Origin of the sequence: Streptomyces sp. NBC_01214 (assembly GCF_026340975.1) — a bacterium.
GTDB lineage: Bacteria > Actinomycetota > Actinomycetes > Streptomycetales > Streptomycetaceae > Streptomyces.
This window is the reverse complement of record NZ_JAPEOS010000002.1, coordinates 1,542,672-1,658,014: the sequence shown is the minus strand read 5'-3', so window position 1 is coordinate 1,658,014 and position 115,343 is coordinate 1,542,672. Positions and strand designations below refer to the sequence as shown.

Annotated in this window: 93 protein-coding genes, 1 pseudogene and 1 riboswitch (2 of these 95 cut by a window edge); of the genes and pseudogenes, 32 read left to right on the top strand and 62 right to left on the bottom strand. The window is 72.3% G+C overall.

Annotated elements, in window-relative coordinates:
• Positions 1-25: the beginning of a HAMP domain-containing sensor histidine kinase gene (locus OG594_RS32415; RefSeq protein ID WP_266605832.1), read on the bottom strand. It extends 1,223 nt beyond the left edge of the window; only the first 25 of its 1,248 coding nucleotides appear in the window; it begins with the start codon at positions 23-25; its stop codon lies off the left edge, out of view.
• 5 nt (positions 26-30) lie between these two features.
• Positions 31-684 carry a response regulator transcription factor gene (locus OG594_RS32410; RefSeq protein ID WP_030008767.1) on the bottom strand — a complete coding sequence of 218 codons (654 nt, stop codon included), beginning with the start codon at positions 682-684 and terminating at the stop codon, positions 31-33.
• Between the two features lie 245 nt (positions 685-929).
• On the opposite strand from OG594_RS32410, the gene OG594_RS32405 reads away from it, so the two are divergent.
• Positions 930-1,109 (top strand): hypothetical protein, encoded by a 180-nt coding sequence (locus OG594_RS32405; RefSeq protein ID WP_030008766.1) that lies wholly within the window; start codon positions 930-932, stop codon positions 1,107-1,109.
• Between the two features lie 153 nt (positions 1,110-1,262).
• On the opposite strand, the gene OG594_RS32400 is transcribed toward OG594_RS32405, so the two are convergent.
• On the bottom strand, positions 1,263-2,063 hold the full coding sequence (locus OG594_RS32400) for an inositol monophosphatase family protein (protein ID WP_266606664.1): 801 nt from the start codon (positions 2,061-2,063) through the stop codon (positions 1,263-1,265).
• Between the two features lie 14 nt (positions 2,064-2,077).
• Positions 2,078-3,232 carry a ferrochelatase gene (locus OG594_RS32395; RefSeq protein ID WP_266605829.1) on the bottom strand — a complete coding sequence of 385 codons (1,155 nt, stop codon included), beginning with the start codon at positions 3,230-3,232 and terminating at the stop codon, positions 2,078-2,080.
• Between the two features lie 175 nt (positions 3,233-3,407).
• Between OG594_RS32395 and OG594_RS32390 the strand changes: the two genes are divergently transcribed.
• Positions 3,408-4,664, top strand: a complete 1,257-nt coding sequence (locus OG594_RS32390) for an MFS transporter (RefSeq protein WP_266605827.1) — start codon at positions 3,408-3,410, stop codon at positions 4,662-4,664.
• On the top strand, positions 4,612-5,943 hold the full coding sequence (locus OG594_RS32385) for a D-arabinono-1,4-lactone oxidase (RefSeq protein ID WP_266605825.1): 1,332 nt from the start codon (positions 4,612-4,614) through the stop codon (positions 5,941-5,943). Before OG594_RS32390 ends, OG594_RS32385 begins: the two co-directional genes overlap by 53 nt.
• A gap of 12 nt (positions 5,944-5,955) precedes the next feature.
• On the opposite strand, the gene OG594_RS32380 is transcribed toward OG594_RS32385, so the two are convergent.
• Positions 5,956-6,759 (bottom strand): hypothetical protein, encoded by an 804-nt coding sequence (locus OG594_RS32380; protein WP_266605823.1) that lies wholly within the window; start codon positions 6,757-6,759, stop codon positions 5,956-5,958.
• Positions 6,760-7,286: 527 nt separating this feature from the next.
• On the opposite strand from OG594_RS32380, the gene sepH reads away from it, so the two are divergent.
• Complete coding sequence (gene sepH, locus OG594_RS32375; RefSeq protein ID WP_266605821.1) at positions 7,287-8,315, top strand: septation protein SepH; 1,029 nt, start codon at positions 7,287-7,289, stop codon at positions 8,313-8,315.
• Between the two features lie 61 nt (positions 8,316-8,376).
• On the opposite strand, the gene OG594_RS32370 is transcribed toward sepH, so the two are convergent.
• Positions 8,377-9,222: a sulfurtransferase gene (locus OG594_RS32370; RefSeq protein ID WP_266605819.1), complete on the bottom strand. Its 846-nt coding sequence runs from the start codon at positions 9,220-9,222 to the stop codon at positions 8,377-8,379.
• 176 nt (positions 9,223-9,398) lie between these two features.
• Between OG594_RS32370 and OG594_RS32365 the strand changes: the two genes are divergently transcribed.
• The gene (locus OG594_RS32365) at positions 9,399-10,184 is read left to right on the top strand and encodes a VOC family protein (RefSeq protein WP_266605813.1); all 786 of its coding nucleotides are present in this window, start codon (positions 9,399-9,401) and stop codon (positions 10,182-10,184) included.
• Positions 10,185-10,186: 2 nt separating this feature from the next.
• Here the strand turns inward: OG594_RS32365 and OG594_RS32360 are convergent, their stop codons facing one another.
• Complete coding sequence (locus OG594_RS32360) at positions 10,187-11,446, bottom strand: MFS transporter (protein WP_266605811.1); 1,260 nt, start codon at positions 11,444-11,446, stop codon at positions 10,187-10,189.
• Between the two features lie 160 nt (positions 11,447-11,606).
• Between OG594_RS32360 and OG594_RS32355 the strand changes: the two genes are divergently transcribed.
• Genes OG594_RS32355 through OG594_RS32330 form a run of 6 tightly spaced genes read left to right on the top strand, consistent with a single transcriptional unit; the run spans position 11,607 to position 17,398 of the window.
• The gene (locus tag OG594_RS32355; protein WP_266605809.1) at positions 11,607-12,635 is read left to right on the top strand and encodes an ABC transporter substrate-binding protein; all 1,029 of its coding nucleotides are present in this window, start codon (positions 11,607-11,609) and stop codon (positions 12,633-12,635) included.
• A complete protein-coding gene (locus tag OG594_RS32350; RefSeq protein WP_266605807.1) occupies positions 12,625-13,746 on the top strand; it encodes an iron ABC transporter permease in 1,122 nt (373 codons plus the stop codon). The genes OG594_RS32355 and OG594_RS32350 overlap by 11 nt, the downstream gene beginning before the upstream one ends.
• Positions 13,743-14,573, top strand: coding sequence for an ABC transporter ATP-binding protein (locus OG594_RS32345; protein WP_266605805.1), 831 nt, complete (start codon positions 13,743-13,745; stop codon positions 14,571-14,573). Before OG594_RS32350 ends, OG594_RS32345 begins: the two co-directional genes overlap by 4 nt.
• On the top strand, positions 14,570-15,403 hold the full coding sequence (locus tag OG594_RS32340; protein ID WP_266605803.1) for a DUF364 domain-containing protein: 834 nt from the start codon (positions 14,570-14,572) through the stop codon (positions 15,401-15,403). Before OG594_RS32345 ends, OG594_RS32340 begins: the two co-directional genes overlap by 4 nt.
• Positions 15,400-16,443 carry a GHMP kinase gene (locus tag OG594_RS32335; protein WP_266605787.1) on the top strand — a complete coding sequence of 348 codons (1,044 nt, stop codon included), beginning with the start codon at positions 15,400-15,402 and terminating at the stop codon, positions 16,441-16,443. The genes OG594_RS32340 and OG594_RS32335 overlap by 4 nt, the downstream gene beginning before the upstream one ends.
• Positions 16,364-17,398, top strand: a complete 1,035-nt coding sequence (locus tag OG594_RS32330) for a pyridoxal-phosphate dependent enzyme (protein WP_266605785.1) — start codon at positions 16,364-16,366, stop codon at positions 17,396-17,398. The genes OG594_RS32335 and OG594_RS32330 overlap by 80 nt, the downstream gene beginning before the upstream one ends.
• Positions 17,399-17,546: 148 nt before the next feature.
• Here OG594_RS32330 and OG594_RS32325 read toward each other — a convergent pair whose 3' ends face one another.
• From OG594_RS32325 to OG594_RS32265, 13 genes and pseudogenes are all read right to left on the bottom strand, one after another.
• Positions 17,547-18,650 carry a M20 family metallopeptidase gene (locus OG594_RS32325; RefSeq protein WP_266605783.1) on the bottom strand — a complete coding sequence of 368 codons (1,104 nt, stop codon included), beginning with the start codon at positions 18,648-18,650 and terminating at the stop codon, positions 17,547-17,549.
• A gap of 68 nt (positions 18,651-18,718) precedes the next feature.
• Entirely contained in the window at positions 18,719-19,159 is a 441-nt protein-coding gene (locus tag OG594_RS32320) for a hypothetical protein (RefSeq protein ID WP_266605781.1), read from the bottom strand.
• 2 nt (positions 19,160-19,161) lie between these two features.
• Positions 19,162-23,826 carry a putative T7SS-secreted protein gene (locus tag OG594_RS32315; protein ID WP_266605779.1) on the bottom strand — a complete coding sequence of 1,555 codons (4,665 nt, stop codon included), beginning with the start codon at positions 23,824-23,826 and terminating at the stop codon, positions 19,162-19,164.
• A complete protein-coding gene (locus tag OG594_RS32310) occupies positions 23,826-24,383 on the bottom strand; it encodes a hypothetical protein (RefSeq protein WP_266605777.1) in 558 nt (185 codons plus the stop codon). The genes OG594_RS32315 and OG594_RS32310 overlap by 1 nt, the downstream gene beginning before the upstream one ends.
• Positions 24,383-24,787: a hypothetical protein gene (locus tag OG594_RS32305; RefSeq protein WP_266605775.1), complete on the bottom strand. Its 405-nt coding sequence runs from the start codon at positions 24,785-24,787 to the stop codon at positions 24,383-24,385. The genes OG594_RS32310 and OG594_RS32305 overlap by 1 nt, the downstream gene beginning before the upstream one ends.
• A 147-nt stretch (positions 24,788-24,934) precedes the next feature.
• Positions 24,935-25,087, bottom strand: a pseudogene (locus OG594_RS32300) (thymidine kinase); the annotation flags it as partial.
• 191 nt (positions 25,088-25,278) lie between these two features.
• Positions 25,279-26,367 (bottom strand): hypothetical protein, encoded by a 1,089-nt coding sequence (locus OG594_RS32295; protein WP_266605773.1) that lies wholly within the window; start codon positions 26,365-26,367, stop codon positions 25,279-25,281.
• A gap of 30 nt (positions 26,368-26,397) precedes the next feature.
• Positions 26,398-27,561, bottom strand: coding sequence for a hypothetical protein (locus OG594_RS32290; protein WP_266605771.1), 1,164 nt, complete (start codon positions 27,559-27,561; stop codon positions 26,398-26,400).
• A gap of 19 nt (positions 27,562-27,580) precedes the next feature.
• Positions 27,581-27,931 carry an RHS repeat domain-containing protein gene (locus OG594_RS32285; protein ID WP_266606663.1) on the bottom strand — a complete coding sequence of 117 codons (351 nt, stop codon included), beginning with the start codon at positions 27,929-27,931 and terminating at the stop codon, positions 27,581-27,583.
• Positions 27,932-28,315: 384 nt separating this feature from the next.
• Complete coding sequence (locus tag OG594_RS32280; protein ID WP_266605769.1) at positions 28,316-28,966, bottom strand: thymidine kinase; 651 nt, start codon at positions 28,964-28,966, stop codon at positions 28,316-28,318.
• 75 nt (positions 28,967-29,041) lie between these two features.
• Positions 29,042-30,244: an alkaline phosphatase family protein gene (locus OG594_RS32275; RefSeq protein WP_266605767.1), complete on the bottom strand. Its 1,203-nt coding sequence runs from the start codon at positions 30,242-30,244 to the stop codon at positions 29,042-29,044.
• The gene (locus OG594_RS32270) at positions 30,244-30,843 is read right to left on the bottom strand and encodes a DUF5998 family protein (RefSeq protein ID WP_069924106.1); all 600 of its coding nucleotides are present in this window, start codon (positions 30,841-30,843) and stop codon (positions 30,244-30,246) included. Before OG594_RS32270 ends, OG594_RS32275 begins: the two co-directional genes overlap by 1 nt.
• Before the next feature lie 50 nt (positions 30,844-30,893).
• Positions 30,894-33,683 (bottom strand): bifunctional GNAT family N-acetyltransferase/acetate--CoA ligase family protein, encoded by a 2,790-nt coding sequence (locus tag OG594_RS32265; RefSeq protein WP_266605764.1) that lies wholly within the window; start codon positions 33,681-33,683, stop codon positions 30,894-30,896.
• A 183-nt stretch (positions 33,684-33,866) separates the two neighbouring features.
• Between OG594_RS32265 and OG594_RS32260 the strand changes: the two genes are divergently transcribed.
• Positions 33,867-34,148, top strand: a complete 282-nt coding sequence (locus OG594_RS32260; protein WP_266605762.1) for an HPr family phosphocarrier protein — start codon at positions 33,867-33,869, stop codon at positions 34,146-34,148.
• A gap of 901 nt (positions 34,149-35,049) precedes the next feature.
• Here OG594_RS32260 and OG594_RS32255 read toward each other — a convergent pair.
• The 4 genes from OG594_RS32255 to OG594_RS32240 all read right to left on the bottom strand — a co-directional run bounded on the left by OG594_RS32255 (position 35,050) and on the right by OG594_RS32240 (position 39,856).
• Positions 35,050-35,727, bottom strand: coding sequence for a GntR family transcriptional regulator (locus tag OG594_RS32255; protein WP_266605760.1), 678 nt, complete (start codon positions 35,725-35,727; stop codon positions 35,050-35,052).
• A 186-nt stretch (positions 35,728-35,913) separates the two neighbouring features.
• Complete coding sequence (locus OG594_RS32250) at positions 35,914-36,717, bottom strand: M23 family metallopeptidase (RefSeq protein ID WP_266605758.1); 804 nt, start codon at positions 36,715-36,717, stop codon at positions 35,914-35,916.
• 12 nt (positions 36,718-36,729) lie between these two features.
• Positions 36,730-36,889: riboswitch (cyclic di-AMP (ydaO/yuaA leader) on the bottom strand.
• A 217-nt stretch (positions 36,890-37,106) separates the two neighbouring features.
• Positions 37,107-38,474, bottom strand: a complete 1,368-nt coding sequence (locus tag OG594_RS32245; RefSeq protein ID WP_266606662.1) for a pitrilysin family protein — start codon at positions 38,472-38,474, stop codon at positions 37,107-37,109.
• A gap of 20 nt (positions 38,475-38,494) precedes the next feature.
• On the bottom strand, positions 38,495-39,856 hold the full coding sequence (locus tag OG594_RS32240) for a pitrilysin family protein (RefSeq protein ID WP_266605756.1): 1,362 nt from the start codon (positions 39,854-39,856) through the stop codon (positions 38,495-38,497).
• 265 nt (positions 39,857-40,121) lie between these two features.
• Between OG594_RS32240 and OG594_RS32235 the strand changes: the two genes are divergently transcribed.
• Complete coding sequence (locus OG594_RS32235) at positions 40,122-42,578, top strand: DNA topoisomerase (ATP-hydrolyzing) subunit A (protein ID WP_266605754.1); 2,457 nt, start codon at positions 40,122-40,124, stop codon at positions 42,576-42,578.
• Between the two features lie 99 nt (positions 42,579-42,677).
• Positions 42,678-44,747 (top strand): restriction endonuclease, encoded by a 2,070-nt coding sequence (locus OG594_RS32230; protein ID WP_266605752.1) that lies wholly within the window; start codon positions 42,678-42,680, stop codon positions 44,745-44,747.
• A 72-nt stretch (positions 44,748-44,819) separates the two neighbouring features.
• Here OG594_RS32230 and OG594_RS32225 read toward each other — a convergent pair whose 3' ends face one another.
• Together OG594_RS32225 and OG594_RS32220 are read right to left on the bottom strand one after the other, a co-directional pair.
• Positions 44,820-45,932 (bottom strand): GTP-binding protein, encoded by a 1,113-nt coding sequence (locus OG594_RS32225; RefSeq protein ID WP_266605750.1) that lies wholly within the window; start codon positions 45,930-45,932, stop codon positions 44,820-44,822.
• 23 nt (positions 45,933-45,955) lie between these two features.
• On the bottom strand, positions 45,956-47,122 hold the full coding sequence (locus OG594_RS32220; RefSeq protein ID WP_266605748.1) for a citrate synthase: 1,167 nt from the start codon (positions 47,120-47,122) through the stop codon (positions 45,956-45,958).
• A gap of 65 nt (positions 47,123-47,187) precedes the next feature.
• Here OG594_RS32220 and OG594_RS32215 point away from each other — a divergent pair, with 65 nt between their 5' ends.
• A complete protein-coding gene (locus OG594_RS32215; RefSeq protein ID WP_266605746.1) occupies positions 47,188-48,423 on the top strand; it encodes a citrate synthase in 1,236 nt (411 codons plus the stop codon).
• A gap of 85 nt (positions 48,424-48,508) precedes the next feature.
• On the opposite strand, the gene OG594_RS32210 is transcribed toward OG594_RS32215, so the two are convergent.
• The gene (locus OG594_RS32210) at positions 48,509-51,883 is read right to left on the bottom strand and encodes an AfsR/SARP family transcriptional regulator (RefSeq protein ID WP_266605744.1); all 3,375 of its coding nucleotides are present in this window, start codon (positions 51,881-51,883) and stop codon (positions 48,509-48,511) included.
• A 193-nt stretch (positions 51,884-52,076) separates the two neighbouring features.
• On the opposite strand from OG594_RS32210, the gene OG594_RS32205 reads away from it, so the two are divergent.
• The 5 genes from OG594_RS32205 to OG594_RS32185 all read left to right on the top strand — a co-directional run bounded on the left by OG594_RS32205 (position 52,077) and on the right by OG594_RS32185 (position 56,108).
• Positions 52,077-52,706 (top strand): hemerythrin domain-containing protein, encoded by a 630-nt coding sequence (locus OG594_RS32205; protein WP_266605741.1) that lies wholly within the window; start codon positions 52,077-52,079, stop codon positions 52,704-52,706.
• 53 nt (positions 52,707-52,759) lie between these two features.
• Positions 52,760-53,182, top strand: a complete 423-nt coding sequence (locus OG594_RS32200) for a DUF4267 domain-containing protein (RefSeq protein ID WP_266605739.1) — start codon at positions 52,760-52,762, stop codon at positions 53,180-53,182.
• A 44-nt stretch (positions 53,183-53,226) separates the two neighbouring features.
• Positions 53,227-53,721 (top strand): cupin domain-containing protein, encoded by a 495-nt coding sequence (locus tag OG594_RS32195; protein ID WP_266605737.1) that lies wholly within the window; start codon positions 53,227-53,229, stop codon positions 53,719-53,721.
• 87 nt (positions 53,722-53,808) lie between these two features.
• Positions 53,809-55,410 carry a sensor histidine kinase gene (locus tag OG594_RS32190; protein ID WP_266605735.1) on the top strand — a complete coding sequence of 534 codons (1,602 nt, stop codon included), beginning with the start codon at positions 53,809-53,811 and terminating at the stop codon, positions 55,408-55,410.
• On the top strand, positions 55,407-56,108 hold the full coding sequence (locus OG594_RS32185) for a response regulator (protein ID WP_266605733.1): 702 nt from the start codon (positions 55,407-55,409) through the stop codon (positions 56,106-56,108). Before OG594_RS32190 ends, OG594_RS32185 begins: the two co-directional genes overlap by 4 nt.
• Before the next feature lie 74 nt (positions 56,109-56,182).
• On the opposite strand, the gene OG594_RS32180 is transcribed toward OG594_RS32185, so the two are convergent.
• The 3 genes from OG594_RS32180 to OG594_RS32170 form a co-directional block, all read right to left on the bottom strand.
• Entirely contained in the window at positions 56,183-57,775 is a 1,593-nt protein-coding gene (locus OG594_RS32180) for a cation acetate symporter (protein ID WP_266605731.1), read from the bottom strand.
• Positions 57,772-58,260 carry a DUF485 domain-containing protein gene (locus tag OG594_RS32175; protein ID WP_266605729.1) on the bottom strand — a complete coding sequence of 163 codons (489 nt, stop codon included), beginning with the start codon at positions 58,258-58,260 and terminating at the stop codon, positions 57,772-57,774. The genes OG594_RS32180 and OG594_RS32175 overlap by 4 nt, the downstream gene beginning before the upstream one ends.
• 174 nt (positions 58,261-58,434) lie before the next feature.
• A complete protein-coding gene (locus OG594_RS32170) occupies positions 58,435-60,555 on the bottom strand; it encodes a type IIA DNA topoisomerase subunit B (protein ID WP_266605723.1) in 2,121 nt (706 codons plus the stop codon).
• A gap of 448 nt (positions 60,556-61,003) precedes the next feature.
• On the opposite strand from OG594_RS32170, the gene OG594_RS32165 reads away from it, so the two are divergent.
• Positions 61,004-61,237, top strand: a complete 234-nt coding sequence (locus tag OG594_RS32165; RefSeq protein ID WP_030028922.1) for a hypothetical protein — start codon at positions 61,004-61,006, stop codon at positions 61,235-61,237.
• Positions 61,238-61,346: 109 nt separating this feature from the next.
• On the opposite strand, the gene OG594_RS32160 is transcribed toward OG594_RS32165, so the two are convergent.
• The 7 genes from OG594_RS32160 to OG594_RS32130 form a co-directional block, all read right to left on the bottom strand.
• Positions 61,347-62,273 carry a serine protease gene (locus OG594_RS32160; RefSeq protein WP_266605720.1) on the bottom strand — a complete coding sequence of 309 codons (927 nt, stop codon included), beginning with the start codon at positions 62,271-62,273 and terminating at the stop codon, positions 61,347-61,349.
• A 137-nt stretch (positions 62,274-62,410) separates the two neighbouring features.
• A complete protein-coding gene (locus tag OG594_RS32155) occupies positions 62,411-63,994 on the bottom strand; it encodes an RNA polymerase sigma factor (RefSeq protein WP_266605718.1) in 1,584 nt (527 codons plus the stop codon).
• A gap of 373 nt (positions 63,995-64,367) precedes the next feature.
• Positions 64,368-65,255 carry a FadR/GntR family transcriptional regulator gene (locus OG594_RS32150; protein ID WP_266605716.1) on the bottom strand — a complete coding sequence of 296 codons (888 nt, stop codon included), beginning with the start codon at positions 65,253-65,255 and terminating at the stop codon, positions 64,368-64,370.
• A gap of 191 nt (positions 65,256-65,446) precedes the next feature.
• On the bottom strand, positions 65,447-67,240 hold the full coding sequence (locus OG594_RS32145) for an ABC transporter ATP-binding protein (protein WP_266605714.1): 1,794 nt from the start codon (positions 67,238-67,240) through the stop codon (positions 65,447-65,449).
• Positions 67,241-67,476: 236 nt separating this feature from the next.
• Positions 67,477-68,223 (bottom strand): NUDIX domain-containing protein, encoded by a 747-nt coding sequence (locus tag OG594_RS32140; protein ID WP_266605712.1) that lies wholly within the window; start codon positions 68,221-68,223, stop codon positions 67,477-67,479.
• A gap of 120 nt (positions 68,224-68,343) precedes the next feature.
• Positions 68,344-70,332: a glycogen debranching N-terminal domain-containing protein gene (locus OG594_RS32135; RefSeq protein ID WP_266605710.1), complete on the bottom strand. Its 1,989-nt coding sequence runs from the start codon at positions 70,330-70,332 to the stop codon at positions 68,344-68,346.
• A gap of 28 nt (positions 70,333-70,360) precedes the next feature.
• On the bottom strand, positions 70,361-71,806 hold the full coding sequence (locus tag OG594_RS32130) for a DUF4192 domain-containing protein (protein WP_266605708.1): 1,446 nt from the start codon (positions 71,804-71,806) through the stop codon (positions 70,361-70,363).
• Between the two features lie 120 nt (positions 71,807-71,926).
• On the opposite strand from OG594_RS32130, the gene OG594_RS32125 reads away from it, so the two are divergent.
• Both OG594_RS32125 and OG594_RS32120 read left to right on the top strand, forming a co-directional pair.
• A complete protein-coding gene (locus OG594_RS32125; RefSeq protein ID WP_266605706.1) occupies positions 71,927-74,086 on the top strand; it encodes a RecQ family ATP-dependent DNA helicase in 2,160 nt (719 codons plus the stop codon).
• Between the two features lie 214 nt (positions 74,087-74,300).
• Complete coding sequence (locus OG594_RS32120) at positions 74,301-74,930, top strand: hypothetical protein (protein WP_266605704.1); 630 nt, start codon at positions 74,301-74,303, stop codon at positions 74,928-74,930.
• A 237-nt stretch (positions 74,931-75,167) separates the two neighbouring features.
• On the opposite strand, the gene OG594_RS32115 is transcribed toward OG594_RS32120, so the two are convergent.
• From OG594_RS32115 to OG594_RS32105, 3 genes are all read right to left on the bottom strand, one after another.
• Positions 75,168-75,812: a hypothetical protein gene (locus tag OG594_RS32115; protein ID WP_079406339.1), complete on the bottom strand. Its 645-nt coding sequence runs from the start codon at positions 75,810-75,812 to the stop codon at positions 75,168-75,170.
• A 59-nt stretch (positions 75,813-75,871) separates the two neighbouring features.
• On the bottom strand, positions 75,872-76,582 hold the full coding sequence (locus OG594_RS32110) for a ribonuclease HII (protein WP_266605700.1): 711 nt from the start codon (positions 76,580-76,582) through the stop codon (positions 75,872-75,874).
• Positions 76,583-76,697: 115 nt separating this feature from the next.
• Positions 76,698-77,300, bottom strand: coding sequence for a TetR/AcrR family transcriptional regulator (locus OG594_RS32105; protein ID WP_266606661.1), 603 nt, complete (start codon positions 77,298-77,300; stop codon positions 76,698-76,700).
• Between the two features lie 142 nt (positions 77,301-77,442).
• Between OG594_RS32105 and OG594_RS32100 the strand changes: the two genes are divergently transcribed.
• The gene (locus OG594_RS32100; protein ID WP_266605698.1) at positions 77,443-78,996 is read left to right on the top strand and encodes an MFS transporter; all 1,554 of its coding nucleotides are present in this window, start codon (positions 77,443-77,445) and stop codon (positions 78,994-78,996) included.
• A 113-nt stretch (positions 78,997-79,109) separates the two neighbouring features.
• Here OG594_RS32100 and OG594_RS32095 read toward each other — a convergent pair whose 3' ends face one another.
• The 5 genes from OG594_RS32095 to OG594_RS32075 all read right to left on the bottom strand — a co-directional run bounded on the left by OG594_RS32095 (position 79,110) and on the right by OG594_RS32075 (position 84,192).
• The gene (locus OG594_RS32095; RefSeq protein ID WP_266605696.1) at positions 79,110-80,789 is read right to left on the bottom strand and encodes a DUF4173 domain-containing protein; all 1,680 of its coding nucleotides are present in this window, start codon (positions 80,787-80,789) and stop codon (positions 79,110-79,112) included.
• Positions 80,790-81,051: 262 nt separating this feature from the next.
• On the bottom strand, positions 81,052-81,969 hold the full coding sequence (locus OG594_RS32090) for an ADP-ribosylglycohydrolase family protein (protein ID WP_266605694.1): 918 nt from the start codon (positions 81,967-81,969) through the stop codon (positions 81,052-81,054).
• Between the two features lie 11 nt (positions 81,970-81,980).
• Entirely contained in the window at positions 81,981-82,640 is a 660-nt protein-coding gene (locus OG594_RS32085; RefSeq protein WP_266605692.1) for a histidine phosphatase family protein, read from the bottom strand.
• A 74-nt stretch (positions 82,641-82,714) separates the two neighbouring features.
• Positions 82,715-83,320 (bottom strand): YdbC family protein, encoded by a 606-nt coding sequence (locus tag OG594_RS32080; protein ID WP_266605690.1) that lies wholly within the window; start codon positions 83,318-83,320, stop codon positions 82,715-82,717.
• A 32-nt stretch (positions 83,321-83,352) separates the two neighbouring features.
• A complete protein-coding gene (locus OG594_RS32075) occupies positions 83,353-84,192 on the bottom strand; it encodes an arylamine N-acetyltransferase (RefSeq protein WP_266605688.1) in 840 nt (279 codons plus the stop codon).
• Positions 84,193-84,287: 95 nt separating this feature from the next.
• On the opposite strand from OG594_RS32075, the gene OG594_RS32070 reads away from it, so the two are divergent.
• Positions 84,288-85,247 (top strand): DUF1152 domain-containing protein, encoded by a 960-nt coding sequence (locus OG594_RS32070; RefSeq protein ID WP_266605686.1) that lies wholly within the window; start codon positions 84,288-84,290, stop codon positions 85,245-85,247.
• Between the two features lie 132 nt (positions 85,248-85,379).
• On the opposite strand, the gene OG594_RS32065 is transcribed toward OG594_RS32070, so the two are convergent.
• On the bottom strand, positions 85,380-86,060 hold the full coding sequence (locus OG594_RS32065; protein WP_266605684.1) for a nitroreductase family protein: 681 nt from the start codon (positions 86,058-86,060) through the stop codon (positions 85,380-85,382).
• A 68-nt stretch (positions 86,061-86,128) separates the two neighbouring features.
• Here OG594_RS32065 and OG594_RS32060 point away from each other — a divergent pair, with 68 nt between their 5' ends.
• Positions 86,129-86,524, top strand: coding sequence for a helix-turn-helix domain-containing protein (locus OG594_RS32060; protein ID WP_266605682.1), 396 nt, complete (start codon positions 86,129-86,131; stop codon positions 86,522-86,524).
• A gap of 132 nt (positions 86,525-86,656) precedes the next feature.
• On the opposite strand, the gene OG594_RS32055 is transcribed toward OG594_RS32060, so the two are convergent.
• Positions 86,657-89,545 carry a vitamin B12-dependent ribonucleotide reductase gene (locus tag OG594_RS32055; RefSeq protein WP_266605680.1) on the bottom strand — a complete coding sequence of 963 codons (2,889 nt, stop codon included), beginning with the start codon at positions 89,543-89,545 and terminating at the stop codon, positions 86,657-86,659.
• Positions 89,546-89,689: 144 nt separating this feature from the next.
• Entirely contained in the window at positions 89,690-90,202 is a 513-nt protein-coding gene (gene nrdR, locus OG594_RS32050) for a transcriptional regulator NrdR (RefSeq protein ID WP_030008840.1), read from the bottom strand.
• Positions 90,203-90,670: 468 nt separating this feature from the next.
• Between nrdR and lexA the strand changes: the two genes are divergently transcribed.
• Complete coding sequence (gene lexA, locus OG594_RS32045; protein ID WP_150259859.1) at positions 90,671-91,465, top strand: transcriptional repressor LexA; 795 nt, start codon at positions 90,671-90,673, stop codon at positions 91,463-91,465.
• Between the two features lie 149 nt (positions 91,466-91,614).
• Here lexA and OG594_RS32040 read toward each other — a convergent pair whose 3' ends face one another.
• The 5 genes from OG594_RS32040 to OG594_RS32020 form a co-directional block, all read right to left on the bottom strand.
• Entirely contained in the window at positions 91,615-93,585 is a 1,971-nt protein-coding gene (locus OG594_RS32040; protein WP_266605677.1) for an ATP-dependent DNA helicase, read from the bottom strand.
• A 52-nt stretch (positions 93,586-93,637) separates the two neighbouring features.
• Positions 93,638-95,530, bottom strand: coding sequence for an IucA/IucC family siderophore biosynthesis protein (locus OG594_RS32035; RefSeq protein ID WP_266605675.1), 1,893 nt, complete (start codon positions 95,528-95,530; stop codon positions 93,638-93,640).
• Positions 95,531-95,629: 99 nt separating this feature from the next.
• Positions 95,630-96,343, bottom strand: coding sequence for a GNAT family N-acetyltransferase (locus OG594_RS32030; RefSeq protein WP_266605673.1), 714 nt, complete (start codon positions 96,341-96,343; stop codon positions 95,630-95,632).
• Between the two features lie 32 nt (positions 96,344-96,375).
• The gene (locus OG594_RS32025; RefSeq protein ID WP_266605671.1) at positions 96,376-98,664 is read right to left on the bottom strand and encodes an IucA/IucC family siderophore biosynthesis protein; all 2,289 of its coding nucleotides are present in this window, start codon (positions 98,662-98,664) and stop codon (positions 96,376-96,378) included.
• Positions 98,665-98,685: 21 nt separating this feature from the next.
• A complete protein-coding gene (locus OG594_RS32020; RefSeq protein WP_266605669.1) occupies positions 98,686-100,179 on the bottom strand; it encodes a diaminobutyrate--2-oxoglutarate transaminase family protein in 1,494 nt (497 codons plus the stop codon).
• Positions 100,180-100,368: 189 nt separating this feature from the next.
• On the opposite strand from OG594_RS32020, the gene OG594_RS32015 reads away from it, so the two are divergent.
• Positions 100,369-101,538 (top strand): serine protease, encoded by a 1,170-nt coding sequence (locus tag OG594_RS32015; protein ID WP_266605667.1) that lies wholly within the window; start codon positions 100,369-100,371, stop codon positions 101,536-101,538.
• 121 nt (positions 101,539-101,659) lie between these two features.
• Here the strand turns inward: OG594_RS32015 and hflX are convergent, their stop codons facing one another.
• The 6 genes from hflX to miaA all read right to left on the bottom strand — a co-directional run bounded on the left by hflX (position 101,660) and on the right by miaA (position 109,812).
• On the bottom strand, positions 101,660-103,165 hold the full coding sequence (gene hflX / locus OG594_RS32010; RefSeq protein ID WP_266605665.1) for a GTPase HflX: 1,506 nt from the start codon (positions 103,163-103,165) through the stop codon (positions 101,660-101,662).
• A 140-nt stretch (positions 103,166-103,305) separates the two neighbouring features.
• Positions 103,306-104,808 carry a M1 family metallopeptidase gene (locus OG594_RS32005; RefSeq protein ID WP_266605663.1) on the bottom strand — a complete coding sequence of 501 codons (1,503 nt, stop codon included), beginning with the start codon at positions 104,806-104,808 and terminating at the stop codon, positions 103,306-103,308.
• 243 nt (positions 104,809-105,051) lie between these two features.
• Entirely contained in the window at positions 105,052-107,133 is a 2,082-nt protein-coding gene (locus tag OG594_RS32000) for a bifunctional (p)ppGpp synthetase/guanosine-3',5'-bis(diphosphate) 3'-pyrophosphohydrolase (protein WP_266605661.1), read from the bottom strand.
• 140 nt (positions 107,134-107,273) lie between these two features.
• The gene (dapF, locus tag OG594_RS31995; RefSeq protein WP_266605659.1) at positions 107,274-108,149 is read right to left on the bottom strand and encodes a diaminopimelate epimerase; all 876 of its coding nucleotides are present in this window, start codon (positions 108,147-108,149) and stop codon (positions 107,274-107,276) included.
• Positions 108,150-108,219: 70 nt separating this feature from the next.
• A complete protein-coding gene (locus OG594_RS31990; protein ID WP_266606660.1) occupies positions 108,220-108,741 on the bottom strand; it encodes a hypothetical protein in 522 nt (173 codons plus the stop codon).
• Between the two features lie 132 nt (positions 108,742-108,873).
• Entirely contained in the window at positions 108,874-109,812 is a 939-nt protein-coding gene (miaA, locus tag OG594_RS31985) for a tRNA (adenosine(37)-N6)-dimethylallyltransferase MiaA (RefSeq protein ID WP_266605657.1), read from the bottom strand.
• Between the two features lie 227 nt (positions 109,813-110,039).
• Between miaA and OG594_RS31980 the strand changes: the two genes are divergently transcribed.
• Both OG594_RS31980 and OG594_RS31975 read left to right on the top strand, forming a co-directional pair.
• Entirely contained in the window at positions 110,040-110,207 is a 168-nt protein-coding gene (locus tag OG594_RS31980; RefSeq protein ID WP_266605655.1) for a gliding motility protein, read from the top strand.
• Positions 110,208-110,230: 23 nt separating this feature from the next.
• The gene (locus OG594_RS31975; RefSeq protein ID WP_030014183.1) at positions 110,231-110,476 is read left to right on the top strand and encodes an antitoxin; all 246 of its coding nucleotides are present in this window, start codon (positions 110,231-110,233) and stop codon (positions 110,474-110,476) included.
• A gap of 166 nt (positions 110,477-110,642) precedes the next feature.
• Here OG594_RS31975 and OG594_RS31970 read toward each other — a convergent pair whose 3' ends face one another.
• From OG594_RS31970 to OG594_RS31960, 3 genes are read right to left on the bottom strand one after another with little or no spacing between them, the layout of a single operon-like run.
• A complete protein-coding gene (locus OG594_RS31970; protein WP_266605651.1) occupies positions 110,643-111,365 on the bottom strand; it encodes a hypothetical protein in 723 nt (240 codons plus the stop codon).
• A 38-nt stretch (positions 111,366-111,403) separates the two neighbouring features.
• Positions 111,404-112,927 carry a tRNA (N6-isopentenyl adenosine(37)-C2)-methylthiotransferase MiaB gene (miaB, locus tag OG594_RS31965; protein WP_266605649.1) on the bottom strand — a complete coding sequence of 508 codons (1,524 nt, stop codon included), beginning with the start codon at positions 112,925-112,927 and terminating at the stop codon, positions 111,404-111,406.
• Positions 112,924-113,625 carry a maleylpyruvate isomerase family mycothiol-dependent enzyme gene (locus OG594_RS31960; protein ID WP_266605647.1) on the bottom strand — a complete coding sequence of 234 codons (702 nt, stop codon included), beginning with the start codon at positions 113,623-113,625 and terminating at the stop codon, positions 112,924-112,926. The genes miaB and OG594_RS31960 overlap by 4 nt, the downstream gene beginning before the upstream one ends.
• A gap of 71 nt (positions 113,626-113,696) precedes the next feature.
• On the opposite strand from OG594_RS31960, the gene OG594_RS31955 reads away from it, so the two are divergent.
• On the top strand, positions 113,697-114,674 hold the full coding sequence (locus tag OG594_RS31955; protein WP_266605646.1) for a LysR family transcriptional regulator: 978 nt from the start codon (positions 113,697-113,699) through the stop codon (positions 114,672-114,674).
• A 32-nt stretch (positions 114,675-114,706) separates the two neighbouring features.
• On the top strand, positions 114,707-115,343 hold the 5' portion of the coding sequence (locus tag OG594_RS31950; RefSeq protein ID WP_266605644.1) for a TAXI family TRAP transporter solute-binding subunit. The gene runs 359 nt beyond the window's last position; the window shows 637 of its 996 coding nt (coding positions 1-637); it begins with the start codon at positions 114,707-114,709; its stop codon lies off the right edge, out of view.

Below are 115,343 nucleotides of genomic sequence, written 5' to 3'. Positions count from 1 at the left end.
CCGGTGGCGCCGGGGTGGTTGCCATGCGCATCAGATCCGGTATCCGGAGCCGGGCACGGTCACGATGACGGGCGGCTCGCCCAGCTTGCGGCGCAGGGTCATCACGGTCACCCGTACGACGTTGGTGAAGGGGTCGGTGTTCTCGTCCCAGGCCTTCTCCAGCAGCTGCTCGGCGGAGACGACGGTCCCCTCGCTGCGCATGAGCACCTCCAGCACCGCGAACTCCTTCGGCGCCAGCTGGACCTCCTTGCCCTCGCGGAATACCTCCCTCCGGTTCGGGTCCAGCTTGATCCCGGCCCGCTCCAGTACGGGCGGCAGAGCGACCGTGGTGCGCCGCCCGAGTGCCCGTACGCGGGCGGTCAGCTCGGTGAAGGCGAAGGGCTTGGGCAGGTAGTCGTCCGCACCGAGCTCCAGCCCCTCCACCCGGTCACTGACGTCGCCGGAGGCGGTCAGCATCAGCACGCGGGTGGGCATGCCGAGCTCGACGATCTTCCGGCACACGTCGTCACCGTGGACGAGCGGGAGGTCCCGGTCGAGCACGACCACGTCGTAGTCGTTCACGCCGACCCGCTCCAGGGCGGCGGCGCCGTCGTACACGACGTCCACGGCCATGGCCTCCCGGCGTAGTCCGGTGGCCACCGCATCGGCGAGCAGCTGCTCGTCCTCGACGACGAGTACGCGCACGTCGTTTCCTTCCTCCGAGCCCAGAAGGGCACACGTGTATTGCGTCGCCCATCCTGCCCGTTTCGGCCATAAACCGGCTGTAAGGCGGCTCGTGGAGGGGCTGACGGGGCGGAAGTGAGGATTCCCTGGCCTTGTGAGGTTTCTGGGCCCGGGGTGCAGGGGAGGACGAGATCACACCCCATCCACTCCCTGACGGCGGAAAGCCACGTTCCGCCGCCGACCCACGAAGAGGGGGCGAACCCATCATGGACGCATTCACCGCGGGTCTCCTGCAGCGCATCAGGACCACGCAGTCGGACCTCAGGCACGCCCGCGAGACGGGCGACGACTTCCTCGCGGAAGTGGAACTGGCGGAGCTCGAGGATCTCCAGCGCCTCGCCGCCGAACACGGTGTCCCGGTCTCGGCCGCCGTGCCCGCCTGCTGATCCCCCGATCGGCCGGCCCGCGTTCCCGCACGACCACCGCACGACCCTGCACGACCCTGCACGACGTGGACCCCGGACGCCCGAGCGGCGTCCGGGGTCCACGTGCTTTCCGTCGTACGTGCCCCGGTCGTACGTGCCCCGGTCGTACGTGCGTCAGTCGTGCCAGGCTCCGTACTCCTCCAGCAGCGGTTGCACCGAGGCGAACACGGCCGGGGTGGCGGCCAGGGTCAGCTCGCCCGAGGCCGGCTCGCCCGGACGGCCCCCGGTCACGGCCCCGGCCTCCCGGGCGATCAGGTCACCGGCGGCCAGGTCCCACGGGTTCAGTCCCCGCTCGTAGTACCCGTCCAGCCGCCCGGCGGCCACGTCGCACAGGTCCAGCGCCGCCGACCCGCCCCGCCGGACGTCCCGGACCAGCGGGATGATCCGCGCCGCGACCTCGGCCTGGTGGGCCCGCCTGGTCTGGACGTAAGCGAAGCCGGTCCCGAGCAGTGCCTGGTCCAGCGGCGCCGCCGACCGGCAGGCGAGGCGCGTCGTACCCAGCCACGCCCCGCCGCCGAGCACCGCGTGGTAGGTCTCCCCGCGCATCGGGGCCGCCACGACGCCCACCACGCTCTCGCCGCCGTACTCGGCCGCGATGGACACGCCCCAGCTCGGGAGCCCGTAGAGGTAGTTCACGGTGCCGTCCAGCGGGTCGACGATCCAGCGCACCCCGCTCGTCCCCGGGGCGTCCGCGCCCTCCTCGCCCAGCAGCCCGTCCTCGGGCCGCCGCTCGGCGAGGATCCCGGTGATCAGCTTCTCCGCCGCGATGTCCATCTCGGTCACCACGTCGATCGGGCTGCTCTTCGTCGCCGCCACCGCCAGATCGGCCGGGCGGCCGTCGCGCAGCAGGGCCCCGGCCCGCCGGGCGGCCTCCAGGCCCACTTCCAGCAGTTCGGCCTTCAGCTCGTCAGAGATCACGGTCCCACTCCCTACGCGTACGGACTGTCCACGCCCGCGGCCGCCGGCCGGGGGCCCCGCGCCGGGCAGCAGCCCACCGCGCACAGGTCATGACTCTGGCCCAGCGTGCCGACCCAGCACTCCGCGGCCGGCTCCCCGCGTTCCTTGGCGGCCCGCTCCAGCACCAGCTCCCGGACGGCCCCGGCGAAGCGCGGATCGGCGCCGACGGTCGCGGACCGCTGCACGGGCAGGCCCAGCTCGGCCGCCTTCGCGGTGGCCTCGGTGTCCAGGTCGTAGAGGACTTCCATGTGGTCGGAGACGAAGCCGATGGGCACCATGACGACGGCGGGCGCCCCCGCGGCGTGCAGGGCCTCCAGGTGGTCGCAGATGTCCGGCTCCAGCCACGGGACGTGCGGGGCGCCGCTGCGGGACTGGTAGACGAGCTCCCAGGAGTGCGCGACCCCGGTCCGGGCGGCGACCTCGTCCGCGATCACCCGTGCGACGTCGAGGTGCTGCTTGACGTACGCCCCGCCCTCGCCGTCCCCGGTGTGGTCCTCGACCGGACCGGAGGTGTCCGCGGCGGCGGTCGGGATCGAGTGGGTGGTGAAGGCGAGGTGGGCGCCGGAGCGCACCTCTTCGGGCAGGGCGGCGAGCGAGGCCACCACCCCGTCGATCATGGGCTCCACGAAGCCGGGGTGGTTGAAGTAGTGGCGCAGCTTGTCGACCCGCGGCAGCTCCACGCCCTCCTCGGCGAGCGCGGCCAGGGCGTCGGCGAGGTTCTCGCGGTACTGGCGGCAGCCCGAGTACGAGGCGTACGCGCTGGTCGCGAGCACCGCGATGCGGCGGCGCCCGTCGGCGGCCATCTCCCGCAGCACGTCGGTCAGGTACGGGGCCCAGTTGCGGTTGCCCCAGTAGACCGGCAGGTCCAGGCCGTGCCCGGCGAAGTCCCCCCGCAGTGCGTCCAGCAGCTCGCGGTTCTGCCCGTTGATCGGGCTGACCCCGCCGAATCCGAAGTAGTGCTGCCCGACCTCCTTGAGCCGCTCGCGCGGGATGCCCCGCCCGCGCGTGACGTTCTCCAGGAAGGGCACGACGTCGTCGGGTCCCTCGGGGCCGCCGAAGGACAGCAGCAGGAGGGCGTCGTAAGGGGCGGCTGAACCGCCGTCGGGGGCACGGAGCTGGTCTGACATGCCTCGAATCCTGCCACCCCGGCGTCGGCGCCCGGGCAACGGACCCGGCCCGTCCCACACCTCGGACGACAGGTAAGGTCACCCTAACTTCCTGTCGGTATTTTCCCCGTGCGGGCGCCTTGTCGGCAGACGTAACCTGTGTGAGCCAACCACGTCCCTTACGGAGGGCACCACCTTGCCCAGTCCCTACCGCGCGATATTCGCGACCCCCGGCACCAAGGGGTTCACAGCCGCCGGCCTTCTGGGACGGATGCCGCTGTCCATGGTGGGCATCGGTGTCCTCACGATGATCACCGAGCTGGGCGGCAGCTACGCCCTCGCGGGCGGCATCACCGCCACCATCGCCCTGTCCGCCGCGGCCGTGGGCCCCCAGGTGTCCCGGCTGGTCGACCAGCACGGGCAGCGGCGGGTGTTGCGCCCCGCCACCCTGATCGCGGCCGCCGCGGTGACCGGCCTGCTGGTCGCTGCGGCGAACGGCTGGCCGAGCTGGACGCTCTTCGCCTTCGCCGTCGTCGCCGGCTGCGTGCCCAGCGTCGGGTCGATGGTCCGGGCCCGCTGGACGGCGCTCTTCCGCGACACCCCCCAGCTGCACACGGCCTACTCGTTCGAGTCCATCGTCGACGAGCTCTGCTTCATCGTGGGCCCGCCGCTGGCCGCGACGCTCTCGGCCGGCTGGTTCCCCGAGGCCGGCCCGGTGGTCGCCCTCGTCTGCCTGCTGACGGGCGTGTGGTGGCTGACGGCGCTGACCGCCACCGAGCCGAAGCCGCATCCGCACGAGGAGCACACGGACCGGTCCTCGGCGCTGCGCTCCCCCGGTCTCCAGGTCCTGGTGGCGACCTTCGTCGCGACCGGCGCGATCTTCGGCTCCGTGGACGTGGCCACCCTGGCCTTCGCCGAGGAGCACGGCAACAAGCCCCTCGGCGGGGTGTTCCTGGCGGTCTGGGCGTTCGGATCCTGCCTGGCCGGCATCGTCTTCGGCCTGTTGCACTTCAAAGGCAAGGCCGAACCTCGCTGGGTACTGGGCATCAGTGCGATGGCCGTGAGTATGATCCCCCTCCTACTGGCCGGGAACCTTCCGTTTCTGGCCGTGGCGCTCTTCGTCTCGGGCCTCGCCATCGCTCCCACGATGATCACCACGATGGCCCTGATCGAGGCGCACGTGCCACACGCGAAGCTGACCGAGGGCATGACCTGGATCAGCACCGGCCTCGCGGTCGGAATCGCGCTCGGGTCCTCCGTGACCGGCTGGGTCGTCGACGCAGCGGGTGCGCAGACCGGGTACGTCGTCTCCGTATCGGCGGGGGTGTCCGCGGCGGCGGTTGCGTTCGCGGGATACCGCCGGCTGACGAGGCCGGCGCAAGGGGAGGGACCAGCAATCGATGGGGACGGCGACAGCAGGGCAGAGCAGCACGGAACGGACCGCGTGGCATAACTGGGCCGGCAACGTCACCGCCACTCCGGTCCGCACGGTGACCCCGGCTTCGGTCGGGGAACTGCAGGAAACGGTCCGTCGGGCCGCCGAGGACGGGCTTCGGGTGAAGGCGGTCGGCACCGGCCACTCCTTCACCGCGGCCGCCGCGACCGACGGGGTGCTCGTACGCCCGCAGGCCCTGGTCGGGATCCGGTCGATCGACCGGGCCGCGGGCACCGTCACGGTGGCGGCGGGCACGGCCTTGAAGGACCTGAACCGGGCCCTGGCCCGGGAGGGCCTGTCGCTCACCAACATGGGCGACATCATGGAGCAGACGGTCTCCGGCGCCACCAGCACCGGCACCCACGGCACCGGCCGCGACTCGGCCTCCATCGCCGCCCAGATCCGCGGCCTGGAACTGGTCACCGCCGACGGCCGGTTGCTGACCTGCTCCGAGAAGGAGAATCCCGAGGTCTTCGCGGCGGCCCGGATCGGCATCGGCGCGCTCGGCATCGTCACCGCGATCACCTTCGCCGTGGAGCCCCTCTTCTTCCTGACCGCCCGGGAGGAGCCGATGGGCTTCGAGCGGGTGACGGCGGAGTTCGAGGAGCACTTCGCGGAGAACGAGCACTTCGAGTTCTACTGGTTCCCGCACACCGGCAACTGCAACACCAAGCGGAACAACCGGAGCCAGGGCCCCGCCGCCCCACCCGGACGGGTGAGCGCCTGGGTCGAGGACGAGTTGCTCTCCAACGGCCTCTTCCAGGCCGTCAACTCGCTGGGCCGCGCGGTCCCGGCCACCATCCCCTCCATCGCCCGCGTGGCCAGCCGCGCCCTGTCGGCCCGCACGTACACGGACATCCCGTACAAGGTGTTCACCAGTCCGCGCCGGGTGCGCTTCGTGGAGATGGAGTACGCCCTGCCGCGCGAGCAGGTGGTCGGGGCGCTGCGGGAACTGCGGGCGATGGTCGACCGATCCGGGCTGCGGATCAGCTTCCCCGTGGAGGTGCGGACGGCTCCGGCGGACGACATCACGCTGTCGACGGCCTCCGGGCGCGACACGGCGTACATCGCGGTGCACATGTACAGGGGCACCCCGTACCAGGCCTACTTCACGGCGGCCGAGCGCATCTTCACCGCGCACGGCGGGCGTCCGCACTGGGGCAAGGTGCACACGCGGGACGCGGGGTACTTCGCGGAGGTCTACCCGCGGTTCGGCGAGTTCACCGCACTGCGCGACCGCCTCGACCCGGACCGGGTCTTCGGCAACGACTACCTGCGGCGCGTCCTCGGGGACTGAGCCGGTCCGGTGTCAGGGCGCGCCCTGCCGCACCGTCGGCACCGACGCGTCCGGGCTGGGCGCCGGGGCCGGCGGGGTGGGGGCCGGGGACGAGCTCGGGGCCTCCTTCGACGGGGAGGCACTGGGCGTCGGGTCCGCGGAGGCCCCGGGGCTCTCGGGGTTCCCGGAGCCGGAGGGGCTGGGTCCGGAGCTCGGGCTGCGGCCGCCGGGCGACGACGAGGGACTCGGGGAGGTCCTGTACCCGGGGCTCCGCCCGCCCTTCTCCTCGCCGCCCGGCTCGTCCCGGGGCGGGGCCGGACGGTCCTGGCCCACCGTGCGGGTGCCGCCGGAGAAGAGGGTTGCGCCGTCGCTGCTGACGGAGGTGCCGGCCAACGCCTCGTAGGTGCCGAGGCCGCCGAGGGCGATGGCGAAGGCCGCGCCGGAGGCGACCGCGGTGCGCTTCCAGCCCCGTACCCGGGTGCCGTGCACGGTGGCTTCGCCGAACTCCCCGGTGGCGGACCCCCGGCCGCCCGGGCCCGGGGCGTCGGCGCCCGTCGACTCCCGGCGGGGCGGCGGCACCTGACGGGCCCTGGGCCGGGCGCCGCCCCGCAGCTGGTCTCCGGTACGTCGGAAGAAGTGCTGGATGACGGGCCCGCCCGCGGTGGCGACCACGCTGACCACGCCGGCACCGAGGATGGTCCCGTAGACGCCCATCTTCGAGGCGAGCAGGGCCGCGGCGACGGTGGCGAGCGAGGAACCGGCGACCTGGGCCGCACTCAGGTCGAGCTTCTTCTCCTCCGGTTCGTCCTCGACGTCCCGCGTCACCTTCTGACCCATCGCCATCCCCGGTGTTCGTGCCCCTCGCGCTTCTCTTCTTCCAGGAGTTACCGACCACTGAGCGAAGCAGATAGTTCCGTTTCTGGTGATTGTGTGAAGCAAGACACCCGAAAACGGACCACGGGTGCAGGTCGGACTCGATCGAGGGCAGGCCAACTCCCGCCGTCCGGGTAAAGTTCGGCGGCGCGGCGGTCCACCCAGGTGGCCCGAATGGAGTACTGTGGCGAGCCCTGGGGCCGTCCTTCCTTTCGGATGTCCGGACTCGGGAGAGGGGGCCGACGAATGGAACACGGCACTCAAAGACCGGTGATGCCGCGGTATTGCACGGGCTCCTGCTGCGCACAGTAACCATCCGGTCACTGTGCGTGCCCAACAGGTAACCGTGCCATAACGGCGATCAAGGGCGCATGCCCGACACGCCGGTTTAACTCGGCAAGGTTGTGGCAGGCTGCACCCGGGCAGGCCACACTCGACTAGCGGAAGCAGCGACGCACGTGACGTCGGCAGGCACCACCCGGGAGGTCCCCATGCCCGAACTGCGTGTCGTGGCCGTCTCCAATGACGGCACACGACTGGTGCTCAAGGCTGCGGACAGCACGGAGTACACGCTTCCGATCGACGAGAGGCTCCGGGCCGCCGTCCGCAACGATCGCGCACGCCTGAACCAGATCGAGATCGAGGTGGAGAGCCACCTCCGCCCCCGCGACATCCAGGCCCGCATACGGGCCGGTGCCTCCGCGGAGGAGGTCGCTCAACTCGCCGGCATCCCCGTCGACCGCGTACGTCGCTTCGAGGGCCCGGTGCTCGCCGAGCGCGCGTTCATGGCCGAGCGCGCCCGCAAGACGCCCGTGCGCCGTCCCGGCGAGAACACCGGTCCGCAGCTCGGCGAGGCCGTGCAGGAGCGACTGACCCTGCGCGGAGCCGAAAAGGAATCCGTCCAGTGGGACTCCTGGCGCCGCGACGACGGCACCTGGGAGGTCCTGCTCGTCTACCTGGTCGCGGGCGAGCCGCACTCGGCGAGCTGGACCTACGACCCGCCGCGCCGGCTGGTCGTAGCCGTGGACGACGAGGCCCGTTCCCTGATCGGCGAGTCGGAGGACCTGCCGGCGGCGCCGGAGCCGAGCTTCCCCTTCGTTCCGAGGATCGCGCGGCTGCCGCGCGACCGGCCGCTGGACCGCGCCCTGGACCGGCAGCTGGAGCGCGTCGAGAGCAGGCCCGCGCCCACGCCGGAACCCGAAGAGGAACGGGACACCCTCACCAGCCTGCTGGAGGCGGTCCCGAGCTTCCGCGGCGACATGGTGGTCCCGGACCGCACCGAAACCCCGGACGACACCGAACCGGAAGCGGAGGAGCCGCCGGCCCCCGCCGCCTCGGCGGGCGCGGGCGCCGCGTACGCCGATGTGCTGATGCCGCGCACGGTGGCGGGCCACCGGGACCGCCTGACGGGCACCACCGACCGCCAGGCCGAGGCCGACGGGGTCCGCCCCGGGCGCCGTGCGGCGGTACCGAGCTGGGACGAGATCGTCTTCGGCACCCGCCGCAAGAAGCAGGAGTAGCGCGCAGGAGCAGGAGGAGCACCGCCGCCGGGCAGGACCCGGCGGCGGCTTCGCCGTCTGCCTACTGGGGGTCCGGCCCCGTGGCCACCGGGCGGGCCGGGTCGCCGGACCACTCGGACCAACTGCCCGCGTAGAGGTCCGACTCGATGCCCGCCACCGCCAGGGCCAGTACCTCGTGCGCTCCGGAGACCCCCGAGCCGCAGTACACGCCCACCGCCGCCCCCTCGGACGCGCCGAGCTCCTCGAACCGGGCGCGCAGGGCGTCCGCCGACAGGAAACGCCCGTCCGGACCCACGTTCTCCGTGGTCGGGGCCGACAGCGCGCCCGGGATGTGACCGCCGACCGGGTCGATCGGTTCGACTTCGCCCCGGTAGCGCTCCCCCGCGCGGGCGTCCAGGAGGACCCCGGCACGCGCGCGCAAGGCCGCCGCGTCCGCGTCCAGCAGCCCGACCGCACCCGGGGTTGGCTTGAAATCGCCCTCCGTAGGAGTCACCCGGTCGGCCGTCACCGTGCCCCCGGAGGCCGTCCAGGCGGCCAAGCCGCCGTCCAGGACCCGCACGTTCGGGTGACCCGTCCACCGCAGCAACCACCACGCCCGGGCCGCCGCCCAACCCAGCCCGCCGTCGTACACAACGACGGGCCCGTCCGCCGAAACGCCCGCCCGCCGCATGGCCTCCCCGAAGGCCTCGGGGTCCGGCAGCGGGTGGCGGCCGCCCGCCCCGGGCGGACCTGCCAGTTCGCGGTCGAGGTCGACGTACACGGCCCCGGGCAGGTGTCCTGCCTCGTAGGCGGGCCGCTGGTCGGGGCCGCCGAGCTGCCAGCGGACGTCCAGCAGCACCGGCGGGCGGGGGCCGGCCAGCTCGTTCCTCAGTTCGGCGGCGGCGAGGATCGCAGATTTTGCAGTCATGTCGGCCATCTTCCTCCCCGCCCGGCACTGGCGTAACAAGCCCGTCATCGGTGGGCCGAACCGATCCGGTCAACTCCGTGCCGGGCCGCATTTATGCGGCCCGGTCGGGGCGCGCCGAGTCGCCGGGAGTGGAAGCATCAGCACCGGTAAGCGCCACGACGGAGGAGACGGCTGACATGACCGAGGCAGCGGAACCAACCCGGCGCACGCCCGGTACCCCGTGCTGGGTGAGCCTCATGGTGCACGGGCTCGGGACCACCGAGGACTTCTACGCCGACCTGTTCGGCTGGGAGTACGAACCGGGACCCGAGCAGCTCGGCCCGTACGTCCGCGCGGTACTGAACGGCCACGAGGTGGCCGGGATCGGCGAGATGCCGCCGGACCGACATCTTCCGGTGGCCTGGACGACGTACCTCGCCACGGACGACGCGGACGCGACCGCCGAGTCGGTCCGGGCCTGCGGCGGCACGGTGGCGGTGGGGCCGCTGGACGCCGGTATCGCGGGGCGGGTGGCGATCTGCTCCGATCCGCTGGGCGCCATCTTCGGGCTGTGGCAGGCGCAGAGCCGCATGGGCACCCGGCCGTACCGCGGGCCGGGCACCCCCGTGTGGAACGAGCTGGTCACCCAGGACACCTCGACGGTCGGGAAGTTCTACGAGCACGTCTTCGGCCACGAGGCCCAGACCCACGGCACGGCCTCCGACGACTTCGACTACCTGACCCTGCACCTGGAGGGGCGCCCGGTGGCGGCCGTGCACGGCATCGGCCGCTCGCTGCCGCACGACCGGGGGCCGCACTGGATGGCGTACTTCGAGGTGGAGGACACCGACGTGGCGGCCGCGCGGGTCGTCGAGCTCGGCGGGCGCGTCGTCGACCCGCCCCGTGAGGGCCCGCGCGGACGCCAGGCCACGGTCGCGGACCCGGAGGGCGCGGTCTTCGCCCTCGTGCGCCCGCCGCGCTGAGCTCAGCGCTCGCCCGGCCCCGCGGTCCGCCCGAAGTGCCGGGCGGTGGGTACGAGGGCGGCCGCGGCGGGGGCGAGGAAGCAGGCCGCGGCGCACGCGGCGAGGACCGGGGTGACGCCGAAGGTGTCGATGGCCGGGGCGATGAGGGCCAGGCCCACCGGGGCGAAGCCGTAGGACAGGAGGAAGTCCAGCGAGGAGACGCGGGCGAGCTTGTCCGGGGCGACCTCGCGCTGGGTGGCGGTGAACCAGGGCACGTTGAACAGCTCGATCCCGATTCCGGCCACGACGTACGCCGCGATCACCACGGCCGGATGGACCGGCAGCATCAGGCTCAGCGGCGCGAAGCCGTAGACGGCCAGGCCGGCGAAGGCGCTCCAGCCCTGGGAGCGGGGCCGCCGGCGGGCGGTGACCAGGGCCCCGCCGAGCGCGCCCACGGTGTAGGCGGTCATGGCCGCGGCCATGACCCACCCGGCGCCGTAGCGGTCGCGGCTGATGAGGGGCAGGGCGACGCTGGTGGCGGAGTAGCCCAGTGCGATGACGGTGGTCAGGGCGCCGAGTCCGGCGAGGAACCAGGGGTGGCGGCGGGCCTCGCGTATGCCGTCGACGAACTCGGCGCGCAGGGATGCGCGCGGGGCGGCGGCCGCCGGTCCGACGGCCGGGGCGCCGCGGCCCGGCAGGAGGGCGGCGACCAGCCAGAGCAGGCCGATCCCCAACAGCAGCGTCCCCACGTCGACGAACGCCGCCAGCAGCGCCGTCAGGGTGGGGCCCGCGAGCGTGGAGGTCCGTACCGCCATGGTCATGGCGGCATTGGCCTGCTGCCTGCGGTCGGCGGCGACGACCTCGGCGGTGAGCGCTTGGAAGGCGGGTCGGCAGGCCCCCTGGCCCGCGCCCGCGAGGGCGGCGGCCAGGGTCATCACCAGCAGCGACCGACCGAGGCCGAGGGCGAGGAGCGGGGCGGCGGACGCGGCTGCGAGGGCGGACCAGAGCACGACGGCCCGGCGCGAGTGACGGTCGGCCAGCACCCCGCCGACGGCGACGGCGACGAGGAAGCCGGCGGTGCGTGCCGCGAGGACCAGGCCGAGGCCGGCCGCGCCGAGTTCCCGGTGCAGGACGGCGAGGCCCAGGACGAAGGGCAGCGCCCAGGTCGCGAGTCCGGAGGCGGTGGTGCCCGCCCACAGGCGCAGGAAGGCGGTGTCGCGCAGGACGGAACGCGCGGGCGGCGGGCCGGTCTTGGGCGTCGCGGGCACGGGTGTGGTCGCCACGGTGGGGTGCTCCTCATTCGTCGGCAGGTCGCGGGTCGCGGTTCGACGGACCTCGACCCGGGGGTGTTAATGAAAACGATAACCATTACAGTACCCTTCGAACGCGGCACTCCTGCCCGGTGCACGACCACACCCACGCTCTTCCCAGACCGGAGGACCCATGCGCCAACGCGCCCGACTCGGCATCCCCCTCGCACTCGCCCTGGCCCTCGCCACCACGGGCTGCTCGACCACCACCGGCGACCGCGCGCCGAAGGGCGGACCCGCCGCCCGGACGGCGGCACTCGACAGTTGCGGGCGGCAGTTCTCCTTCGACCGGCCCCCGCAGCGCGCCGTCGCCCTGGACCAGACCTCGACCGAAACCCTGCTGGAACTGGGGCTCCAGGACCGGATGGCCGGGACGGCCAACCTCAAGACGAAGATCCCCGCGCAGTACCAGGACGCCTACGCCAAGGTCCCGGTCATCGCCCCCAAGATCGCCACTGCCGAGCAACTGCGTTCGGCCGTGCCCGACTTCGTGGTGGCCGGCTCCACCGACCTCTACACGAAGGACCGCGCCGGCACCCGCGAGGAACTGGCCGCCCTGGGGGTCCCCACCTTCGTCAGCGCGGTGGACTGCCCGCAGCAGAACGAGGCCGCAAAGTCCCCCTTCGAACTCCTCTTCTCCGACTACGAACAGCTCGGCAAGGTCTTCGGCGCCGAGGAACGGGCCGGCCGGCTCGCCCAGGAGCAGCGCGCCGCCGTCGCCAAGGCCGGCGAGAACGCCGCCGGGGCCACCGCCCGGGGCGGGAAGCAGCCCACCGTCGTCTACCTCTACTCGGTCTTCAACGGCATGCCCTACGTCGCAGGCCGGACCGGTCTGCCCAGTGAGATGAGCCGGATCGTCGGCGCGAAGAACGCCTTCGACGACGTGGCCGAGGACTGGCCGGAGGTCTCCTGGGAGGAAGTCGCCCGGCGCGACCCGGACTTCATCGTGATCGGCGATCTGAGCGAGCGCGGCCGGCCCGGCGACAGCGCGGCCGAGAAGCGCGCCACGATGGCCGGGGACCCGGTGGTCTCCAAGCTGGCGGCGGTCCGCGAGAACAGGATCATCGAGGTGCCGGGCATCGAACTGGACCCCTCCGTACGCTCCGTGCACGCCCTGGGGCTGCTGGCGGCGGGGATGAAGGACCTCGGACATGTCCGCTGACCCGGGACCGGGGGTGGTGGACCTGCTGCTCCCGGCCGCCCGCGAAGTCCGCGTGAGCGCACCGTCCCCGCCGCGGCGGGCCGCCCGGTCCGGCGCACCGGCGCGGGCGGGGCTGTTCCTCACCGGGGTGCTCGTCCTGATCGCCTCGGTGGCGGCGGGCACCCGCATCGGCAGCGCCGACGTGGGGTGGACCGACCTCGGCCGGGTGCTCGGGGCCCGGCTGGGCCTGGCCACCGAACCGCTGCCGCCGCTGCTGGACTCGCTCGTCTGGGACCTGCGGCTGCCGCGGGTCCTGATGGCGGCCCTGGTCGGCGCCTCGCTGGCGGTCTGCGGCACCGTGCTGCAGGCCGTCACCCGCAACGCGTTGGCCGACCCGTACCTGCTCGGCGTGTCCTCGGGGGCCTCGGCCGGGGCCGTCACCGTGGCCGTCCTGCCCCTGTCCGGGCTGGGCGCCGGAACCCTCGGGATCACCGGCGGAGCCCTCGTCGGCGCCCTGCTCTCCTTCGGCCTGCTGCTGGCGCTACTGCACCGCACGGGCCTGGACTCGGTCCGCATCGTCCTCACCGGCGTGGTCGTCGGGCAGCTCTTCACCGCCCTGACCTCACTCGTCCTGATGGCCTCGGCCGACGCCGACACCACGCGCGCCCTCACCCACTGGCTGCTGGGCTCGATGGCCCCGGCCCGTTGGGACGCCGTCGTGGTCTGCGCGGTCGTCACCCCGCTGGGGCTCGCGGCCGCCTGGCTGTGCGCGAACGCCCTCGACGGGCTCGCGTTCGGCGCGGACACCGCCGCCTCGCTGGGGATCGGCGTACGGCGCACCAGGCTGCTGCTGCTCGTGGTGACGGCCGTGCTGACCTCGGTGGCGGTGGCCACCGTCGGCGCCATCGGGTTCGTCGGACTGATCGTCCCGCACGGGGTGCGCCTGTTGGCCGGTCCGCTGCACCGGGTACTGCTCCCCCACGCGGCGCTCGCGGGCGCGGTGTTCCTGGTGTGGACCGACGCCCTGGCCCGGGTCGCCTTCGCGCCGCGTGAGATACCGGTCGGCGTGATCACCGCGCTGCTCGGCGTACCGCTGTTCCTCCTCGTCCTGCGCAGGAGGGGTGAGCTGTGAGGATCTCCGCCGAAGACCTGAGCTGGTCGGCGTCGGGCACGCCCGTCGTCCGCGGGGTCGATCTGGACATCGCGCCGGGCGAGACGGTCGGACTGCTCGGCCCCAACGGCTCGGGCAAGTCCTCGTTGCTGCGCTGCCTGGCCGGGCTGCGCGTGCCCGACGCGGGCACGGTGCGCTACGACGGACGGTCGATACGGAGCTGGAACGCGCGCCGGATCGCCCGCCGGATCGCCTTCGTGGAACAGGACTCCGGATCCGGCTCCGATCTGCGCGTCGCCGACGTCGTGGGGCTGGGACGGACCCCCTTCCGCGACGGCCTGCGCGGACCGGACGCCACCGACCGGGCCGTCGTCGCCGCCGCGCTGGACCGCGTCGGCCTCACCGCGCTCGCCGGGCGCTCCTGGAAGGGCCTGTCGGGCGGCGAGCGGCAGCGCGCCCACATCGCCCGCGCGCTCGCCCAGCAACCGTACGGCCTGCTCCTCGACGAGCCCACCAACCACCTGGACGTCAAGCACCAGTGGGAGCTGATGGAACTGCTCGCCGGGACCGCGCAGACGGTCCTGGTCGCCCTGCACGACCTCACCCTGGCCGCCCGCCACTGCGACCGGCTGCTGCTCATGCACCGGGGCCGCCTGATCGCCTCCGGCACCCCCGCCGCCGTCCTCACCGCCGAGCACCTCGCCCAGATCTTCGAGGTCGACGCCGAACTGGCCACCGACTCCCTGGGGCGGCCCTCGGTGTCCTACCGCGGCCCGCTGCGCGCCACCTCGCCCGCACCCTCACCCGCGCCCGCGCCTCTTCCCGTACTCCGACAAGGAACGTCATGACGAGCCACCCGACCACCGCGCCCGCACCGACCGTCGACTCCCTCATCGCGGCGGTCCTGGCCGGTGAACACGGCCCGCTGCCCTGCGAACTCGTGGCGACCAGCGTGTTCTGGATCCACCACGGCACCCGGCTCGCCGGCGGCGACACCACCTACCTCAACCAGTACGTCCTGGTGCGCCTCGGCGGCTCCTTCGGCGGCTGCGCCTTCGAGGCGGGCGAGATCGACCCGGCGATCTGCCGCGACTCCTCGGGCGCCCCGCTCGACGTGCTGCTGCGCGAGGCTCCGCGCCCGCTGCGGATCGCTGCCCTCGACGCGTACCTGGCCGGGCAGCTCCCGCACCGCGACGCCGGAGCGGAGCCGCTCACCCTCCCCGCGGGCACCCCCGAAGTGCGCGCCCGGGCCCGCGACGCGGCCATCGCCGGGCTGCTGGACATCCGCGCGGGCGCCCGTGTCGGCCTCATCGGCGTGGTGAACCCGCTGGTCGCGGCGATCCGCGAGCGGGGCGGCGTACCACTGCCGTGCGACTTCAACCTCAGGTCCACCCAGTGGGGCGACCCCGTCACCACCGACATGCACGAGGTGCTGGAACGCGCCGATGCCGTCGTCGCCACCGGCATGACCCTCAGCAACGGCTCCTTCGACACCGTCCTCGATCGCTGCCGCACCCGGGGCGTCCCGCTGGTCGTCTACGCGCAGAGCGGCAGCGCGGTGGCCCGGGCCTTCCTCGGCTCCGGGGTGACCGCCCTGTCCGCGGAGCCCTTCCCCTTCTCCCAGTTCAGCGCCGACCCGACGCCCCTGTACCGCTACCGGACGGCGGGTCAGCCGTGATCGCACCCCCCGCCCGCCGCGGCACCGGGCACGCCCCGTGCCACCACGGCGAGATCCTCCAGGGCGTCTTCCTCGACGCCACCGGGCGGCGGTGCGCCGGCCTGGTCACCCTGCCGATGACCGGGATGGGCAGCCGGGCCGAGTTCACCCGGCGTCCCGGTACCCCGCCGGAGCGGCTCACCGTCCTGCCGGGCGACCGTACGAAGGCCGCCCGAGCAGCGGCCCTCACCGTCGCGGAATGCGCACGGCGACGCCGGGAGCCGCCCTGCGGAGGGGAGTTGCGGCTCACCGGCGACATCCCGGTGGGACTCGGCATGGGCAGCTCCACCAGTGATGTCATCGCCGTCGTACGCGCGGTCGCGGACTCCTACGGGGTGCGGCTGGCGCCCGGCACCGTGGCCCGGCTGGCGGTGCGCGCCGAACTGGCCTGCGACCCGCTGATGCTCGACGCCCGCCCGGCGCTCTTCGCCCAGCGCGAGGGGCGGGTGTTGGAGGTCCTCGGCCCCCGTCTGCCGCCCCTCGTGGTCGTGGGCTGCGCCCTGGGCGGGGGCGCGCCCGTGGACACCCTCGCCCTGCCGGTCCGTACGTACGACGAGGGCGACGTGCGCGCCTTCGAGCGGCTGCGCGCCCTGCTGCGGCGGGCCGTGGCCACGGGCGACGCGGCCCTGCTGGGCCAGGTCGCGAGCGCCAGCGCGCGGCGGGGCCAACAGCTCTTGCGCCACCCGGAGTTCGACACGCTCACCGGCATCGGCCGGCGGCTCGGGGCGGTGGGGGTCCAGATCGCGCACAGCGGTGCGGTGGCCGGTCTGCTCCTCGACCCGGCGGCCCCGGGCCTGCGCCACCGGATCCGCGGTTGCGTGCGGGCCCTGGACAGCAACGGCATCGCCGCGACCCGCGTCTTCACGACCTTCCCGCCCGTCCCGCCCGTCCCGCCCTTCCCGACGACCCAGGAGTTCCCGAGTGGACCAGCACATTGCGGAGGCCATCGGCCGGCCCGACCTGATACGCCTCGACGACCGGCTCGTCTGCCTGCGCTTTGAGACCATGAAGGTCGTCTCCGCCCTCGCCGCGGTCCGCCACCTGCTCGACACGGGGGTGGTGCGGCGCGGGGACACCCTGCTGGACAGCTCCAGCGGGATCTACGCCTACGCCCTCGCGCTGGCGTGTCACCGGCACGGCATGCGCTGTCACATCGTCGGCTCGACGACCGTCGATCGCACGCTGCGCACCCAACTGGCCGTGCTCGGGGCGACGCTGGACCGGATGGAGCCCTGCGAGGACCTGAAGCTGGACCAGAAGCGGCGGGTCGAGCGCGTCCACGAGATCCTCGCGGAGCACCCCGAATACCACTGGATGCGGCAGTACCACGACGACATCCACTACCTGGGCTACCGGGCGGTGGCCGAGCGGATCCGACGGTCGACGGGCGGGGGCGCCCTGACCCTGGTCGGCGGGGTCGGGTCGGGCGCCTCCACCGGGGCCCTCGCCCGCTATCTGAGGGAAGACTCCCCCGATGTCGAACTCGTCGGCGTGCAGCCCTTCGGCAGTGTCACCTTCGGCGCCGAGCACGTCGCCGACCCCGAGATCATCATCGCCGGGATCGGCAGCTCCATCCCCTTCGGGAACGTGCGCCACGCCTCCTACGACACGCTCCACTGGATCTCCTTCGACGCCGCGTTGGCCGGCAGCGTCGACCTGTTGCGGCGGCACGCGGTCTTCGCCGGCCTGTCGACCGGGGCCGGTTACCTCGCCGCCCGCTGGGAACGCGCGCAGGCCCCGGAACGCACGGTCCTCTTCATCGCCGCCGACACCGGCCACCGGTACGTGGACGGCGTGTACGCCCGCCACCGCGAGGCGGCCGCCGTCGACTCCCTGACGCCGCGGCAGGTCACGGGCCGGGCCGAACTCGCGCTCCCCTGGTCCCGGATGCGCTGGAACCGGGCCCCGGGCGTACGGCCGACCGATCGAACCCGATCGTCCGTCAGTCACGAGTGATCGATCCGATCGCGCCGCTCCTCCCCGTGTGCCCGATTCCTCGAAGGGCCGGGGCGGACGTCACGGGACGGATCACCGGCCGGTGGCCGCGTGGGCGGCGGCCCCGTCGGCGTCGCCCGGTGGCACGGGTCCGGCGAGGTCCGATGTCCTACCCGCCGTCGCGGATCGCGTTCACGAGCCCCGTGACGAGAGTCGCCCGCTCCGCCATCGCACCGACCACCAGGTACTCGTGGTCGGCATGGGCACCGCCGCCGACCGCTCCCAGGCCGTCGAGCGTAGGCACCCCCAACGCGCCCGTGAAGTTGCCGTCGCTGCCGCCACCGACCGCCTTGCCCTCGATGCCCGGCAGCAGTCGCCGCGCGATCTCGAACAACTCCGCCGACGCCGACTCCGGCATCGGGGGCCGGCCCACGGCCCCCCGGACCACGATCTCCGCCCCGTCCAGGTGCGGAGCCAGTGCCGCCATCGCCGCCTCGACGCGCTCCTTCTCCCCGACCGACTCGACCCGGACGTCGACCAAGACCGTCGCCTCCGCCGGAACGACGTTGTCCGAGGTCCCCGCCGAGGCCACGGTCGGCGTCACCGTCGTCCCGATGTCCGGCCGGCCGAGCGCCACGAGGTCCAGCACCTGGTACGCGGCCTCGACCAGCGCGTTCACACCGGCCTCCGGCTCCAACCCCGCATGCGCCGCCCGCCCCTTGACGAGCACCTCGAACGTGCCGCACCCCTTGCGCCCCGTCTTCAGGCCCCCGCCGTCGGCCGCGCCCTCGAACACGAGCACCGCCCCGCAGGCGCGGGCCCGCTCCTCGATCAGAGCCCGGGAGGAACCGGAACCGACCTCCTCGTCCGCGGTCACCAGGACCTCCACACCCGACAGGTCGTCCAGCGCCGCCAGGCCGTGAACGGCCTGAACCAGCCCCCCGAGCATGTCGAAGACCCCGGGGCCCGTGGCGTGCCCGCCCTCCACCCGAAAGGGGCGGCGCCCCAGCGTGCCCAGCGGGAAGACCGTGTCGTGGTGACCGAGGACCAGCACCCGGGGGTCACCTCCGCCCGACCAGTGCACGTGCGGCCCGGCCTCGCTCGCCACCAGGACGGCCCGCCCGCCCAGCCGGCTCTCGATGACCGCCGCCACGGCACGGGCCGACGCGTTCAGTGCATCGAGGTCACGCGACGGGGACTCGACCTCGACGAGCGTGCGCAGGTCCGCAAGCATCGCGTCAACACTCACGGCAGTGCTCTGGTACGTCCTCATGTCCTCATGTCCTCATGTCCTCATGTCCTCATGTCCTCATGATTCGGGTCACGTTCTCCCGCCCCGGGTCACCTGGGACGGTCCTCGAAATGGTGGACGACGATCCAGTAGTCGTCGTCCTCCTCGGTGAGGGCGCACAGCCGCCGCCCGTCCGGGGACATCGCGATGACCATGGAACCAGCCCCGGGGACGAGGGCGGCGGAGAGCGCGGTGTGCGCGGTGCGGCGCACCCGGACCCAGTCGCGATCGGCCCCCCGCACCAGGAAGCAGCCCTCGTCGTCGATGACGGCATCGGCCCGTGCGTGTTCCAGCCACAGCCGGTCGGCCTCCTGCAGCGCCCCCGGCGTCGTGCGCGCCACGGTGGCCCGCGGGGACACCTCGACGTTGACGACGGCCTTGAAGGCGCGCGCGTACGGGGGCAGCCCCTCGGCCACCCCCTCGGCCACGGCCTCCAGCCCCGCCTTCGCCAGCTGCGGCGCCGGTGCGCCTGCGCTCCGGTCGTCGGTCATCCTCAGCCACCGTTCTCGTAGAACAGGTGATGGTCGCCGCCTTCTTTGTTGATCTTGGCGTAGCGTTCCATCTCCTTGTAATTACTGTTGTCCCAACCGAAGTTGACGAACTGGCCACCGTCGGGCCGCTCTCCCATGGCCTTCGGCATGCCCGCGTGAAAGTGCGGCCCCGCCGGGTCGTGCGTGTGCTCCACGACCACGCGGGAGCCTCCGCCGTTCTTCAGCTCGTACTGCCAGAAGGTACCCAGGTGGGAGGCGTTGTCCGAGTAGGTGTAGCCCTCGACGTGCTTGAGGCTGATGTCGTCGGTGACCTTCCAGGTGGCCCACAGGTCGTCCACATCGGGATCCACCCCGGCCAGCTTGTGCGCGGCCTGACGGGCCTCCTCCCTGGTCTTGAACGGGTTGCTCTTCTCGCCCTTGGGCGGGCATCCGTCCGGAGCCAGGCCCAGCGGGTCGGCCCAGGTGTGCGGGTTGACGACGTACGTCGAGGGATTCGGCGCGGGGGCCAGGCCCAGCGGGTCGGGGCTGAGGTAGCGGGCCGTCAGCGGGTCGTAGTGGCGGAACACGTTGTAGTGCAGACCCGATTCCGGGTCGAAGTACTGGCCCGGGAACCGCAACGGGGTGTACGCCGTCGCGTCCCGGTTCCAGGTGGTGCTCCCCCAGAGGGTGGAGCGGGTGCGCCAGGCGACGGCGCCCCGCTCGTCGACCAGCTCCGTCGGGGTGCCGACCAGGTCCGTGACGATCGCGAAGAACCGCTGGTCGACCTCGCCCTGGTCGGCGGTGCGGATGCGTTCGGTCTGCGCCAGCGGATGCAGGCCGCGGTGCTCCCAGGTCAGGGTCACCTCCCGGGCCGAGCCGTCCGTGCGCGTCGTCTGCTCGCACAGGGTCGAGCCGTCCCAGGTGAACAGCACCTCCTCGGCGACCTCGCCGGCCTCCGTCAGCCGCTGCTTGGCCGTGCGCCGGCCCAGTTCGTCGTACCGGTAGCGCCAGCGGGTGCCGTCCGGCGTCCGTACGGCGACCAGCCGGTCCTGGGCGTCCCATTCGTAGCGCCAGGTGTCGGGCGTGCGCGAGAGCCGGGGCTGACGGCGCAGGACGACGCGTCCCAGCGCGTCGTACTCGTACGTGACCCGGCCCGCCCGGGTCAGCCGCGTCCCCTCGTAGGCGCGGTCCCCGGTGGCGGACCCGCCGCCCGGGTGGGACTCGGGCCAGGACGCCGAGCTCTGGTTCCCGGCCTCGTCGTACGCGTACTGCTCGGTCCACTGCGCGGCCCGCACGGCGGTGACCCGGCCCGCCGGGTCCAGCTCGAACCGCCGCGGGCCGGTGTGCACGTCGTCGATCTCGGTGAGCGATCCGTCGGGGCGGTAGGAGTACCCGCGGCGCTGGATCAGCCTGCCGTCGTGACCGGTGACGGCCCGGTCCGCCAGCCGGCCCCGGTCGTCCCAGGCGCTGGAGAGGGTGAGGTGCTCACCGATCCGCCGCACGAGCTCGCGGCCGGCCGTGTCGTACTCGAAGGTGATCGTGCGGCCGGAGGCGGTCATCTCGCGGCAGTGGCCGGCCTCGTCGTAGCTCCAGGCACTCACGGCTCCCGCCGGGGTGGTGCGTCCGGTGCGGCGGCCCAGCTCGTCGTAGGCGTAGGTCAGCGTGCGCCCGTCGACCGTCTCCGAGCGCAGCCGGCCGGCGCTGTCGCGCAGGCGGGTCAGCGTGCCGTGCGGGCCCGCCGCACGGGCGAGCTTCCCGAACACGTCGTACTCCAGGGTGGTGACCGCCCCGTCGCACTCCCGGCGGACGATCTGCCCGAGATCGTTGCGGTGGTAGACGGTCCGCCCCAGGGCATTGGTCCGGCTCGCCAGCACGCCCGCCGCGTCGTAGCCGTACGCCACGGTCCGGCCGTCGAAGTCGGTCTCGGCGATCAGCCGGCCGGCCGGGTCGTAGGTGTACGACCAGTGCAGGCCCTGGGGGTTGGTGACCCGGGTGAGCTGCAGGTCGGCGTCGTGTTCGAAGGTGTGGCGCACCCTGTCGGGCCCGGTGCGTGCCACCAGGAGGTCGAAGTCGCCGTACTCGTAGGAGGTGACTCCGCCCAGGGCATCCGTGTGGCGGACGCAGTTGCCCTCGCCGTCGTACTCCCAGGACTGCTCGGTGCCGTCCGGTTCGGTACGGCGCAGCAGGCGGCCCTCGGTGCTCCAGGCCAGCCGGGCGGTGTTGCCGAGCGGGTCCGTGACGGCGACGGGGCGTCCGAAGGCGTCGCGCCGGTAGCGGGTCACGGCTCCCAGCGGGTCGGTGATCTCCAGCGGCAGTCCCGCGCGGTCGCAGTGGATGGTGGTGGTGCGGCCGAGTGCGTCGGTCAGCGACGCAAGGTTGCCGCGCTCGTCGTAGGTGAAGGTGGTGGCGCTGCGGGCGCTGTCCGTGGCGGAGGTGATGTTGCCGCGCTCGTCGTAGGTCCGGCGGACCGTGGTGCCGTCGTGGCGGGTGAGGTGGGTCGGGCCTCCCTGATCGCCGTACCGGGCGGTGGCCTCGCGGCCGTCCGGCCGGACCAGGGAGACCAGCCGGCCCTCCTCGTCGTACGCCATGCGGCTGGTGCGGCCGAGCGGATCCGTCCGGGAGATCAGCCGGTTGAAGCGGTCGTAGGTGAAGCGGGTGGCGGAGCCGGTGGCGTCGGTCTCGGCGACGATCTGGGCCCGCTCGTTGACCTGGTAGCGGCGTCGGTGCCCGAGGGCGTTGACGACGGTGGTGACGCCGTCGCCGTACTCGAAGCGGGCGTTGAGGTGGCCGTTGGTGCCGGACTGGGCGGTGCAGCGGTCGCGGTCGTCGTAGACGTAGTCGAAGTGGCGGTCGTTGGTGTCGGTCCAGGAGATGATGCGGCCGTGGTCGTCGTAGCCGAACCGGAAGGGCCGGCCGGACGAGTTGGTGACCTCTGCGAGGTGGCCGTCGACGTAGCCGTAGCGCAGGATCTCGGTCCCGTCGGCCAGGGCGATCCGGGAGATCCTGCCCCGGTCCGTGGTCAGCTTCAGGTGGTAGCCCCCGCTGTGGACCACCTCCTGCGGGGTGCCGGCCTCGTCGTGGACGAAGGACACGTGGTTACCGTTGCGGTCGTCGATCTGCACCAGGAGCGCCAGCTCGTCGCTGTGGACGGCGAAGTGCCACACACGGCCGGTGCGGGGGTCGGTGATGCGGTATCCGCCGCCGTCGGCGTCCCGGGAGAGCGGCCAGCGGTGGCCGTGCGTGGGCTGGACGGGGACGCCGGGCGCCGGGTGCGGGTAGGCCAGGACGCTGGAGTCCTCCCGCAGGAAGACGATGCCCTCGGCGTCGATCTCCAGGCGCTGGTCGATGGTGCTGGCCCAGGCCGGGCCGAACCACCGGCCCGCCCGGTAGGAGGACTCGAAGGTCCGCTCGAAGAGGAGCGGCAGGGTGCCGGGCAGGGCCACGTCGGTCTGGGTGAGGATCATGCGGCCGGTCGCGACGTCGACCGGGTCCTCCTCGCACACCTTGTCCTTGGACGAGTCGCGGGAGGGGCCGTCCCGGCCGTCCTTGTCGAGGTGGCTGCGCCCTGGTCCCTTGAGGTCGTCGGCGTGCTTGGCGATCGATGCCGTCTTCTTCAGGGCGCCGAGGCCCTTGGAGCCGACGAGCTCGGGGAGCAACTTGCCGATGCCCTCGCTGGGGTCCTTCATGAACTCGTCGAGCATCTGCTTGCCCGCGCCCATGGGGTCGTTGACCGCCACCGTCAGGCCCGCGACCGTCGAGTTGAGGCTGGTCAGGTACTCGGCGGGATGGGTCAGGTTGTACGGGTCCATCGGGTTGACCGAACGGACGAAGTTGACGAGGCCCGCCGTACCCTTGATCACGCCGCCCGCGAGGTGGGTCTGCGCGAGGTCCAGATAGTCCATGCCGTCTTTGAGCTGCTCGGCGTACGAGGGCTTCGGCGGGGCCGCGTCGCGGGCCGCCCGGACCGCCGTACGGACCGTCTCCGCGACCTCGTTGCGCTGGGTGCGCGCGGTGTCGAGCTTGTCCTGGGCGGCCTTGATCAGCGGGTCGCCGGGGTCGGTGAAGTCGTCGGCCGGCCGCGGCGGCAGCGTGTCCTTCTTCGCTTCGACCGCGGCCTTGTAGTCGGTGATCGACTTGTTGTAGGCGGTGCGGGCGTCCTGCGAGACCTTCTTGGCGTGGTCGTAGTCCGCGAGGGCCTCCTTGGCCTGCCCCTGCGCCCACTCGACGGTCTCCGCGAAGCGGCCCATCGCGTCGGCGGCCTTGCCGAAGGCCTCCGCCGCCTTGAACCAGCGCGGCGGCTCCTTGGCTATCGCCTCCCGGAACGCGTCCGCCGACGCGCCCTTCAGACCGTCGCCCTCCAGACCCTTCAGGCCGTTGCCGACCGTGGTGAAGGAGGACTTGAAGTCGTTCAGGTGCGATACCTGCGCGCGGATCTTCGACACGCTGCCGTAGACCAGCTTGTTCGGGTCCTCCGTCTGGCCCAGCTCCAGCTCCGTGACGTCCGCGCCGAGCTGGTTGGCGGCCGAGCGGCTCTTGTCGCGGACCCAGTCACCCGCCTCGTCGAGACCGACCTCCTCGGCCACGTCGGCGACCTTGTCGCCGGTCCACTCGATCGTGTCGCCGACGTCCTCGGCCCGGTCCTCGACCCAGTCCTCCGCCGAGTCCGGTACGAAGTCCCGCCAGCCCATCAGTGACCGCCCCCGCCCGCCTGGTCCAGCAAGTCCTTGATCGAGCCGATCTGCCCGCTGGAGGTCAGCTTGTCGCCCGTGTCCGACCAGGTCTGCCCGATGTCCTGCCGGCTCTTCTCGAACGACTCCGCGCTGTAGTCCGGCTTGTAGACGTCCGCCCGCCAGATGTCGTCCCAGCTCTTCTGCTCGATCTCGTCCTCGCTCGCGTGCGGATTGCCGTACGCGGCATTGGCGACGACCTTGAACGCGCCCTGCATGTACTGCTCTTCCTCCCACACCGTGCCCGCCGCGATACCGAGGTTCCCGGCCAGGGTGCTGGCGTTCTGCACCAGACTGCGCACGCCCCACTCCCAGCGCTCGCAGAAGTCCTCGAAGTCGGTGGCCAGCCCCATGTGTCCGGCCTCCATCCCCGTCATCGACAGATCACTGAAACCGGCCCCCTGGGAGGCACCGGCCGCGTCCCCCGACTCACGCAACTCGGCGATGGCCTTGCGCAGACCGTCCTGGATGTTCTTGACCGCGGCAGGCGAGACCTCGAGGTCCCCGTCACCGGCCATCAGACGGCATCCACGGCGCACGCGTCGGGCACGATGCCCACGACCGGCGGGAACAGCATCGAGGCGTCCTCGTCCGCCACATCTACCGCCACACCGGTCGGGCCGTCGACCGTGGGGATCACCGCATCGAGGAGACGCGCGCCCAGGATCGAGAGGTACTCCCACTCACGGGCCCCGGCGGCGGTGCCGGGACCGGCACCGCGCGCCTCCGCGAAACGGGCCAGCGCCCCCTCGTCGGTGAACGCGTAGATCCAGCGGACGCCGCCCTGCCACCCGGACATCAGACCGCCGTCATCACCCTCCGACAGCGGCACCAGCAGCGGAGTACGGCGGAATTCACCCAGCAAACGACCCGAATGCCCGGACCCGCCCCGCATGGCGGCTATCTCCTCAGGCAGTCCCATTGTGTCCCCTGTCCCCGAGGGCGGTGGGCAACCCCCGATTCGCATACGTTACTAAGAGACACGCAGGCGTCGAACGGTTCCGGTACGGCCGTCGGCAAACGGGGCGGAGCCTCGGAGAGCCGGCCCCCGGCCGGGCGTTCGCCGCGGTCAGGAGTGGTTGACGGGGAGGACGTCCGGGGAGAGGGCGCCGGCGTGGGCCGCGGCCGAGGTCATCCGCTTGCGGTGGTGGCGGCGGCAGAGGACCTCGTAGCCGATCTCGCCGGCCGGGCGGTTCACGTCGCCGACCACCACCTGGGCGCCCCCTTCGCGGCCCAGTTGACGGTCCGCCTGCTGGACCACACCAGCTCGACGGCGCCCTGCTTGAACTCCTGTTCCTACCGGGCAACACCCACCAGGACACCTCCACATCGGATCCCAGGGGCCGATCGTCAAGAGATGTCCACCAACCGGGGCAAATCCCAAGGAACACGTCACCAGTCGGGAAGGCTCGTCTACTGGAAGCTGAGCCGGTGCGGATGCGTAGGGGTGGCGGGGCACGTGTGGACGCGCATGAGGCCGCGGCCGAGGTAGACGCCGGTCGGGTCGCTGATCCGGCTGTCCGGCAGGGAGTCCTGATCCTCCAGCGGGATCCAGCTCTCCGAGGCTCCGTCCCATTCGCTGACGGCCACGGTGAGCAGGGGCGGCATAGGTGCTCCGCATACTCCACAAGCGATGTGCGCCGGGTCGGTGAGGTGCCACGAGGCGAAGCCGCCGACCTTCCAACCGGGCGCGATGGACAGATCGCCCCGGTAGGTGACCTCGTCATCCTCATCCGCGCGTGCGACGGCCATGGCAGCCTCGTACTCCTCGTAGGTGTCGAAGCTGGAGGGGGCGCAGGAGTCGAAGGCGTCATCGTCCTCTTCGTCGTCTCCCACTTCCCACGTTTCGATGGCCTCCTGAAGCTCCTCATCCAGGAGACCTTCGTACTCGTGCTCCACCACGCGTTCGGGGTGGAGCACGCACGTGTTCGGTACGCATTCGGCCCTGCCCACCGCCGCCGGTTCCGGGACCACGGCGAGGACGTCGTGCACGTCCTGGGAGCGCCGCCACTTCAGCACGACGTCGATAGTCCGGTCGGGACCGTGCACTTCGAAAGGGCACCAGAGGACCTGGAGCAGGTCACAGCCTTCTGGTCCGGTGAGGTCGGGGACGTCACGGGCGAAGAGCTGTGCGACGGCGAGCAGCGGAATCGGGTCAGCGTCGCCGATCTGCGGGGCGCACGGTCCTGGCTGGAGGCTATCCAAGACCTCGCGTTCCGCGTCCGTAGGACCCGACCTGGGATCGCGGTGCCATGCCTCGTCGAGGATCCGCCGCTGGAGGCGCACGTCCGACAGACGGTGCCCCCTGCCTTTCGGGTGGACCGCGGTGCACACGGGCCACGGCTCGTCGGCGGGCCACAGGAACGGGCCGGCTACCGAACTGTCGTTAGCTTTCGGGGAGCCGTGGCGCGGGTGGAGGCGGGTGCTGGTACGGCGGTAGTCGGCGAGTGCGGGGAACAAGGCCTCGGCGTCGACCGGGCGGGGCGGGGTGGTGCGGGTCATGCGATCCTCACTTGCTGTTCGGGGCCGGTGTTACACGCCGGTTCTGACGCCGGCCGCAGGATTCTCGAGGCTGTGGGTGAAGGTGAAGCCCTTGTTCCCGAATGCTGTGAAGTCCAGACGGATGGGTATGGGGTTGGTTCCCTCGTAGATCGGCCCCAGGCCGTCAGGGGACACGCGGTGTTTGGCGGTACGCCGTCCCAGTGGGTCATACGTGTACTGCCACAAGGTGCCGTCCGGGGTGGTGCAGGAAACCAGGTGGTCTTCGGCGTCGTATGCGTAACGCCAGATGTCGGGCTTGCGGGAGAGTCTGGCGCACCGTCGCATGACGACGCGGCCTGCGGCGTCGTGTTCGTAGGTGACAGCGCCAGCGGATGTCACACGGGTTCCGAGGTAGGTGCGGGGCCCACGGGCTTCGCTGTGGCCGGCTGCTCGTGGCCAGTCGGCCTGAGTCTGGTTGCCCGCGCCGTCGTACGCGTACGTCTCCGTCCAGCCGGGTGCTTCGATGCTGAGCGGTCGCCCCATCATGGGGTCGAGTGAGATCTGCTTGTCCCACCTGGCCCCGGCTACCGACTCCGTGATCCGCACCGGGTAACCGTCAGGGCGATACGTGTAGTTCCGGACGGGCGAGGCGGTGCTGCCGCTGGTCACTGACTGGCTGATGGGCCGGCTGCGGTTGTCCCACGTCGTATGCAGGGAGACGGGGGCCGACGGCGATCCCCAGGTGCGGGTCAGTTCACGGCCGAGTACGTCGTGGGTGAAGGCGGTCGTGTGTCCGTCGGTCGTGAGCGAGAGGCGGTCGCCCGCTTCGGTGTAGGTGGTGTGGCTGACAGCACCTGAGGGCGTGGTGCGCGCGAGACGGCGGCCCAGCAGGTCGTAGCTGTAGCGGCTGGTGCGGCCGTCGACGGTTTCGGAGATCAGCCGTCCCATGGCGTCGCGTTCCTTGACGACGGCGGAGCCCGGCGACCGGGCGGAGACGAGTTCGCCAGCACGGTCGTAGGTGTAGCGAACGAGGTGCCCTTCGATCTCGCGGGAGGTCAACCGGTCCATGGAGTCCCACGTGTACGCGGCCGACACCCCCTGAGAACCCGTACGGGATGTCAAACGGCCTGCCTGATCGTAGGCGTAGTGGGTCCGGCGGCCGTCGAAGTCGGCCTCGGCGACGAGCCGTCCCGCGTGGTGTAGCTGTAGCTCCATGTCTGTCCGAGCGGGTTGGTCACCTGAACCAGGCGCAGTTCGGTGTCGTAGCGCAGCTCATGGCGAGCCCATCTGCCGAGATACGGGCGAGGGGCTTGTCGAAGTGACCGTACTCGGTGGTTGTGACACCGCCGTGGGCGTCGATGTGGGCGAGGCAGTTGCCCTCAGGGTCCCAGCGCCAGGACTCGCGGCTGCCGTCGGCGGTGACGCGGTGCAGCAGCCGGTCGTCGGCATCCCAGGTGAAGCGCTGTGCGCTGCCCGCGGGATCGGTGATCCTGACGGGGCGGCCCCGGTGGTCGCGCTCCACCGTGGTGACGCCCCCGTCGGAACTGGTGATCTCCAGGGGAAGTCCCGCGCGGTTGGCGTGGATGCGCGTCGTGGAACCGAGAGAGCTTGATCCCGTGGTGTCGGGTGTTGCGAGGAGATGGTGGCTTCGCCAGTGAGGCGGCGGGCCTTGAGGTCGCTCATCGCAGGAGCGTTGCGCATGGCCCGTGCACCGCGGTCAGCCGATTCGGTCAAACAGCGCAAGCTCGGGGGGAAGACGCCCCCGCCGACCGGGGCCTCGGCCCGCCGCACCTCTCCGAACACCGGGCACCACCCATCAGAACGCCTCCGTCTCGGATCCCACGATCCGATCTTCAAGAGATGTCCACAACCGGGGGCAAACCCCAGCGTCATCTAAGCCCCTGGCCGGCTACGAGGCAGGCCAGCGATGCACCATGTCAGTGACGATCACGGGAAAGGCGCAGGGCGGTCAGGAGTGGTTGACGGGGAGCACGTCCGGGGAGAGGGCGCCGGCGTGGGCCGCGGCCGAGGTCATCCGCTTGCGGTGGTGGCGGCGGCAGAGGACCTCGTAGCCGATCTCGCCGGCCGGGCGGTTCACGTCGCCGACCACCACCTGGGCGCCCTCGACGACCATCTCCCCGCCCACCGTACGGGCGTTGTGCGTGGCGCGGGCACCGCACCAGCACAGGGCCTCCACCTGGAGCTGCTCCAGCCGGTCCGCCAGCTCGATCAGGCGCTGCGAGCCCGGGAAGAGCTTCGTCCGGAAGTCCGTCGTGATGCCGAAGGCGAAGACGTCCATGTCCAAGTCGTCCACGATGCGCGCCAGTTGATCGATCTGGACGGGGGCCAGGAACTGGGCCTCGTCCACGATCACGTAGTCCGCCCTGCCGCCCTGGGAGATCTGCGCGACCAGGTACGCGTACAGGTCCATGCCCTCCGGCGCCTCGACCGCCTCCGTCACCAACCCGAGACGGGAGGACAGCTTGCCCTCGCCCGCCCGGTCGTCACGGGTGAAGATCACGCCCTGGAGTCCCCGCGCGTCACGGTTGTGGGCGATCTGGAGCGCCAGAGTGCTCTTTCCGCAGTCCATCGTTCCGGAGAAGAACACCAGCTCGGGCATGGGAAGTACGGGACCTTTCGGGTCGTGGGGGCAGGTGGTGGGCGGTGGCCGGGCCGGGTGGCCGGTCGACGAAGGTCAGGTGCGGATTTCGAGCAGCGGGACGAGCTGCTCCGCCGCGGTCATGGAGCCGTGCATTCCGGCGAGGGCGGATTCGTTCGGCTCGTTGCGCGAGGCGGTGATCGCGACATCGGCCTGGGCGGCCGCCACCACGTCGCCGATGCGCCCGAGCACGCGCTCGTCGCACTCCCCCGGCGTGCCGAACCAGCCCAGTTCCAGGGCCTCTTCGCGGCTCGCGACCCAGAACCGGTCGCCGAGCACCTCGCGCCACACGGTCAGCACGTCGGCCTCGGCGCCCGGCACCGCGTACACGTGCCGGGCCCGGCCCTCGCCGCCCAGCAGTGCGACGCCGGCGCTCAGCTCCCAGTCCTCGTCGAAGTCGATCCGGGAGTCCTCGTCGAAGGGGACGTCGACCATGCCGTGGTCCGCGGTCACGTACAGGGCGGTGCGCGGCGGCAGCTGCTCGGCGAGCCGCTGGACGAGCCGGTCGACCAGCATCAGCTGGCCGCGCCAGGCGTCGGAGTCCACGCCGTGCCGGTGGCCGGCCCCGTCGAGCTCGCTGAAGTAGGTGTAGACGAGCGAGCGGTCACCGGCCGCGAGGCGCTCGGCCGCCAGGTCCATCCGCTCCTCGCCGGTCATCCGGCCGAGGAAGGTGCCGCCGCTCAGTGCGATCTTGGTGAGCGGGGTGGTCTGGAAGGCGGGCGAGGACACCTGGGCGGTCGCCACCCCGGCCTTGTCGGCCTGCTGGAAGACGGTCGGGTACGGCTGCCAGGGCTTCGGCGAGGTCCACGGGTGCCAGCGGAGCTGGTTCATGAGTTCGCCGGTGGCGGGGTTGCGGACGGCGTAGCCGGGCAGGCCGTGGCGGGCCGGCGGCAGGCCGGTGCCCACGGAGGCGAGCGAGGTGGCGGTGGTCGCCGGGAAGCCCGCGGTGATCGGGCGTCCGGTGCCGCCGCGCGAGCTGCCGAGCAGGGAGGTGAGGTACGGGGCCTCGTCCGGGTGGGCCTTGATCTGCTCCCAGCCCATGCCGTCGACCAGGAACACGCAGTTCCGGTCGGCCGGGGTCAGCTCGGTGATGGCGGCGGTGAAACCGGGGACGCCCTGGCCCGCCACGAGCGTGGGCAGCAGGTCGGCGAGCGATCCGGCGCCGTACTCCGGGACGGGGGCGCCCGCGAGGTCCAGCAGCTCCGGCTCGGGCCACTCCTGTGCCGCGGAGTACGCCATCAGCGGGCGGAGGGGGAGGACGTCGCCGCCGTGGCCTCGCTGAGGGCCTGCGCGAAGACCAGGGTCTGGCGCACCGCCTCCGGCCCGTCGCCGGCTTCGCTGACCCGAAGGCTCAGGTCGTCGGCGGTGGAGTTGCCGGTGTAGCCGTGGTCGGAGTCGCAGTTCGGGTCGCCGCAGGCGGCCGGCTCCAGGTCGATCCGGGAGACCGCGCCCCAGCCGATGGTCAGGACGACCTCGCGGGGCAGGGTGCCCGGGGTGTAGGACTCCGGGTTGGCGACGACGCGGCTGAGCACCACGGAGGAGATGCTGGACAGCTTGACCGACTCGGTGGAGGTGGTCGCGTACGGGGAGGGGGACCCGGCGTCGGCGGCCTGCTCGTCGGTGTGGCTGACGATGAAGCGGTTGCCGGTCAGGACCAGCACGGTGACGTGACGGCGTACCTCGTTGGAGTCGAAGGTCGTCTCCTGGTGGACCAGGTACGACGAAATCGGCTCGCCGCCCACCGCGGCCTCCACGGCCTCGGCCACGAGGGCCGGGTAGTAGCCGCTGCGCTCGATCGCCGTGCGCAGCCCCTGGGTCGTCGTACCGGATTTCGCCATGAGGTCCATCCTAAGGCCCGTACGGGGCCCTCAGGCCGCGCCGTACCCGCTCAGTAACTGGGGAGGGTCCGCGGGCCGAGATCGCCGCGGGCCGGCGGGTGGGCGACGCGGACGGTGGCGCTGAGCACGGAGACGCCTTCGGCGGCGACCACGACGGGCTCCAGTGAGACGCCGATCACCTCGGGGTGGTCGTCCACGAGGCGGGACAGCCGCAGGAGCAGTTCCTCCAGGGCCGGGGTGTCCACGGGGTCGCTGCCGCGCCAGCCGAACAGGAGGGGTGCGGTCCGGATGGACCGGATCAGTCCGGCGGCGTCCCGGTCGGTGGCGGGGACGAGCCGGTGCGCGGTGTCGCCGAGCAGCTCGGAAGCGACGCCGGCGAGCCCGAAGGAGAGGACGGCGCCCGCGGCGGGGTCGATGACGGAGCGGACGACGGTGTCGACCCCGCGCGCCACCATGGCCTGCACCACGGGCTGGAGCTCGGCCGGCTTGCCCAGCGCCTCGGTGAGCTCCTCGTACGAGCGCCTCAGCTCGGCCTCGTTCGTGAGGTCGAGGCGTACGCCGCCCAGGTCCGCGCGGTGGCGCAGGTGCGGGGCGGTGGTCTTGAGCGCCACCGGGTAGCCCAGCACCCCGGCGGCGCGGACCGCCGCGTCGGTGCTCGGCGCGGGCAGGGTGGGCAGGACGCGGATCCCGTAGCCCGCGAGCAGCTCGCGGGCGTCCCGGTCGGTCAGGGTCAGCACGGCGCCGGGGTCGACGTCCGTCAGCAGCCGGGCCAGCCGGTCCGCGGTCCCGGCCTCGTCGATGTCCTCGTATTCGGGGACGCGCCCGTCGTCGTCGGCGGTGGCCCGGCGCCACTGCCCGTACCGGACGGCTTCGGCGACGGCCTTGACCGCGCGTTCGGCAGCGGGGTAGCTGGGGATGCTGTCGCCGGCGGCGGTCAGCGGACCGGCCGGTGCGTGGGGGGCCGGGTCCGCCACGGGGCCCCAGTTGCGGGACGGGGCGGGGTGCGGGGCGCCGCGCACGGCGGACAGGGCTTCGACGAGCTCGCCGAGCTCGACGTGCACCACCGCGACCGGCTTGCCCGGGTATTCGGCCACGGCTTCGCGCAGGGCACCGGCCAGGTCGTCCGCCGGAGCGTCCTCGCTCACCCAGGGGATCGCCGTGACCACCACCGCGTCGCAGTCCTCGGAACGCAGCGCATCGGTCAGGGCGGTGCGGAAGTCGGCCGGCGCGGCCGCCGTCGTCAGGTCCAGCGGTGGCAGCGGCCGCAGGCCCTGGGTGAGGCAGGCGTCGTAGGTGAGGATCCCGAGGGATTCGGAGTTGCCGAGGATCGCGATCCGGGGCCCGGCGGGCAGCGGCTGCGCCGCCAGCAGGAGGCCGACGTCCACCAGCTCGGTGACCGTGTCGACGCGGATGACACCGGCCTGGCGCAGCAGGGCGGAGACGGTGGCCTCCGGCAGCCGGGTGTCGGGGACGACGTGCCCGGCCGGGCTGTGCCGGCCGCCCTTGGCGACGACCACCGGCTTGACGGCCGCGGTCCGGCGGGCGAGTCGGGTGAACTTCCGCGGGTTGCCGAGGGTTTCGAGGTAGAGCAGGGCGACGTCGGTCGCCTCGTCGTCGTACCAGTACTGGAGGATGTCGTTTCCGGACACGTCGGCGCGGTTGCCCGCGGAGACGAAGGAGGACAGGCCCTCGCCGCGCCGGAGCAGGGCCGAGAGCAGGGCGATCCCGATCGCCCCGGACTGCGTGAACAGGCCGATCCGGCCGCGGGTGGGCATCGGCGCGGGGGTCAGGGAGGCGTTGAGTTCCACCTCCGGCGCGGTGTTGATCACGCCGTAGGCGTTCGGTCCGATCAGCCGCATCCCGTACGAGCGCACCTGCCGCACCAGTTCGCGCTGGCGGGCGAGTCCGGCCGGGCCGCTCTCGCCGTACCCGGCGGACAGGACGACGAGCCCCTGCACCCCGTGCTCGCCGCAGGCGGCCACCGCTTCGGGGACCCGGTCGGCCGGGACCGCGATCACCGCGAGGTCGACCGGGGCTCCGATGGCGTCGATGCTGCGGTAGGCCCGTACGCCGTCGAGCAGGTCGCGGGTGACGGCCTCGTTGACGGCGTAGAGGTGGCCGTGGAAGCCGCTGTCGCGCAGGTTGCGCAGTGCGGCCGCGCCCACGCCCGCACCGGAGCGGCTGACTCCGACGACGGCCACCGAGCCGGGGGCCAGCAGTCGCTGCACCGAGTGGGCCTCGGCCCGCTGTTCGCGGGCGCGCTGCACGGCGAGGGACTCGGCGGTGGGTTCGAGGTCGAGGGTGAGGTGGACGGAGCCGTCCTCGAAGCTGCGCTTCTGCTGGTAGCCGGCGTCCGTGAAGACTTTGATCATCTTGGTGTTGGCGGGCAGCACCTCGGCGGCGAACCGCCGGATGCCGCGCTCGCGGGCCACCGCGCCGATGTGTTCGAGGAGGGTGGAGGCGACCCCGCGGCCCTGGTGGGCGTCCTGGACGAGGAAGGCGACCTCGGCCTCGTCGGCGGGTCCGGAGGCGGGCCGGCCGTCGGCGCCGATGCGGTCGTAGCGGACGGTGCCGATGAACTCGCCGCCGATGGTCGCGGCGAGCCCGACCCGGTCCACGTAGTCGTGGTGCGTGAAGCGGTGCACGTCGCGGTCGGAGAGCCGGGGGTAGGGAGCGAAGAACCGGTAGTACTTCGACTCGTCCGAGACCTGCTCGTAGAAGCTGACGAGCCGGCCCGCGTCCTCGGTGGTGATGGGCCTGATCCGGGCGGTGCCGCCGTCGCGCAGGACGACATCGGCTTCCCAGTGGGCCGGGTACGAGGGGTCCGACTCGATGGTCATGGGCCTACCTTACGGCCGGATCGGGCCGTGGAGCCCTCGCGCGGCGCCGAGGCAGGACAGGACGAATCAGGGCAAGCTGGGGAAGGCCGAACGGCGGAAAATTCAGGCCGAAGGTAGGTCCGAGCATTCCGGGTGCCGTGAGAGACTGGTCTAGACAACCGTAAGAACCTGAAGGGCATCACCATGGCAGAGCGCCGCGTCAACGTTGGTTGGGCCGAGGGCCTGCACGCTCGTCCCGCCTCGATCTTCGTCCGTGCGACGACCACTTCCGGCGTCCCGGTGACCATCGCGAAGTCCGGTGGCGACCCCGTCAACGCCGCCTCCATGCTGGCGGTCCTGGGCCTGGGCGCCCAGGGCGGCGAGGAGATCGTCCTCGCCTCCGAGGCCGAGGGTGCGGACGCCGCGCTCGACCGCCTCGCGAAGCTGGTCGCCGAGGGTCTCGAGGAGCTCCCCGAGACCGTCTGACCCTTCGGGTTCGACTCCACGCGCGAAGCCGCGGCCCCCGCTCCGGGGGACCGCGGCTTCGTCGTCCACCAGAGCCCGGACCACCGCCCGGCCCCAGCGTCCGCCCCGGGGCCGCACTCGCGAGCCGACCTCCGGCCCGGGAACCGGCACCGCGAGCCGGGCTCCGGCCCAAGGGGCCACACCCGCGGATCGGGAAGCCGACTCAGGGCCACACTTCGCGAGCCGACCTCCGACCCGGGGCGACCTCCGACCCGGGGCGACCTCCAGCTCGGGAACCGGCACCGCGAGCCGGGCTCCGGCCCAGTGGGCCACACCCGCGGATCGGGAAGCCGACTCAGGGCCGCACTTCGCGAGCCGGGCTCCGGCCCGGGACGGTCGCGGGCTCAGGGTCCGGGCTCCGACTCGGGGTTGCCTTCCCGCCTGGGCACCGCGCCCGCGAGCCGAGCTCCGACTCAGGATTGCCTTACGGCTCGGAGGCCATGCCCGGGAGCCGAGCTCAGGCCCGGGGTTGCCTTCCGGCTCAGGGCCGCACTTCGCGAGCCGGCCTCCGGCCCGGGAACGGTCGCGGGCTCGGGGGTCGGGCTCCGACTCCGGGTTGTCTTCCGGCCTGGGCGCCACGCCCGGGAGCCGAGCTCCGGCCCGGGGGCCACGCCCGGGAGCCGCACTCGCGGGCGCACCCCGGAGCCGGGCTCCGGGCAGTTCTCCGGCCTCACCCCGCGGCCCCGCGGTCGGCACGGACCGCGAAGAAATACCGCCCGGCAAAAAAGGACCCGCCGGAATCCGGGCAGGCGCACGCCGAATTAAGCTCGCCCAGAATTCCGCACGGCGAATTGTTTCGACCCAGAGCAGACCGACCACCGAACAGCGAATTCGCGATCCCACCCTTTGTATACGGCGACTGTTAATGCCGGCCGCTCGACATGTTTACGGCAGGTTGCGAAGTGCTCACCGCCGGGCGGAGCCGCAGCCGGTGCGCCCCCGCCGCCCGGTCGGCGTGGACCGCGGTCAGCGCCCGCGCCCGTTCGGCGTCGCCGCGCGCCACCGCGTCCACGATCGCCCCGTGCTCCGCCCAGGAGTCCACGGGCCGGGCCGGCGCCTCCACCACGTACATCCACGCGATCTTGTGCCTCATCTGCGTGAGCAGCGCGATCAGCCCGGGGCTGCCGGAGGACTGCGCGAGCGTCTCGTGGAACCAACCGCCCAGGGACCGCAGGTCCTCGCCCTGGCCCCGCCTGGCCCGTTCCTGCCCCAGCCTGACCAGCCCGCGCAGCACCTTGAGGTGCGCGTCGGTGCGCCGCCGGGCGGCTCTCGCGGCAGCCAGCGGCTCCAGGAGCATCCGCAGCTCCAACAGGTCCGCGGCCTCCTGCTCGGTCGGCTCCGCCACGCAGGCCCCCGCGTGCCGCCGCGTGGTCACGAACCCCTCGGACTCCAGGGTCCGCAGGGCTTCGCGCACCGGGACGCGCGAGACCCCGTACCGGCGGGCCAGCACCTCCTCGGTCAGCCGGCCGCCCGGCTCGAACACCCCGGAGACGATGTCGTCGCGGATTGCTGTGCATACCGCGTGCGCAGGAATACGCAAGACCGAACCTCCGCCTATTTCCGACTGCCACCCTCATTGCACGCACATGCGCGTGCTGCGACTCTATTGCAACACACGATAATTTCCGAGAGCGGCCAGAAATACGAAACATTTACACAAGGACGCAACACGCAAAGACCCCGGCTCGGGGAGCCGGGGTCTTCGGTGAAGCGGTGCGGGGCGGTGTCAGAGGCTGACGCCGTGCGAGCGCAGGTACGCGATCGGGTCGATGTCCGAGCCGTACTGCGAGCCCGTGCGGGCTTCGAAGTGCAGGTGCGGGCCGCTGGAGTTGCCGGTGGAGCCCGACAGGCCGATCTGCTGGCCGGGGGTGACCTGCTGGCCGACGGAGACGTTCAGCGAGGTCATGTGCCCGTACTGGGTGTAGGTGCCGTCGTTGTGCTTGATGACGACGTTGTTGCCGTACGCGCCACCCCAGCCGGCCTCGACGACGGTACCGAGGCCCACCGCGTGGACCGAGGTGCCGGAGGCGGCGTGGAAGTCGATGCCCGTGTGGGAGCCGGAGGACCACATGCCGCCGCCCGCGTGGTACTGCGTGCTGACGTACGAGCCGTCCACCGGGGCGACGAAGGTGTTGAGGCGCTTGCGCTCCTCCTCGCGGGCGGCGCGCTCGGCGGCCTCGCGCTCGGCCTTCGCCTTGGCCTCCGCGAGGCGCTTGGCCTCCGCGGCCCGCTGCTTCGCGTCGGCCTCGGCCTGCGCCTTGACGGCGTCCTGCTCGGCGACGCGGTGCTGGGACTCGGCCTGGTCGGCGATGTCGCCCGCAAGGTCCTCGGCGACGACCACGGCACCCAGGCCGTTGTCCTGGCCGATGGTGCTGCTGTGGTTGTCCGCGGCGAAGGCCGGGGCGGCGAGGGAGCCGACGACGCCCGTGGTGGCGATCGCGGCGATACCGGCGTAACCGGCGGTCTTCTTGCTCAGGCGGCTGGAGCCACGGTGCTTACCGGTACCAGCGGGACGACTGCCAAACGCCATGAAGGGTTTGATCCTTTCCTTCCTTCTCGCCTACCGGGTTAGCTGACGGGTTCGGAGCAGGAAGGTCTCCTACGGACCTCCTCTTGCGAGGGGGTCCGATTCACCCCAGGGACTCATGTGGGTCCCCGGCTCCCCAGGCTCGCGCCTGACGGGGACTCGGCGATCGCTGTCCGGTGCCGCGGGTGCGGCGAGCACAACTGACGGGCAGCACGGCCGACGCTAGGCGGATCATCAGTCAATCGCCAAACAGACGCGGCTTTTTGTTGCGTACGCCACACCACATAAAAGCAACCTCGCCATTAAACGGACAAAAGGGGTTCCGGTGACCAAGTCACCAGAACCCCTTGCTGAAACCTTCAGCCGGCCCTCAATGAGCCGTCATCCGCCGGTCAGTTGGAGACGACCGTGACCTCTCCGATCCCCAGGGCCCGCACGGGCTCCTCGATCAGCGCCGCGTCGCCCACCAGGACGGTGACCAGCCGGTCCGCCGGGAAGGCCTGGACGACCGCCGTGGTCGCCTCCACCGTGCCCGTTGCGGCGAGCTGGGCGTACAACTGCGCCTGGTAGTCGTCCGGCAGCTCCTGCTCGACCTGGTCGGCGAGGGTGCCCGCGACCGAGGCCGCCGTCTCGAACTTCAGCGGGGCCACGCCCACCAGGTTCTGCACGGCGACATCGCGTTCGGCGTCGGTCAGACCGCCCTCCGCGAGGGTGCGCAGCACCTTCCAGAGGTCCTCCAGCGCCGGTCCGGTGTTCGGGGTGTCCACCGAGCCGCTGATGGCGAGCATCGAAGCGCCCTTGCCGTCCGCAGTGGAGCGCAGCACCTGGCCGAAGGCGCGCACGCCGTAGGTGTACCCCTTCTCCTCGCGCAGCACCTTGTCCAGGCGCGAAGTGAGGGTGCCGCCCAGGCAGTACGTGCCCAGCACCTGGGCCGCCCACACCCGGTCGTGGCGGTCCGCCCCGATGCGGCCGATCAGCAGCTGCGTCTGGACCGCGCCGGGCCGGTCCACGATGACCACGCGGCCGGTGTCGTCGGCGGTCACCGGCGGCACCGGGCGGGCGGCGGCGGTGTTGCCCGTCCACGTGCCCAGGGTGTCCGCGAGCACCGCGTCCAGGTCGATGCCGGTCAGGTCGCCGACGACCACCGCGGTGGCGGTGGCGGGGCGTACGTGGGCCTCGTAGAAGGCGCGTACGGCGGCGGAGTCGATCCGGGCGACGGTCTCCTCGGTGCCCTGGCGCGGCCGGGACATCCGCAGGGTGGTCGGGAAGAGCTCCTTGGAGAGCTGCTGGGCGGCGCGGCGCTGCGGGTTGGCCAGCTCGTGCGGGATCTCGTCGAGCCGGTTGCGCACCAGCCGGTCGACCTCGGCGTCGGCGAAGGCGGGGGCGCGCAGCGCCTCGGCGAGCAGGCCCAGCGCCTTGGCCAGGCGGGAGGCCGGGACCTCCAGCGAGACCCGCAGGCCCGGGTGGTCGGCGTGCGCGTCCAGGGTGGCGCCGCAGCGCTCCAGCTCGGCCGCGAACTCTTCGGCGGAGTGCTTGTCGGTGCCCTCGGACAAGGCCCGCGCCATGATGGTCGCCACGCCGTCCAGGCCCGCGGGCTCGGCGTCGAGCGGTGCGGCGAGGTTGACCTCGACCGCGACGACCTGCTGGCCCGGCCGGTGGCAGCGCAGCAGGGTCAGCCCGTTGGACAGCTGTCCGCGGTCGGGGGCCGGGAAGGCCCACGGCTGCGGCTCGCCGGCCTGTGGGCGCGGGTGGAAGGTCATCGTGACGGCTGCCGTGTCGCTCACTGCTCCGCCCCCTCGTTCTCGTCGGAGTCGTCGGACTCGTCGTGCTGGTCGGACTCGTCGGCCGCGAGCGGCTCGTAGACGAGCACCGCGCGGTTGTCCGGGCGCAGTCGGGCCGCGGCCACGGCCTGCACCTCCTCGGCGGTGACGTCGAGGACGCGCTGGACGGCGGTCAGCGCCAGCTGCGGGTCGCCGAACAGCACCGCGAAGCGGCACAGTTCGTCGGCGCGGCCGGCCACCGTGCTCAGCCGGTCCAGCCACTCGCGCTCCAGCTGTGCTTGGGCGCGCTCCATCTCCTCGGCCGTCGGGCCCTCGGCGGCGAACCGCGCGAGCTCCTCGTCCACGGCCGCCTCGATGGCGGGGACCTCGACCCCGCTGGAGGTCTTGACGTCCAGCCAGCCCAGCGAGGGCGCCCCGGCCAGGCGCAGCATGCCGAAGCCGGCCGCGACGGCGCTCTGGTCGCGGCGCACCAGCCGGTTGTGCAGCAGCGAGGACTCGCCGCCGCCCAGGATGGTCAGCGCCACGTCGGCGGCGTCGCACTCGCGGGTGCCGTCGTGCGGCAGCCGGTAGGCCGCCATCAGCGCACGCGCCGGGACCTCCTCGACGATCTCCTCGCGCAGCTGCTCCCCGATGACGTCGGGCAGCGAGCCGTCACGGGGCGGCTGCTTGCCGTCGTGCCCGGGGATGGTGCCGAAGTACTTCTCGACCCAGGCGAGCGTCTGCTCGGGGTCGATGTCCCCGACGACCGAGAGCACCGCGTTGTTGGGCGCGTAGTACGTGCGGAAGAAGGTGCGCGCGTCCTCCAGGGAGGCGGCGTCCAGGTCGGCCATGGAGCCGATCGGGGTGTGGTGGTACGGGTGGCCCTCGGGGTAGGCCAGGGCGGTCAGCCGCTCGAAGGCCGTGCCGTAGGGGACGTTGTCGTACCGCTGGCGGCGCTCGTTCTTGACGACGTCGCGCTGGTTCTCCATGGACTCGTCGTCCAGGGCGGCCAGCAGGGACCCCATCCGGTCCGCCTCCAGCCAGAGCGCGAGCTCCAGCTGGTGGGTCGGCATCGTCTCGAAGTAGTTGGTGCGCTCGAAGCTGGTGGTGCCGTTGAGGGAACCGCCGGCGCCCTGGACCAGTTCGAAGTGCCCGTTGCCGGGTACGCTCGCCGACCCCTGGAACATCAGGTGCTCGAAGAGGTGAGCCAGGCCGGTGCGTCCCTTGACTTCGTGGCGCGAGCCGACGTCGTACCAGAGGCAGACCGCGGCGACCGGGGTCAGGTGGTCCTCGGACAGCACCACGCGCAGGCCGTTGGCCAGCCGGTGCTCGGTCGCTGTCAGGCCGCCGGAGCCGGCCTGGGCTGTGGCCGTGTGACCCATGGGCATGTGGTCCCTTCGATCGCGATGCAGAGATTTCTTATCGACCTGCCACTGTATGCAAGCGCGCCGACCGCCGGATAAGTTCCCGGGTCACTCCCCCGCACTCCGTCCGGGGGACCCCCGGGGTCGGAGTCGGCGTTGTCGGTGCGTCGGGCCACAATGGTCCGCGTCGTACCCTCGCCGGACACCACAAGACCGCCAGACCCAGCCAGACACCCCGCCCGACACCCAGCACACCCCATTTTGGTTAAGGAGCCGCGCAGCGATGGCCCGCCGCAGCACGAAGACCCCGCCGCCGGAGGATTTCGAGGAGAGGATCCTCGACATCGACGTCGTCGACGAAATGCAGGGCTCCTTCCTCGAGTACGCGTACTCGGTGATCTACTCCCGTGCCCTGCCCGACGCCCGGGACGGCATGAAGCCGGTGCACCGGCGCATCGTCTACCAGATGAACGAGATGGGCCTGCGCCCCGACCGCGGCTACGTGAAGTGCGCCCGTGTCGTCGGCGAGGTCATGGGCAAGCTCCACCCGCACGGTGACGCGTCGATCTACGACGCCCTCGTGCGCATGGCCCAGCCGTTCTCCATGCGGCTGCCGCTGGTCGACGGCCACGGCAACTTCGGCTCGCTCGGCAACGACGACCCGCCGGCCGCGATGCGTTACACCGAGTGCAAGATGGCCGACGCCACCTCGCTGATGACGGAGTCGATCGACGAGGACACCGTCGACTTCACCGCCAACTACGACGGCCAGGAGCGGGAGCCGGTCGCCCTGCCCGCCGCCTACCCGAACCTGCTGGTCAACGGCGCGTCCGGGATCGCGGTCGGTATGGCCACCAACATGCCCCCGCACAACCTCGGCGAGGTCATCGCGGCCGCCCGCCACCTGATCCGGTACCCCCAGGCGGACCTGGAGGCGCTGATGCGCTTCGTACCGGGTCCCGACCTGCCCACGGGCGGCCGGATCGTCGGGCTCTCGGGCATCAAGGACGCCTACGAGAACGGCCGCGGCACCTTCAAGATCCGCGCGACGGTGGCGGTGGAGGACGTGACGGCGCGCCGCAAGGGCCTGGTCGTCACCGAACTGCCCTTCACGGTCGGCCCCGAAAAGGTCATCGCGAAGATCAAGGACCTGGTCGGCTCGAAGAAGCTCCAGGGCATCGCCGACGTCAAGGACCTCACCGACCGCTCGCACGGCCTGCGCCTGGTCATCGAGATCAAGAACGGCTTCCACCCGGAGGCCGTGCTGGAGCAGCTCTACAAGCTGACGCCGATGGAGGAGTCCTTCGGCATCAACAACGTGGCGCTGGTGGACGGGCAGCCCCTGACGCTGGGCCTCAAGGAGCTGCTGGAGGTCTACCTCGACCACCGCTTCGAGGTCGTCCGGCGGCGCAGCGAGTTCCGCCGCACCAAGCGCCGCGACCGGCTGCACCTGGTCGAGGGCCTGCTGGTGGCGCTCCTCGACATCGACGAGGTCATCCGGCTCATCCGGGACAGCGACAACTCCGCACAGGCCAAGTCCCGGCTGATGGAGCGGTTCTCGCTGAGCGAGATCCAGACCCAGTACATCCTGGACACCCCGCTGCGCCGACTCACCCGGTTCGACCGGATCGAGCTGGAGTCCGAGCGCGACCGGCTGACGGGCGAGATCGACGAGCTGACCGGGATCCTGGAGTCGGACAGCGAGCTGCGCAAGCTGGTCTCCGCGGAACTGGCGGCGGTCGCCAAGAAGTTCGGCACCGAGCGCCGTACGGTGCTGCTGGAGTCCGCGGGCACCGCAGTGGCGGCCGTTCCGCTCGAGGTGGCGGACGACCCGTGCCGGGTGCTGCTGTCCTCGACGGGCCTGCTGGCGCGTACGGCGAACGGCGAGGCGCTGCCGGAGGAGGAGGGCGGCGCCCGCGCCAAGCACGACCTGATCGTCTCGCAGGTCGCCGCGACCGCCCGGGCCGATGTCGGCGCGGTCACCTCGTACGGGCGGCTGCTGCGGCTGTCGGTGATCGACCTGCCGCAGCTGCCGGACACGCACGCCGCGCCGAACCTGGCGGGCGGCGCTCCGGTCTCGGAGTTCCTCTCGGGGCTGGAGGCGGACGAGAAGGTGATCTGCCTGACCTCGCTGGACGAGTCCTCGCAGGGCCTCGCGCTGGGCACCGAGCAGGGCGTGGTCAAGCGCGTCGTGCCGGACTACCCGGCGAACAAGGACGAGCTGGAGGTCATCACCCTCAAGGAGGGCGACCGGATCGTCGGCGCCGTCGAGCTGCGCACGGGCGAGGAGGACCTGGTCTTCATCACCGACGACGCCCAGCTGCTGCGCTACCCGGCGGGCCAGGTCCGCCCGCAGGGCCGCCCGGCAGGCGGCATGGCGGGCATCAAGCTCGCCGACGGCGCCAAGGTGATCCACTTCTCCGCCGTCGACCCGGCGCGGGACGCCCTCGTCTTCACGGTGGCGGGCTCGCAAGGGACCCTGGACGGCTCGGTGCTGTCCGGGAAGCTGACCCCCTTCGACCAGTACCCGCGCAAGGGCCGGGCCACGGGCGGCGTGCGCTGCCAGCGGTTCCTGAAGGGCGAGGACGTACTGGTCCTGGCCTGGGCGGGCGGTTCCCCCGTCCGCGCCGCGGCGGCGAACGGCACTCCGGCCGAGCTGCCGACCGTGGACCCGCGCCGGGACGGCTCCGGGGCGGCGCTGCCGGCGGTGGTCGCGGCGCTGGCGGGAGCCGCGCTGTAGGTCGCGGGAGGGCGTTCGGGTGGTGCGACCGGGGGGACGTACCACCCGAATGCCGACTAGTGTTTTCCCCCAGGACGTGGTGGGGGGAGAACGCAGCTGATGAGCCGTCGAGCGGGCAGCGGACTGATCGGGAACTGGGCGGAGGCCCAGCGCCGGCAGCAACAGACGCAGCTGGTCCAGCAGCGGGAGGCCGAGCGCCGGCAGCGGGCCCACGAACGGGACGCGAACCGGAGCCACCGGCAGTACCGCGAGGCCGAGGCCCTACGGCGTACCGCGCAGCTCGACGCCGAGGTCGAAGCCCTCAAGGGCCTGTTGGTCGCGGGCTGCCGGACACCGGGGTTCCGGATGTCCGCCCTGGCCCGGCCCGACCGGCTGCAGCCCTTCGACCCCGGGGCCCTGGCGCACCCGGTGCCGATGCCCCGCATCGAGGACTTCCAGCGGCAGAGCAGCGGCTGGACGCTCGGCTCGAACCACCGGGCGCAGGCGGAGCGGGAGGCACACGCCCGCTACACCCAGGCCTGGCATGCCGCGAACGCCGCGGAGGCGCAGCGCCAGCAGCAACTGGCCGCGTACCGGCAGCAGTACGACCGGTGGGCGGCGGAGCAGATCGCCGGGGTGCGGGCGCACAACGGCGGGCTCACGGAGCTGGCGGACGCACTGCGCGCGGGTGATGCCGAAGCGGCGGTGGAGTACTTCTCGGCGGCCCTGTACGCCTCGACCGCCTGGCCCGAGGGGCTGCCGAGGCAGGTGGCGGCCGCGTACGATCCGGCCGCGCGCCAGCTGGTGTTGGACTGGGAACTGCCCGGGTACGCGGTGGTACCGGAGGCCCGGGCGGTGCAGTACCTGCCGAGCACGGACCAGGACAAGGTCAAGCCCCGCCCGGTGACGGAACGACGGGCGCTGTACCGGGACCTGCTGGCCCAGTGCGTGCTGCTGGTGGTGCGCGAGCTGTACGCGGCGGACGAATTCGGCGTACTGGACTCGGTCGTGGTCAACGGCTTCGTGGATTGCCACGATCCGGTGACGGGCCAGGAGGCGCGGTTCGTGCTCGCCACGGTACCGGCGGCGCGCAGCGCCTTCGCCGGACTGCGGCTGGAGCAGGTCAGTGCGGTGGAGTGTCTGGTCTCGGGGCTGGGCGGGCTGCTGTCGGCGCGGCCCGACCAGCTGACGGCGGTACGCCCCGGGCGCCGGCCCGACGAGGTCGGCGGGGGTGTCGTCAGCCACGGCGGGCACGCGGGCGATGCGGACGGGGACGAGCCGGACCTCTTCGCGATGGACCCGATCGCCTTCGAGAACCTGGTCGCCGAGCTGTTCCGGGCGATGGGCATGGAGGCGGTGACCACGCAACGGTCTGGCGACGGCGGGGTCGATGTGGAGGCGGTGGACCCGGCGCCGATCCGGGGCGGTCGGATCGTCGTGCAGGTCAAGCGCTACCGCAACACGGTGCCGCCGACGGCCGTGCGTGATCTGTACGGCACGGTCCAGGACAAGGGGGCGAACAAGGGGGTGCTGGTCACCACCGCGTCCTTCGGCCCCGGGTCGTACACCTTTGCCAACGGCAAGCCGCTGGAGTTGGTTCCCGGGGCGGACCTGGTCGAGCTGCTCCACCAGTACGGCCTGCGCGGCCGGCTCGGCAGCGGCGCCACGACACCCGACCGGCGGACGGCCGAAACGGCTCCCCCGGCCGAACACAACGTGCTCGGCATGTCCTGGTCGGGTTCGGTCGCCCTCGACGTGTGCGCGCTCGTCTGCACGGGCAACCGGGTGCTGAGCGAGGAGCACTTCGTCTTCTTCAACAACCCGCGGACCCCGGACGGTTCGGTACGGGCTCGCGCGCACGCGGCGCCCGACAAGGCGGCGCTGGAGGTCTCCTTCGACGCGCTGCCGTCGCAGGCCGACCGGCTGGTCCTCGTGGCCGCGATCGACCCGGAGGTCGATCCCCACGCCGACCTCGCCGGCTTCACCGACGCCCACATCCGGCTGCTGTCCGCGGGCGGCGAGGAGCTGGGCCGGCTGGACGTCTCCGACGGACGCGCCGGCGAGACGGCCCTGGTCCTCGGCTCGTTCCGGCACCGCTCCAACGGCGACTGGGACTTCGTGATCGGCGGCAAGGGCTACCGGGGCGGCCTGGAGGACCTGCTGGGCGAATTCGGGGTCGAGGTCGCCTAGACCGTCCCTCGTCGGTCGGGCCGGACGCCGACGTGATGGCGGTACCGGCCCGGCGTAAGGGTGCGGACGCCCTCAGGTCTCGTCCGAGCCGGTTGCGGGAACCCCGCTCCCGGGCTCCGCGGGCCGCGCGACGTAGCGCAGTACGCCCCACATGCTCTCGGGGCGCGCCTCGTGCGGGGCCGCTTCGCGGCAGGCCTCCAGTTCGCGCAGCAGACCCGGCCCGTCGGTGCCGGAGCCGATCAGGACGAGCTGGCTCACACGCGCTTCGCCCCGCCCCCAGGGCCTCGGGGCGAAGCGGAGGAAGCGGCCGACCGCATGGACCTCGTAGCGCTCCTCGTGCCCGGGTACGCCGAAGTAGACGAAGCCCTTGATCCGGTAGAGCCCGGCCGGACGCCGGTCGAGGAAGTCGATGAACCGGCGGGGGGACAGCGCCTGCTCGGAGGTGAACTCCGTGCTCTCGTACGCGGCGTGCGCATGGTCACAGCGGCCGTGGGCGTGCTCGTGGCCGTGCTCGTGCTCGTGGTCGTCGGCCTCCGCGAGCAGGTCCTCGAAGGAGAGCTGTCCCCGAGTCTCGGTCCAGGGCCTGCGGTCGAAGAGCAGTTCGGGATCGATCCGCCCGTGATCGGTGGCCAGGACCGGGGTGCCCGGGGCGCAGACCACGGCGAGCTGCTGCTCGATCCGGGCCCGCTCGGCCGCGTCCACCCGGTCGATCTTGTTGAGCACCACCAGGTCCGCGACGGCGAGGTGGCGGTCGGTCTCCGGGTGCCTGGCCCGGGTGGCGTCGAATTCGGCGGCGTCCACGACCTCCACCATCCCGCCGTAGCGGATGGCGGGGTTCTCGCTGGCCATGAGCATCCGGATCATCTCCTGGGGCTCGGCCAGTCCGCTCGCCTCGATGACGATCACGTCGATCCGGTGGACGGGGGCGGAGAGCTTCTCCAGGTACGCGTCGAGTTCGCTGCCGTCGACGGCGCAGCACAGGCAGCCGCCGCCGAGGGAGACCATGGAGTCCCCGACCTGTCCGGCCACCGACATCGCGTCGATCTCGATCGATCCGAAGTCGTTGACGACGACCCCGATGCGGGTGCCCCCGCGACCGGCGAGGAGGTGGTTCAGCACGGTGGTCTTGCCGGATCCGAGGAAACCGGCGAGGACGACGACGGGGATGGGTTGCCTGCTGTTCACCCGGTCGATCGTAGCCAGGCCCGTCAGTGCAGGGGCGGCACCGGGTGGGGCGGGGTGGGGCCGGTGTACCGGGCGGCCGGTCGGATGATCTTCGAATCGGTGGCCTGTTCGAGGATGTTCGCGCTCCAGCCGACCACGCGGGCCGCACAGAAGGTCGGCGTGAACATCTCGCGCGGGAGCCCGCAGAGCTCCATGACCACGCCCGCGTAGAACTCCACGTTGGTGTGCAGTTCCCGGCCGGGCTTCAGTTCGGCGAGGATCTCCTCGACCTGGCGCTCGACCTCGACGGCGAAGTCCACGAGGGGACCGCCGAACTGGAGGGCGATCTCGCGCAGCATGCGGGACCGCGGGTCCTCGGTGCGGTAGACGGGGTGGCCGAAGCCCATGATCCGGTCGCCCGCCAGGACCCGCTCGCGGATCCACGGCCCGATCCGGTCCACGGTCCCGATGGCGTCGAGGGTGTCCAGGGCCCGGCTGGGTGCGCCGCCGTGCAGGGGGCCGGAGAGCGCGCCGATGGCCCCGGTCAGGCAGGCGGCGACGTCGGCGCCGGTGGAGGCGATCACCCGGGCGGTGAACGTCGAGGCGTTGAAGCCGTGGTCGACGGTGGATATCAGGTACCGCTCGACCGCGCGGGCCCGGACCGGGTCGGGTTCCCGGCCGGTCAGCATGTAGAGGTAGTTGGCGGCGTACGGGAGGTCCTCGCGCGGCTCCACCGGCTCCAGGCCCTGCCCCAGCCGGTGCAGGGCGGTCAGCAGGGTCGGCACGGCGGCGCAGGCGGCCAGTGCGTCGGCGGCCCGGCGGCCGGGGTCGAGGTCGTAGACCGGGCGGTAGCCGGCACAGGCGCCCAGCAGCGAGAGCGCGGTGCGCAGCCCGGCCAGGGGGCCGGAGAGCCGGGTGGCCCGGGCCAGGGCCGGCAGGGCGTCCCGTACCTCTTCGGGAAGTCGGCGCAGGGGTGCGATCTCGGCCGCGAAGGCGGCGCGCGCGGCGGCGTCCGCCGGGAGCGTGCCGCGGAACATCAGGTGCCACACATCCTCGAAGCTGCGGGTGGCGGCGAGTTCGACGGCCGAGTACTGGCGGTAGTGGTAAAAGCCCTCCCGGCCCCGGACGTCGCCCAGCCCGGTTTCGGTGACCACGACTCCCGCGAGGCCGCGGGGTACTTCCAAGGTGGTGTCCATGGATCGACCATCCATGATGGATTCAATCGCTGTCAATATTGATTGAATCAATATCACGATCCATCTGTAGGGTGTGCGTCATGAGCGACCAGACGGACAGCGGGCGCAGGCTCAGCACGCAGGAGGCCGCCCGCGCACTCGGGGTGAAACCGGCGACGGTGTACGCGTACGTCAGCCGGGGCCAGCTCACCAGCCGCCGCGATCCCGCCGGGCGGGGCAGCAGCTTCGACGCCGCCGAGGTGGAGGCGCTGGCCCGGCGGAGCCGGCGCGAGGCGGCGGCCCCCACCGGGGAACTCTCCGTCCGTACGGCGCTCACCCTCATCGAGCCCGACCGGTACTACTTCCGCGGCGTGGACGCGGTGGAGCTGGCCTCCCGGTACCGCTACGAGGAGGTCGCCGAGTGGCTCTGGACGGGCACCCTCACGCCCGGGGCCCGGTTCACCGCGCCCCCGCAGACCCTGGAGGCGGCCCGGCGGGCGGTGGCCGCGCTGCCGGAACACGGCGGCCCCATCGACCGGTTGCGGGTGGCGGTCGCCGCCGCCGCGGTCGCGGATCCGCTGCGCTTCGACCTGTCCGAGGAGTCGGTGCTCGGCTCCGCGCGCGCCCTGATCCCCACGCTGGTCGGCGCGCTGCCGGCGGTGGGCCCGGCCCGATGGGCCGGGGACGGCCGGATCGCCCGTCAGTTGTGGTCGCGGCTGACGCTGCGGGAGCCGGACCCGGACGCACTGGCCGTACTGGACCTCGCGCTGGCCCTGCTGGTCGACCACGACCTCGCCGCCTCGACCCTGGCCGTACGGGTGGCCGCCTCCGCGCGGGCCCATCCGTACGCGGCGGTGTCCGCCGGGCTCGGCGTCCTGGAGGGCCCGCTGCACGGCGCGGCCGGACGGCTCGCGCACCGGATGCTGGTGGAGGTGCTGGAACAGGGCGGGGCCGCGCCGGTGGTGGCGGAGTACCTGCGGGCGGGACGCCGGGTCCCCGGGCTCGGCCACCGGCTGTACCAGGGCGAAGATCCTCGCGCGCGGGTGCTCTTCGCCTCGCTGGAAGGACTGGAGCAGGCCGGTCCGGCGCTGGGTGCGGCGCGCGAGGTGGCCGCGGTGATGGCCCGGCAGGGCGGGCTGCACGCCAACGTGGACCTGGCGCTGGCCGTGCTGACGGTGTCGTGCGGGATGCCGGCGGAGGCCGGGGAGACGGTCTTCGCGATCGCCCGCACGGCGGGGTGGATGGCGCACGCCCTGGAGGAGTACCAGGAGCGGCCGCTGCGGATGCGGCCGAGCGGGCAGTACCACGGGCCCCGCCCGCCCCAGCCGATGCCGTGACGGATCCGGCCCGTCCGGGCTCCCGTCCGCCCGGCCTCCTTGCCCCGGACGTCAGGCGGCCCCGGGCGTCAGGCGGCCCCGGGCGTCAGGCGGCCGGAGGTCGGGCGGCCCCCCACGGGCTGTGCCACTGCTCGGCGATGGCCGCCGCGCGCACGAAGTGGCCCGCGGCCTCGTCCTCGCGGCCCAGCAGCACGGCCAGTTCGCCCAGGGTGCGGGCGACCGGGCGGACCGCCACGGTGAACCCGGAGGAAGGCGGCGGGGCGTCGCGGTACGGCAGCAGGGCCGCGTACAACTCCTCGGCGCCCGCCCGCTCCCCGAGCATGACCAGGGTCATCGCCCGGAAGGTCGCGAAGACCTTGAAGAAGTAGTCCGTCCGCAGCGGCCCCGCCCGGTCGAGGACCTCGCGCGCCTCCCGGTCCTCGCCCGCGGCGGCCAGCGCGACCGCGAGCAGGTCCCCGGCCGGCGGACCGAAGGCCACGTACACCTGCCGCAGCCGCGGCAGCGACTGCGCGAGCCGCCCCTGGCTCACCCGCAGCGTCACGATCGCGACCGCCAAGATCCCCTCCGCGTGCGGGGATCCCTGCCGGGCCATCCGCACGGCCGCCTGCCGGTAGAGGTGCTCCGCCTCCTCGAACCGCCCCTCGACATGGGCCCAGGTCGCCTCGACCGCCTCGCCGACGGCGACCGGTCCGGGCATCCGGTAGGTCCGTGCGAACCGTGTCCACCGTTCCACGAGCCGACGGGCACCAGCCACATCGCCCTCGGCGGCCAGCGCCGTGGAGCGCACGAACATCCCGTACCACTGGTGGCCCGGCAGCTCGTGCGCGGCGCCGATCCGTTCGAGTTCGCCTCCCAGCGCGGCACGTTCGGGCCCTTCCAGGTCGGCGTCGAGTTCCTTGACCAGCGCCGCGAGCGCACCCGCCCGCAGCGCGGGGTCCCCGGTGCCCTCCGCGAGGGCGAGCGCCTCGCGCGCCGCCGCCCGTACGCCCGCCACCTTGGCGTCGGACAGCTCGGCGGCGTACGCGCCGAGCAGCCCGCAGCGCACGGCCGGTTCGTGATCGGGCCGCGCCAGCAGGCGCTCCAGCAGCTCCACCACCGGTCCGTCGACCACGCCGTAGGGCCGCGTCTGCCACGGGGTCGGTTCGGTCCATGCCGTGAACGCCGCGACCAGCAGGTCGTCCCGGCCGGCGCCGAGCGCGCGGTCGATCGCGGTGCGCCGGGTCGTGCGGGCCGCCATGACCGCCCCGGCCCGCACCTGGGCCCGTACCAGCAGGCCCAACAGCTCGGCGCGCTCGGCGTCCCGGTCGCCTCCGGACCCCGCGGGGACCCGCTCGAAGCACTCCACCGCCTCGGCGAGCAGCACGGCGGCCACGTCATGGGCGAACCGGCTCTCCGCGAGCCGGGCGGCCCGCAGGCAGTGCGCGACCGCCTTCGCCGCCGTCGCCGAGGAGGCCGCGCGTACGTAGTGGTGGGCCAGCGCGGAGACGTCGTCCTGGGCGAGCCGCTCCAGACAGGCAGCGATCCGGCCGTGCATCCGCGAGGAGCGCAGCCGACTCAGGTCCGCCAGCAGGGTGTCGCGCACCAGCGCGTGGGCGAACCGGACCCGCCCCGGCTCGGGTTCGGCCAGCAGCCCGGCGAGCAGACCGGCTTCCAACGCGCCCAGTACGCCGTCCTCGTCGGTGTCCGCCGCCCCGATCAGGACCTCGACGCCGAACTCCCGTCCGGCCACCGCGGCCAGGCGCAGTACGGCCACCACCGCCTCGGGGAGGCGTCCGAGCCGCCGGCGCAGCACGTCCCGTACGCCCTCGGGCACCTCGGACAGCGCCACGAGCGAGCCCTCGCTGCCCAGCAGCCTGGCGCTCTCCCGGACGTAGAAGGGGTTCCCTCCCGTGCGTTCGGCCAGCGCGGTGATGACCTCCGCGTCGACCTGCGGGCCGCCCACGCACCGGACCACCTCGGCCACGGCCTCCCCGGTGAGGCCGCGCAGCGCGATCCGGGCCGGTGAACGCCGGGCCAGTCCGGCCAGCGTGTCGTCGAGCCGACCCTCCGTGTCCTCCGGCCGGTACGCGCCCACGACGAGCAGCGCCGTACCCGGGGGGAGGTCGGCGGCACCCGACAGCAGCGCCAGCGTCTCGGCGTCGGCCCAGTGCAGGTCGTCCAGGACGACGGCGACGGGCCGCCCGCGCGCGGCCTGCGCCAACCACTGGCCGACGGCGCGGTGCAGTCGGAACCGCCCGGCGGCGACATCCTCGCCGCCGGGCGCACGGCCGGTGGCGGGAGCGCCCTCGGCCAGGAGGGGCGAGAGCGCGGCGGCCACCGCGGGCTCGGGCGGGGCGGCCGCCGCGACGGCGCGCAGTGCTTCGACCCAGGCCCAGGCGGGTGGTGCGCCCTCGGCGTCGGTGGTGCGCCCGAAGGCGACGAGCCAGCCCTCGGCGCTGAGCCTGCCGTCGAGGGCGTGCAGCAGCGCCGACTTGCCCATCCCGGCCTCGCCGGTGACCAGCGCGACGCCGGGGCCGGCCGCGCGGGCCCGGTGCGCCGCCGCCGTCAGCCGCTCCAGTTCTTCCTCGCGCCCGACGAACGGCTCGGCCCCGGTGGCAGCCGGCGCCGCGGGCACCTCAGGCACGTGCGACGCAGGTGGCACGTGCGGCACAGGTGGCACGTGCGGCGCAGGCTCCGGTGGCCGCGTGGCCTCGCGCAACACCCGGCCGTCCTGGGCCAGGACCGCCTTCTCCAGCTCGACCAGGGCGGCACCGGGATCCAGTCCCACCTCGTCGGCGAGCACCGTCCTGGCCCGGCGCAGCGCCGAGAGCGCGTCGGCCTGCCGGCCCGCCGCCCACAGTGCGAGGGCGTGCAGCCGCCAGGCCTCCTCCCGGAGCGGCTCGTCCCGGGTCAGCAACGCGGCCTCGGCGACCGCCCCGGCGAGGTCGGCGCCGCCCCGCAACCCGGCGGCGATGCCGAGTTCGCGCGCGGCCAGCCGCAGCTCGTCGAGCCGCAGGATCTCGGCGTGGGTCCACGGCTCGTCGGCCGTCTCCGCGTACGCCGGCCCCTGCCACAGCGCCAGCGCCTCCCGGAGCAGGGATCCGGCGGTGTCCGGCTCGGCGTGCAGGACCTCGCGGGCGCGGCCGAGCAGCCGCTCGAAGCGCCAGGCGTCGACGGCGTCCTCGGGAAGCCGCAGCGCGTACCCGGGCGGCGCGCTCACCAGCAGCCGGGCGGGGGTGCGCGGGGCCCGGCCCGGTTCGAGGAGGCGGCGCAGGTTGGAGACGTAGGCCTGGAGGGAGGCGACGGCCCGGGCGGGCGGCGCCCCCTGCCAGAGTTCCTCGATCATCCGGTCGACGGACACGACCCGGCCGCGCGCCGCTACGAGCAGGGCCAGTACGGAGCGCTGGCGGTGGCCGCCGAGCGGGATCGCCTCGCCGTCCCGCTCGGCCGTGAAGGAGCCGAGTACGCGTATGTGGACCATGACTCCACCAACGTACGCCGCATCGGTCAACTCCGGCCCGCCGTAGGTCGAATGGCGTCACGGAACCTTCCAAGTGCCTTCCAAGAACCCTCCATGGGCCGACGTCGAGTCTCTTCCCATGAAGACGACGCAGCCACGGACGGCACGAGCACCGCGAACGCACCGGAGCACCGGACGGCCGAACACCCACGAAATGGTGGTCATCCACCGCGGCCTGCGCCGCGAGGCGCGCCTGCTGGTCGAGCTGATCGCCGCAGTGGCTCCCGGCGACACGGCGCGGGCACAGGTCCTCGGGGACCACTTCCGCGACTACCGGCTCGGGCTGACGGGCCACCACGGCGAGGACGCGTACCTGTGGCCGCCGCTGATGGCCCGGGTCGACCTCGAAGCGGACCTCGTCCTGCGCATGGAGACCCAGCACGAGCGGGTGGCCTCGAGTCTTGCGGCCGCCGAGGAGGCCCTGTCCGCTTGGGAGGCCGGGGCCGGGGAGGCGGAACGCGACACGCTCGTGTCGGTCCTCACCGAGCACCGGTCCGTGCTGCTGGAGCACCTGGCGGACGAGGAGGAATCGGTCCTGCCGCTCGCCGCCCGCCACCTGTCCGCGTACGAGTGGGACCGGCTGGGCGAGCACTTCCTGAGCAGCACGCCCAAGCCCAAGCTGCTGTTCTTCCTCGGGACGGTCCTGGAGGACGCCGACCGGGCCGAGCGCGCGGCGATGCTCGCCGCACTGCCCCTCGCCGGGCGCCTGCTGTGGCACACCGTCGGACGTCCCGCCCACGTCCGCCGGATGCGCGCCGTCCGTCGCACCGTCGCACCGCGCTGATCCCCCTCCCCCGCGCCGCCCCTCCCACCACTTCCAAGAAGCGGAGACAAGCCATGTCCCTCAAGCACCTGACCACCGCCCTGGCCGCCACCGGCGCCGCGTTCATCCTGTACGTCGGGCTCAGCTACCTGCTCGCGCCGCAGGCCACCGCCGCCGACTTCGGGCTGCCGACCTGGCCGCAGCACGACGGCGCCGCCTTCCTCGCCGTCAAGGGCGTACGCGATGTCGCGACCGGCCTGGTCATCCTCGCGCTCCTGCTCACGGGGCAGCGGCGGGCGCTCGGCTGGGCCATGGCGGCGATCGCCTTCGTCCCCGCCGGCGACATGGTGATCGTCCTCGCGGGCGGCGGACCCGCGGCTCAGGCCTACGGCGTCCACGGGGCCACCGCCCTCGCCGTCACCCTGACCGCGGGACTCCTGCTGCGCGAGCGTCCGGTCCCCGCCGGCCGCGCCGCCGCCGAGCCGGCCCGCACCTGACCACCCGCCGCCCTCACCGGTTCCCTCCCCCAGGAGAAGACGACATGTCCCTGATCGTGCCTTCCTTCGACGAATCGGTGATCGTGCGCTCGGCCGGGGCCGAGACGATCGGCGCCGCCCCGACCACCATCCGGCTCCTCGCCGACAGCAGTTCCACCGGCGGCGCGCTGTCGACCCAGCGGGTGAGCCTGCTGGACGGCGCCAACGGGGCTGCGCCCCACCGTCACGCCCGGTCCGCCGAGCTCTTCTACCTGCTCGACGGAACCGCGCAGCTGCTGTCGGGCGACCAGGTGGTGACCGCGGAACGCGGCGACCTCGTCATCGTGCCGCCCGGCCTCGACCACGCGTTCGCCGCCGCGCCCGGTGAGGACGCCGACATCCTCATCGTGATCACGCCGGGCATCGAACGGTTCGAGTACTTCCGCCACCTGGAACGGATCGCCTACGGGAAGGTGCCGCCGGAGTCCCTGCTGGACGTCCAGGAGCTCTACGACACCTACTTCACCCGCAGTGAGGCGTGGAACACGGTCCGGGCATGACGGGAGTGGGGTACCCGACAAGCCGGGCGTAAGCATTCCGCTCGTGCCGGTGCCGACCTACCGTTGCTGCCCATGCGGTTCCCCCTCATGAGCGCTCGGCGCCTCGGGCTGCCCAGACGGGCCGTCTCCCAGATCCTGCTGACCCAGCTGGCCATCGCCGCCGGGGTCGCCGTACTGGCGACCGGACTGTTCCTGGCGCCGCTGAGCGCCCAGCTCGACGACCAGGCGATGCGGCGGGCCCTGGCCATCGCGCAGGGCGCCGCGGCCGACCCGGCGCTGGCCGCCGGGGTCCTGAGCTCCGGGCCGTCGGCCGACAGCCCCGTGCAGTCCTCGGCCGAGCGGATCCGCCGGGCCACCGGAGCCGAGTACGTGGTCGTGCTCGACCTGAACGGCATCCGCCGCTCGCACCCGAGCGCCGACCGGATCGGGCTGCCCGTCTCCACCGACCCGAGCGATGCCCTGGCGGGGCGCGAGGTCATGGAGATCGACGAGGGCACCCTGGGCCGCTCCGCCCGTGGCAAGGTCCCGCTCCTCGCGGCCGACGGCGAGATCGTCGGCGCCGTCTCGGTCGGCATCGCCTACGACAGCGTCCGCGACCGGCTGCTCGGCGCGATCCCCGGACTGCTCGCTTACGCGGGCGGGGCCCTGGCGGCAGGCGCCCTCGCCGCCTACCTGCTCTCCCGCAGGATCCAGCGGCAGACCCGCGATCTGGCCTTCTCCGACATCGCCGGCCTGCTCGCCGAGCGCGAGGCCATGCTGCACTCCATCCGCGAGGGCGTGATCGCCCTGGCCCCCGACGGCAGGGTCCGGCTGGTCAACGACGAGGCCGCCCGCCTGCTGGGCCTCGCCCCGGACACCATCGACGGCTGCGCGGGGCGCCCGCTCGAGGACGTACTGGGTGCGGGCCGCACCGCGGACGTCCTGTCGGGCCGTGTCACCGGCCGGGACCTGCTCACCGTCCAGGGCCCCCGGGTCCTGGTGGCCAACCGCATGCCCACCGAGGACGGCGGCGCCGTCGCCACCCTGCGCGACCGCACCGAGCTGGAGCACCTCGGCCGCGAGCTCGACTCCACCAGGGGCCTGATCGATGCCCTGCGCGCCCAGGACCACGAGCACGCCAACCGCCTCCACACCCTCCTCGGCCTGCTGGAGCTGGGCCTGCACGAGGAGGCGGTGGAGTTCGTGACCGAGGTCGCCGGCGTGCACCGCACGACGGCCGAACAGGTCACCGAGAAGGTCCACGACCCACTGCTGGCCGCCCTCCTGGTGGGCAAGGCGGCCGTCGCCGCCGAGCGCGGCGTCCCCCTGCGCCTGGCCGGCTCCACCCTCCTCCCCGACCGCCTGGTGGACCCGGGCGGCCTCGTCACGATCCTCGGCAACCTCGTGGACAACGCCCTGGACGCCGCAGCGGGTTCAGCGGTGCCCCTGGTCGAGGTGGAGCTGCGCGCGGAGGGCCGTACCGCCGTGCTGCGGGTGTGCGACAGCGGCCCCGGGGTGCCCGCCGCGCGCCGTAAGGAGATCTTCACGGAGGGCTGGTCGACCAAGCAGCCCAAGGCCCACCGCGAGCGCGGGCTGGGCCTCGCCCTCGTACGCCGCCTCGCGGAGCGGCAGGGCGGCAGCGCCCGGGCCGGTGAAGCAGCGGACGGAGGGGCGGAATTCTCCGTCGTACTCCCGGAGGCCCTGCGGTGAACGAGACCCCGATTCACGTATTGGTCGTCGACGACGACATGCGTGTTGCCCGGATCAACGCGGCGTACGTGGCAAAGGTTCCCGGATTCCTGGTGACGGCGCAGGCCCATTCGGCCGTCGAGGCCCTGGAGTTCCTCACTTCGCATCCGGTGGACCTGGTCCTGCTGGACCACTACCTCCCCGACGAGAACGGCCTGGACCTCGTCCGGCGCCTGCGCCAGCTCGGCCACCGCACCGATGTGATCATGGTCACCGCCGCCCGCGACCTCACCACCGTGCAGGCCGCCATGCGCCTCGGCGCCCTGCAGTACCTGGTCAAGCCCTTCACCTTCGCCGGACTGCGCAGCCGACTGGAGGCGTACGGGGCGCTGCGCCGCACCCTGGACACGGGCGGTGAGGCCGAACAGGCCGAGGTGGACCGGATCTTCGGTGCCCTCGCCGCCGCGCGATCCCCGAACGAGCTCCCCAAGGGCCATTCCGCCACCACCGCGGAGCTCGTCCGTCAGGTGCTGCGGTCCGCCGAAGGCCCCTTGTCCACCCAGCAGATCGCCGACCGCGCGGGCATCAGCCGGCAGACCGCCCAGCGCTATCTCAAGCTCCTCGAACGCACCGCCCGGGTCAGCCTCGCCCTGCGCTACGGCGAGACCGGCCGCCCGGAGCACCGCTACACCTGGCTCCCGTCGGAGGGGCCGGCCTGACGGCGCCCGGCTGACGGCTGACGGCTGACGGGCCGGCCGGGGCTACCCGACCGGCCGCTCCACCCCTCGGCCCCTCAGACCGCTCCGGCGCCGGTCAGGGAGCGGACCTCCGTCTCCGCGTGCTTCGCCTCGTCCGCCTCTTCGCCCGAGGTGACGGTGCCCAGCCAGCCCGCCAGGAAGCCCAGCGGGATCGAGACGATCCCCGGGTTCTGGAGCGGGAAGTACTGGAAGTCCACTCCGGGGAAGAGGGATTCGGGACTGCCCGACACCACCGGCGAGACCAGCACCAGCAGCACCGCCGGGATCAGGCCGCCGTACACCGACCAGACGGCTCCGCGCGTGGTGAAGCCGCGCCAGAAGAGCGAGTACAGCAGCACCGGCAGATTGGCCGAAGCCGCCACCGCGAAGGCCAGCCCCACCAGGAACGCCACGTTGAGGTCCTGGGCGAGCAGCCCGAGGGCGATCGCCACCGCCCCGATGCCGACGGCCGCGCCCCGGGCCACCGCGACCTCGCTGCGCTGCCGGGCGTGCCGGCGCTTGAGGGAGGCGTAGAGGTCGTGTGCCACGGAGGCCGAGGAGGCCAGGGTGATGCCGGCGACCACGGCCAGGATGGTGGCGAAGGCGATGGCGGCGACGAAGGCGAACAGCACCGCGCCCCCGGTGGAGTCGGCGCCCCCGCCGAGGAAGGCCGCCAGCAGCGGAACGGCCGTGTTCCCGGAGGCGTTGGAGGCCCGTACCTCGTCCGGTCCCACCAGCGCGGCCGCTCCGAAGCCGAGCACGATGGTCATCAGGTAGAACCCGCCGATGAGGGCGATCGCCCACACCACCGAGCGGCGGGCCGACCTTGCGGTGGGCACGGTGTAGAACCGCGACAGGATGTGCGGCAGCCCGGCGGTCCCGAGGACCAGCGCGAGACCGAGGCTCATGAAGTCGATGCGGGCGGTCCAGTCCCCGCCGTACTTGAGGCCGGGGCCCAGGAACGCGCGGCCGTGCCCGCTGCGGTCGGCGGCGCTGGTGAGCAGCTGGTCGAAGTTCCCGTGGAAGCGCAGCAGCACGAGCACGGTCAGGGTGATCGCGCCGCCCATCAGCAGCACGGCCTTCACGATCTGGATCCAGGTGGTGGCCCGCATCCCGCCGAAGGACACGTAGACCACCATCAGCGCGCCCACCCCCACCACGGTGAGGGTGCGGGCGGTGGCGCCCGAATTCCCCAACAGCAGGCCGACCAGGCTGCCCGCGCCGACCATCTGCGCGATGAGGTAGAGGACGGAGACGACGACCGAGGAGGTGCCGGCCGCGATCCGGACCGGCCGTTCGCTCATCCGGGCGGCGACCACGTCGGCAAGGGTGAAGCGACCGCAGTTGCGGACCAGTTCGGCGACGAGGAAGAGCACCACGAGCCAGGCCACGAGGAAGCCCACCGAGTACAGCAGCCCGTCGTAGCCGAACAGGGCGATCAGGCCGGAGATGCCGAGGAACGAGGCGGCGGACATGTAGTCGCCCGCGATGGCGAATCCGTTCTCCATCGGAGAGAACAACCGGCCGCCCGCGTAGAACTCCTCGGCCGACCCGTGCCGGTTCCGACTGACCCAGGTGGTGATGCCGAGGGTCACCGCGATGAAGAGGCTGAACAGGATCAGCGCGAGGGTCTGGTGCTCGGTGGTCACCGGCCGGCCCTCCTCGCCCGGGTCCGCTCGGCGCCGTGCTCCTGCTCGAAGACGGTCCAGCGCAGATCGAGCGCGGCCCGGTCCCGGCGCAGCCGCGCGTGCCGGGCGTAGGCCCAGGTCAGCAGGAAGGTGCTGAGGAACTGGCCGAGTCCCGCCAGCATGGCCACGTTCACCGCGCCCACCACGGGCCGGGCCATCAGGCCGGGCGCGGCCGTGGCCGCGACCACGTAGGCGACGTACCAGAGGAAGAACCCGGCGGTGGCGGGGACGACGAACCTGCGGTAGCGGGTGCGCACCTCCTGGAAGGCGGCGCTGCGCTGCACTTCGAGGTAGATCTCGGATGCTCCGGGCGCGGGGCGTCCGCCCACGGGAACCGGGGCCGGCTGGGACGTTTCCTCACCCTCGCCCCACCCGACGGCCAGCGCGTCGTACCAGGGGTCGTCCAACCGGATCGTTCCGGTATCACGACCTTCGTGCTTGTCCACCGAACTCTCCTTGTCCGCTGCCGCAGTGGCCGCGTGCCCACAAGGATGTGCGGAATGGGGCTTTCCGGACTGGTGTACCGGCGCTCTTCACTCCAACAGGTGATGGAGGGAAGAGCGCCGGTGTGCCGTGGTGCGTTCGGGGTCAGTCTCTGCCGGGGTCCGACGGCTCCCGGATCAGGCGTCGATGCGCGAGCGGTCCAGGGTCGCCGCGGAGCTCGTGATGAACTCCTTGCGCGGGGCCACCTCATTGCCCATGAGCAGGTCGAAGACCTGCTCGGCCGAGTCCAGGTCGCCGATGTTGATCCGGCGCAGGGTGCGGTGGCGGGGGTCCATGGTGGTCTCCGCCAGCTGGTCCGCGTCCATCTCGCCGAGGCCCTTGTAGCGCTGGATCGAGTCCTTGTACCGGATGTTCTTGCGCTGGTACTCCAGCAGGGTCTGGCGCAGCTCGCTGTCCGAGTACGTGTAGACGTACTTGTCCTGGCCCTTCTTCGGCTGGACCAGCTCGATCCGGTGCAGCGGCGGCACGGCCGCGAAGACCCGGCCGGCCTCGACCATCGGCCGCATGTACCGCTGGAAGAGCGTGAGCAGCAGGCAGCGGATGTGCGCGCCGTCGACGTCGGCGTCGACGAGCAGCACGATCTTGCCGTACCGGGCGGCGTCGATGTCGAAGGTCCGGCCCGAGCCGGCTCCTATGACCTGGATGATCGCCCCGCACTCGGCGTTCTTGAGCATGTCCGAGACCGAGGACTTCTGGACGTTGAGGATCTTGCCGCGGATGGGCAGGAGCGCCTGGAACTCCGAGTTCCGGGCGAGCTTCGCGGTACCGAGGGCGGAGTCGCCCTCGACGATGAAGAGCTCGCTGCGGTCCACGTCGTCGCTGCGGCAGTCGGCCAGCTTGGCGGGGAGCGAGGAGGTCTCCAGCGCCGTCTTGCGACGCTGCGCCTCCTTGTGCTGACGGGCCGCGATCCTGGTCCGGGCCGCCGCGACGATCTTTTCCATCACGGCGCGGGCCTGCTGCTTGTCGTCGCGCTTGGTGGAGGTCAGGAAAGCCTTGAGCTCCTTGGCGACCACGGCGGCGACGATCCGGGTGGCCGCGGAGGTGCCGAGCACCTCCTTGGTCTGGCCCTCGAACTGCGGCTCGGCGAGCCGGACGGTGACGACGGCCGTCATGCCCTCCATCGCGTCGTCCTTGACCACGTCGTCCTCGGCGACGCGCAGCAGCTTGGCCGAGCGCAGCACCTCGTTGACGGTCTTGGTCACGGAGCGTTCGAAGCCGGTGACGTGGGTGCCGCCCTTGGGGGTGGCGATGATGTTCACGAAGGACTTGACGCCGGTCTCGTACCCCGTGCCCCAGCGCAGGGCGATGTCCACGCCGAGCTCGCGGGTGACCTCGGTCGGGGTCATGTGGCCGCGGTCGTCGAGGACCGGGACGGTCTCCTTGAAGGTGCCCGATCCGGTCAGCCGCAGCACGTCGCAGACGGCCTTGTCCTGGGCGAGGTACTCGCAGAACTCGCTGATGCCGCCGTCGAAGCGGAAGGTCTCCTCGGTCTTGCCGGCCCCGTCGATGCCGCGCTCGTCGCGGACGACCAGGGTCAGGCCGGGGACGAGGAAGGCGGTCTGGCGGGCGCGCTGGTAGAGCGTCTCCAGGTTGAGCCGGGCGTCCTTGAGGAAGATCTGGCGGTCGGCCCAGTAACGGACCCGGGTGCCGGTCTTGCCCTTGGCGACCCGCTTGACCTTGCGGAGGCCGTTGGCGGGGTCGAAGGGGCTGTCGGGGCCCTGCTCGGTGAACATGCCCGGGACGCCGCGCCGGAAGCTGATGGCGTGGGTCGAGCTGTTGCGGTCGACCTCGACGTCGAGGCGGGCGGAGAGGGCGTTGACCACGGAGGCGCCGACGCCGTGCAGGCCGCCGGAGGCCGCGTAGGAGCCACCTCCGAACTTGCCGCCGGCGTGCAGCTTGGTCATGACGACCTCGATGCCGGACAGGCCGGTCTTGGGCTCGACGTCCACGGGGATGCCGCGGCCGTTGTCCCGGACCTCGACGGAGGCGTCCTCGTGCAGGATCACCTCGATGTGGTCGCAGTAGCCGCCCAGGGCCTCGTCGACGGAATTGTCGATGATCTCCCACAGGCAGTGCATGAGGCCCCGGCTGTCGGTGGAGCCGATATACATGCCGGGGCGCTTGCGGACGGCCTCCAGCCCTTCGAGGACGAGCAGGTGCCGCGCGGTGTAGTTGGAACCGTCCCGGTCTGCTCCGGACAGCAGCGCGCTGGAAGGCACGGACGTGTCGGCGGTCACGCAGTTCGCTCCTCGCTGAATTTCTTTTCTGGCCCGGTCGGGCGCAGGGGTGGCTCGGGTGCCGCTCGAAGGGTACCGAGGCCAGGTAGAGCCGATGCAACGCCACCCTCGCGCATTCTTCAGCCTAGTCCAGATCCGTACGGATGTTCGATCCCCCGCGCGGGTGAAGGAAACATCACGTTCCCTTCCGCGCATGAACCATTTAGGGTTCGGGCACGTCCTCATGAACAACCCGGCACTCACGCCGGGGGAGGATGGAACTGCAACAAGCGCACGACTGACAACGCGAAACCGTAAAGCAACGCAATACGGCTCCTTCGCCGCCAACCGGCAACAGCCGGCCAGCTTCGGAAGGAAGTTTCGAGGAAAAGCCGCGAGCGGGAACGTTTTCGGCCTGGTTGGATGTTGACCCTGGTACGACAGCTCGTCGAGCTAGAGAAGAGGCGACGTGACTACTGTTCTGACACCCGCGACCCCGCTGACGGCCGCTGACCGATGCGACCGTTGCGGCGCCCAGGCATATCTGCGCGTCGTCCTGCTGAGCGGCGGTGAACTGCTCTTCTGCGCCCACCACGGGCGCAAGTTCGAGCCGGAACTCAAGAAGATCGCCGCGGAAATACAGGATGAGACCGAGCGGCTCACGTCCGCTCCGGCTGCCCATGCCGAACCCGAGGACCGCTGACACAGGCCTGCACCTCGCATCCGACGAGCCAGGACCGGCTAGGCCGGTCGACGGGCGGCACTCCTGAGACCCAGGAGTGCCGCCCGTCCTCACGTCCGCGACCCCGCAGCTAGGACACGCGATGCCCCTGTACGGGCCCTGCGTGCGCCCCTGAGGCCCCGCGGCCACCCCACCCGATGCCCTGGACCTCCCCGGGCTGTGCGCCCGTCTCCGGGGCCAGTACGAAGTCGACCAACGGGGCGACCCGCGTATAGACCCCGGGGCTGTCGGCACGCCCGCAGCCCCGCCCCCACGAGACCAGCCCGATGAGCCGGCCCTGCGCCACCAGCGGCCCGCCACTGTCCCCCTGGCAGGCGTCCTTGCCGCCGCCGCTGTCCCCCGCGCACACCATGGACTCCGCCCGGTACTGCCCGTCCGCGTCCCCGGGGTAGGCGCGCTCGCAGACCTCGTCCGCCAACACCGTCACCGCGGCGGCACGCAGCCCGTACGCGTAGTCACCAAAGCCGCTCGTGTCGCCCCAGCCGTACACCGCCGCCCCGGTCCCCGCCGCGTAGGCGGAATGCCCCGCCCCCGCCATGGGCAGCACGTAGTGGGCCGGTACCGACTCGGCCAGCTCCAGGACGGCGAGGTCCCCGGCATTGCTCGCCGGGTCGTAGGCCGGGTTCACCCTCGCCCTGCGCACCGCGATCTCCCGGCCCTCGGCCGCCCGGAGCTCCGTACGCCCGGTGATCACCCGGAAGTCGGCCACGGATTCGACGGGGCCTCCCAGCACCTGGCTGCCCAGGCAGTGCGCCGCCGTCAGCACTCTGGTCGGGGACACGACCACGCCTCCGCAGAACTGCCCGCCCCGCGTACCCCCGAACCGGTCACGGCTGGCGAGGGCGACGACCCAGGGGCTGTCGGCCACCTTCACCGGCTTCCCGCCGATCACCACGCTGTCCGCGGCCGCCTGTGGCACCTGGGCGAACGGCGCCGCGGCCGCTCCCGCCGCCAGGGTCAGCGCTCCCGCCAGAGCACGGGCAAAGGGACGACGCATGAGGCCTCCTGACTCCGAGTGTTCATGACTCCACCCAGAGTGGGTCGCCCGGTGGCCGAGCGCACCCGCGCGGCCACCGTCGTCCTGTCGTCCCCATCTGCTGTCGACGGCGCCCGGAGCCGCCGAAAGCCGCCCGGTCAGTCCAGGTAGTCGCGGAGCACCTGGGAGCGGGACGGGTGCCGGAGCTTCGACATCGTCTTCGACTCGATCTGACGGATCCGCTCACGCGTGACCCCGTAGACCTTGCCGATCTCGTCGAGGGTCTTGGGCTGGCCGTCCGTGAGGCCGAACCGCATCGAGACCACACCGGCCTCGCGCTCGCTCAGGGTGTCGAGCACCGAGTGCAGCTGCTCCTGCAGCAGCGTGAAGCTCACCGCATCGGCCGGGACGACCGCCTCGGAGTCCTCGATGAGGTCGCCGAACTCGCTGTCGCCGTCCTCACCGAGCGGCGTGTGCAGGGAGATCGGCTCACGGCCGTACTTCTGGACCTCGATGACCTTCTCGGGGGTCATGTCGAGTTCCTTGGCCAGCTCCTCCGGGGTGGGCTCGCGGCCCAGGTCCTGGAGCATCTGGCGCTGGACACGGGCGAGCTTGTTGATGACCTCGACCATGTGCACCGGGATGCGGATGGTGCGTGCCTGGTCGGCCATGGCGCGCGTGATCGCCTGGCGGATCCACCACGTGGCATAGGTCGAGAACTTGTAGCCCTTGGTGTAGTCGAACTTCTCGACCGCGCGGATCAGACCCAGGTTGCCCTCCTGGATCAGGTCCAGGAAGAGCATGCCGCGGCCCGTGTAGCGCTTGGCGAGGGAGACGACGAGGCGGAGGTTGGCCTCCAGCAGGTGGTTCTTCGCGCGGCGGCCGTCCTCGGCGATGATCTCCAGCTCGCGCTTGAGCTTGGGCGCCAGCTTGTCGGAGTTCGCCAGCTTGTCCTCGGCGAACAGGCCCGCCTCGATGCGCTTGGCGAGCTCCACCTCCTGCTCGGCGTTGAGGAGGGGGACCTTGCCGATCTGCTTGAGGTAGTCCTTGACCGGGTCGGCGGTGGCGCCGGCGACCACGACCTGCTGGGCGGGGGCGTCGTCCTCGTCGTCGGAGATGACGAAGCCCTTGTTCTCCCCGCCCTCCTCCTCTTCCTCGGCCTCGGCCTTGACGGCGTCCGGACCCTCGTCCGCGGTCTCGTCCTCGCCCGCCTCGTCCGCGTCCTTCTTGGCGGCGGTCTTCTTCGCCGCCGTCTTCTTGGCAGCGGTCTTCTTGGCGGGGGCGGCCTTCTTGGCCGCCGTCTTCTTCGCCGCCGTCTTCTTGGCGGCGGGCTCCGTTCCGGGCTCTCCCGCGAGCGCGTCCACGATCTCCGGGTCCGCCGCCCCGGCTGCCGGGACCGCGGTGGCCGCGGGCTGCGCTGCCGTCGTCCTGGCCGCCGTCTTCTTGACGGTCTCGGTGGCCGTCCGCTTGGCGGGGCTCTTGGCTGCGACGCTCTTGCGGGTGGTGCGCTTGGGCGACTCCGCGGCACTGACCATCAGCGTCACACCCTCTTCCTCGAGGATCTGGTTGAGGCTGCGCAGAACATTCTTCCACTGGGTCGCAGGAATCTGGTCAGCCTCGAAGGCCCGACGCACGTCATCGCCGGCGATCTGCCCCTCGGCCTTGCCCCGCTCGATGAGCGCCATCACAGACTCGGAATCGGCGATCTCCGGCGGGAGCGTACGGGATGTGCTGGCCGACACGAACAACCTCTCGGAACGATGGGAACGGCTTCCGACCCCGGGCCTGGTGGTGCTGGACCGGTGCCGACGACCACCAACCGGGGATGGGCCGGCGGCGCGGGCAGGGGCCGGGGAGCTGCACAGCACCCCCAAGGGCTGCTGTCTTCCCTCCGTCGGCCATCACCTCTTACGTCATCGCGTGACCTCGCAGAGCGTTACGCCCAATATTCGTGGCCCGAGTCACACCCCGTACGCACGAGTGCCGCTCCTGTGGTCATACCCGGTGCTTCGCGCGTGCCGAACCACCACGAATAGGGGCCTCACGCCGGTGTCGCCGGACCCGACCGGGCCCGGCGACACGTTCTGCACCCCCGCGCCCCCGCGCGTCCGCCCGTCAGTGCTCGCGCGGGGCGGGGACCACGCGCTCGACCTCCGGATGAACCGTCAGGAGCTGGCGCATGGCGTTCTCGGCGCCCGTCGCGTCACCCGCGGCGAGGGCCTCCACCATCCGCGCGTGGTGCGCGACGCAGGTTTCGCTCGGGCGGTCGCAGGCGGTGATCGGGCTGCCGGAGACCTGGAGGGCGGCGGTGACGATGCCGGAAAGGTGCTCCAGCATGCGGTTTCCGGCGACCTGGATCAGGAGCGCGTGGAATTCGTTGTCGGCGCGCGCGAAGGTGATCGCGTCACCCTGGCCGAGGGCGTGGCCCATGATCTCGACCATGTCCGAGAGGCGCTGCTGGATGTCCGGACGACCGTGGCCGGCGGCGAGGCGGGCGGCGAGCGGCTCGATGGTCCAGCGGAGCTCACCGAGCTCGCGGCGCTGGTCGTCGCGCTGGGGGCCGAAGGCGCGCCATTCGATGATGTCGGGGTCGAGCAGGTTCCAGTCGGCGACGGGGCGGACCCGGGTGCCGACGTTGGGGCGGGCGCTGACGAGGCCCTTGGCCTCCAGGACCCGCAGCGATTCGCGGACGACCGTGCGGGAGACCTCGAAGCGCTGGCCGATCTCCTCGGGGACCAGCGGGCGGTCCGCACCGAGGTCGCCGGAAACGATCATCTGGCCGAGCTGCTGGACGAGTTGGCCGTGCAGTCCGCGTCCACGGCTGCCTGCCGCTCGGCGGCCGACGCGGCTCAACTCGACGTCGGCACCGTCCCAGTGGGGCGCTCCGACGCGGTCGGACCCGGGGGTCTCCGCGTAGGGGTAGCGGTCGAGTTCGCCCGGGCCGGCGAGGCCGGAGTCGGCGTGGCGGGCGGCGGTCATCATGGTGTGCGCAAGGGTACTCACGAATCCTTTGTCGGCCGTGCCTCCATGACCCTTGAGGTCTTTGGTGAAAAGCACACGAAAGGGTGATCGGTGCCACCTACGCAATTGACGACTTATCGTAAAGAACCAGACGTTTTGCGGGGAGTTGCGGTCCGCTTGACGTGACACGGACCGCAACGGTCCCGTCCGCGACTTCTCCCGAACCGGAACGATCACCAACGGACCCGGCTGCGCAGTCCGGTGAACCCATAGGCGCACAACAGGACCATCAGCGACAACACCAGCGCGGTCCCGACGGGTTGGGCCATCACCCGGAGGGCCCCCACCAGCAGGCGGTCGACCTCCGGCGGCCACTGCCCCCAGGTCAGGCCGCGCAGGCGGGACCCGAGCCCGGTCGACGGGTACGCGGACGAGCCCTCCAGTACCTTGCGCACCAGCGGAACCACCATCACCGGCACGGCGAGCACCGCGGCCAGTCCCGCGGTGGCGGACCGGAAGACACCGGAGGCCAGTACGCCGGCCCAGGAGCAGCCGACGAGCAGCCCGGCCCAACTCACGGCCGGGGAGAGCCACTCCACCGGGGTGCGCAGCGGACCGCTGTCGAAGACCAGCGCGAGGGCGGCGGCGTCGGCGGCCACCGTCAGGGCGCCCAGCAGCAGCGCGAGGGCGGCACTGACGCCCAGCTTGGCCGTGAGCAACCCCATCCGGCGGGGCACGGTGCCCCGGTCGGCGGCGAGGGCGGGGTAGCGGTACTCCTCGCCGAAGGCCAGGGCCCCGAGCAGGCCCGCACCCAGGGCGGCGGGCGGTAGTGGCAGCAGTTCGGGCCAGGCGGCGAGCAGCCGGTTCTGCGGGGTCTGCCCGGTCCGGGCCAGCACCAGGGCGGTGAGGACGGAGACGACGACGACGAGGGCGGCGGTGAGGACGGGGGTGGCGGTCCCGAAGACCCGGAGCAACTCGTAGCGCAGGGGACGCAGCGGGCCGCCCACACGGCGCACGGCCGAGGTCGGACGCCCGGAGCGGATCTGCCGGGGGTGTTCGGCGCAGGCCCCGTCGACGGCCTCGGTGGGGGCCGCGTCGGGCTCCGGTGACGTTCCGGCCGAGGTGCGCGCGGCCGGGACCGGCGCCGTCGGCGCACCGGCGTCGCCCGTCTCGTCGGCGAGCTGGTGGACCAGCACGCCGTTCCGGAACGCCGCCTCGCCGATCTCGGCGCAGTTGCTGCCGTACACCGACAGGCGGCTGCCGCTCTCGGCGACGATCTCCACCGAGCGCCGGGCGGCCCTGGCTTCCCGGCCCAGTACGTCGGCCAGCCGGGCCGCGTGCGGGGTGCGCACGGCGACCCTCGGTCGCAGCCTGGTCCGGGCGAAATCGGCCGCGTCCTGGTCGGCGACGAGCCGGCCCGCCTCGATGCTGACGACGCGGTCGGCGCTGCGGGCGGCTTCCTTGGCGTCGTCGGTGGTGAAGAGCACCGCGCCGCCGAGGGAGGCGTGGCCGCGCAGCAGACCGTGCAGCCAGCCGCGTTCGCGGGGGGAGAGTCCGGCACCCGGCTCGTCGAGCAGCAGGGTGCACGGATCGGCGAGCAGCGCCGAGGCCAGTGCGACCCGGCGCTCCATGCCGAGCGACAGCGAGCCGAGCCGTTGGTCCCGCAGTCCCGCGATGCCGACGACATCCAACATGGTGTCGGCCCGGGAAGCCGGCACCCCGGCCGCGGCGCAAAGCATCCGCAGCTGGTTGCGGACGGTCCGCGCGGGGTTGCCGGGAACGTCGCCGAGGAGCACTCCGACCTCACGGCCGGGGTGCGGGATCCGGTGCAGCGCGCGGCCGCGGAAGTAGGTGACGCCGCGGCCCGGTTCGAGTTCGAGCATGAGCCGCAGTGCGGTGGTCTTGCCCGATCCCGGCTCGCCGAGCAGGGCGGTCACTTGCCCCGGGCGGGCCTCGAAGGTGAGGTCGTCCACGAGGGGCGGGGCGTCGGGGCGGGGCTTGCTGGTGAGTCCGATGGCCTGGAGCATCGCTTCTCTCGCGGGGGGTGAGACCGCTCAGCGGCAGGGTGGGTACCGCAAGCAAGATAACGCGATATGTCCGATATTCGGCGCAACCGGTCCGATGGAATGCCGATACTGCGACCGGGCCCCGCACGGACGGCGGGTCCGGACCCGGTACCGGACCGGGTCCTGGGACCAGCCCCGGTCCTAGGACCGCGCACGGCGGTCCCACGGCTACCGACGACGCCTCGTACGCCGCGGCGTCAGACTTCCGGACGCAGCATCGGCGGGTTGAGGAGGGTGGCCCCGCCCGCCCGGAACAGCTGGGCCGGACGCCCACCCTGACGGGTCGTCGTGCCTCCGGCCGGCACCAGGAACCCGGGGGTGCCGGTGACCTTGCGGTGGAAGTTGCGCGGGTCGAGGGACACGCCCCAGACCGCCTCGTAGACCCGGCGCAGCTCGCCGACGGTGAACTCCGGCGGGCAGAAGGCAGTGGCCAGCGAGGAGTACTCGATCTTCGAGCGGGCCCGCTCCACACCATCGGCGAGGATTCGGGCGTGATCGAAGGCGAGCCCCGTGGCGGCCTCGTCGGTGTCGGCCAGCACCTCGTCGACCGGGGCCCAGCGCGCGCTGTTGGCGTCGCCCCCGGCCCGGGGCGCAGGCAGGTCCGGAGCCAGCACCAGGTGCGCCACGCTGACGACACGCATCCGCGGATCCCGCTTCGGATCGCCGTAGGTGGCCAGCTGTTCGAGGTGCGCCCCGTTGCCCGCGCCGGGCAGGGCGGGGTCGTGCGCGCACAGGCCCGTCTCTTCGGCGAGCTCCCTGGCCGCGGCCCCCGCCAGGTCCTCGTCCCCGCGGACGAAGCCTCCGGGCAGCGCCCAGCTCCCCTGGAACGGCTGCTCACCTCTCCGGACGACCAGCGCGCAGAGCGCGTGGCGCCGCACGGTGAGCACGACCAGGTCGACGGTGACGGCGAAGGGCGGATAGGCCGACGGGTCGTAGGGCGACATGCCGCGATCATAGTCGTCTGCCTGACGATAAACAGCGCTTTGGTGACCTTGAAGACAGCGCCCCGAAGGCGAGGGGCCTCCGATCGATCGGACGGTCCGGCCTGAACGGGGTGAGCGTGCTCAACCACCCAACTGGAGCACATCGGCCGCCTCCTCCACCATGCCGAGGCCGAGCCGGCTGATCCGGACGGCGAAGGGCTCCCCCGCCACCCGTAGGCCCGAGAGCCTGAGCCCGCCCAGGGGGGCTCCGGAGAGGGGCGCGAGGGCGACCGTGCCCGCCGGGGCGTCGGGGCGGATACCGGCGAGGACGGTCAGCGCATGGATCCCGGCCGCTGCGGCCACTGCAGCCGGGCGGCAGGCCGCCGGGTGCGGCACCGGGGCGCTCCCCGCGGTGCGCTGCTCGGCCGCGAACATCTCCGGTAGCCGGTACCCGAAGGCCTCCGCCGCGTCCAGCAGGCCTGCGAGCAGGCCGGCGGCCTCCTTCTCGAAGCCGGCCTGGGCCAGGCCCGCCACGGCCACCGCACTCTCGTACGGCCGCACGGCGCCCGAACGGTGACCGAACGGGTTGTGTCCCGGCTCCTTGACGGCCATGCTCCGCAGCCCCCATCCGGAATCCATGGCGGGGGCTCCGAGCAGCCGGGCCAGCTGCTCGGCGCGGGTGCGGTCCAGGAGACCGGGGGCGAGCCTGCCGCCGCTGAGCAGCCCGGTGTCGAGCAGGTGGGCGGCGGCCCCCGTCAGTCGCGGCAGCGGCCTCCCGTCGGGGTGGAGGGCCGAAGCGGGCCGGCCGCCGTCCGGACCGTCGATCCAGAACCCGGCCCGGAACCGTTCCCGCAGCCCGACCGCCCGCTCCCGCCACTCCTCTGCCCCGGGCCGTCCGCACGCGGCGAGCAGATCGGCGCCGAGCACGGCGGCCCGATGGGCGTGGGCCTGGGTCTCGCAGCGCCGCGGACCCGGGTCGGGATCGGCCAGGAAACCGTCCTCCCCCAGCGCACCACGCAGCCAGAGCAGGCACCGCTCGGCGGCCGGAAGCAGCCGGGCCACCTCCTCTTCGGGCATGCCCCACAGCCGGGCCTCGGCCAGCACCACTGGGAACGCCAGGGTCGCCTCGGTGCCGGTGCACCCCGGTGGAAGCTGCGCGCCCGCTCCGCGCAGCGGGCCCGGGATCTTCCCGAGGTCGGGTCCCCGCTCTTCGCTCTGGGTCCGGGCGAGAATGCGCAGGGTGGCCGCGGCGAGACCGGTTCCGAGCGGCAGCGCCATCCGGGCGGCCCAGAGCGATTCCGCCGGGGCCAGGCCCAGGCGCCAAGGCGCTCCCGCCGCGGCGAAGGCGTCGCCCGGCTCCTCGGGGTCCCGCAGGAGCAGCGCGCCCAGGTCCTGGACGCTGGTCCGAAACCATGCCTCGGCCCTCGGGTCGTCCCCTTCGGCCCGGGCGTCGGCCAGCGGGTTGGCCACCTGCCCGGCGGGGGCCCGCCCCACCCGGTGCTGGGTGGTCCGCAGCTCGATGGTGCGGGATTCGCCGGGAGCCAGTTCGAGCTGCCAGCGCAACAGTCCCGCCGAAGCCAGCGCGTCGTCCGGCGGCGGGTCGGCCGCGGTCACGGCCTGCGCCTCGCCGGTGCTCCAGCGCAGCCCGGCGGCGTGCACCCCGGCGGGCAGCTCCGGCCCGGCCCGCCCGGCGGCCACGGCGGCCAGCTCCGCGAGGTCGGTGCCGAGCAGCACCTCCACGGGCAGGCGTACCGGCCGGGCCGCGAAGCTGCGCAGGGTGATCCGCTCGGTGCCGTCCGCGTACCGGACCCTTTCCACACCGATGTCGGGGTCGGGGCCGGGCTCGGAGCCGGTGCGCACGGTAGCGGTGAACGCGGCCCGGTCGGCAGCGAGGCTGCGCCCTTGTACGGCGACCGGGTCCCGGCCGCCGACACGCAGTACGCAGCGGGAGAGTAGGCGGCGGCCGGACCGGTAGATCCCGTCGATCCCGCGCCCGGTCAGCTGGCCGTGCTCCGGGGAGATGACCAGACAGGGCGCGGCGACGCAGATGACGGCGCCGTGCACGGGCGGCAGTTCGGACCTACGGGCGGCGGGCGCGCCGGGTGGACGGGGAGGTGCGGGGAGGGACATGTGTCGCCTTGTCTGCGCTCCGGTCGGTTCAGCTGGGCGGCGGCGCGGCCGGGGCCGCACCACCCCCCAACTGAACGCCCCCACCCCCGCCCGGGTCACGGGCCCGGGGGCCGTCCGGGCGTGCCCGCGGTGACGCCCCCGCCGCCGGGGCAGGCCCAGGGCGTACCGGAGCAGTCGCACCGGACCGCCGGACGAAGTGAACCGGTGCGCGCTCACTGGTCGCTCCCCGCAGTACGGCGGGACCCGCGGCGGGGGTCGAGCGGCCCCGTCGGCCGGGAGGACGGGTACCGGCCGAGGAACGCCGCCGGGGCTCCCGGCGGCGCCGTTCCTCCCGCAGGCACTGCCGCAGCCCCTCGGGGTCGATCCCTTCGTTGCACGCGTGGTGGAGCAGCTGGGCGAAGCGGTACTCGGCGTCCGCCCGCAGGGCCAGGCCGAAGGCGATCCGGGCGGTCGGCTCGTCCCCCGTCGACCACGACACCCAGCCGGCGAGGGTGAGCGGGGCCGCGGCGTGCTCGCCGTAGGCCCCGACGCAGCGCCGGGCCAGGGCCCGCCACAGCCGCAGGGCCGGGGCCGCGTCCTCGTCCTCCATCCATTCCGCCGCAATGTCCCGGATCTCGCGGTCCTGGAGGCCGAGGATCAGTGAGGCGGCCTCGTCGTGGCCGAGCAGCGCGTCGTCCCAGTCGTCGGCGTGGGCCCCGCCCTCGGCGGGCGGTGCCAGCGCCAGGCGCCGCATCAAGGTCCGCGCCAGGGCGATGGTCTCGGCGCCGACCTCCCCTCGGGTGGCCCCGTCGAGGATCTTGGGCATCAGGGCGGCGGCGGCCCGGTCGAGGGCCCGTTCCGCCTCCTCGGCCACGGCCCCGCGCAGCGGTGCCATCCTGCCCTCGATCTCCTTGAGGGAGCCCCGGACCTGGAGTCCGGCGAAAGTGGCCGTCGCCGCCAGCACCGAGGTACCGACGGCGGCCAGCCGGCTGCCCTCGGCCGGACAGCACCGCTCGTCGGGACATACGTAGGACCAGAACCGTCCCTCGGACAGGCACAGGGCCTCCAGTACGGGCACGTCCAGTGCGCCGCAGGCCAACCGGATCCGCTGGGCGAGCGGCCGCAACCTGGCCATCACCCGCCGACCGTTCTCCTCCTCGCTCGGCTCCTGGCACAGGTAGACGACGATGCCGTCGGGCTTGCCGCCGCGCCGTTCGCTGCCCGTGATCAGGCATTCGGCGACCTGTCGGGCGGTGTCCTCCCATTCCGCGGACGAGCTGGGGATGCCGACGCGGAGGCGGCCGCCGAAGCGCCCGCCCTCGCCGTGCACGGCGACCATGACGAGGGAGTCGGTCGGGTGGAAGCCGAGCATGTAGGGCAGCGCGTCAGCCAGTTCGGCCGGGCCGCGCAGGGTGATCTGGGGTCCGGTGGTGGCTCCGGCCGGACTGATGGAGGGCCGGTCGGACGGGGTGCGTGATTCGTGGTTGTTCGTCATGCCAAGAAGGTCCCGCGCATGATCCGATCCCGAAAGCCCTGTGGATAACTCCCGCCGCCCCCGTCCACAGGCCCGGAGCGGCATTGGCGCGATGTCGGAGGCATCGGGTTGCATGGGGGTATGAACGCAGACCTGAGGTCCTCGGCCGACTCCGTACTAGCCCGTCTCGTGGGCGACCCCACGGGTACCGCCAGGCTGCGCGAGGACCAGTGGCGGGCCATCGAGGCCCTCGTGGCGCACAAGCGGCGGGCGCTGGTGGTGCAGCGCACCGGCTGGGGCAAGTCCGCGGTGTACTTCGTCGCCACCTCACTGCTGCGGGCGAACGGCGCCGGCCCCACCGTGATCGTCTCCCCGCTCCTCGCGCTGATGCGCAATCAGGTCGAGGCCGCGGCCCGGGCCGGAATCCACGCCCGCACCATCAACTCCGCCAACCCCGAGGAGTGGGAGGGCATCCAGGCCGAGGTGGCGGCGGGTGAGGTCGACGTCCTGCTGGTGAGTCCCGAGCGGCTCAACAACCCCGATTTCCGCGACCAGGTCCTCCCCAAGCTCTCCGCCGCGACCGGGCTGCTCGTGGTCGACGAGGCGCACTGCATCTCCGACTGGGGTCACGACTTCCGCCCCGACTACCGCCGGCTGCGCACGATGCTGGCCGACCTACCGCCGGGCGTCCCCGTGCTCGCCACGACCGCCACGGCCAATGCCCGCGTGACCGCCGACGTCGCGGAACAGCTCGGCACCGGGGCCGGTACGGACGCTCTGGTGCTGCGCGGCCCCCTGGACCGCGAGAGCCTGAGCCTGGCCGTGCTGACCCTGCCCGACGCGGCGCACCGGCTGGCCTGGCTCGCCGACCACCTCGGGGACCTGCCCGGCTCCGGGATCATCTACACGCTGACCGTGGCGGCCGCCGAGGAGGTCACCGCCTACCTGCGCCACCGGGGGCACACCGTGGCCTCGTACACCGGCAAGACGGAGAACGCCGACCGTCTGCAGGCCGAGGACGACCTCCAGGCGAACCGGGTCAAGGCGCTCGTGGCCACCTCCGCCCTCGGGATGGGCTTCGACAAGCCCGACCTGGGCTTCGTGGTGCACCTCGGCTCGCCCTCCTCCCCCATCGCCTACTACCAGCAGGTCGGCCGCGCGGGCCGTGGCGTGGAGCACGCGGAGGTCCTGCTGCTCCCCGGCCGGGAGGACGAGGCGATCTGGCAGTACTTCGCCTCGGTGGCCTTCCCGCCGGAGGAACAGGTGCGCCGCACGCTCGACGTCCTGGCCCAGGCCGGCCGGCCGCTGTCGCTGCCCGCCATGGAGCCGCTGGTCGATCTGCGCCGCACCCGGTTGGAGACCATGCTCAAGGTCCTCGACGTCGACGGCGCCGTGCACCGCGTCAAGGGCGGCTGGACCTCGACGGGCGAGCCCTGGGCCTACGACGCCGAGCGCTACGCGTGGGTCGCCCGCCAGCGGGCCGCGGAACAGCAGGCCATGCGCGACTACGCCGCGGCCACCGGATGCCGGATGGAGTTCCTGCGCCGCCAGCTCGACGACGAGGAGGCGGCGCCCTGCGGCCGCTGTGACAACTGCGCCGGGGCCCGGTTCACCGCGGAGGTGTCCACCACCGCGCTGGACACCGCGCGCGGTGAACTCGGCCGCCCGGGCGTGGAACTGGAGCCGCGCAAGATGTGGCCGACCGGGCTCGCGGCGGTCGGCGTCGACCTCAAGGGGCGCATCCCCGCCGGGGAGCAGGCCTCGACGGGCCGCGCGCTGGGTCGGCTCTCCGACATCGGGTGGGGCAACCGGCTGCGCCCGATGCTCGCCCCGCAGGCTCCGGACCAGCCGGTTCCGGACGACGTGGCGCAGGCCGTGGTCGCGGTGCTCGCCGACTGGGCCCGGGGCCCCGGCGGCTGGGCGTCGGGGGCGCCGGACGCGCCGGCCCGGCCGGTGGGCGTGGTCGCGCTCCCCTCCCGCAGCCACCCCCAGCTGATCGGTTCGCTGGCCGCACGGATCGCGGAGGTCGGGCGGATGCCGCTGCTCGGCGCGCTCGCGTACACCGACCAGGCCCCGGAGTTCGGGTCGGTGTCCTCGAACAGCGCGCAGCGGGTCCGGGGGCTCCACCAAGCCCTCACCGTGCCCCCGGCGCTGGCCGATGCGCTGGCGCAGTCCGCGGGCCCGGTGCTGCTCGTCGACGACCGCACGGAGAGCGGGTGGACCATCGCGGTGGCTGCCCGACTGTTGCGGCGGGCAGGCGCGAAAGAGGTGTTCCCGCTGGTGCTGGCGCTTCAGGGATAGCCGAATGCGTCATCTTCGGCGCGGCGGGGCAAGGATATGAACGGCATACCGGCGAATTCCGGTCGGCGGCGTCAATTGCTCGTTGCCGCGCGCTCAGAAGCCACGCGAGAATTGGGGGGCTCCCGCTCGGCTCCTCGGCACCCTCCTGGGCCGCGCTGCGGCGCGCCCTGACTCCACCGTGCCCGTTCGCGGGCGTGTACCCGAAGGGAGGACCGTGACCTTCGGATTCGCGCCGCCCCCGACCACGTCCCTGGCTACAGCCACCGGCGGCACAAGCCGTCACGGCAGACTGCTGGAACCCGCGGAATGGACAGCGGCGGGGATTCCGCTGCTCAGCAATCCGCGCGAGATCGTGAGCGGGCTGCACTCCCGGCACAGCCCCGTGCCCTCGACCGCGGTCATCGCCGTCCTCGGCCCGGAGGAACAGCTCGTGGCGAGCGCCTCCTTCGTACAGCGGTCGACCTCGGCCGACGGCTGGGAGTACCGCAACGCCCTGCTGTCGCGGCTGCGCCGGGTCCTGCCGCACGACCTGCGCAGACGGACCCCGGTGCGGACGGCGGTGCTGCTCTACTGCCGCGAGGGCGATGAGCAGTGGACCGAGGAGGACGGGGCGTGGATGTGGGGGCTGCGGGACGCCTGCACCCTGCACGGTCTGCGCTGTGGCGCGTACATCACGCTGACCCACGGGGGCTGGCAGGTGGTGGGCGAGGGCCGTGGCGGTCGGCGCCCGAGCTCCGACTCGCGGCCGCAGCGCCTGGGTGACACCGTGGCCGAGTTCTCGCCGCTGGCCCTGCACACCGGGGGCGGCGCGGTCGAGGCCCTGCGGCGGACCGCCGCGCGCTGACCCCGGGAGGCCCCCGCGGCTACGGCCCGTGCCCGGGTGGCTGGCCGCGCCCGGGGGGCTGCCACCCGTACCACCGCAGGGTCGCCGCCCTGCTTGCGGGCATGCCTCACGGCCGTACACCCAGGAACGGGCGTACGGCGGATCAGGCCTCGGGCTCCGACTCGGGCCCCGGCGCGGGCTTCAGCGGGGCCGACCCGTGGCCCGCCCCGCCCCTCGCCCGTGCCGGGGTACAGGGCGTCAGACGCCCGCACCCAGCACGGAGTTGATCTGCTGCGGGTCACCGCACACGATCAGCAGCGCACCCGCCCGGGTGAGCGCGACCGGCAGGGCGCCCGCGATGGCGTCGACCGCTCCGCCGTTGGCCGCGAAGACCACGACGGGACGGCCGGCGGCGCGCTGGACCTGCGCCGCGTCCGCGTAGAAGACGTCGTCCCCGGCGTCGTGCAGGGCCCAGTACGCGGCCTCGCCGAAGGACAGCTCGTGCGCGGCCCACGGGTGCGGGTCGCCACTGGTGAGCACCAGGATGTCGCCGGGCGCGCGCCCGGTGTCGAGCAGCAGGTCGACGGCCTCTTCGGCCGCGTCCAGCGCGCCCTCGGCGGAGGCCGGGATCAGCTGGATCTGCGGCACCGCCGCGGAGACGGACGGTGCGGTGGGGGCAGCGGCAGGAGCCGCGGGAACGGGTCCGGGGGTGGCCTGCGGCGCACGCTGCGCGGGCGGTGCGGGCCGGGCGGGACCGGGGCGGCCGGGCCGCGGTACGGCGGCGGGACGCGGACCAGGTACGGGGCGGGGGGTCTGCGCGGTGCGGCTCGCGGCCGGCGTGACGCGGGGACCCTGGGCACTCTCGTGAATCTGAGGCTCCTCGATGGCGGGGGTGAGAGGCATGAGTTGATATCTATCAAACACCGGTACGAAACGTACCGGTCGGTGGCACACACGTGCGATCAGAAATCGAAGCCGAGTTGGCCTCCGTTTTCCAGCTCCATCGACTCCTCGCTGCGGCGCACCTTCTTGAGATGGCGCCACCGCGGCAGCGCGTCGAGGTACGACCACGAGAGCCGGTGGTAGGGGGTGGGCCCCAGCTCCTCCAGAGCCGCCCGGTGCACGGGCGAGGGGTACCCGGCGTTGGCGGCGAAGGCGAAGTCCTCGATTCCACCGCCCCGTTCACCGAGTTCGGCCATCATGCGGTCGCGGCGGACCTTGGCGATGACCGAGGCCGCGGCGACGGCGATGCAGGACTGGTCGCCCTTGATCACCGTACGGACCCGCCAGGGCGGGCCGAGATAGTCGTGCTTACCGTCGAGTATCACCGCGTCGGGCCGCACCGGCAGCGCCTCGAGCGCGCGCTCCGCCGCCAGTCGGAGGGCGGCCGTCATCCCCAGTTCGTCGATCTCCTCGGGCGAGGAGTGCCCGAGTGCGTACGCGGTGACCCAGTCCTCCAGGACATCGAGCAGGGCATCGCGCCGCTTGGAGGTGAGCAGTTTGGAGTCGGTGAGCCCGGCGGGCGGCCGGCGCAGGCCGGTGATCGCCGCACACACGGTGACGGGTCCGGCCCAGGCCCCTCGTCCGACTTCGTCGACCCCGGCGATGACCTTGGCGCCGGTGGTTGCACGGAGGGAGCGCTCGACGGTGTGGGTGGGTGCTTCGTACGGCATGGCGCCAGCAAGGTTACGCCGCCCCGAGCCCACTGCACACCCCCGCCCCGGTCCGACCCGCCCGAGATCCGACGCGAACCCCGCTCCGCGCGCCCCGCGCCACCCCCGTCACGTCTCACACCCTGAGCAGCGGCACCATCACCTCGTCGATCAGCGCCGCGATGTCCGCATCTTCCCATTCGCTTCCGCACACCTTGGCGCGAAACATGAGCATCGCCGGAATGACATCCACGACAAGCGGACCAGTCGCGTCCGGTCGCACGTCACCCCGCCCGATTCCGCGCTCCACAAGCTCCCTGATCAGGCGCTGGGCCGGCTCGTGCAGACCGGACCAGATGACTCCGCGAAACCGATCGACATGCATGTGATCGCATTCGTGAAGCACTGACCGCAGGGCCTGCCCGGCGCGCGAGTGCATGACGTCCCGCATGCCCACACACAGCAGATAGAGGTCCTCGCGGATCGAACCACAGTCGGGAATGTCACCGATCCGCGGCAAGCCGCTCCGCAGCGCATCGACCACCAGGTCCGCCTTCGACGGCCAGCGACGGTAGAGCGCGGCCTTGCCGGTGTGCGCGCCGGACGCGACACCCTCCATGGTGAGCGCGTTCCAGCCGACCGTGCTCAGCTGCTCCAACGCGGCGTCGAGAATCGCCCGTTCGAGCTCTGGACCCCGTCTACGCCCCGGCGACGCCGCTGACCAGCGCGAACCCACCATCTTCCCCGCCTCCGACCGGCTTGCGCGTTCGACGCACATATTTTCAGCCTTAGTGAACGCTTGCGTTCACTAAGGCGCGACTCCTACCGTGGACCCGCAGTGAACGAATGCGTTCACTATTTCACTTTGGGGGGGATCCTCAGTGACAAGCTCTCAACTCGACACACCCCGGATACCGGGCGCGGCACGCCGGGAGGGGCGCCCCGGAGTGGCGCTCGCCGTCATCGCCGCGTGCCAGCTCATGGTCGTCCTCGACGCGACGATCGTGAACATCGCGCTCCCACACATCCAGAGCGCCCTCGACTTCACCACCACCGACCTCTCCTGGGTGCTCAGCGCCTACACCCTCACCTTCGGCGGCCTGCTGCTGCTCGGCGGCCGGGCGGGCGACATCCTGGGCCGTCGCCGCGTGTTCCTGGCCGGAATCCTGCTCTTCACCTTGGCCTCCCTGCTCGGCGGCTTCGCCCAGGAGCCCTGGCAGCTACTCGCGGCCCGCGCCCTGCAGGGGGTCGGCGGCGCGATCGCCTCGCCGACCTCGCTCGCCCTGATCACCACGACCTTCCCCGAAGGCCCAGAGCGGAACCGGGCGTTCGGAGTGTTCGCCGCCGTCTCCGCAGGCGGCGGTGCGATCGGCTTGCTGACCGGCGGCATGCTGACCGAGTGGCTCGACTGGCGCTGGGTCCTCTTCGTCAACGTGCCGATCGGCGTGCTGATCGCGGTCCTCACCCCGCTCTACATCACCGAATCCGAGCGCCACCCCGGCCGCTTCGACATCGCCGGAGCCCTCACCTCCACCGGCGGCATGGCCTCGCTCGTGTACGGGTTCATCAGCGCCGCGGAGAAGGGTTGGCGCGACGCGGTCACCCTCGGTTCGTTCGCCGCGGCCCTGGTCCTGCTCGCGCTCTTCGTCGTCATCGAGTCGCGGGCCCGCGAGCCGATCGTCCCGCTGCGCATGTTCGCCGACCGCAACCGCACCGGCACCTACGTGATCATGCTCGGCCTCGCCGCCGCGATGTTCGGCATGTTCTTCTTCATCGTCCAGTTCGTGCAGAACGTACTGGGCTTCTCCCCGATCCAGTCCGGACTCGGCTTCCTGCCCGTGACGGTGGCCATCATCACCGCCGCCGGCCTCTCGCAGCGCTTCCTGCCGCGCTTCGGGCCCAAGCCCTTCATGGTCCTCGGGTCCGCGCTCACCGGGACCGGGCTGGCCTGGCTGACCTTCATCCGGACCGACAGCTCCTACGTCTCCGGAGTGCTCGGGCCGATGCTGCTGTTCGGCTTCGGCATGGGCCTCAACTTCGTGACCCTCACCCTCACCGCCGTCTCCGGCGTGGCGCCGAAGGAGGCGGGTGCGGCCTCGGGGCTGCTCAACGCCAGTCAGCAGGTCGGCGGCTCGCTCGGCCTGTCCATCCTGGTCACGGTCTTCGGTACGGCCAGTCGTGACGAGGCCGTCCAGCAGGTCCCGTCCTTCATGGCGCAGGCGGACCCCGAACAGATCGCCGCCTTCAAGGAGACCGGTTTCCTGCCCGACCCCTGGGGCGACCTGGTCCTCGCCCACGGCATCTCCACCGCGTTCTACGCCGCAGTCGCCATGGCGGGCCTGGCACTGGCCACCGCGCTGCTGGTGATCAGGGTGCGCAAGAGCGACCTGGAAGCCCTGGCCGGCGCTGCCGCGAAGGCCGGTCCGGCCGCCTGAACGAGGTCTTCCGTACGGCGTCGGGCCGGGCGCGGGGAACGATCCCCGCGCCCGGCCCCGTACGCATTCGCCCCGGAACCTCCGTGGGGCCGACCAGGGTCGAAGGGGACGGCCTAGTACTCGACGCGGCTGCCGAAGGAACCCAGGCGCGAGCAGACCTCGTACGAGGCGGTCACCGGACGCTCGCGCAGGATCTGCCGGGCCCGGTACTCGCCCATGCTCATCGCGTACCAGGGCACGTCCCCGGCCTCGGCCATCTCGTCGTTGATCCCGCGCAGGGCACAGGACCGCTGCGGCTCGGGCAGCCGGTCCAGGGCGGGAACGGCGTCCGCCGACAGGGACTGGAAGTAGGAGAGGTCGATCTTCGCGTCCGCCTCGAAGCGTGCCACGTTCCGCTCGGCGATCATCCCGTCCGGGGAGAGCAGTCCGAAGGCCAGGACGGCCGCGGCCGCGCTGGCCGCGAACGCGCGCGCCAGCCAGCGTCCGCCGAACAGCCCGGCCGCCATGATCAGTACGATGACCAGCCCGAGCCACAGCTCCATCGCGGCCACCGACACACGCAGCCTGGTCAGCCCGTACGCCTCCACGTACAGGTCCATCCGGCGCAACGCGGCGGCGACGACGACGAGCGTCAGCGCGCACAGCACCCCGAGGACGGCGCGGACGAAGCGACGGTCGCCCGCTCCGGAGCGCGGGGCCCAGCGCAGGGCGAGCGCGATCACGGCGAGGGTGAGCAGGGTGGCCCAGAGCAGCTGCCAGAAGCCCTGGCGGGCGTACTCGGCGTAGGTGAGCCCGGTGCTCTTCAGGACCTTGTCGTAGCCGCCGAACAGGACCGCCAGCTGGACGGCGTTGAAGCCGGCGAAGAGCAGGTTGAGCACGATGAGCGGAAGGGCCCATTCGACGCGGGAGCGCGGCTTGCCCGGGGCCACCTCGATCCGGTCCCAGCGCAGCGGGGCCGCGGCGGTGCGGGCCGCGGCGAGCGCGAGGACGGCGCCGAGGAGGAAGAGCACGAACCGGACGGGACCGTCGTCGACCGATACGTCGGGCAGCAGGTCGCCCAGCAGATCGGCGAATGCCGCGTCGGCGGAGGCGAACAGCGCGCCGAAGAGCAGCAGCAGGGCGACGGCCACGACGGTCGCCTTGGCGACGGGCAGCCAGCGGTCCTTGCTGACCCCGCCACGTGAGCGCAGCCCGGTCACCAGCCAGCCGATGCCGGACACGGCGGCGTCGAGGAACCCGAGCGGGCTGAGCAGGACGCCCGGCCAGGTGCGGCTGCCGTGCAGGGCGAGCGCACCCAGCAGGACGGCGGACAGGATCGCCAGCGTGGCCGGCCAGGCGGAGTCGCGCAGGGCCGGTACGGCGAGCAGGGCGAGACAGCCGATCACCCAAGCAACGGTCCAGGGACGGGCGCTGCGGCGGGCCGCGCGGGCGGCGACGTACGCCGCGACGACGGCGGGCACCACCGCGAGCAGCAGGCCGGGGCCCATGCCGTCGCCGAGCAGCAGCGCGGTGGCGAGACCGGAGGCGAGGACGGCGACGAGGGTCGCGGTCCGGATGGGGGCGGCCTCGGCGGGGCGCACCAGCGTGACCCAGGAGGGCGAGGCCGAGCGTTGCTGCACCTGCCAGGGGTTCCCGGGCACTGCGCCGGCCTGCGCCCACGGCGGTGGGCCGGCCACGCCGGTGTGTCTGCCGCCGGCCGGTTGGGGCCTAGCGGGCGGATCCCCGGCCGTGGCTTCTGCGTTGACCGCGTCGTCGGTCCGGGCTTCGTTCGCCCCGCCGGTGTTCTCTGACATCGGGTTCCCTCCCCTGTCGGCCGCCCCGGAGTTCAGGTTGGGGCGGCGATGCGGACAGAGTAGGCCGGCGCGATGCAGTTTTGAACAGGATCAAAAGAGTGCTGTGGCAGGACCGTGACAATCGGAGGGGGATATTCACTGCACGCCGAACGCACCAGAGGCGCCAAACGCTTCGAAGGCACTGGACGGATCGAAGGCTCCGCACGCGCCCGAAGTACTGGACCGCGCCAACTCCCCGCGCCGTCGGATCCGTCCACGGGCCTCAGCCCGCGGCGACCTCCGGCAGCCAGGCCGGCAGTGCCTCGGTACGCGCCAGCCACGCGGCCGGCAGCACGGCGTCGCCGCGCGCCCCCAGCACCCCGCCGACGATCGCGCAGGTCGTGTCGACGTCCCCGCCCACCTGCGCGGTGGTCCAGAACGCCCGCTCGTAGTCGTCCAGCGCCCGCGCCGCCGACCACAGGGCGAAGGGCACGGTGTCGTGCGCGCTCGTGCGCCGCCCGCAGCCCAGGACCGCCGCGACCGTGGTGGCGTCGCCGTAGTCCAGCATGTCCCGCGCGCGCCGCAGCCCCGCGCCCACCGCGCTGCGCGGCACCAGTGCGATGACCCCGTCCAGCAGGTCGGAGGCCTTCGGTGGACCGTCGGTGCCCGCGGCCAGTGCCGCCGCAGCCGCGACGGCCATCGCCCCGCACACCGCCTCGCGGTGCTGGTGGGTGGTGTAGGCGGAGATCTCCGCCTGGTGGGTGGCCTGCTCCGGGTCGTCGGCGTACCAGGCACCGAGCGGCGCGATGCGCATCGCGGCGCCGTTGCCCCACGAGCCCTGCCCGTTGAACAGTTCGGCGGCCAGCGTGCGCCAGTCCTGCCCCTCCCGCACCAGACGCAGCATCCGGTTCACCGCGGGCCCGTATCCACGGTCGAAGTCGTGGTGGTGGGCGAAGGAGCTCGCGAGCGCGTCCTGGTCGATGCGCCCGTGCTCGGCCAGCACGGCCACCACCGAGCAGGCCATCTCGGTGTCGTCGGTCCACTGCCACGCCTCGGGGCCGGTGGGCAGCTCACGCCGCTTGAGCAGCGGGTAGTTCACGGGGACGAAGTACTGGGAGCCCAGGGCGTCACCCAGCGCCAGCCCTCGGAGGCTGGCCATGGCGCGCGCGTAGCGCCGTTCGGGAGTGGAATCAGGCGTCATCGCGGGCCACTCTAGCCGTCCAGGTCATAAGGCTCGGGTGTGGTCCACCGCTCAAACGGGCGGTCCAACCGGTACCGGCCGTCCGGGCCGAGCAGGAGCACCCGGAATTCGCCGTTGCCCGGATTGGACAGGGCTTCGAATTCGGCCACGGACCAGTGGAACCAGCGCATGCAGAACAGCCGCATCGTCAGCCCGTGCGTCACCAGCAGTACGTTCTCCGGATGGTCGGGTGCCTCGAAACTGCGGTAGAGGCTTTCCAGGAAGGACCCGACCCTGTCGTACACGTCGGCCCCCGACTCGCCCTGCGCGAACCGGTAGAAGAAGTGTCCGTACGCGTCCCGGTACGCCTTCTGCAGCCGTACGTCGTTCTGGTCCTGCCAGTTCCCCCAGTCCTGCTCGCGCAGGCGCGGCTCCTCGCGCATCCGCACCCGCGTCGGGTCCAACCGAAGTTCCCGGAAGGTCTGCAGCGTACGGCGGTACGGGGAGACGTACGCGCTGATCGTCTCGGTGCCGAAGAGCTCGCGCAGCCGGACGCCTGTCGCCGCCGCCTGCTCGCGCCCGGTAGGGGTCAGCCGCAGGGCGTGGTCGGGTTCCCGCTCGTACACCGAGTCGTCGGCGTTCCCCTCCGATTCCCCGTGTCGGACAAGGACGATGCGCCGTGGTCGAACCATCCCACGACCCTATTCGGCCTCCGGGTGGCCCGCCGACCGGGCACGCCGATCGACCCCCGGCGGTCATCGTACGGTCATACCGTCCAGGAGGGTTCGAGGTCGACGACATCGCCGGTGAGGGCCTCGACATCGGCCTGGATCTGGGCGCGGAGGGAGAGCCTCTCGACCCGCTCCTGCCGGTACTTGCCGTGCTCGGCGGCGGCGTGCCACATCGAGAGGACCAGGAACTCCCGCCCCGGAGCCTCCCCGAAGAGACCCCGGACCATGCCGGGCGAGCCCGCCATCGCCGGATTCCACACCTTCTCCTGCATGAGGGCGAAGTGGTCGACCCGGCCCTCCCGGACCCGTGTGTGCGCGACCCGTACGACGTCGGCATCGGTGAAGCGCGGCTCGAAGCCGGTCTTCACGTCGAAGCGGTGGTCGAAGAGCGTGACCCGCAGATCGGTGTAGGTGCCGTTCTGGGAGGCGGCCAGCCGGTCGTGGGAGCGGGCCATGAAGGAGTCGTAGAAGGGCCGGCTCTCCCAGAACGCGAAGACATGCGCGACCCCCTGCCGGCCCCGGCTCCAGCCGCCGCCCTGCCCCCGGAATCCCGGCTCACCCGGCAGCCCCGCCCATTTTCGCTGCCCGCGCTCGAACCCGCGTCGGTCCGTCACCGTGCAGCGAATCCACTTGACCAGCACGGCGCCATCGTACGGGCCAGGCGCGGCCCCGGTCAGTCCTCAGCGCGGTGGATCCGCACCAGTTCTGCCGCGTCCCGCTCGGGCAGTCGAAGCCCGAACTCCCGGTCGAGCACGGCGAGCAGCCCGTCCGGGCCGACGATCTCCTGCTCCGCCCGGCCGTCGGGGTGCAGCCGGGTGAGTTCCCGCCCTACGAGCGCCTGGCGGACGCCGTCGCCAGGGTGCTGGACGATCAGCCGCCCGGCGAAGGAAGAGGAGGGATGGCTGGAGCTGTAGTGGTTGAGCACGACGTAGTCGACGGGGTAGTACTGCTGCGGGGAGAAGCCGTACAGGTCTCGCCAGGTGTCTCCGCGCAGCAAGCACAGCACGAGGACGCCGTCCTCCTCCTCGCGGACGCGGTACGTCCACTCGCCCTGCTGCACGTCGGTACCCGGCCGTCCCAACGGCACCGGCTCCCGAGGCCCCTGGAACCCGAACCCGGCGTCGCACAGCCAGCGTTCACCCTCGACGGTGACGACGAGGACGGCGTGCGTCACCGCGAGGACGGAGTCCCCGCGGGTGCGGTTGCGGGCACCGCGCCCGGAGACCTCGAAGCCGATCCGCTCCAGGGCGGCGGCCAGCAGCGAGTTCTGCTCGTAGCAGTAGCCGCCGCGGCGGCCGTGCACGAGCTTATCCTCGATCGACTTGAGGTCCAGCGCGACGGGGCGGCCGAGCAGGACGTCCAAGCTCTCGAAGGTGATGGCGGCGGTGTGGGCACGGTGCACTGCGTACAACGTGCGGAGGTCCGGGCGGAGTTCCCCGGGCGCCCCCCGGTCCCCCTGATATTCGATCCGGTCCAGATACGCGTCCAGGTCCAGCTCGTCACCGCTCCACATGACTGACCATCTCCCCGCTCCCCCGCCTCGTCGGTCATCGCACTGCCGTGAAATCCGCAGGCGCGTCGTCCTTTGCGCCCCGCACAATGATCACCATGACGGCTCTGCACTCCAACCCGCTTTTCGACCGTCTCGCCGACGCCGAAAGCATCCTGGTCACCGGTGCGGGCGGCGGCTTCGACATCTACGCCGGCCTCCCCGTGGCTCTGTCCCTCATGCACCAGGGCAAGCGGGTCCACCTCGCGAACCTCTCCTTCAGCACGCTCGCGGGGCTGCCCTCCGAGGCGTGGCAGGCCCCCGACCTGGCCGTCGTCACCCCCGACTCCGCGCCCCACCTGTCCTACTTCCCCGAGCGGACCCTGGCCCGGTGGCTGGAGGCGCACGGCTACCCGGCCATCGTGTACGCCTTTCCCCAGACCGGGGTGCAGCCGCTGCGCGCCGCCTACCGCGAGCTGATCGACCTCCACCACATCGACGCGATCGTCCTGGTCGACGGCGGCACGGACATCTTGATGCGGGGCGACGAAGCGGGCCTCGGCACGCCCGAGGAGGACCTCACCAGCGTCGCGGCACTGGCCGCGCTGGACGACGTACCCCAGCGCCTCGTCGTATCGGTGGGCTTCGGTGTGGACGCGTATCACGGGGTCAGTCACGGCCTGGTGCTGGAGAACATCGCGGCGCTGGAGCGCGCGGGCGCCTACCTCGGCGCATTCTCCGTACCGCGCGCCACCCGGGAGGGCGCTCTCTTCCTGGACGCGGTGGCCCATGCCCAGGAGCAGACCCCGGACCGGCCCAGCATCGTGAACGGGTCGATCGCCGCGGCCGTCCGAGGCTCCTTCGGCGACGTACAGTTCACCAGCCGCACGCGGGGCAGCGAGCTCTTCGTGAACCCGCTGATGTCGCTGTGCTTCGCCTTCGACCTGCCGGAGCTCGCGGCGCGCTGCCTCTACCTGGACCGCATCGAGGACACCCACCTGATGCGCCAGGTCCATTCCCGGATCGCCGAGTTCCGCGAGGACCTGGTCACCCGTCCGTCCCGCCGCATCCCCCACTGACCCGATGGCGTGTTCGGCAGTGTCCCGCGCGGCGGCGGTGAACGCGCCGTGGGGTGTCCGCGTCACCGCGAACACCCCACCTGAACAGCTCGCCCAAGCCCAACAGGGCGTCACGGCACGGGTGCAGGGCAGCTAGTCCCGGCGTGCGGCGTTCCCCGCTCCGCCGGCCGCCCCGTACGTTTCGCGGAAGACGGTGCGCTCCCGGGCACGCCGACCTGGATGGCGCTGGTCCTGCGCCGGACGGCCGACCGACACCAACACGGCGATGGCCAGGTCGTCACGGCCATCGATCCCGATCACCTTCTTCACCTTCGCCTCGTCCCAGCCGTTCATGGGCGAAGTCGCCAGGCCCATCTCCGTCGCGGCAAGCATCACGAAGGATGCCGCGATCATGGCGTCCTTGACCGCGTACTCCCGCAGCAAACCCCGCTGGTCGAGATCTTCCTGGAACACCCGTGACGCGGCGGAGAACATCGCGACGAACTCGTCGTTCCACGCTCCGCTGCGCCGCGCCTGCTCGTAGACGTCGCTGTGGTCATCACGCCAGGACTGGGGCTCGGCGACGAAGACCAGTACGACCGGAGCCTCTTGCGGCTGGGGCTGGCCCCCCGTGGCCCATGCCAGTCCCGCACGACCCTCGTCGCAGGATACCACAACGATGGACCGGTCTTGCAGGTTCCAGCTGGTGGGGGCCTCAACGGCAAGACCGAGGAGCGCTTCGAGCGTGGCCTCCGGGATCGGGTCGGGCAGGTAGTGGCGGACGGTGCGGCGGGTACGGATCGCTTCTGCGACGGACATCGTGGGACTCGTCATGTCACTCACTATTGGAGAGTCACTCTCCAACGGGAAGAGGGCACTTTTTAGTGCGTTACTCTCCCCGAATGAAGACCACTGTGGAATCGTCCGGGCTGCCGGCCGACGTCTACTCCGCGAAGTGCCCGACCCGCCAGGTCCTCGATCACATCTCCGGCAAGTGGACCATTCTGATCGTGGACGCCCTCCTCGAAGGCACTCTGAGGTACACCGAATTGAGTCGGCGCATCGAGGGCGTGTCACAGAAGATGCTCACCCAGACCCTGCGCGGGCTCGAAGCCGACGGGTTCGTCGCGCGCACCGTGTTCCCCACCATCCCGCCCCGGGTCGAATACGACCTGACGGAGCTCGGCCGCAGCCTCGCGGGTCCGATCACCGCGCTCCGCCAGTGGACGGAGACGCACATCAACGAGATCGAGCAGGCCCGGGCCCGGGTCGCGGCGGAGGCCGGGAAAGCCACCTGAACCGGTGCGCCAAAGAGTAGATCCACAACGCGGAAAGGGTGCCGACCCATGGTCGACACCCTCTCTCACGTGCAGATCAGCACCCTCAGCAGCAGATGCTCAATGTCGCATCGGGCGCGGTTCCGCCCGGTTTCAGCTGCAGCCGCTCGTCGAGCCGCAGCCCTCGCAGATGTAGCAGGAGCCGGCGCGCTGCATCTTCGTACCGCAGGAGAAGCAGAGCGGGGCGTCGGCGGAGACGCCGAGCTGCATCTCGACCAGTTCGGCGCTGCTGTGCGCCGTCTTCGGGGCCGGAACGGAGATGGCCGTGACCGGCTTCGGGGCCGACGGGACCGCGGCCAGCGGGGTCGCCTGCGTCAGGGACTCGGTGTCCAGCTCGTCCTCGAGCGGCTCGTAGGAGCCGGTGTCCAGGTGACGCTGGCGCTCCTCGGCGGTGTGGATGCCGAGGGCCGAGCGGGTCTCGAAGGGCAGGAAGTCCAGCGCCAGACGACGGAAGATGTAGTCGACGATCGACTGTGCCATCCGCACGTCCGGGTCGTCCGTCATGCCGGCCGGCTCGAAGCGCATGTTCGTGAACTTCGAGACGTAGGTCTCCAGCGGAACGCCGTACTGCAGACCGACCGAGACGGCGATCGAGAAGGCGTCCATCATGCCCGCGAGGGTCGAGCCCTGCTTGGACATCTTCAGGAAGACCTCGCCCAGACCGTCGTCCGGGTAGGAGTTCGCCGTCATGTAGCCCTCGGCGCCACCGACCGTGAAGGAGGTGGTGATGCCCGGGCGGCCCTTGGGGAGGCGCTTGCGGACGGGGCGGTACTCGATGACCTTCTCGACGGCGGCGCGGATGGTCTCCTCCGTCTTGGCGGTGACCTCCTCCTTCTCCTCCTCCTTCTTCTTGGCGGAGAGGGGCTGGCCGACCTTGCAGTTGTCGCGGTAGATCGCGAGCGCCTTGACGCCCATCTTCCACGCCTCGAAGTAGATCTCCTCGATCTCCTCGACGGTCGCAGTCTCCGGCATGTTGACCGTCTTCGAGATCGCGCCGGAGATCCAGGGCTGGATCGCGGCCATCATGCGGACGTGACCCATCGCGGAGATGGAGCGCTCGCCCATCGCGCAGTCGAACACCGAGTAGTGCTCGGTCTTCAGGTGCGGCGCGTCAACGACCACACCGTGCTCGGCGATGTGGGAGACGATCGCCTCGACCTGCTCCTCCTGGTAACCCAGGCGGCGCAGGGCCTGCGGGACGGTGCCGTTGACGATCTGCATCGAGCCGCCGCCGACGAGCTTCTTGAACTTGACCAGGGCCAGGTCCGGCTCGACACCGGTGGTGTCGCAGGACATCGCGAGACCGATGGTGCCGGTCGGCGCGAGGACGGAGGCCTGGGAGTTGCGGAAGCCGTTCTTCTCGCCGAGGCGCAGGACGTCCTGCCAGGCCTCGGTGGCCGCGGCCCAGATGCTGTTGTCCAGGTCCTCGGTGCGCGGCGCGACGGCGTTGGCGTCGGCGTGCTGCTTCATGACGCGCTTGTGGGACTCGGCGTTGCGGGCGTAGCCGTCGTAGGGGCCGACGATGGCGGCCAGCTCGGCGGAGCGCTTGTACGCGGTACCGGTCATCAGCGAGGTGATCGACGCGGCGAGGGTGCGACCGCCGTCGGAGTCGTACGCGTGGCCGGTGGCCATCAGCAGGGCGCCGAGGTTGGCGTAGCCGATGCCCAGCTGACGGAAGGCGCGGGTGTTGTCGCCGATCTTCTGCGTCGGGAAGTCCGCGAAGCAGATGGAGATGTCCATCGCGGTGATGACGAGCTCGACGACCTTGGCGAAGCGCTCGGCGTCGAAGGACTGGTCGCCCTTGCCGTCGTCGTTCAGGAACTTCATCAGGTTCAGCGAGGCGAGGTTGCAGGACGTGTTGTCCAGGTGCATGTACTCGCTGCACGGGTTCGACGCGGTGATGCGGCCGGACTCGGGGCAGGTGTGCCAGTTGTTGATCACACCGTCGTACTGGATGCCCGGGTCGGCACAGGCCCATGCGGCCTCGGCGAGCTTGCGGAAGAGCGCCTTGGCGTCGACCTTCTCGATGACCTCGCCGGTCATGCGGGCACGCAGGCCGAACTCGGTGCCGTTCTCGACGGCCGTCATGAACTCGTCGTTCACGCGGACGGAGTTGTTGGCGTTCTGGTACTGGACGGACGTGATGTCGTCACCGCCCAGGTCCATGTCGAAGCCCGCGTCGCGCAGCGCGCGGATCTTCTCCTCCTCCTTCACCTTGGTCTCGATGAAGGCCTCGACGTCCGGGTGGTCCACGTCCAGGACGACCATCTTGGCCGCGCGGCGGGTGGCGCCGCCCGACTTGATGGTTCCTGCGGACGCGTCGGCGCCGCGCATGAAGGAGACCGGGCCGGAGGCGTTGCCGCCGGAGGAGAGGAGCTCCTTGGAGGAGCGGATGCGGGAGAGGTTCAGGCCGGCACCGGAGCCGCCCTTGAAGATCATGCCCTCTTCCTTGTACCAGTCGAGGATCGACTCCATGGAGTCGTCGACGGCCAGGATGAAGCAGGCGGAGACCTGCTGCGGCTGGGGCGTACCGACGTTGAACCACACCGGGGAGTTGAAGCTGAAGATCTGGTGCAGGAGGGCGTAGGTCAGCTCGTGCTCGAAGATCTCCGCGTCGGCGGGCGAGGAGAAGTAGTCGAAGTCCTCGCCGGCCTTCGTGTACGTCTTCACGATCCGGTCGATCAGCTGCTTCAGACCGGTCTCTCGCTGCGGGGTGCCGACCGCGCCGCGGAAGTACTTGCTGGTGACGATGTTGACCGCGTTCACCGACCAGAAGTCGGGGAACTCGACACCGCGCTGCTCGAAGTTGACCGAGCCGTCGCGCCAGTTGGTCATGACGACGTCACGGCGCTCCCAGCTCACCTCGTCGTAAGGGTGCACGCCCGGGGTGGTGTGGATGCGCTCGATACGCAGGCCGCCCTTGGCAGCCTTGGTCCCCTTGGCGCGGGAACCACGTGCCGAGCCGCTCGCCGTCTCTGTCATGCCGCTTCCTCCCATATGCGGGCAAAAACGCCCTAAAGTGCCATCGATATTCCGCGGCACAGTGCTGTGTCTTGTATCTACGTCTCTTCGCCTGGCCGACCGGCCGCGTCACGACGCGTGAGCGCCGCGGCACGGATGGTCCGATCAGTCGGCGGCGGAGGCGGGCACGGGGACCTGGGCGGTCCCACCGAGCTCGCACTCTTCGGGATGAGACCGCGATACGCGGAGTTCCGCGATGGCGGTCTCGAAGTCTTCAAGGGTGTCGAACGCTTTGTAAACGGAAGCGAAGCGCAGGTACGCGACCAGGTCGAGTTCCTGCAACGGGCCGAGTATGGCCAGACCCACGTCGTGGGTGGTCAGCTCGGCACTCCCGGTGGCGCGCAGCGCCTCCTCGACCCGCTGGCCGAGCTTGGCGAGGGCGTCCTCGGTGACCGGTCGCCCCTGGCACGCCTTGCGCACGCCGGAGATGACCTTGGTACGGCTGAAGGGTTCGGTCACCCCGCTGCGCTTGATCACCATCAGTGAGGCCGTCTCCACCGTCGTGAATCGACGGGAGCAGTCGGGGCACTGACGGCGCCTGCGGATCGACGTACCGTCGTCCGTGGTGCGGCTGTCGACGACACGGCTGTCGGGGTGCCTGCAGAAGGGGCAGTGCATGGTTCCCTCACCCTCCCTTTTGGCACGACCGAATCACCCCACGGAGCCCCTGAACGACGGAGTCGGACTCCATCGGGGGCTCGTGAAGCAGCCACCAGCATATGCGATGCCGAGGCCCCCGGAAGACCCGAGGACCACAACCTCTGGGTGGCAGCGCTCATCCAACCACTAGATCTTGGGTTGTGGCGGATTTACGCGGCTCTGCGTGTCGCGGCGTCCGATGGGCGGACGCACGACCCCCCGGTGCCACACTGGGGACAGCCCGAAAGGCGGCGATCCGACCGGGAACGGTACCGTAGGCGGCGAATGCCGGGCCGAACCCGCGTTCGGCGAACCAATCGTCCATACACCCCTTGATATGCCCACGCAGGACGATCTGCGATTTTTCACTCGAACGTGTGTTTGGCGCAACCTTTCGAAAGCTACTACCGTTGTCCAGCTAGGGAGAACATTTCGAGAGGGGCCGACGTGACCACCACCGCAGACAGTGCCGCCATTACCGCCCAGAACCGCTCCCAGAGCCGACTCGAGCCGGTGCATGCCATGAACGACGCAAACCTGAACCCGGATGCGGAGCCCGCAGTACGCCCCGCACGCTCGCTGCCAGGTCGACCTCCAGGCATCCGCGCCGACAGCTCCGGGCTCACGGACCGTCAGCGGAGGGTCATCGAGGTCATTCGCGACTCCGTGCAGCGGCGGGGTTACCCGCCGTCGATGCGGGAGATCGGCCAGGCGGTCGGCCTCTCCAGCACCTCGTCGGTCGCACACCAGCTGATGGCTCTGGAGCGCAAGGGCTTCCTGCGCCGTGACCCGCACCGCCCCCGGGCCTACGAGGTGCGCGGCTCCGACCAGCCGAGCTCGCAGCCCACGGACACCACCGGCAAGCCCGCCGCCTCCTACGTTCCCCTGGTCGGCCGGATCGCGGCCGGCGGCCCGATCCTCGCCGAGGAGTCGGTCGAGGACGTCTTCCCGCTCCCCCGCCAGCTGGTCGGCGACGGCGAGCTCTTCGTCCTCAAGGTCGTCGGCGACTCGATGATCGAGGCCGCCATCTGTGACGGCGACTGGGTCACGGTCCGTCGCCAGCCGGTCGCGGAGAACGGTGACATCGTCGCCGCGATGCTCGACGGCGAGGCCACGGTCAAGCGCTTCAAGCGCGAGGACGGCCACGTCTGGCTCCTCCCGCACAACGCCGCCTACCAGCCGATTCCCGGCGATGAGGCGACGATCCTCGGCAAGGTCGTCGCGGTACTGCGTCGGGTCTGACCCCGCCGCCCCCATTCAGCCCCCGGGGCCCACTGCGCCGGTTCCGGGGGTTGTTCTGTGCTTTGCCGCAAACCGCCGCCGCTCTCGCGGATGGGGTTGATCGCCGCTTCGGTTGCCCCATGGATGGTCGCCGCTCGTGCTCCCGAGAACTACCTGCCGTCAGCCTGAGCGGCAGCGTCGATCGCGGCGAGCGAGCGGCGGGCCTGATTGCGGTCCGTGGTGTACCAGAAGTCCGGCAGCGTGGCCCGCAGGAAGCTCCCGTACCGCGCCGTCGCCAGCCGGGGGTCCAGGACCGCGACGACGCCCCGGTCACCTGAGGCCCGTACGAGACGGCCGGCGCCCTGCGCCATCAGCAGCGCGGCGTGCGTGGCCGCCACGGCCATGAAGCCGTTGCCGCCGTGCTCCTCGACCGACTTCTGGCGGGCGCTCATCAGCGGGTCGTCGGGGCGCGGGAAGGGGATCCGGTCCATGACCACGAGCTGACAGCTGGGCCCGGGCACGTCCACGCCCTGCCAGAGCGAGAGCGTCCCGAACAGGCAGGTCTTCGGGTCGGCCGCGAAGGACTTGATCAGCTCGCCGAGGGTCTCCTCGCCCTGGAGCAGGATCGGGTTGTCGAGCCGGCCGCGCAGCTCTTCGGCGGCCGCCTTGGCGCCGCGCATGGACGAGAACAGGCCGAGGGTGCGGCCGCCGGCCGCCTCGATCAGCTCGGCGAGCTCGTCCATCATGTCGCCACGGGTTCCCTCGCGACCCGGCGTGGCCAGGTGCTTGGCGACGTAGAGGATGCCCTGCTTGGGGTAGTCGAAGGGCGAGCCGACGTCGAGGCCGCGCCAGACGGGCACGTCCTCGCCCTCGACCCCCTCGGGGGACAGGCCCAGGGAGGCCGCGACCCCGTTGAAGTCGCCGCCCAGCTTGAGGGTGGCGGAGGTCAGGACCACGGAGCGGTCCTCGAACAGCTTCTCGCGCAGCAGGCCGGACACCGACAGGGGGGCGACGCGCAGGGTGGCGCCGAAGCGGTCGTGGCGCTCGTACCAGACCACGTCGTACTCGGAGCCGTTGGTGATCCGCTCCGCCACCCCGTGGATGCTCTCCACCGCGGCCAGCGCCTGCTTGCGCACCGCGTCCTCGTCGTGGACGGACTTGTCCCGGGTCGCGCCGATCGCCGAGATCACGTTGCGCGAGGCGTCCCGCAGGGACATCAGCGCGTAGCCGAGGTCCTCGGGGATCTGCTCCAGCCGACCCGGGAGCGCCAGCTCCATGACCCGCTCGAAGGTTTCGGAGGCGGTCTGCAGGGCGTCCGCGGTCTTCTCGTCGACCAGCTTGGCTGCACGCTTCACGGCCCGGTTGACCTGGCCCGGGGTGAGTTCGCCAGTGGCGACCCCGGTCACCCGGGAGACCAGCTCGTGGGCCTCGTCCACGATCAGCACCTCGTGCTGCGGCAGCACGGGGGCGCCCTCGATGGCGTCGATGGCGAGCAGGGCGTGGTTGGTGACGACCACGTCCGCGAGCTTGGCCCGCTCACGGGCAGCCTCCGCGAAGCACTCGGCGCCGTACGCGCACTTCGTCGCGCCCAGGCACTCGCGGGAGGAGACGGAGATCTGGGACCAGGCCTTGTCCGAAACACCCGGGGTCAGGTCGTCGCGGTCGCCGGTCTCGGTCTCGTCCGCCCAGTCGCGCATGCGCAGCAGGTCCTGGCCCAGCTTGCTGGTGGGCGCGGCCGCCTCGAACTGGTCGAAGAGTCCGTCCTCCTCGTCCTGCGGAGCGCCCTCGTGCAGGCGGTGCAGGCACAGGTAGTTGGACCGGCCCTTGAGCATGGCGAACTGAGGGCGGCGGCGCAGCTGCGGATGCAGTGCCTCCACCGTCCGGGGCAGATCGCGCTCGACGAGCTGCCGCTGGAGGGCGAGGGTCGCCGTGGCGACGACCACGCGCTCACCGTGCGCGAGGGCCGGCACCAAATAGCCGAGGGACTTACCGGTGCCGGTACCGGCCTGGATCAGCCGGTGGGAGTTGTCGTCGATCGCTTCGGCGACGGCTTCGGCCATGGCCACCTGGCCGGGGCGCTCCGTGCCGCCGACGGCGGAGACGGCGGCGTGCAGCAGGTCGGGGAGGGAGGGCTTCGTCATAGCACTGCCAACCCTACGGGGCCGCACTGACAGCGAGCGCATCGGCGAGCAATCATGGCCGGTACAAGGGGTTGGGTACGGTGCCGTGCTGCACGGCGTGCGGACGGTCGGGGCAGTCGCGGTAGCCGTCTTCGTAGAGCCGGTTCCGGTTCAGGCAGAGCCGCCCGATGCGTTCGCCGAGCAGGTCGAAGAGCTCGTAGCGGTCCTTGAGCTCGGGGAAGCGGGCCTGGTGGCGCAGGATCTCCGCCCGTACGAGGGACCAGAACGCGCTCTCCGGGACGCCGAGGCCGTCCTCGCACAGGGCCGAGAGGTAGCGGAAGACGCCGACGAACAGCCCGGAGTGGATGAACTGGGGCAGGAAGTCGGCGGGCTCGGTGAGCAGGACCGCTCGGACCTCGTCGGGCAGGGACGCGAGCTCGGGCAGCGGTTCGTCGGTGATGTTGACGTCGTCCACGAAGTCCTTGACCGCGAGCCGGACCGGGACGTCGTGCTCGTCGAAGATCACGATGACGTTCTCGCCGTGCGGGGAGAAGACGGTGCCGTAGCGGTAGAGGAAGTGGAGCAGCGGGGGCAGGAGGGCGGCGAAGAGGCGCTGGAGCCACACGGTGGGGGTCAGCCCGGACCGGGCCACGAGCTCGGCGGTGAAGGACCGGCCGCGCGGGTCGGTGTGGAGGAGGGAGGCGAGCGTGCGGGCGCGCTCGCCGGGTGCCAGCAGGCCGGTGAGGGGCTCGCGCCAGATCGCGCCGAGGAGCTCCTTGTACTGGTACGGGACCTCGGGGAGCGCGTCGTATACGGGGTGGCGGACGGTGACGGAGGCGACCTCGCCGAGCAGGACGACCCGGCACTCGTCGCGCAGGAAGGGGTCGCCGTCGCGGAGGGAGTGGATCCAGGCGGTGACGGCGGGGGCGGCGAGCGTGAGGTCACTGGGCAGTCCGCGCCAGACCATGGTGTTGAAGACGGAGAGCGGAAGTTTGACGCTGTGCCGGTCGGGCCGGCTGAGATTGAGGAAGGTGCGGACGGACTGCTGCGGGAGGCGCAGGTCGGGATCGGCGGGAAGCGGCACCAGGGCGCCGGAGGCGAGCGCCGGGGCGAAGAGGGGGAGGACGACCTCGTCCCACTGCCAGGGGTGGACCGGGAGGTAGAGGTAGTGGAGCGGGTCGAGGCCGCGGTCGCGCAGGGACCGGTCGAAGGCGGCCCGGGTGACCGGGTCGAGCTCGGCGGTGTAGAGGTGGGCGGGGTCCTCCAGGTCTGCGGTCCCCCGGTAGGCGGCGAGCGAGGTGTGGGCGGCGAGCCAGGGCAGCCGCTGGCGGGTCCGCGCCTCGGGAGCCCATGCGGCGGTGTCGGAGGCGGAGAGTCCGATGCGGCCCTTGTTGGGGACGAGCCAGGGGTGGCCGGTCTGGTGGCCTTCGAGGGTGGCGTAGTCGAGGTCGGCGAGGACGTCGGCGGTGAGTGCGGTGTGGTGGAGCCGGGCGTCGGCGGTGAGGGTGGCGCTGAGCTCGCGGACGAGGTGGCCGAGGGTGGGTCCGTCGAGGCCGAGGAGGGTGCGGGCCCGGATGAGGAAGGCGTACGGGTCCCCGAAGGCGGTCGGGCTCCCGAGGTCGCCCGGCACGGCCGGTGTGGATGGTGTGGATGGCGAGGGCGCCGGTGGGGTCAGGGTGATCGTGTCCGGGGTGACGTGCCAGCTGCCGTACGAGCGGCGGCGGGCGCGGAAGCCGAGGCTGCTGCCGTCGTCGAGGGTCAGGGTCCAGGCGTCCCCGGCGGCGGCCGGTGCGGGGACGGGACGGATGATCTCCTCGTAGGCGAACTCGCCGAGCATCTTGGCGAGCAACCGGCGAGCGGCGAAGTCCCAGGTCCCGCGGTTGAGTTCGGGCGGCGTGCACGGGTGCTGGGGCGACGGCGGCACGGCGGGTTCGGCCGCGTGGGGGGCTGCGGGGAAGTTCGGCACGTGACTCCTCAGAGGTCGGGAACTCTGCTTCGCTACGCAGAGTTATCGAAGGGAGAGGTGCGAAGCTGCCGACGACGGTCGGGGTTTGCGGGGCGGCACTCAGAGGAGATTGCGCAGCACCCGCTCCCGGATCATCAGGGCGGCCCGCTTCTCGGGAAGGTCGATTTCCGCGGAGCAGCGGAAACCGGAGTTCAGGAAGGCCGATACGGAGGGGGTGTTGCGGATGTCCGGTTCCGCGACGACGCGTGTACAGCGGGGGCGGTTGCCGAGGACCAGGTCGGCAACGGCACGCAGCAGAGCTGTTCCCAGTCCGCGACCGCGGTTCGTGCCGTCTCCGATGAGCAGGTGGATACCCGTGTCGTGGGGGCGCGCCGGGTAGTGCCCGGAGAGCGGGTCGAGGTCGGCCCGGTAGATCTCCCAGTAACTCATCGGCGTGCCGTCGAGGAGGCCGAGGCAGGGAATGCTGCGGCCGTCGCCGTCGAGCTGGGTCCGCAGGTGGGCGGCGGTGACCGCGGCCGGGCCCGCGAGCTCCCAGTAGGCGGCCACCTCGGGATCGTTCATCCAGCCGGTGAGTAGCTCCAGGTCACGGCCGGGCCGCACGGGTTCGAGGCGGAAGGCTCCGGCGGGTGTGGTGACGCTGCCCCAGATGGCGGGGGAATCGAGCAGGTCGGCCTCGGCGAGCAGAGGCAACAGCTCCGCGTTGAGGCGTTGTGCGCGCCTTCCCCCGGCGACTTCGACGACACCGGTGGCGGTGCGTGGGTCGTGGGCGGATCGCGCGGCTGGAGCTGGGGCTGAAGTGTCGGTGGAGGGCATCGGGGGCTCTTCTCCGCGTCGGCGCCGACGCGTCAATCGTGAAGGGGGTTGGTGATGGTGACGTAGACGGACTGGGTGTCGACGGGGCCGACCAGCTCGTCGAGGCCGCCCAGGCGGGTGAGCAGATTCGCCTTGCAGCGCAGGGTGGGCGAGTCGAGCAGCCGTGCGGGGAGCGGGCCGAGTCCGGCGGCCTTGGCGAGGAAGCGGCGGAAGGCGGCGAGGAGGACCCGTTCGTCCGCGAGCCGCTGGGATCCGAAGGCGCCGATGAGGCCCAGCACGTTGTTGATGCCGAGGTAGTAGGCGAAGCGTTCGTCAGTGACGGCGTCGGAGACGAAGGTGTCACTGGCGCTGCCGATGCCGGGGAGCCGGTGCTCCAGTTCCGCGCGGCGAGATTCGCGGAAGTAGTAGCCCTGGTTGTCGCGGTAGCGGCCGCCGATCGGCCAGCCGGCCGGGTCGAGGAGCACCAGGGTGTTCTGTTGGTGCGCTTCGAGGGCGATACCGGCGAGCGCATCGAAGGCGAGGACCGGCAGTACCACGTGGTCGAGGTAGCGCAGGAACCACTCGGCGGCGACGGCGGACGTGGTGTGGCCGGTGGCGGTGGCGAGCCCGGTGACGAGTTCGGCGAGGCGGGAGCTCATGGTGGTCCGGCCGGGCCACGGGCGGGGAGCGGTGAGTGCGGCGATGCAGACCGGGTCGTCGCCCGAACGGAAGGGGTTGTGGCGCAGCAGGGCGTCGAGTCCGGGAACGGGGGTTCCGTCCGGGGCGTCCACGGCGACCCACGCGGGGTCGCGGATGATGTCGAAGGCGGGGTGGGACGCCTGCCACTGCTCGGCGAGGCCGGTGCGGAGCAGCCGGTGCACCTCGACACCGCGGTGGAGTTCCTTGCGGAGGTTCTCGCGGCGGGAGTTGGTGATGCGCAGGCCCAGGGAGAGCTTGAGCATCGCGGGGGCGCCCGGGCGGTGGACGGTGCGGACGGAGGAGGTGGGGTACCAGGGCTCGCCGTGCGGGCCGAGGTCGTGCAGAAGTCCCGCGTCGCAGAGGGCGGAGACGGCGGGGCGCTGGAGCAGGTCACGGGCCTGCCAGGGGTGCAGGGGAAGGGGGGTGGTGCCGCCCGGCAGCGGGAGCCCGGGGGCGAGTCGACCGAGGAGCTGTGGGGCGGAGACGGGGCGGCCGCTCTCGGTCCAGGCCGATTCGCTGGCGAGAGCCGCGGGTTCGACCGCGAACCAGTGCAGGGGGAAGGAGCCGTGGAGTTCGGGTGAGTAGCGGCGTGCCTCGGCTTCGGAGAGTCCTTCACGGCTCTTCGGGTCCGGCTGGAGGGGGTGACCGAGGAGGAGTGCCTGCTCGGCGGTGAGGAAACGGTCCCCGCTCATGGGGGCCGGGGCGGTGGGACGTTCTCGCCGGTCGGCGATGAATTCGGCGGTGCGGCGCACCGAGTCGGCGACCCGGCCGACGAGGTCGGCGGCGCCTCGGCCACCGCTCGTGCCTTCACGGGCGATGAGTGCGGCGAGGGTGACGGCGTCGAGGGAGGGCGCGGCGGCGGTCGTGCCTTCGAGTCGGACCGCACCGAATCGGTGCCAGCCGGCGTGGGACCAGTGGCGGACCGGGACGAGCAGGGCGGTGCCGGAAGCGGGAAGGGGGATGCGCAGGGGGGTTCCGGCGGGGCCGTCCGGGCGGCCGAGACCGGATTCGCGGACCCAGCAGCGGAGCAGGTTCTCCACCGCCGAGGCCTCGGCGGCGACGGCCGGGTCGGGGTGGTTGAGGAGGTCGGGCAGTGTGGTCGGCTCCAGCCGGAGGGGGCTCGTCCATCCGGTGCGGGGCCGGGGTGTGCCGTCCTTCTGCCGCGGCACCGTGGGCGTTGCCCCGGCGCCGGTCCCGGTGGCGGCCGCGGCCGCCACCGGGGGGAGCTGCTCGGCCGGTGCTCCGGGGGCGCCCCCCGGGCGCGGCTGCGGGTGTTCGGCCGTGGCCCCGTCGGCGTGGGGTGGTGTGCCGGCCGGGGGCGGGGTCGGTACGTCCTCGGCGGGGACGGGTCGGGTCGGCGGGCCGACCGCGGGGCCCAATTCCTGTGCCTCGGGGACGTCGGGCCGGGGCGGCGTCGGGGACGGGGGCTCCGCGACCTCCCGCAACGGCGCTGCGTTGCCGGACGGCGGTGGCGTCTGCCCCGGGGCGGCGGCGTCCTCGTGGCCCGGGAGCGGGTGCGGCAGCGCCTGGGCCGGACCCGCTGCCGCCGGGGCCGGCCCAGGCCCAGGCGGCAGCGGGGCGGGCCGGTCGGGAGACAGCGGCTGGGTCTCCGTGGTCGGGGTGGACTGGTGCGGATCTGGCATCGCGGGTCCTCGGGGTGCGGGTCAGTGGGTCCGGCGGGCAGCGGCCGGGATGGCGTCGGCCAGGCGGTCGAGGACCGCCGCGGCCTGCTCGTCGGTCAGGGTCAGCGGGGGAAGGAGGCGCACCACGGCACCGTGGCGGCCGCCGAGCTCGACGATCAGGCCGCGGTCCAGGCACTCCTGGCGGACGGCAGCAGCGAGGGACGGCGCGGCGGCTCCGGTGTCGGGGTCGACGAGTTCGATGCCGATCATCAGGCCCCGGCCCCGTACCTCTCCGATGCAGGGATGGCCGCCGGCAAGGCCGCGCAGGGCCGCCAGCATCCGTTCCCCCAGGGCGGCGGCGCGCTCGGCGAGCCGGTTCTCGCGGACGAAGGCGAGCGTGGCGGTACCGGCGGCCATGGCGAGCTGGTTGCCGCGGAAGGTGCCCGCGTGCGCGCCGGGGGCCCAGACGTCCAGGCCGGCCCGATACACGATCACCGCGAGCGGCAGGCTGCCGCCGATCGCCTTGGAGAGGACCATCACGTCGGGCACCACCCCGGCGTGGTCGACTCCCCAGAAGGCACCGGTCCGGCCGACGCCCGTCTGCACCTCGTCGGCGATCAGTGGGATCCCCCGCGCCGCGGTGATCGCGCGCATCCGGCGCAGCCAGCCATCCGGGGCCGGGATCACCCCGCCCTCGCCCTGCACGGGTTCGACGATCATGCCTGCGGGAGCGGGCACCCCGCCCTTCGGGTCGTCCAGCAGGTTCTCCGTCCAGCGTGCGGAGAGTTCGGCGCCCTCGGGGCCGCCGACTCCGAACGGGCAGCGGAGGTCCTGCGGGTACGGCAGCCGGGTCACCCGTACCCCGGGGGCGCCTCCCGAGGCGTCCAGGGCCCCGGCGGTCATGCCGTGGTAGGCACCGGTGAAGGCGAGCAGTCCGGGGCGTCCGGTCGCGGTGCGCACCAGTTTGAGGGCGGCTTCCACGGCGTCCGTCCCGGCCGGACCGCAGAACTGGATGCGCGCGTCGGCGGCCAGCGCGGGCGGCAGGTTGGCGAACAGCTCGGTGGTGAAGGCGTCCTTGACCGGGGTCGCGAGGTCCAGCACGTGCAGCGGGGCCCCCGAGTCGAGGACGCCCCGGATGGCTTCGAGCACCACCGGATGGTTGTGCCCGAGGGCGAGCGTGCCGGCGCCGGAGAGGCAGTCGAGGTAACGCCGCCCGTCGGCGCCCTCGATGGTGAGTCCGCGGGCCCGCACGGGGACGATGGGCAGCGAGCGCGCGTACGTCCGGGCGGCGGACTCCCGCTGCGCCTGTCTGCGCAGGATGCTCTCCGGAGCGACGGAACCCCCCGGCCCCTCGCTCACGCCCGTGCCGTCCGGTGCGACCGTGCCGTCCGGGCCGTCCGGGTCCGGTCCCCGGCTTCCCTGCGGCGGCACTTGAGTCGGGATCTCTGTCGCGGCCGCCGCCGCGGCCGGCTCGGTGACAGCCACGAGTGTCGGTCCTCCCGCACTGATTGCTCTTCCGGATTGCGTCTCGAACATGAACGCTGCTCCCCCATCCCCCGTACGTACCAACGACGGTGACGGCGAGGGATCACGGGTTGACTCAAGATCCTTGTCCCGCAAGGAAAGAGCGCCAGGAACCACAGCCCCGGCCTGTGTCGTCCTGGGCGACAGCGGCATAGTGGGTGGCTGCACTCCACTCCTCGAACTCCCAGGGGGACGAACGACATGCGATCGAACCGACCGGTCACCGCGATTCTGTGCGCGGCCACGCTCGCGCTGACCGCGGCTGCCTGCGGCCCCGGCGACGAGGAGGCCGGCGGCGACGCCAAGCCGACCGTGGCGGCGAGCCTGCCGGGCCAGGACGGGATCAAGATCCCGGACCAGCTCAAGGACAAGCTCAAGGAGCACGGTATAGACCTGGAGAAGTGGAAGGGGGGTGAGTGGAAGAACTGGAAGAGGGAGGACTGGCTCCGCGAGGCGGGCGACTACATCAACCCGGTCATCGAGGGCCTGTGGGACCCGGACCGCATGCGTGACGCCGAGCAGCCGCAGCGTCCGGCCGTGGACCCCGACGCGGGCAAGGACCAGGGCGTCACCGACCCGACCCCGGCACCGGTGGCGGCCAAGCAGGCCAACCCGCCCTACCGCACGAGCGTTCCGTCGTCCGGCAAGGTGTTCTTCGACGGCCCCGAGGGTTCGATGGTCTGCTCGGCAACCGTGATCAAGGACCCGGCCCACCCCGGCAAGTCGAACATGGTCTGGACCGCGGGCCACTGCGTCCACGCGGGCAAGGCCGGCGGTTGGTACCGCAACATCGCCTTCGTCCCGTCCTACAACAACGCGGGCAAGCCGTCGGCGCAGCTCAAGGGCGCGCCCCGCGAGACGGTGGCCCCGTTCGGCGTGTGGTGGAGCGACTGGGCCCAGACTTCCGACCAGTGGATCGCGAACGGCGGTCCGACCGGTGGCGCGGGCGCCCCGTACGACTTCGCGGTGCTCCACGTAGCACCCGAGAAGGGCAGCACCAAGTCCCTGGAGGAGACCGTCGGTTCGGCGCTCCCGGTGGACTTCAACGCGCAGGCCGTGACGAAGGTCGCGAGCATCACGGCGACGGGCTACCCGGCGGCGGCTCCGTTCGACGGCCAGCGCGCCTTCCAGTGCACGGACAGGCCGGGCCGGCTGTCCCTGAACGCGAACGACCCGGTGATGTACCGCATCGGCTGCACCATGACCGGCGGTTCCTCCGGTGGCGGCTGGGTCACGGCGGGCGCCGACGGCAAGCCGGCGCTGGTGTCGAACACCTCGATCGGCCCGGCCAAGGCGGGCTGGCTGGCCGGACCCCGGCTGGGGCCTGAGGCGAAGGGCATCTTCGACGCCGTCAGCGCCAAGTTCAAGTAGCCCCGCCCCCCGAGCGTGACCGAACGGCTGAGGCCCCCCTGCGGTGCAGGGGGGCCTCAGCCGTCAGGCCATCAAACCGTCAGGCCATCAAGCCGTCGGGCCATCAAGCCGTCGGGCACGCTCAGCGCTTCGCGAGCGCGTACGGCGCCAGGTCCGCCGCCAGTTCCTGGTGGACCCGCGCCTTGAGCAGGGTGCCGTCCGGGGTGTGCTCCTCGGAGATCACCTCGCCCTCGGCGTGCGCCTTGGCGATCAGCGAGCCGCGCGTGTACGGCACCAGGGCCTCCACCTCGACCTCGGGCCGCGGCAGCTCGGAGTCGATGAGCGCGAGGAGTTCCTCGATGCCCATGCCCGTGCGCGCCGAGACGGCGATGGAGTGCCGCTCGATCCGCAGCAGCCGCTGCAGGACCAGCGGGTCCGCGGCGTCCGCCTTGTTGATCACGACGATCTCGGGCACGTTCACCGCGCCGACCTCGCGGATCACCTCGCGCACCGCCGCCAGCTGCTCCTCCGGCGCCGGGTGCGAGCCGTCCACGATGTGCAGGATCAGGTCGGAGTCCCCGACCTCCTCCATCGTGGAGCGGAAGGCCTCGACGAGGTGGTGCGGCAGGTGCCGGACGAAGCCGACCGTGTCGGCCAGGGTGTAGACCCGGCCGCTCGGCGTCTCGGCCCGGCGCACGGTCGGGTCGAGGGTGGCGAACAGCGCGTTCTCCACCAGCACGCCCGCGCCCGTGAGGCGGTTGAGCAGCGAGGACTTGCCCGCGTTGGTGTAGCCGGCGATCGCGACCGAGGGCACCTTGTTGCGGCGCCGTTCCTGCCGCTTGATGTCACGGCCGGTCTTCATCTCCGCGATCTCCCGGCGCATCTTCGCCATCTTCTCGCGGATCCGACGCCGGTCGGTCTCGATCTTGGTCTCACCGGGGCCTCGGGTGGCCATGCCGCCACCGCCGCCGCCACCCATCTGCCGGGACAGCGAGGCACCCCAGCCGCGCAGTCGCGGCAGCATGTACTGCATCTGCGCGAGGGCGACCTGCGCCTTGCCCTCTCGGGACTTGGCGTGCTGGGCGAAGATGTCGAGGATCAGCGCGGTCCGGTCGACCACCTTCACCTTGACGACGTCCTCGAGGGCGATGAGCTGGCCGGGGCTGAGCTCACCGTCGCACACGACGGTGTCGGCGCCGCTCTCCATGACGATGTCACGTAGCTCGCGCGCCTTGCCCGAGCCGATGAAGGTGGCCGGGTCCGGCTTGTCACGACGCTGGATCACACCGTCGAGTACGAGAGCACCCGCCGTCTCGGCGAGGGCGGCGAGCTCCGCGAGGGAGTTCTCCGCGTCGTTCACCGTGCCGGAGGTCCAGACACCGACCAGTACGACGCGCTCCAGGCGCAGCTGCCGGTACTCGACCTCGGTGACGTCTTCGAGCTCGGTGGAGAGGCCGGCCACGCGGCGCAGGGCCGCGCGTTCCGAGCGTTCGAACTGCTCGCCGTCCCGGTCTCCGTCGATCTCGTGGCTCCAGGCGACGTCCTCTTCCATCAGGGCATCGGCCCGAAGGCTCTCGGTGAAGCTCTGCGAGTCCCGCACGTCCTGTGCGTCCCGCGCGTCCTGGGAAGGGGAAGAAGAGGAGGTCATTGGATCCTTACGTCGATTCGAATAGCAGTGTCACGTTAGCTGTGACGTCAACTGTCACGTCCAACGTGTCACACCGCCGGGGGATTCCCCGCGCGGCCCCGTCGATGGTGACATGCCCGTTCCTCGCCGGTCACACCCTTTTACCGGGCGCTCCCGTCCGCGGCGGCCTTGCCGGAGGCCACCGTGCCGGAGCCCGCCGTGCCGGAGGCGGCCTTGCCGCTCCACTCCGGGTGCCCCGGCATCGGCGGGGTCGTGGCCCCGTAGAGCCAGGGCTCCAGGAAGACCGTGAGGTCGCGGCCCGCCTCCTGCGAGGCCAGGCGTACGAAGTCGGCCGTCCCGGCGATCCCGTCCCGGTTCTCCGCGACCCAGCGCCGCTCGATCTTCTCGAAGGCCTCGGTGCCGATCTCCTGCCGCAGGGCGTAGAGGATCAGTGCGGACCCGTCGTAGACCACCGGCCGGAACAGCCCGATCTTCTCGCCCGGTGCGGCGGCCTTCGGAGCGGCCGGTGGGCCGCCCGCCGCCCGCCACTGGTCGGATCGCTGGTACGCCTCGCGCATGCGCCGCTCCAGGGAGTACTTGCCGAGCCCGTCCGCGTACAGGGCCTCGTACCAGGTGGCGTGTCCCTCGTTGAGCCACAGGTCGGACCAGGTCCGCGGGGTGACGCTGTCGCCGAACCACTGGTGGGCGAGCTCGTGGACCATCACGGACTCGACGTACCAGTCGGGGTAGCCCTCGCCCGCGAACAGGGCGCTCTCGAAGAGCGAGAGGGTCTGCGTCTCCAGCTCGAATCCGGTCGTGGCCCGCGCGATCAGCACCCCGTAGTTCTCGAAGGGGTAGCGGCCGACCCGCTCCTCCATCCACGCGATGTGGCCCGCGGTCTTCTTCAGCCAGGGATCCAGCCGCTCCCTGTCCTGAGCGGGCACCACGTCGCGCAGCGGCAGACCGTGCGGTCCGGTGCCGTGCACGACCGCGGAGCGGCCCACCGAGACCTGGGCCAGCTCGGTGGCCATCGGGTGCCGGGTGCGGTACGTCCAGGTCGTCGTGGGGCCGAGGCGCACGGCGGGGGCCACCGACTCCCCGTTGGCGACGGCCGTGAGACCGGCCGGGGCCGTGATCCGGAAGGTGAAGAACGCCTTGTCGGCGGGGTGGTCGTTGCAGGGGAAGACGCGGTGCGCGGCGTCGGCCTGGTTGGCCATGGCCAGGCCGTCCTCCGTGGGCACCCAGCCGCCGTCGCCGCGGCCGCGCGGATCGCTGGTGTGCCGGATGGTGATGTGCAGCGGCATGTTGTCCGCCACCGGGCGCGCGGGCGTGAGCACCAGGTCCTCGGCCACGCTCTCGAACCGCGCCGGCTCCCCGTTGACCTCGGCGGACGCCACCTTGCCGTGGGTGAAGTCCAGATTGATGCGCTCCAGCCGCTCCAGGGCGCGGGCGTCGATGACGGTGACCGCGTCGAGCGGGTTCAGGTTGTCCTTGTAGTCGAAGGACAGGTCGTACGAGAGCACGTCGTACCCGGGGTTCCCGAGCTCCGGGAAGAGCCGGTCGCCGATGCCCAGCGGCGTCGGTGGGGGCAGGACGGCGGCGACGAGGGTGAGCGAGGCCGCGGCGAGCAGGGTGGCGCGCAGGCGCGGGGAGGAGAGCTGCATCCACCACCGCTTACCAGCGCCCGCCACACGGCCGCGTACGGCGCGCGACGGGTCCACCCGAACGGGGCCTTCCGGAGCCGTTCCGGCCTACGTCCGCACACCCGGCCACGTCGGCACCGGGCCCTGTCTGCACGCGCCCGGCGTCTGCGTCCGGCACGCATATGAGCCCGCGTGTGAACCCGCGTGTGAGCCCGCGTGTGAACCCGGCCCGCGTCTGGTCCCGTGTCTGGGCCCGGCCCGCTTCTACACCCGGCTGACGTCGTACACGCCCGGCACGTCCCGCATCGCCCGCATCAGCGCGGGCAGCCCTGCCGCGTCGGGCAGCTGCAGGGTGTAGCTGTGCCGGACCCGCTGCTCGACCGGCGGCTCCACGGTCGCGGAGACCACTTCGACCCCCTCGCGGGCGATGGCCTCGGTCAGATCGGCCAGCAGGTGCGGGCGGCCGAACGATTCAGCGCGCAGGGTGACCCGGCAGTCCGCCGTCGCCCGCCAGTGCACGGCGACGGAGGTGCGCCCCACGGCGCGCATCTGCGCCACCGCCGCGCAGTGGATGCGGTGCACGGTGACGGCCCCGCCGCGGACCAGGAACCCGGCGACGGCGTCCGGTGGCACCGGGGTGCAGCACCCGGCCAGCCGCACGGTGGCGTCCGGCAGGTCGGCGACGGCGTTGGCCCCGCCGCCGCGGGCCCCGACCACCGAGAGCGGTGCCCGGGCGGCCGAGGTGGTGGCCATGGCGCGGTCGGGATGGGATTCGAGCCAGCTGCTGATGGCGATCCGGGCGGCAGGGGTCCGCGCGTGGTCCAGCCACTCGGCGGCGGGTCCGGAGGAGGCGTCCTGCGCGAGCAGCAGCTGGACGGTGTCCCCGTCGGACAGTACGGAGGACAGCGAGGTGAGGCGCCCGTTGACGCGGGCGCCGATACAGCCGTGGGCCGCCCCGCCGTGCTGCGCGTAGGCGGCGTCGATACAGCTGGCCCCGGCCGGCAGGCCCAGCGTGCCCCCGTCGGCCCGGAACACGGTGATCTCCCGGTCCTGGGCCAGCTCCGCCCGGAGCACGGTCCAGAAGGTGTCGGGGTCGGGCGCGGACTGCTGCCAGTCGAGCAGTCGGGACAGCCAGCCGGGCCGCGTGGGGTCCACGCGCTCCTCGTCCGGGTCGGCGGCGGCATCGGGCGTCGCGGTGGCGTACGGATTGCCGAGGGCGACCACGCCGGCCTCGGCAACGCGGTGCATCTGCCGGGTCCGCACGATGACCTCGGCCACGTAGCCCTCGGGGGTGGCGAAGGCGGTGTGCAGCGACTGGTAGAGGTTGAACTTCGGGGTGGCGATGAAGTCCTTGAACTCCGAGACGACCGGGGTGAAGCAGGTGTGCAGCTCGCCGAGCACGGCGTAGCAGTCGGCGTTCTCGCCGACGAGGACGAGGATGCGGCCGAAGTCGGAGCCGCGCAGTTCGCCGCGGGTGCGGGAGATGCGGTGGACGGAGACGAAGTGCCGCGGCCGGACCTCTACTTCGGCGGCGATGCCGGCGTCGCGCAGGACGCCCCGTACGGAGTCGGCGATGGTGGGCAGCGGGTCGCGTTCCCCCGCGTGGGCGGCGATGAGCGCGCGGGTGCTCTCGTACTCCTCGGGGTGCAGGATCGCGAAGACGAGGTCTTCCAGCTCGGTCTTGAGGGCCTGGACGCCGAGCCGTTCGGCCAGCGGGATGAGCACGTCGCGGGTGACCTTGGCGATGCGGGCCTGCTTCTCGGGGCGCATCACGCCCAGCGTGCGCATGTTGTGCAGCCGGTCGGCGAGTTTGATGGACATGACGCGGACGTCGTTGCCGGTGGCGACGAGCATCTTGCGGAAGGTCTCGGGTTCGGCGGCGGCGCCGTAGTCGATCTTCTCCACCTTGGTGACGCCGTCGACGATGAAGCACACCTCGTCACCGAACTCCGCCCGGACCTGGTCGAGGGTCACCTCGGTGTCCTCGACGGTGTCGTGGAGCAGAGAGGCCGTCAAGGTCGTGGTTTCGGCGCCGAGTTCGGCGAGGATCAGGGTGACGGCGAGTGGATGTGTGATGTACGGCTCACCACTTTTTCGCATCTGGCCGCGGTGCGAGGTCTCCGCGAGGAGATAAGCGCGGCGCAGAACGGACAAATCGGCGTCCGGGTGGTGGGCGCGGTGGGCCTCGGCAACGTGGCCGATCGCGTCCGGAAGCCGGTCTCGTGACGTCGGCCCGAGCAGGGCCGCGCGCCCGAGCCGGCGCAGATCGAGCCTGGTCCGACCCCGTCTGCGGAGCTCAGGGCGCGCTTCGGGGTGTGCTTCGGGGTTCGTGGCCTCTGCACTCATGGGCACCTCCGGCGGCTTCGACCGGCGGTGGTGGGCATGGGGTGAGCCCTCAGGGCCGGTGCCTGATGTTACCGACCCCACCACGTGGCGCAGTCCACCTCTCGCTCAGCGTGAAACGGATCACCCGTTAGAGGGAAGCTCTAGCCGAAAGCCGTTTCGGTGAGCCAGGACCCGTCGAACTCCCCAGCAGCCACGATCACGGCCGGTCCGGTCATGTCGATCTGCCCGTCGGGGTGTTCGGTGATGATCAGGGTTCCGCCGGGGAGGTCGACGGTGTACGCGACCGGTTCGCCGGTGACGGCCGGGTCGACGCCGTCGCGGCGGATGGCGGCCACGGCGACGGCGCAGGCGCCGGTGCCGCAGGAGCGGGTCTCGCCGGAGCCGCGCTCGTGGACGCGCATGGCGACGTGCCGGGGGCCGCGGTCGACGACGAACTCGACGTTGACCCCGGCCGGGTAGGCGGACTCCGGGCTGAACGCGGGGGCGGCGAACAGGTTCCCGGCGTGGTCGAGGCTCTCCACGAAGGCCACCGCGTGCGGGTTCCCCATGTTCACGTTCCGCGCGGTCCAGCTCCGGGCGTCGACGCTGACCGTGACCTCGCCGGCGGGCAGCTCGGCGCGGCCCATGGAGACGGTGACGTCGCCCTTCTTGTCGAGGTGCACCCGCTTGACGCCCCCGCGGGTGGCGACGGCGAGGTCGCCGGGCTCGACGTGTCCGGCGTACTGGAGGTAGCGGGCGAAGACGCGCACGCCGTTGCCGCACATCTCGGCGATGGAGCCGTCGCTGTTGCGGTAGTCCATGAACCACTCCGCCTCGTCGGCCAGGTGCGCGGCCTCGGGGTGCGCAGCGGACCGGACGACGTGCAGGACGCCGTCGGCGCCGATCCCGGCGCGCCGGTCGCAGAGCTTCGCGACGGCGGACGCGGGCAGCTCGATGGCGTTGTCCGGGTCCGGGACGATCACGAAGTCGTTCTCGGTGCCGTGGCCCTTGAGGAAGGAGAGGGTGGTCTGCGTCACCGGCCCATCGTACCGAGCCCCAGCTCAGGGGCGTCGCACCGTCCGAAGGGCGGAACCAGACGAAGGGCGGTCAGCGGAGCCGGGCGACCCGGTACACGGCGAGGCCTACGACGGCCAGTGTGACGACGGCGTACAGCGCGGCCATGCGCCAGTCCGGGCGGCGGCCGCTCCCCCGGGCCGGGAGGCCGGGCCACGTGTAGCCGACCCGTCGGGCGGCCATCATTCCCCAGCCTCCGGCGCAGCAGCTGATCAGGAAGCCGAGCATGGCGACGACGGCACCGCCGTCGCCGAACTCGAAGGCGAGCGGGAAGGCGAACATCAGCGAACCGGTGGCGGCCAGCATCGCGATGGGGGCGATCTGCCACAGGCGCAGGCGGCGCTGCGGGCGCAGTTCGACCTCGAACTCGGGTCCGGCGGCGGCTTCCGCCTCGGCGGAGTCCGGGGTGTCCGGGCCGTCCGGGGTCAGTCGCGCCGGGTCGGCGGGCAGCCCGAGCCCTGCGGGCCCGTCCGTATCGTCCGCCCCGTCCAGAAGCATCGGATCCGCTTCCCTCCGGGTATCGTCCCGCCCGGTGTCGCGAGGGCCGGCCTCCATCGCCACGCGCCCTCCCCACTCGGACTCAGTACGCCGCCGTTCATCGCAGGTGATCGCACCTGCTGGAGTTTGATGATGGCACGCCCCCGGCCCCGCAACTGGCGCGTGAGGCGTCCCGATGCCATCACGTGATCAGGCTGTGACCGCTCGTTCGACCAACGACTGCGCGAGTCCGAGGAGTTCCCCCCGGTCGGCGACGGCCCCGCTGAGCCAGTGCACGCGCGGGTCGCGGCGGAACCAGGAGTCCTGGCGGCGGGCGAACCGCTTGGTCGCCCGGACGGTCTCGGCCCGGGCCTCGTCCTCGGTGCACTCACCGGCGAGCGCGGCCAGGACCTGCTGGTAGCCGAGCGCCCTGGAGGCGGTGATTCCGTCGCGCAGCCCGCGGGCCTCCAGTGCGCGGACCTCGTCCACCAGCCCGGCCTCCCACATCCGGTCGACCCGCAGTGCGATCCGCTCGTCGAGCTCCGGGCGGGCCACGTCGACGCCGATCTGCACGGTGTCGTAAACCGAATCGTGGCCGGGCAGGTTGGCCGTGAAGGGGCGCCCCGTGATCTCGATCACTTCGAGCGCGCGGACGATGCGGCGGCCGTTGCTGGGCAGGATGGCCTGCGCGGCGGCCGGGTCGGCGGCGGCGAGCCGGGCGTGCAGGGCGCCGGAGCCTCGGAGCGCGAGCTCCTCCTCCAGTCGGGCCCGCACTTCGGGGTCGGTACCGGGGAACTCCATGACGTCCAGGGCGCCGCGGACGTACAGGCCGGATCCGCCGACGAGGACGGGGGTGCGGCCCTCGGCGAGCAGTTTGTCGATCTCCAACCGGGCCAGCCGCTGGTACTCGGCGACGTTGGCGGTGTCGGTGACGTCCCAGATGTCGAGGAGGTGGTGCGGCACGCCGCCGCGCTCCTCGGTCGTCAGCTTGGCGGTACCGATGTCCATCCCCCGGTACAGCTGCATGGAGTCGGCGTTGACGACTTCGCCGTCGAAGTGGCGGGCCAGGGCGACGCCCAGGTCGGACTTTCCTGCCGCGGTGGGACCTACGACGGCGATGACCCGCGGGGCGGGGGCTGCATTCCTCACCGCCCCAGTCTCGCAGCCCCTGGTCAAGACGCGGCCATGTACCCGATCGAGCGACGTGACGGGGCGGGGTCGGGGTCGTTGCCCTGGCGAGGTTCCGGCCGGACATGCGCCCTGCGTACGCCCGGCGCAGGCCGGTCGGGTCGACACGGAACTTCACTCACACGAGTAACGTTACGGGAGTAGACATGGGCGTTTTTGATCGGTTTTTTCGTCGTAAGGACGTAGCCGTGACCGAGGAGGTCACGGCGGAGGACCTGACGGCGGAGTCCGGCACGGCCGAAGGGGCCGAGCCTGTTGCCGAGAAGTCTCCGGAGGCGGGAGTCGTGGAGATTCCGAAGCAGCAGGCGGCCCCGGTGGCAGCGGACAGCGAGACCGGCGAGGGCGCCCGCACGTAGCGACCGCCAACGGAAGGTGACCCATGGGCCTGCTGGACAATCTGAAGGCCAAGCTCGCTCCGGCGAAGGACAAGGTCGGCGATCTCGCGCTGCAGCACGAGGGCAAGATCGGCGAGAGTCTGGACAAGGTGGCCAAGGCCATGGACTCCAAGACCAAGGGCAAGTACAGCGGCCAGATCACGAGCGGAACGGGCAAGGCGAAGGACGCCCTGGGGAAGATCGCGCACAAGGACGCTCCCGGCGGACCGACGCCGCCGGCCGCTTCCTGACGCGGTCCGGGAAAGGGGCGCGGGACCGGCACGACCGGTCCCGCGCCCCTTCGCCGTTCCAGGAGGAGCCCTACGGCCGCCCCGAACTGCCCCGTCGTCCCCGTCGGCTCCGCGGCCGCCCCGCAGACACGACCGACTGCGACCGACTGCGACCGACTGCGAACAGCTACGACCAGGCGGCGACGAAGTACCCCACGCCGTACGGCGCGTCTTCGTACAGCAGGCGCCCCGCCAGCTCCGCGCCCTCGGCGGCGCCGGCCAGCACCTGCCAGGGGGCCCGTCCTGCGGCCTGGAGCTCGGCCGCGAGCGCGGCATCGATCCCGGCCAGCGCGGCCACGTCGGCGGCGCCCAGCGCGCGGGCGGCCTCCGCGTCGAAGGCCGCGGCGCGCTCGTCGAGGTATCCGGGGGCCTTGAGGGTGCGGCAGGCACTGCCGTCCCCGAGGACCAGCATGGCCACGCGTTCGGCGGAACCGCCCAGGTCCGCGCCGAGGAGGGCGCAGCCGCTCGGGGCGAGGTCCGCGGCGACGGCCACTCCGGCGACCGGGGCTGCCGCCCAGCGGGCCCGGCCGAGGAGCCAGCCGGCCACCGCGAGGGAAGCCGGAAGGGTGGTCCCGGTGGCATGGCCGCTCGGCGGTTCGCCCAGGTCGGGGCCCAGGGTGACGGTCAGGTCCACGCCGAACCCGGCGAAGCCACCGGCGGTGCCCTGGTCGTACGCGCCGCCCTCGGCGGCGGCCCCGACCACGACCAGCAGGTCGGGCCGGGACGCGGCGAGCACCGCCAGCGCGTCGGAGCAGGCGGTGCGGGCGTCGCCGAGTTCGGCGGCGGCCCCCGCGGCGACCTCCGGCACGAGCAGCGGCGGGGCGGGACAGACGGCAGCGGCTACGAGCATGATCCGCAGCCTAGCCGCAGGCGCGGGGCCCCCGTCCCTCAGGAGGAGGTGGGCACCGAGCAGCCGGACGTGACGGCCGGCAGGGGCGCCGGGACGCCGAGCTTCGGGATCCCGAGCATGACGCCCGCCGGCTGGGCCGGGGCGGCGTTGCGCTTCTCCCAGGCGTCGCCGGCGCGCGTCCGGCGCACGGTCAGCGTCGGGCCCTCGGCCAGCAGGTGGTGCGGGGCCGCGTAGGTGATGTCCACGGTGACCACGTCACCGGGGCGGACCTCCGCCTCCGGCTTCGTGAAGTGGACCAGGCGGTTGTCGGGCGCGCGGCCGGAGAGCCGGTGCGTGGCGCCGTCCTTGCGGCCCTCGCCCTCCGCGACCATGACCTCCAGCGTGCGGCCGACCTGCTTCTTGTTCTCGTCCCAGGAGATCTCCTCCTGGAGGGCGACCAGGCGCATGTACCGCTCCTGGACCACCTCCTTGGGGATCTGCCCGTCCATGTCGGCGGCGGGAGTGCCGGGCCGCTTGGAGTACTGGAAGGTGAAGGCGTTCGCGAACCGGGCCTCGCGCACCGCGTGCATCGTCTGCTGGAAGTCCTCCTCCGTCTCACCGGGGAAGCCCACGATGATGTCGGTGGAGATCGCGGCGTGCGGGATCGCGGCGCGGACCTTCTCGATGATGCCGAGGAACCGCTCCTGCCGGTACGAGCGGCGCATCGCCCGCAGGATCGTGTCCGATCCGGACTGCATCGGCATGTGCAGCTGCGGCATCACGTTCGGGGTCTCGGCCATCGCCGCGATCACGTCGTCCGTGAAGTCGCGCGGGTGCGGGGAGGTGAAGCGGACCCGCTCCAGGCCCTCGATCTGGCCGCAGGCGCGCAGCAGCTTGCTGAAGGCCTCGCGGTCGCCCAGGTCCGAGCCGTACGCGTTCACGTTCTGACCGAGCAGGGTGATCTCCGAGACGCCCTCGGCGACCAGGGCCTCCACCTCGGCGAGGATGTCGCCGGGCCGACGGTCCTCCTCCTTGCCGCGCAGGGCCGGGACGATGCAGAAGGTGCAGGTGTTGTTGCAGCCGACGGAGATCGAGACCCAGGCGGCGTAGGCGGACTCGCGGCGGGTCGGGAGCGTGGAGGGGAAGGCCTCCAGCGACTCGGCGATCTCGACCTGCGCCTCCTCCTGGATGCGGGCGCGCTCCAGCAGCACGGGCAGCTTGCCGATGTTGTGCGTACCGAAGACGACGTCGACCCAGGGGGCCCGCTTGACGATCGTGTCGCGGTCCTTCTGCGCGAGGCAGCCGCCGACGGCAATCTGCATGCCGGGGCGCTTCGTCTTCATCGGGGCCAGTCGGCCGAGGTTGCCGTACAGCTTGTTGTCGGCGTTCTCGCGGACCGCGCAGGTGTTGAAGACCACGACGTCGGCGTCGCCGTCGGCGCCTTCGGGCGCCCGGACGTAACCGGCGTCCTCCAACAGACCGGAGAGCCGCTCCGAGTCGTGCACGTTCATCTGGCACCCGTAGGTGCGCACCTCGTAGCTTCGCTTCACGTCCACTGCCTGGCTCCGGTCGCTGCTGGTCATGCAACAAGGGTAGGCGGTACCCGGTGTCCCTCCGGTCCCCCGTTCAGCCGACCCGGGGGAAGGCGCCGGCCGAAGAGGAGGAGCAGCAGGTCCTGGGCTTCCCCGTGCACGGGAGTTCCCTCGCCGTGGGACCAGTCCAGGTCCTGCGCGCACAGCTGGACGCCGGTCAGGTCCGCGCCGAAGAAGCGCAGGGACCGGGGGGTGACCGCGTCGAGGAGGAGCCGCAGCCGGTCCTCGGGGACGCGGCGCGGGTGGCCGAGGGCGACGGTGATGTCGAGGCCGTGGACCACGTCGTGGGCGAGGGCTCCGGTGTGGCCGGCGGCGGGCGGTTTCCAGGGGTGCTCGGCGTTCTCGCGGAGCAGCGCGGCGAGCTCGCGCGCGGTGAAGGCGGCGGCGTCGCGGCGGGCCGTGCGGTCGGTCATCCGGTGCAGGCTGCCGCGGGCGCGCAGGAGTTCGGCGGCGAAGCCGGGGAGGGTGGTGCGGAAGCCAAGGGACAGGTGGGCGGCGACCTCGCGGACGCGCCAGCCGGCGCAGAGGGACGGGGCGTCCCACTGGTCCGCCTGGAGGCCGTCCAGTACGTCGGCCAGCTCGCGGCGTTCGGCGGCGACGGCCGCGGCGATCGTACGGCGGTACGCGGAGGCGGGGGAGGTGGGTCGGCGGGTGGGTCGGGGAGTGGGTCGGGAGGTGGATCGGCTCATGGCTTCAGGGTCGGGGCGGCACCGGCCATAAGTCCAAGAGCAGGTCCTTCTGCAATCTAGAATCCGCGCTTATGGAACTGGCTCAGCTGCGCTATTTCGTGGCCGTGGTGGAAGAGGGCGGCTTCACGCGGGCCGGGGCGCGGCTGCACGTGTCACAGCCCGGGGTGAGCGCACAGGTCGCGCAACTGGAACGCGAGCTCGGGCAGCGGCTGCTCGACCGGTCCGGGCGGCGGGTGACTCCGACGGAGGCGGGCCGGGCGGTGCTCGCGTACGCGCGGGCCGCGCTGGCGGCGGTGGAGGGCGTGCGGCGGACGGCCGAGGAGTTCTCCGGCCTGCTGCGCGGGCGGGTGGCCCTCGGGTTGGTCCCGGGGGCGGCCGGGGCGGTGGTGGACGGGTTCGACGTGGTGGAGGTGCTCGGGGCCTTCCACGACGAGCACCCCGGAGTGGAGATCTCGCTCTCCGAGGACACCTCGGAGCGGATGCTGGCCGCGCTGCTGCGCGGGGAGCTGGACCTGGCGGTGGTCGGCCTCCCGGGGGAACCGCCGCCGGGCGTCTCCTGCCAGGTGGTGCTCGACGAACCCCTGGTCGCGGCGGTGCGGGAGGACGATCCGTTGGTTGTGGCCGCCGTCAACGGCGGGATCCCGCTGGCCGCCCTGCGCGGGCGGGCCCTGATCGGCCTGCCGCGCGGGACCGGGCTGCGCGGGGTGCTGGAGCGGGCGTGCGCGCAGGCGGGCTTCGCGCCGCGGGTGGACTTCGAGGCGGCGGCGCCCGCCGTGCTGGTCCGGTTGGCCGCGCGGGGCCTGGGGGTGGCGGTGGTGCCGTCCGGGGCGGAGTCGGCAGCGGGCCCGCGGGCCGACGTCGACACCGACACCGGCAGCGGCAGCGGCAGCGGCAGCGGCAGCGGCAGGCTGTGCGCGCTGCGGATCACCGAGCCGGAGTTGACCGGGACGGTCGCGCTGGCCTGGCGCGCGGACGGACCGTCCGGGCCGGCCGCCCGGAAGCTGTTGGAAAGGCTCCGCTCGGGAGCCCCCCGACGACCCGCGCCGTGACAGGACGGCGGACGGGTGGCAGGATCGCGGCCATGCCTCTCGTACCGCCCCGGATCAGCAGGCGCCACGCCCTGCGGGTCCTGGTGGCCGTACTCGCCGTGCTCGGGGTCCTGACGTGGTGGCTGAAGCCCTTCGGGGAGCCGGAACTGGAGGGCGAGCTGACCTTCAGCACGGGCGCGCGGACCGGGGTCTACCACCGGTACGGGCAGCTGCTGGAGCAGGCGCTGGGGCGGGACATGCCCGGCGTGGACGTGCAGCTGGAGACCAGCGAGGGCTCGCAGGAGAACCTGAAGCGGCTGGCCACCGGCGAGGCGGACTTCACGGTGGCGACGGCGGACGCGGTCGCCAAGTACCAGCTCGACAAGAAGGCCGGCGCGGACCAGCTGCGCGGGGTCGCACGGCTCTACGACGACTACGTGCAGCTGGTGGTCCCGGCCGACTCCCCGGTGCAGTCGGCCCATGACCTGAGCGGCAAGCGGGTCGCGATCGGCCAGCCGGGTTCCGGCGTGCGGCTGGTCTCGGAGCGGCTGCTGAGGGCGGCGAAGATCGACCCGGTGCTGGACATCACGCCGGTGTCCATCGGCATCGACACCATGCCGGGCGAGCTGGAAGCCGGCCGGATCGACGCGTTCTTCTGGTCCGGCGGCCTGCCCACGAACGCCGTGCACG

Coding starts and splice junctions, on each gene's coding strand:
- OG594_RS32085 (WP_266605692.1), bottom strand. CDS start 82,640: ATGGTTCGACCACGGCGCATCGTCCTTGTCCGACACGGGGAATCGGAG.
- OG594_RS32030 (WP_266605673.1), bottom strand. CDS start 96,343: ATGCCCTCCACCGACACTTCAGCCCCAGCTCCAGCCGCGCGATCCGCC.
- OG594_RS32365 (WP_266605813.1), top strand. CDS start 9,399: ATGACCGAGGCAGCGGAACCAACCCGGCGCACGCCCGGTACCCCGTGC.
- miaB (WP_266605649.1), bottom strand. CDS start 112,927: ATGACCAGCAGCGACCGGAGCCAGGCAGTGGACGTGAAGCGAAGCTAC.
- OG594_RS32070 (WP_266605686.1), top strand. CDS start 84,288: ATGACGGCTCTGCACTCCAACCCGCTTTTCGACCGTCTCGCCGACGCC.
- OG594_RS32005 (WP_266605663.1), bottom strand. CDS start 104,808: ATGCAGCTCTCCTCCCCGCGCCTGCGCGCCACCCTGCTCGCCGCGGCC.
- OG594_RS32230 (WP_266605752.1), top strand. CDS start 42,678: ATGAGCCGTCGAGCGGGCAGCGGACTGATCGGGAACTGGGCGGAGGCC.
- OG594_RS32315 (WP_266605779.1), bottom strand. CDS start 23,826: ATGGGCTGGCGGGACTTCGTACCGGACTCGGCGGAGGACTGGGTCGAG.
- OG594_RS32115 (WP_079406339.1), bottom strand. CDS start 75,812: ATGCCTCTCACCCCCGCCATCGAGGAGCCTCAGATTCACGAGAGTGCC.
- OG594_RS32025 (WP_266605671.1), bottom strand. CDS start 98,664: ATGCCAGATCCGCACCAGTCCACCCCGACCACGGAGACCCAGCCGCTG.
- hflX (WP_266605665.1), bottom strand. CDS start 103,165: ATGACCTCCTCTTCTTCCCCTTCCCAGGACGCGCGGGACGCACAGGAC.
- OG594_RS32145 (WP_266605714.1), bottom strand. CDS start 67,240: ATGCTCCAGGCCATCGGACTCACCAGCAAGCCCCGCCCCGACGCCCCG.
- OG594_RS32135 (WP_266605710.1), bottom strand. CDS start 70,332: ATGTCCCTCCCCGCACCTCCCCGTCCACCCGGCGCGCCCGCCGCCCGT.
- OG594_RS32190 (WP_266605735.1), top strand. CDS start 53,809: ATGAGCGCTCGGCGCCTCGGGCTGCCCAGACGGGCCGTCTCCCAGATC.
- OG594_RS32385 (WP_266605825.1), top strand. CDS start 4,612: ATGGGGACGGCGACAGCAGGGCAGAGCAGCACGGAACGGACCGCGTGG.
- OG594_RS32310 (WP_266605777.1), bottom strand. CDS start 24,383: ATGGCCGGTGACGGGGACCTCGAGGTCTCGCCTGCCGCGGTCAAGAAC.
- OG594_RS32140 (WP_266605712.1), bottom strand. CDS start 68,223: ATGTCGCCCTACGACCCGTCGGCCTATCCGCCCTTCGCCGTCACCGTC.
- OG594_RS32205 (WP_266605741.1), top strand. CDS start 52,077: ATGGTGGTCATCCACCGCGGCCTGCGCCGCGAGGCGCGCCTGCTGGTC.
- OG594_RS32380 (WP_266605823.1), bottom strand. CDS start 6,759: ATGGGTCAGAAGGTGACGCGGGACGTCGAGGACGAACCGGAGGAGAAG.
- OG594_RS32020 (WP_266605669.1), bottom strand. CDS start 100,179: ATGTTCGAGACGCAATCCGGAAGAGCAATCAGTGCGGGAGGACCGACA.
- OG594_RS32200 (WP_266605739.1), top strand. CDS start 52,760: ATGTCCCTCAAGCACCTGACCACCGCCCTGGCCGCCACCGGCGCCGCG.
- OG594_RS32280 (WP_266605769.1), bottom strand. CDS start 28,966: ATGCCCGAGCTGGTGTTCTTCTCCGGAACGATGGACTGCGGAAAGAGC.
- OG594_RS32245 (WP_266606662.1), bottom strand. CDS start 38,474: ATGACCTTCCACCCGCGCCCACAGGCCGGCGAGCCGCAGCCGTGGGCC.
- OG594_RS32290 (WP_266605771.1), bottom strand. CDS start 27,561: ATGGAGCTACAGCTACACCACGCGGGACGGCTCGTCGCCGAGGCCGAC.
- OG594_RS32110 (WP_266605700.1), bottom strand. CDS start 76,582: ATGCCGTACGAAGCACCCACCCACACCGTCGAGCGCTCCCTCCGTGCA.
- OG594_RS32195 (WP_266605737.1), top strand. CDS start 53,227: ATGTCCCTGATCGTGCCTTCCTTCGACGAATCGGTGATCGTGCGCTCG.
- OG594_RS32350 (WP_266605807.1), top strand. CDS start 12,625: ATGTCCGCTGACCCGGGACCGGGGGTGGTGGACCTGCTGCTCCCGGCC.
- OG594_RS31990 (WP_266606660.1), bottom strand. CDS start 108,741: ATGGAGGCCGGCCCTCGCGACACCGGGCGGGACGATACCCGGAGGGAA.
- OG594_RS31970 (WP_266605651.1), bottom strand. CDS start 111,365: ATGCTCGTAGCCGCTGCCGTCTGTCCCGCCCCGCCGCTGCTCGTGCCG.
- OG594_RS32235 (WP_266605754.1), top strand. CDS start 40,122: ATGGCCCGCCGCAGCACGAAGACCCCGCCGCCGGAGGATTTCGAGGAG.
- OG594_RS32405 (WP_030008766.1), top strand. CDS start 930: ATGGACGCATTCACCGCGGGTCTCCTGCAGCGCATCAGGACCACGCAG.
- OG594_RS32215 (WP_266605746.1), top strand. CDS start 47,188: ATGAGCGACCAGACGGACAGCGGGCGCAGGCTCAGCACGCAGGAGGCC.
- OG594_RS32160 (WP_266605720.1), bottom strand. CDS start 62,273: ATGCGTCGTCCCTTTGCCCGTGCTCTGGCGGGAGCGCTGACCCTGGCG.
- OG594_RS32105 (WP_266606661.1), bottom strand. CDS start 77,300: ATGGTGGGTTCGCGCTGGTCAGCGGCGTCGCCGGGGCGTAGACGGGGT.
- OG594_RS32270 (WP_069924106.1), bottom strand. CDS start 30,843: ATGGCGAAATCCGGTACGACGACCCAGGGGCTGCGCACGGCGATCGAG.
- OG594_RS32240 (WP_266605756.1), bottom strand. CDS start 39,856: ATGGGTCACACGGCCACAGCCCAGGCCGGCTCCGGCGGCCTGACAGCG.
- OG594_RS31975 (WP_030014183.1), top strand. CDS start 110,231: ATGGGCCTGCTGGACAATCTGAAGGCCAAGCTCGCTCCGGCGAAGGAC.
- OG594_RS32210 (WP_266605744.1), bottom strand. CDS start 51,883: ATGGTCCACATACGCGTACTCGGCTCCTTCACGGCCGAGCGGGACGGC.
- OG594_RS32065 (WP_266605684.1), bottom strand. CDS start 86,060: ATGACGAGTCCCACGATGTCCGTCGCAGAAGCGATCCGTACCCGCCGC.
- OG594_RS32260 (WP_266605762.1), top strand. CDS start 33,867: ATGGCAGAGCGCCGCGTCAACGTTGGTTGGGCCGAGGGCCTGCACGCT.
- OG594_RS31960 (WP_266605647.1), bottom strand. CDS start 113,625: ATGAGCCGATCCACCTCCCGACCCACTCCCCGACCCACCCGCCGACCC.
- OG594_RS32040 (WP_266605677.1), bottom strand. CDS start 93,585: ATGACGAAGCCCTCCCTCCCCGACCTGCTGCACGCCGCCGTCTCCGCC.
- nrdR (WP_030008840.1), bottom strand. CDS start 90,202: ATGCACTGCCCCTTCTGCAGGCACCCCGACAGCCGTGTCGTCGACAGC.
- OG594_RS32355 (WP_266605809.1), top strand. CDS start 11,607: ATGCGCCAACGCGCCCGACTCGGCATCCCCCTCGCACTCGCCCTGGCC.
- OG594_RS32090 (WP_266605694.1), bottom strand. CDS start 81,969: ATGACGCCTGATTCCACTCCCGAACGGCGCTACGCGCGCGCCATGGCC.
- sepH (WP_266605821.1), top strand. CDS start 7,287: ATGCCCGAACTGCGTGTCGTGGCCGTCTCCAATGACGGCACACGACTG.
- OG594_RS32015 (WP_266605667.1), top strand. CDS start 100,369: ATGCGATCGAACCGACCGGTCACCGCGATTCTGTGCGCGGCCACGCTC.
- OG594_RS32220 (WP_266605748.1), bottom strand. CDS start 47,122: ATGGATGGTCGATCCATGGACACCACCTTGGAAGTACCCCGCGGCCTC.
- OG594_RS32325 (WP_266605783.1), bottom strand. CDS start 18,650: ATGAGGACGTACCAGAGCACTGCCGTGAGTGTTGACGCGATGCTTGCG.
- OG594_RS32395 (WP_266605829.1), bottom strand. CDS start 3,232: ATGTCAGACCAGCTCCGTGCCCCCGACGGCGGTTCAGCCGCCCCTTAC.
- OG594_RS32250 (WP_266605758.1), bottom strand. CDS start 36,717: ATGGCGTTTGGCAGTCGTCCCGCTGGTACCGGTAAGCACCGTGGCTCC.
- OG594_RS32320 (WP_266605781.1), bottom strand. CDS start 19,159: ATGACCGACGACCGGAGCGCAGGCGCACCGGCGCCGCAGCTGGCGAAG.
- OG594_RS32060 (WP_266605682.1), top strand. CDS start 86,129: ATGAAGACCACTGTGGAATCGTCCGGGCTGCCGGCCGACGTCTACTCC.
- OG594_RS32370 (WP_266605819.1), bottom strand. CDS start 9,222: ATGACTGCAAAATCTGCGATCCTCGCCGCCGCCGAACTGAGGAACGAG.
- OG594_RS31955 (WP_266605646.1), top strand. CDS start 113,697: ATGGAACTGGCTCAGCTGCGCTATTTCGTGGCCGTGGTGGAAGAGGGC.
- OG594_RS32125 (WP_266605706.1), top strand. CDS start 71,927: ATGAACGCAGACCTGAGGTCCTCGGCCGACTCCGTACTAGCCCGTCTC.
- OG594_RS32055 (WP_266605680.1), bottom strand. CDS start 89,545: ATGACAGAGACGGCGAGCGGCTCGGCACGTGGTTCCCGCGCCAAGGGG.
- OG594_RS32295 (WP_266605773.1), bottom strand. CDS start 26,367: ATGACCCGCACCACCCCGCCCCGCCCGGTCGACGCCGAGGCCTTGTTC.
- OG594_RS32305 (WP_266605775.1), bottom strand. CDS start 24,787: ATGGGACTGCCTGAGGAGATAGCCGCCATGCGGGGCGGGTCCGGGCAT.
- OG594_RS32095 (WP_266605696.1), bottom strand. CDS start 80,789: ATGTCAGAGAACACCGGCGGGGCGAACGAAGCCCGGACCGACGACGCG.
- OG594_RS32075 (WP_266605688.1), bottom strand. CDS start 84,192: ATGTGGAGCGGTGACGAGCTGGACCTGGACGCGTATCTGGACCGGATC.
- OG594_RS32340 (WP_266605803.1), top strand. CDS start 14,570: ATGACGAGCCACCCGACCACCGCGCCCGCACCGACCGTCGACTCCCTC.
- OG594_RS32275 (WP_266605767.1), bottom strand. CDS start 30,244: ATGGCGTACTCCGCGGCACAGGAGTGGCCCGAGCCGGAGCTGCTGGAC.
- OG594_RS32000 (WP_266605661.1), bottom strand. CDS start 107,133: ATGAGTGCAGAGGCCACGAACCCCGAAGCACACCCCGAAGCGCGCCCT.
- OG594_RS32130 (WP_266605708.1), bottom strand. CDS start 71,806: ATGACGAACAACCACGAATCACGCACCCCGTCCGACCGGCCCTCCATC.
- OG594_RS32265 (WP_266605764.1), bottom strand. CDS start 33,683: ATGACCATCGAGTCGGACCCCTCGTACCCGGCCCACTGGGAAGCCGAT.